This window comes from Pantoea sp. C1E2 (assembly GCF_056491465.1).
In genome coordinates this window covers 2,406,122-2,521,464 of sequence record NZ_JBSZHT010000002.1, presented here as the reverse complement: position 1 = coordinate 2,521,464, position 115,343 = coordinate 2,406,122, and the positions used below count along the sequence as shown (strand labels likewise).

Below are 115,343 nucleotides of genomic sequence, written 5' to 3'. Positions count from 1 at the left end.
GTGATTTGCCGCAGAGTTACGAGCAGAAGCGCGGCAGCTATCAGGTTAAAGCCTGGCCCGCGCTGGTCGATGAAAAAGACAGTGTCGCCATTCGCCTGTTTGATAACGAACAGGAGCAGCAGAAAATGATGTGGCGCGGTCAGCGTCGCTTGTTGCTGTTAAACATCCCGTCGCCGATCAAATATCTGCACGAGAAACTGCCAAACAAAGCCAAGCTCGGCTTGTACTTCAATCCGTACGGCAAAGTACTGGATCTGATTGATGACTGTATCGCTTGTGGTGTCGATAAATTGATGGCGGAAGCGGGCGGTCCGGCATGGCAACAGGAGAACTTCGAGCAGCTACGCGACAAAGTGCGTGCTGAATTGAATGAAACCGTGGTGACCATCGCCAAACAGGTCGAGCAGATTCTGACCAGTGTGTTCAATATCAACAAGTTCCTGAAAGGCCGCGTCGATATGACGCTGGCGTTGGCACTGTCTGATATTAAAGCGCAGATGAGTGGTCTGGTTTACCGCGGCTTTGTTACCGGCAATGGCTATCAACACCTGGGCGATACATTGCGCTATTTACAGGGTATCGAGCGTCGTCTGGAAAAATTGCCGACCGACCCTTACAGCGATCGTGCGCGCATGCTGAAAGTGCAGGCGACAGAGCAGGCGTGGCAAGCATGGCGCAATAAACTGCCGCCACAGCGCCAGGATGATGCTGAAGTTCAGGCGATTCGCTGGATGCTGGAGGAGTTACGCATTAGCTACTTTGCCCAGCAGTTGGGCACACCTTATCCCATCTCTGATAAGCGTATTGTGCAGGCGATGGAACAGATTGGCTGATTGCAAAAACAACAAAGGCGCAATTTTTTTGCGCCTTTGTGAGTGAAAACATCGCTGACTGTGCGTAATAAATAACACCGCGAAGAATCGATTGAGTGGCGGAATCTTATTTCGCCAACTCTTCAAGACTGTCTTTAAACGATGTGACCGCAATGGCACGGTTATCCGCGCGATAACGATCCGCCGGAGCGGGCGCAGAGCTTTGCACCGCAATCAGTTTCCAGCCATCCCCACTTTTTAACAGTAGCGGTGATCCACTATCGCCAGGCAAGGTATCGCACTGGTGTGACAACACCGCACGTTGCGCCCAGCCGGTAATCAAACAATCACTGTGCGAGTAGAGCGTATCAAGATGATCCGCCGGATATCCGGCCTGCGTCACTTTACGCTCAGTGGTTTTCAATGCGTCAGTAAGATCGCTGCGTGAGCCGTCAAACAGGGGAATCGGCACGATGCCCGACGGCGGGTTATGCAATATAACCAGCCCATAATCGTAAGGTGCCGCGCCCGGCGGCACGATCCAACCCTCACCATCGGCTTTAAGCCTGCGCGCCAGAGAAGGTTCTACCCGCGCATCAATATCATGTATTTCATAACGCCAGCCTTTGGCACCTGACATAAAGCGCAGCGCCACCGGTTTATCAAATTTTCCCGGAGGAGCGAGCAGGCAATGTCCAGCGGTTAACGCCAGGTGAGCAGATATCAGGGTTGCGGTACAGAGATTGCCGCTTTCGGTCTCCAGCTGGCCAATCGCGTCCCATGGAGCCGCGCTGACATCCGTGATCGCTTTACGGTTATCTTTGCCAAAGAACAGTGTCTTGATGTCTTCCGGGCTTGGCCCATCTTCGTCATCGGCATGTGCTGCGAGGTTAAAACTGAAAATACCAACAAGTAACAGGATAGCCAGGCGCATAGTTCTCTCAATGGCGAGAATAAGTAGGGGAGTTTGTCATCACGCTTGAGCGATAACTATAGTCGGAGAGCGGGAAAAAAGGGAGAAATATTGGAGTAATCAGCACGCTACAACGACTAGATAAAAAAACAGGCTGCAACAATGCCACAGAGGATCATCACAAGCAGGATAATTTCGAAGCGATAGCGACGCACCATTTTTCGCTACTCCAGTAAATAAACACCCGGCATAACCGGGTGTTTTAGATATTAATGCGGTGTTGGCGCTAAGGGGCCGACTTATTTAGCCGCTTTTTTCGCTTTGTGGTGCTTTTTAGCAGCCTGAGCTTTCTGAGCTGGCTTAGTTACTTTTTTGTGGTGCTTTTTAGCAGCCTGAGCTTTCTGTGCAGCTGGCTTGGTTGCTTTTTTGTGGTGCTTTTTAGCAGCCTGGGCTTTCTGTGCAGCTGGTTTGGTTGCTTTTTTGTGGTGCTTTTTAGCAGCCTGGGCTTTCTGTGCAGCTGGCTTGGTTGCTTTTTTGTGGTGCTTTTTAGCGGCCTGAGCTTTCTGTGCAGCTGGCGCTTTCTTCTCTACTTTTTTGTGTTTCTTAGCTGCCTGCGCTTTCTGGGCAACTTTCTTATGATGAACCGCTTTGTGCTTAACAGGTGCAGCGGTAGTGGTAGCGGCAGCAGCCGGAGCAGCTGTAGTGGTCTCAGCAGCGAAAGCAACAGAAGACATACCCATAGCAGCGGCGATCACCAGTGCAACTAATTTTTTCATCGCAAAATCCTCGAACTAATTTTTCATGTGTAGCCCACTGCGGGGCCGGTGAAACAACTATATGAAAAACAACTCGGTCTTTCCGTGAGGCATTGGTATCGGCGTGTAACGGAATGTACAAAGCGGAGTAAAGGAAGTGAAAAGGGCGGCCGGTTGGGCCGCCGCGCAGTTTACGCAGAGAGATAGCGTTGTTCAAGGTGCTGACGGAAATAGTGCGGATTCAGCGTTTCGCCCGTGGCATTGACCAATAACTGATTCGTCGGGAAGCGGCTGCCGTGCTGCCAGATGTTCTGTTGTAACCAGTCAAATACCGGCTGCAACTCTCCGTTACGGATCAGATCTTCCACTTGAGGAATCGCCCGCTTCACGGCCTGGAATAGCTGGGCCGCGTACATAGCACCTAAGGTGTACGTCGGGAAGTAACCAAAGGCGCCATCGGTCCAGTGGATATCCTGCATGCAGCCATCACGGTAATTGCCACGGGTATCTATTCCCAGCGATTGCTGCATCTTCTCATCCCACAGTGCGGGGATGTCATCGACTTCAATCTCACCTTCAATCAACGCACGTTCGATTTCGTAACGCAGAATCACGTGGGCCGGATAGCTCAGCTCATCGGCATCCACGCGAATAAAACCGGGCTTGACGCGTTGCGTCTGGCGAATAAAGTTGTTGAGTTCCAGCGCGGGCTGATCGCCCATCATCGCCGTCACCTGCGGGTGGATATGTTGCAGGAACGCCTCACTGCGGCCCAGCTGCATCTCCATAAACAGGCTTTGTGATTCATGCATGGCGGTAGAGCGTGCATGTGCCACCGGTTGTCCGCGCCATTGCTGCGGTAAGTTCTGCTCATAACGTGCGTGTCCGGTTTCGTGGATCACGCCCATCATGGCGCTGAGGAAGTCGCTCTCATTGTAACGGGTGGTGATGCGCACATCTTCCGGCACGCCGCCACAGAAGGGGTGTGCGCTAACATCCAGGCGGCCATGATTGAAATCGAAGCCCAGCGTTTTCATCACACTCAAGCCCAGCTGCTTTTGCGCTTCAATGGCGAAGGGACCAACCGGCGCCGCGATGGCGGTTTTCTGCTGCTTCTCAACGGCTTTTTGCAGCAGCGCGGGCAGCCAGCTTTTCAACTCGCCAAAAGTACTGTCGAGTTGTGCACTGGTCATGCCTGGCTCGAACACATCCAGTAGCGCGTCATAACGAGACACACCCAGCGCCTCGGCGCGTAACTGAGCTTCCTCACGGCTGAGTTTCACCACTTCTTTCAGGTTAGCCGAGAAGCCCTGCCAGTCATTAGCCGGACGCTGTTGGCGCCATGCGTGCTCACAACGCGAACCGGCCAGCGATTTAGCTTCTACCAACGAAGCGGGCAGAATCGTCGCCTGCTGCCATGCACGCTGCATTTCGCTCAGGTTAGCTTGCTCAACATCGTTCAATGATTCTTGCTGGGCGGCATCGAACAAGCCGCCGAGGCGTTTATCAGTCAGCAGTTCATGCATAAACACGCTGAGTTCCGCCATGGCTTCACCGCGCGCCTGACTACCGCCTGGCGGCATAGTGGTTTGCATATCCACGCCGGCAATAGCGCCCAGATGACCAAAGCGGGAAAGGCGCTGGAAAGTTTTGCTAAGTTCCTGATAAGCAGAAGTCAAAATAAAAGCTCCTTATGACGGTAAACGGGGCGAAACATCTCGCAAGGGTAGATCAACCGGCCAGCAGAAGCGAACGCTGGCACCACCCAGCGGGCTGCTCTCAATAGTGACCTGTCCCTGCAGTGCCTGTGCAATAGAGTGGACAATCGCCAGCCCAAGCCCACAGCCGCCGGTAGCGCGATCGCGACTAGGATCGAGACGCACAAAAGGTTCAAACACGCGTGCGCGCTCTTCGGGTGGGATACCCGGGCCATCATCTTCTACCTGTAAATGACCGATGGCGCCGTCAAACCACAGGCTAACCCGCAGCCGCTGTTGAGCGTAACGCAGCGCATTGTTCACCAGATTATCCAGAACGCGTTCCATCAAACGGGTATCGGCGGAGCCCACATTCTCAAGTTGCGGAATATCCAGTGCGATATGCGCCTGTGGATTCATGATTTGCACATCTTCAATATGCACACGCAACCACTGCGCCAAATCAAACGACTGAAGGTTAAGATCGACACGCGGGCGGTCGAGGCGGGCATAGGTCAGTAATTCTTCGATTAAGCTCTCAAGCTGGCCGACGTCTCGATTGAGCGCAGCGGATTCGGCCTCACTGAGGTTATCGCTCATCTCAAGGCGATAACGTAGACGAACTAACGGCGTTCTTAACTCGTGGGCGATGCCATCAATTAGCTGTTTCTTACTGGCCACCAGCGTATTGATGTTGTCGGCCATCTGGTTAAACGCCACGCCGAGACTGTGCAGACTCGACGTGCTTTCGAAATGGGTGCGCACATCCAGCTCACCGCGACCAAAACGTTGCGCGGCTTTTTCCAGCCGCTGCATCTCTTGCCAGTGTGGTCGCAACCAGATAAATACCGGCAGCGCCAAAGACATACCGATAAAGGCCAGCAGCGCGATATCCAGAATGCGCATCTGATGCAGATAAAACAGATAGGGAATCGGGCCGACCGAGAGCACATAATGGCTGCGTGGAATGTGCTGCAGGAAGGTGTATTGATCGTCGAGCGCGACGATTTCACCGGCACGCAAGCGGCGCATATCGGGCTCATCCAGCTGATATTTACTCATCGGTTCAATATGCAGCTCAAACGACAAATCAAGATCGAGATTGCGGATGGTTTTGTTCCAGTCACGCGGAGGGATCTCGCGCAACTCGCTGCGCATGAGAAACAGCGAACTCGCCATCAAATCATTCATTGACTGGCGGCCTGCACGCTCTGCGGTGAACTTGTACACCAGTCCCACCAGCAAGGTCATCACCAGAAAGCAGACGAACAGCAGCAGATAGAACTGGATAAAGAGCTTTCTCATGCTGAACGGGTATCCCAGGCCTGAGGCGCGAACAGGTAACCTTTATTGCGGATGGTTTTGATGCGGAACGGCTCGGTGGCGCTGTCATACAGTTTTTTGCGCAGGCGAGAAATCGCCACATCAATACTGCGGTCCATGCCGTCGTAGCTCACCCCACGCAGCGTTTTCAGCAATGCATCGCGGTTCAGGATCTGTCCTGCGTGGGTAGCTAACTCCCACAGCAGATCGAAATCGGCGGTGGAGAGGGTAATGTTCTCATCAAACAGCATCACCTGACGATTGAGGGAATCAATGGTCAGTGAACCAAAACGCAACACACGCTGGGAACTCTGAATTGCGGGCGTGACTTCGGGCTGAGAACCCTGCGCCTGGCGCAGGTGCAGACGCAAGCGGGCCAGCAAAACAGCGGGCGGTGTGGTTTTCAGAATGTAATCGTTGGCACCCATTTCCAGCGCCAGAATATGGTTCATGTCGCTGTCGAGCGATGTCAGCAGCACAATCGGCCCTGACCAGTGCGCGCGCAAGTCACGGCAAACGGTCATGCCATCTTTGCCCGGCAACATAATATCCAGTAATACCAGGTCGGGATCGGCTTCTAAAATAGTCGCTTCAGCACGGTCACCGCGCGTTTCAACAGTCACTTCAATATCGTGGCGGCCAAGGTAAGCGGCGATCAATTCACCGACTTCTGGCTCATCTTCCACATAGACAATTTTGTTCATATTTCACGGCAAGTGATGAGAATGACAGCAGCATAACTTTTCCTGGTCCTGAGCTCTACGCTATCGCACGAAATATCCCTGCCTGACTGGTATATTTACGGTGAAATGTGCCATTATTAGCGGCGCGTTGTAGCGCAAGGTTCGGAACCGTAACGAAAACCAGGAGGAGTGCGAGGGTGTCTGATAAAGAGCTGGCTTCAGCCGGATACAGTGACCGCATCTGCTTCAATTACAGCGATTTTCTCTCTGCTTCCTGCAAAAAACGCTGGAGTTTCGTTGACGCCATATACGGTGTCATGCCGATCTTTGGCATGGTGACGCGAAAATCTGCACATGGTTTAGCGGCAAGCGACGATCATCTGAAAGAATTAGCATTACAAATCATTTCTACGCAGGTTAGTGACGAGATTAACATTGCGCGATTGATCACCTTAGCTGAACAGCAACACATCAGCCGATTTGATATTCAACTGCCTTATCCTCTGTCAGAAGATCAGCTGGACGCAATCCATCAGGAATACCGTAAAGCGCTCAATCTGACACAGCAGGATGACCTGCTGTGTGTCTCCATCCCGGTTCAGCCTCACTAATTACTGCGTGAGCTGCCACATCGCTGGCAGTGCTGCAGCAATCAGTAACCCTATCGCGATGCGCTCCAGTTGTGACAACACCTTGTTGCCACGACCACCGCGTCGCGCATAGAGGAACAGCATTAATCCCGGTGCGTACAGCACCACAGACAGCAGCAGGTGCAGCGGACCCGAAGCGTAAAGCAGCCAGAATCCGTAAGCACTGGCGCCCAATCCTACCGCCATCGCCAGCGGATTTTGTTGCCCGCGAACCACTTTAATCAAATACAGCCCCACCAACAGATACGGCACCAGAATCATCTCTGACGCGATGGTGAGGAGCGTATTGTAATCTGCGCCAGTCACAGCAATGAGGATCAGACAGACCTGAACGCTGGCGTTGGTGAGCCACAGCGAAGCCGCCGGCGAATTATGACGATTCTGGCGTGCAATACTGCGGGGAAAAGCCCCTTGTTGTGCTGCAAGGAAAGGCACTTCGGCGGCCATAATTGTCCAGCTTAAATACGCGCCACACACGGAAATAATCAGACCCACTGCAATTACCGTATTGCCCCAATGCCCCAACAGATGCTGCATCAAGCCAGCCATCGAAGGATTCCGCATTTGCGCCAGCTCTGCACGTGGCACAACGCCCAGAGCCAGTAGGGTGACAAGCAAGTAAACCAGCAGGGCCGCGATAACCGCCAGCATGGTGGCGCGTCCGACATCTTTCTTATGACGTGCTCGCGCGGAGACCACCACCGCGCCTTCGACACCAATAAACACCCACAAGGTGATCAACATGGTCTGCTTGACCTGCTGCCAGAGCGGCTGGCCTAACGCAACGCCGCTGAAGTCGAAGTGGAAGCGATCGTAGTTAAATGCAACCAGGGCCAGCACGACAAACAGCAGCAGTGGCACCAGTTTTCCCAGGGTAGCGAGCAGGTTGATGCTGGCAGCGGTTTGTACGCCACGTAATACCAGCCAGTGCACCAGCCATAACAGTACTGACGCACCCAGCATGGCCTGCCAGGTATTGCCATCGCCAAACACCACATGGTCAGGCGAATCAGTGAAGAAACTCAGTGCCGAAAAGACAATCACCAGATACGACACGTTGGCGATGACCGCACAGAGCCAGTAGCCCCAGGCGGAACAAAATCCTACCAACTCACCAAATCCGGCGCGCGCATAGGTAAAAATCCCGCCGTCCAGTTCGGGTTTTAAGCGTGTCAGCAGCAGCATGGCCAGCGCAAGAAACAGGATGCCCACACCGGTGATCAGCCAGCCAATCAGCAGTGCAGCGGGACCGGCGACGGCAGCCATATTTTGCGGCAGGCTAAACACGCCCGCGCCGAGCATGGAGCTGAGTACCAGCGCGGTGAGCGCGCTCAGACCTAATTTTTTATCCAAAACACCTTTCCTGGACAGCAGAGTATGCTGGGTAGTGACTATTCCGCTGGAGTGTAACGTGGCCATTAGCCGGATTTAAAACGGAATACCCTGAAAACAGGCGAAGGATTTTACGGAGAGCGAAAAGGGAAGGCAATGCAGGATTATGCAGATCTGCGCACAGACTATGCAAACAGAAGCACAGGGCGACAAAAGCCGCCCTGAAGGGGAATTACTTGAACAGATCCGCGGTCACGGTCAGGTTGCCACCGCTCTGGCTCGACCATTGACGGGTGATGTGATAGTACTTCGCACCCTTATCAGCCGCGCGTTTAGCCACAGCTTCAGACACTTCAGTCGGCGTTCCGAAGTGATCGGAGAAGGTCACGGTATCAAACGGCTGCATCTGTGCGGCAGTAATCGCATTCACTTCCTGCACGCTACGGCCATCTGCCAGCTTAACGGTATAACGCTGGCCCGTAGAACTCTGCGTTTCAAAGAAACGGCCTACGCTACGGCTAGGGGTATCAGATGAGGCGACACCCGGAATGGCCACTTTGCTGGCTTCAGCGCCGCCAGCAGCCAATGCTGCTTTGCCGGCTTCAGAATCGGCAGGAATAGAATCGGAAACATTCTGTACCTTACGTTCTGGTGCATCTGCTTTATACACATAAGCGGTCACGTACTGGTTACCGCCGTTGTTGGCATCAACCTGACGCACAATAAAGAAGGATGCCGCACCTTTGTCTTTCGCCTGTTTGGCAATGGCATCATTCACATCTGGCTGGCTGGCGAAGAAACCGCTCACCGAAACAGTATCGAATGGCTCTAAACGATATGCTTCGGCTTTTGGCAACTCCTTGACACCGCTAAAGGTACGGTATTTGGTGGTGTCATCCGCTTTAGGTGCGTTGGCTTTATACAGATCAGCCGTGACGCGCCAGTTACCGCCATTGCCGTTGGTATCATTGATACCCTGCACATAGAAGGAGTCAGCGCCTTTTTCGTCGGCTGCTTTAGAGATGGCATCGGTAGCATCACCGATGGCATTGAAACGACCGCTGATATTAATACGTTCGAATGGTTTCAACGCGGCCGCTTGTTCTGGCGTCAACTCTTTGGCGGCAAATGCATTTGCTGCCAACAGTGATAACAAGGTGGTCGCCAGAATGGTGTTCTTCAGCTTCATAAAAATGATCCTTCGCCTTACGCAAAATGAGTACGAAAACGTGCTGGACTCTTGATGTATAACAGATTAGCCGCTGATTATTGCATGTAATAATCAACCTGTCTCAGCCAATTTATACGCATAACATTGACAATCTCCGCAAATTATTCATCGACATGTCATTTGCCTATGCTATGGCCTTTTTTTGAACGACTTACCACTTATTCTGGTAACACATAGTGCAAATATAGTTAATGCATTGTTAAATAAAGGTTTTTTAAAACACTTAATTCGACATGACACGATTCTGCGCAGCAGATTATTTTTTATTACGGCTTAAAACTAGTGGCAAAACGTGGCATTCAATCTTTGCATCTGAATATTTGAGTGAATGTCATAAGTGTGCGTTATCGCTGTGGATCACTTTTCACATTTTCAGTAGGTTATAAAGACTTTGTTACATTGCGCATTTTGCTCATAAAAAGCTGAAACGCTGTTTCAGCCTTATGGGCTTGTGCCACTTACAGAACCTCATCCTTTAATTGTTGAAAGGAAACAGTATGTTAATTGGGATACCCAAAGAAAGGTTAGCCAATGAGTCGCGCGTCGCAGCTACGCCTAAGACCGTTGAGCAACTGATCAAGCTGGGATTCAGCGTCACGGTCGAGCAGGGCGCCGGTATTCGCGCGAGTTTTGACGATGAGAGCTTTATCGCCGCTGGTGCCACTATCAGCACCACCGAAAGCGTCTGGCAGTCTGACATTGTGTTGAAAGTGAATGCGCCAGACGATCAGGAGATCGAACTGACGCGCGCGGGCAGCACTTTGGTGAGCTTTATCTGGCCAGCGCAAAATCCAGTACTACTGGAGAAACTGGCAGCACGTAACGTCACCGTCATGGCGATGGATTCCGTACCGCGTATTTCTCGTGCCCAGGCGCTGGATGCCTTGAGTTCTATGGCCAACATCGCGGGTTACCGTGCCATCGTTGAAGCGGCGCATGAATTTGGCCGCTTCTTTACCGGGCAAATCACCGCCGCGGGTAAAGTGCCACCGGCCAAAGTGATGATTATCGGCGCGGGTGTGGCGGGTCTGGCAGCGATTGGTGCCGCGGGCAGCCTCGGTGCGATCGTACGTGCGTTTGATACGCGTCCGGAAGTGAAAGAACAGGTGCAGAGTATGGGCGCCGAGTTCCTAGAGCTGGATTTCGAAGAAGAAGCGGGCAGTGGCGATGGCTATGCCAAAGTGATGTCAGAAGCCTTTATTAAGGCGGAGATGGAACTGTTTGCCGCGCAGGCGAGAGACGTCGACATTATTGTCACCACTGCGTTGATCCCAGGCAAACCGGCACCGAAGCTGATCACCGCTGAAATGGTGGCCAGCATGAAGCCAGGCAGTGTGATTGTCGATCTGGCTGCGGCCACTGGCGGCAACTGCGATCTGACTGTGGCCGATCAGGTGACGTTGACCAGCAACGGCGTGAAGATCATTGGTTATACCGATCTGCCTAGTCGTCTGGCAACACAGTCCTCTCAGCTGTACGGCACCAACCTGGTGAACCTGCTGAAACTGCTGTGCAAAGAGAAGAACGGCGAAATCACCGTGGACTTCGAGGATGTAGTCGTCCGCGGCGTCACCGTGATTCGTGAAGGCGAAGTGACCTGGCCAGCGCCGCCGATTCAGGTTTCTGCCGCACCGAAAGCGGCGCAAGCGGCTATCCAGCCAAAAGCCAAAGTGGAAGCCAAACCGGTTTCACCGTGGCGCAAGTATCTGCTGCTGGCGCTGGCGGTGGTGCTGTTTGCCTGCCTCGCCAATGTTGCTCCGCCAGAGTTCCTCTCCCACTTCACCGTCTTTGCGCTCTCGTGCGTGGTCGGCTACTACGTGGTGTGGAACGTCAGCCATGCGTTGCATACGCCGCTGATGTCAGTCACAAACGCCATCTCCGGCATTATCGTGGTGGGCGCGGTGCTGCAGATGGGGCACGGTGGTTGGGTGACTTTCCTTGCCTTCGTCGCCGTACTGATTGCCAGCATCAATATCTTCGGTGGTTTCACCGTCACCCAGCGCATGCTGAAAATGTTTCGTAAGAATTAAGGGGTAGCAATATGTCTGGCGGATTAGTGACTGCAGCATACATTGTTGCCGCAATTTTGTTTATTTTCAGCCTGGGTGGCCTCTCTAAACATGAGACGTCAAAGCAGGGTAATCTCTTTGGTATCAGCGGCATGGCGATTGCGCTGCTGGCGACCATCTTCGGACCCAACAGCGGCAACGTGGCGTGGATCCTGCTGGCGATGGTGATCGGCGGTGCGATTGGTATCCGTCTGGCGAAGAAAGTCGAAATGACTGAAATGCCGGAGCTGGTGGCAATCCTGCATAGTTTTGTGGGTCTGGCCGCGGTTCTGGTTGGCTTCAACAGCTATCTCGATCATGCACCAGGCCTGGTGCCGGTGATGGAAAATATCCATCTGACCGAAGTGTTCCTCGGCATCTTCATTGGTGCAGTGACCTTCACCGGTTCCATCGTGGCGTTTGGCAAACTGCGCGGCAAAATTTCTTCAAAAGCCCTGATGTTACCGCATCGCCATAAAATGAACCTGGCAGCGCTGGTGGTTTCCTTCCTGCTGATGCTGTGGTTTGTACAGACGGACAGCACCGGTTCACAGGTGGTTGCGCTGTTGTTGATGACCGTGATTGCGCTGGTGTTCGGCTGGCATCTGGTGGCTTCGATTGGCGGTGCGGATATGCCAGTCGTCGTTTCGATGCTCAACTCCTACTCCGGTTGGGCGGCCGCGGCGGCAGGCTTTATGTTAAGCAACGACCTGTTGATCGTCACCGGTGCGCTGGTGGGTTCTTCGGGTGCCATTCTGTCTTACATTATGTGTAAGGCGATGAACCGCTCGTTCATTAGCGTGATTGCCGGTGGTTTTGGTACCGATGTGAGTGTCGGTGGCGAAAGCGAAGAAGAGGGTGAACATCGTGAAATCACGGCGGAAGACACAGCCGAACTGCTGAAAGGTTCAACGTCAGTGATCATTACCCCTGGCTACGGCATGGCGGTGGCGCAGGCACAGTATCCGGTAGCGGAAATCACTGAGAAACTGCGTGCACGCGGTATCAAAGTGCGTTTCGGTATCCATCCGGTTGCCGGTCGTTTGCCTGGCCACATGAACGTATTGCTGGCGGAAGCCAAAGTGCCGTACGACGTGGTACTGGAAATGGACGAGATTAACGATGATTTCAGCGATACCGATACCGTACTGGTGATCGGTGCCAACGACACCGTTAACCCGGCGGCACAGGAAGATCCACGCAGCCCAATCGCAGGTATGCCAGTGCTGGAAGTGTGGAAAGCGCAGAACGTTATCGTGTTCAAGCGTTCAATGAATACCGGTTACGCTGGGGTGCAGAACCCGCTGTTCTTCAAAGACAACACACAAATGTTGTTTGGCGATGCCAAGGCGAGTGTAGAAGGTATCCTGCGCGCGCTGTAATCAGCATGGCTGTTAAAAAAGGCGACCATCTGGTCGCCTTTATTGTGTTAATCGTCTTCGTCTTCTTCGTCGTCATAATCAATCGGCGATTTGAAATCGTCCGGTTTGATCGCCAGTAAATCACATCGTAAATGATCGATAACCTGCTCAGCGGTATTCCCCAGAAACGCGGCTGAAAGGCCGGTACGGCCAATGGTACCCAGTACCACAATTCCCGATTCAAGATGTGAAGCGATATCCGGAATAACTTCCTCAGGTAAGCCTTTCGCCACATGAGTGAACTCTTCACCGATAGAGAATTTCTGACGCAATGCTTTCATCGCCACCAGATGTTGGCCACGAATCGCGTCGTTATACACGCTGGGATCAAAGTCGGGCAGTTCGATGGCGATATTAATTGGCGTGATGGGATAGGCACCCACCAGATGTACTTCAGTGTGATTGACCATATCGGCCAGTAGCACCGTTTCACGAATCAGCTTTTGGTTAAGTTCATCGTGGTGCGGCTCTTCACTGGCCAGATTGACAGCCACAATTGCTCTGCCACCTTCCGGCCACGGCTGATCTTTCACCATCCATACCGGGCAAGGGCATTTACGCAGCAAATGCCAGTCAGTAGGGGTAAAAATCACCGCTTCCAGGCGATCGTGCTGGTGGGCCATTTTCAACACTAAGTCGTGCTGATGCGCCAACACTTCCTGAATGATCGCTTCATAAGGGCGGTTATGCCACACCACTTTAATTTCAATGTCGACGCCAGCCTCAAGATAGGCGTGGGCCTGCTGACGAATCCATTCAGTTCGCTGACTAATGACACCTTTACGCATGTTGGATCGCTCATCCGGCGACAACAAGGTGGTCATTTCATAGGAGAAGTCGTAGATAGGCAGGAAAGCTTTGATTTTTCCGCCGATACGTTGATTCAGATACACCGCACGACGCAGCGCGGGTTGATCGTCCTGTTGGGCGTCAATCGCCACCAGAATATTTTGGTACCGGGACATAAGGCAATCTCCTCAAACCAAAGCAAGTTGGATTAAAGATAGCCTAAGTTAGCGTAGGGCAGAAGGGGAAAAGTTGTTGCCGGATCAATAAACTAACATTTATCGACCCGGCACAGAATCACGCTGCTTGTTCAGTCTGACCAGCCAGTTCTGCCAGCAATGCATGGTTCTCAATAGTGATATATTTGCCTTTCACCGCCAGCATGCCACTTTTCTGGAAGCGGCCGAGCAGACGGCTAATGGTTTCTACGGTTAGTCCCAAATAGTTACCAATGTCACCACGCGTCATGGTCAGGCGGAATTCACGTTGTGAGAAGCCACGTTGCCCGAAGCGGCGTGACAGATTCCAGACAAAGGCCGCCAGACGCTCTTCCGCATTTTTCTTGGAGAGCAGCAGGATCATGTCCTGATCGCCTTTAATCTCACCGCTCATCAGACGCATCATCTGCTGGCGCAGTGCCGGCATTTTACCGGAGAGATCGTCGAGGGTTTCGAAAGGAATTTCACACACCATGGCAGTTTCCAGCGCCTGAGCAAAGCTAGGGTGGTGTGCGCCGACAATCGCATCAAAGCCCACCAAATCGCCAGCCAGATGGAAGCCGGTAATCTGCTCGTCACCCTGTTCAGTGATGGTATAGCTTTTGATGGTGCCGGAGCGGATAGCGTAAAGCGACTTCAGTTCATCACCGGCTTTGAACAACGTCTGGCCTTTCTGAATCGGCTTTTTGCGCTCAATGATATTGTCCAGCTGATCCAGCTCGTGCTCGTTCAGCGTGAAGGGAATACACAACTGGCTGATACTGCAATCCTGACAGTGGATGGCACATCCGCCAGACTGAATACGTCGAATGCTGCGTTTTTCCGGGATCATATAGGTACGCTCGATGATTATTGACTGCCGTCAATTTTAACATTTTTACGCGTTAAGGGAACTCATCCGAGCAGTATTAATCCCTAAACCCCCACTAACGTAGGGTATACCTGAGTTTGCGCAAGGTTAGCCTGACACTATTTTTTGACCTGGAACGTTTTCTTGCCACATTTACATCTGGTCACAACCTGTCACAGCGCAAAAAGTGACAGATGTGATGCCAAAAAACCTTTGCTACTATTTTGTCTTTGAGCGGCAATTTGCGTTCATCAAACCACCAGGTGCGAGAAAAGACTATGAACCTTGACGATGAAGACCTTTTCCGGGATGCCATGGGCGATGTGACGCCACTGAAAGATTGCGCTAACACCCAATGGCTGCGCACGCCCTCAACCAAAGCTCCGCGCCCAACACAAGCCAACGACGAACAGGAGAACTTCCTGACTCGTGGCTTTCTCGACATTATTCCACTGACCACTCCGCTGGAATACAAATCAGAAGGGATCCAACAGGGTGTGCTGGATAAATTGCGGTTGGGGAAATATCCATCGGACGCCAGTCTGAATCTGTTACGACAACCAGTAGAAACCTGTCGTCAGGCGTTGTTCAGTTTTATGCTGCAGGCGCGCAAGCTGGGACTACGCAATCTGTTGATCATCCATGGCAAAGGCCGCGATGATGAATCCCATGCCAATATTGTACGCAGCTATCTGGCACGCTGGCTGACGCAGTTTGACGAGGTGCAAAGCTTTTGCGTGTCACAGCCCCAGCACGGTGGTGCTGGAGCGCTGTATGTCAGTTTGAGAAAAACAGATCAGGCGCGGCTGGAGAATCGTGAGCGCCACGCCAAACGCAGCCGCTAATCAGGTGTGAAATTTGCGGATGGTCGCCAGCAATACTTCTGCACTCAGGCTCAGATGATGGCCGCTGCGGGTGATGATCCCTACCGGCTCACCGGGTCCCGGAGAATTAATCGGGAGTGCCGTGACCGCGTTGTGGCTGAGGTCCTCTTTGATGGCACCCGAGGGCACAAACCACACATAGTCATAACGCAGGGCCAGTTGGCGCGCCAGCGAAGTGGAGGACGTTTCAACGCAATTGGCGGGGAGTGAACAACCTTGTTCATCCAGCATATGCTGAGCAAGGCGGCGCGGTGCGGTGCCCTCCGGCGATATCACCACCGGCCACTGCATCGCGCGCGACAGCGTGACGTTGTCACTCAGAAGTGGATGCTCCGGGCGCACTACCAGCTTAAGCGACTCTAAGAACAGCAGTTCATAACTCAGTCCTGCCATCATTTCACTGTCGGCCATGCGTCCGATGCCAATATCAAACTCGCCCGCGCGCAATCCAGCCAGCAACACATTATTGTGTAAGGTCGCCACCTGTACGGTGGTATTAGGTTGCTGCTCATGAAAACGGTCAAGAATTTGTGGCAGCATGCCCATCGCCGCCGTCGTCAACGCACCGAGTCGAATCACCACCGGGCGACCGGGTTGTGGGGCGTTAAAGCTTTGTCCCGCATGGTTGAGTGCATCCAGCACTTTCACTGCATGAACAAGGAATTGCTCACCGAGCGTGGTTAACTGCGCGCCGAGACGACCGCGCTCAAACAGGCGCGCGCCAGCCAGTTCTTCCAGCTCATTCAGGGTTTTCGAGAGCGCAGGTTGGCTGAGATTAAGTGTCTCCGCCGCGCGCCCCAGCGTGCCTTGCTGCGCGACCGCAACAAAGGTGTGTAAATGGCGCAAGCGAATGCGCTGATTGAAAAGGGAATTTTTATCCATAGCCTCAAACATAATGACTTTTACCGGTTGGCGGCAATGGGAAAACCGAAATTATGTTAACTTCACTGCAAAATTATATTAACAAAGTCACCTGAAAACATAACTTGCTCTTTTTAATGAAATTATCAAAAATGCGCGCCAGTGCAAAATTATCACCTATTGCAATATCAAACGCTTAATCTCGCAAAATTTGAATAATTCTCACTTACACTTAAAAATCCTGCCCGTTATTGTTAACGATGAGCTATCATTAGCGCCGTTTTTTTTACCAAAACTGATGATTAAACGATGAATGTGCAGGAGTTGATCCGTGACCACCGTTGAAGCCGTAGATGTTCGCCAGCTGATTAATCAGAGTGCGCTTAGCCGTTGGCAAAAACGCCTGATTGCGCTGTGCTTCATCGTCGTGGCGCTGGATGGCATGGACATCGCGCTGATGGGCTTTATCGCGCCCACGTTGAAAGCCAGTTGGGGTGTCACTAACCATCAGCTTGGCATGGTGATCAGCGCGGCGCTAATCGGTCTTGCGTTGGGCGCCATGGTGGCAGGGCCGCTGGCCGATCGCTACGGGCGGCGGGTGATGATCCTGCTTAGCGTAGGATTTTTTGGCCTGTGGACGCTGGCAACGGCGATGGCGCAAAACATCGATCAGATGATGCTCTTCCGTTTTCTCACCGGACTCGGTCTCGGAGCCGCGATGCCAAACGTCGGGACGCTGGTGGCAGAGTATGCGCCAGAACGTCGACGCTCCTTTATCATCACCGTGGTGTTCTGTGGCTTTACCTTTGGTGCCGCCTCAGGCGGATTCGCGGCTTCCTGGCTGCTGCCACGCTATGACTGGCACTCAGTGATGTTGATGGGCGGTGTGTTGCCGCTGATTGTCTTGCCATTCCTGCTGCGCGGCTTGCCGGAGTCCGTGCGTTTCCTGATTAGCCGTCGTGCGCCCGCGGCGCGTATTCATGCCATTCTGGATCGCATGCTGCCTGGCGTTGTCGAACCGAACAGCCATTACCAATCTACGGAGCAGGTTGCCGTACGGCGCGGCGCGGTGGCGACAGTGGTTTCCCGTCGTTATTTGTTTGGCAGCCTGATGTTGTGGGGCGGCTACTTTATGGGGCTGTTCCTCGTCTATCTTATTGGCAGCTGGATGCCCTCGCTGATCAACACGCTGGGGATGTCGGTGACGGAAGCTGCCATTGTCACGGCCATGTATCAGGCGGGCGGCACAGTCGGTTCGCTGTTCGCTGGCTGGCTGATGGATCGCATCAACGCCAATATCGCGCTGGCAATCATCTACTTCTGTGGTGGAATTGCCATCGTCGGGCTGGGTTTTTCTCCGGCGGAAGTCGGATTAATGAGTGCCATTGCCTTCTTTAGCGGCTTCTGCTTCAACGGCGCTAACACTGGCATGAATGCACTTTCGGCCAGCTATTATCCCACGCACGCGCGTGCCACCGGTTCCAGCTGGATGCACGGTGTCGGGCGCGTCGGCGCGATAATGAGTGCTTTTGTTGGGGCAGAGTTGCTTTCTCTGGGTTGGTCGTTCAGTCAAATCTTCCTGCTGCTGGCGATTCCGGCAGTGCTCACAACGGTCATGCTGGCCCTGAAATGCCGCTTTGGTGACCCATCAGACCAGGTTGAGTGACAGGGCGATCACAGTTCCACGAAATTCCTCCACGGCGATAAAGGGTTGATCTACATTAGCAACAACCCTTAACGCCGAGGTGATGACCATGGAAAACTTTCTCACCAGCGATGCCATTCGCACGCTGTTCTCGCAAGCGATGTCCAGTATGTATCAGCAGGAGGTGCCGCAATATGGCACGCTGACGCAACTGGTCACGGCCGTGAATGAGCGCACGCTGGAAGCACATCCCGCTTTAAAAAACCGCCTCGCCGCCGCCGATGAATTGGATCGACTCAGTGTGGAACGTCACGGTGCGATTCGTGTCGGGACTGCCGAAGAACTTAGCACGCTGCGCCAGATGTTTGCAGTGATGGGGATGGAACCGGTGGGATATTATGATCTCTCCCAGGCAGGTGTGCCGGTTCACTCCACCGCTTTCCGTCCGGTCACCGATAGCGCATTGCGCCGAAATCCGTTCCGCGTGTTTACTTCACTGTTACGTCTCGAACTGATTGATGACGCCGATCTGAGGGAAAAAGCCGCCGCGATTTTGGCCGCGCGCGATATCTTTACGCCGGGTTGTCGTGCGCTGATCGCACAACATCAGCAGCAGGGCGGTTTGAACGCCGCTGACGCTGCTCGCTTTGTCAAAGAGGCGCTGGAAACCTTCCGCTGGCATGCCCATACCCTCGTGGACAGTGAGACCTACCGCGCACTGAGCCAGCAACATCGTTTGATTGCTGATGTGGTGTGCTTCCAGGGATGTCACATCAACCATCTGACCCCGCGCACGTTGGATATAGATCGTGTGCAGACCTTAATGCCTACGCGAGGAATTGATCCCAAAACCCTCATTGAGGGGCCACCCCAGCGTCAGGTGCCGATTTTGTTGCGTCAAACCAGCTTTAAAGCGTTGGAAGAAGCGGTACATTTCAATGATGGTACACCCGGCACTCACACCGCACGCTTTGGTGAGATTGAGCAGCGCGGCGCGGCGCTGACACCCAAAGGGCGGATGCTGTACGACCGTTTGTTAGCCGAAGCGGGCACCGGCAGCGATAATCAGCATCACCAGCAACATCTGAGCGCGGTGTTTCGTGACTTTCCCGATGATGAAGATACCTTGCGCGAGCAGGAACTGGCGTGGTTCCGCTATCGTCTGACCGCTAAGGGCGTCCAGCATCCTCCGCAAACAGGGGAGACCCTGACCCAACTGCTTGCTGAAGGACGCGTGCAGGCAGAACCGATTGTGTATGAAGATTTTTTACCGGTGAGCGCAGCGGGGATATTCCAGTCTAATTTAGGCGACGAAACGCACGCACGGAGCGCGGGCAATGCCAGTCGAGCGGATTTTGAAGCCGCATTAGGCGCAGCGGTGCAGGATGAGATGGCGTTGTATCAGCAGATGCAGCAGCGCAGTTTGACACGCTGCGGTATACGCTAACGGCAAAAGAAAACCGGTCTGTGAAGTGGCATCACTACTTCAGCAGACCGGCTTCATTTCTTTTATTTTTATTGCAAGCGCGAATCACGCACCAATTGGTACTTCCCGGCACCCAGGAACATGATGGCGAGTGCGCCCAGCAGATAAAGCGCCTCTGTTTCCAGAGACCAGGCGCCAACATCTGTGCGATGCCAGATCGCGCCCATTTTTACCAGCAAGGTCGCAACAACCATGTTCACCGCAATAATGAAGGCCGCAGGGCGCGTCATTAATCCGATAATCACCATGACAGGTGCCACTATTTCCCCGATGTAAGCACCGTAAGCGATGAAACCTGGCATGCCTTTAACGGCCAGCATATGGGCAATCCAGTCGACGCCATGCATCACCTTAAATTCGCCATGAAACAACAGCAGGCCGCCAAACGTCAGACGTAACAGCAGTTTACCGAAGTCCGGGTGATCGCTCATCCGAGTGAACATCTGGTTGATTCCACCAAACATCGCGCTTCTCCGTCTCGCCAGGTTAACTTGTAACCTTAAAGCAATTCATCCTGTCAGGGTTAGCCAAAAAATTTGATGGAGTTGTTCAATGGATCGGAAGCTCATTCGGCATAATCTGCAAATGCTTTCAGAACATGGACATTCGCTCAAGGCCTGCAAATAATGGAAACAAGCTTGATCTGGGAACCCGAGATGAAAAACGAACGACGTCTGAGGATCATGACCGCAGAGGGTGAGCTCAGAGGCCTGATTGACGATGATCTTTTTGTCTTCAAGGGAATACCTTACGCTGCCCCCCCTGTGGGAGCACTGCGCTGGCGTCCGCCGCAACCGGTCACGCCGTGGAAGGACGTACGTGAAGCCACGCAATGGGGAGATGCCAGCTGGCAAAACCGCGACTATTGCGTGGCGGTGGGCGGCGGCGACCCGGGCCGCTTCAGTGAGGATTGCCTGTACCTGAACATCTGGACGCCAGATGTTGAGCCATCTCGACCCTTGCCGGTGATGGTCTGGCTACACGGCGGGGGCTTTACCATCGGTGCCGGCAGCCTTGATCCTTACCGTGGCAAAGCGTTAGCCGCGCAGGGCGTGGTGGTGGTGACGCTCAATTACCGTCTTGGACATTTCGGTTTCTTTGCCCATCCGGCGCTGGATGCCGAATACCCGCCAGACGCGGTGGTCAACAATTTCGCGTTGTTAGATCAAATTGCTGCGCTTCAGTGGATCCAGCGCAATATCCCTGTTTTTGGCGGCGATCGCCACAATATCACGCTGTTTGGTGAATCTTCTGGTGCGCGCAGCGTGTTGTCATTGTGCTGTTCTCCGCTGGCTGAAGGGCTGTTTCACAAAGGCATTGTCCAGAGTGCTTACAGCTTGACGGATGTGCCGCGCAGGAAAGCGCAACAGATTGGCAAACAGGTGGCGGCCCATTTTGGCCTGCTGGAAAATGCCACTGCTGAACAGCTTCGCCAGCTACCTGCCGATCAGTTCTGGCCGTTACAGCGTCCACTGGGATTAGGCCCGGTGGCAATCAGCGGTGATGCGGTGCTACCCAAACCGATGCTCGAAACTTTTATGGCGGGTAAACAACATCGTGTGCCGTTAATGGTGGGAAGTAACAGTGATGAAGCCAGCGTATTGGATTATTTTGGCGTAAATCCAGTAGCGGTCTTGCAGCAAATTCGCAGTAAGAATCGCCTGAGCTACGGCATGATGAAGTGGCTTTACGATATTCATGACGATACCTTACTGGGCCGGGCAGTGGCGCGCGACATGGCCTTTACCGTCGTCCCGCTGCTGGTGGCACAATCTCAGCACAGCATTGGTATGCCAGCATGGCGCTACTGGTTCAACTATGTATCAGAGAACGCCCGCGACCTCTATCCACATGGCACCTGGCACGGCAACGAAATCCCTTACGTGTTCAACACGCTGACCACGCTAAAACCACCGGCTGAGCGAGATTACACCGCTGCAGATCAGGCCTTCGCCGACATGGTGAGCAGCTATTGGGTAACGTTCGCGCGGGATGCCAGCGAGTTTAGCTATCAGCTGAAGGGCGAGATCGACTGGCCGGTGTGGCGACCACGTGAAGACCTGACGTTAGCCCTCGGCGATCAGGGGAAACCGCACGCCGTGTTGAAGGCGCGTTTTATGCGCGGGCGCCTGCGTTTGTTTCGCCTGATGATGCGCAGCCACGTTAAGCTTTGATGAGCAAGCTAATAGTGAAATTGCGCAAATGAATTTATAAGGCAAATTTCAGGCTAATCCACTGATTATATACAATAACATTTCCTATCCGGCTTAAGCAGACAGCAATTTATTAGCTTATTAAACCGTTACATTTTCCCTATCCACTGCCGATAAACGCAATATGCCCTATTTTATCGGGCCTCCTTCGCGTTTCACACCAAGGGATTATGTATGGGAATCTTAAAAAACTTCACTATTCGCGCCGTGATGCTGACCATTCTCGGGCTGTTTTGCCTGCTGTGGTGCGGTGTCGGGTTATTTAGCGTGCACTCGCTCAATGCCCTCGGCGAAGGGAATGAGATAGACCGTGAGCTGGTTAACCAGATGACGGTACTGAGTAAAGGCAACGATCAATATTTTCGTGTGGTCACGCGTTTATCCCGCGTGATGGAAGGGCGCGCATCGGGCGCGGCGGTGAGTGCGGATGCCTTCGCACCGGTGCAACAGGCGCTGGATAGCATGAAAGCGCAGCTGACCCAGTTCAAAGCCATGGCACCCGGCCCAATGGACAGTGAAACCGCCAACAGCGTCATCGCCAGCTGGCAGAAGCTGCTGGATGAGGGCATTGCGCCGCAGGTTTCGCTGGCACAGCAGGGCACGGTTGAAGCTTATCGTACACAGGCCAACAATGTGACGCCCGCCCTGAGCCGCGCGTTTGGCACCAGCGCGGAGGCTTTTAACAAAGCCGCAGGTATCAAGTTGGATGAAACACGCGTCACTGTCGACAAGCTCACCAACATTACCAAGGTGATTATTTTGGTTGCCGTGGTGTTCGGTCTGGTGATTTTGCTGTTCACCGACCGTTATCTGGTAGCGATGCTGGTGAAACCGCTGGAGCGCGTGCGCAACCATTTTGCGGTAATAGCGCAGGGCGATCTCAGCCAGCCAGTGGAAGATTTTGGCCGCAACTGTGTGGGTAAACTGGTGCCGCTGCTGCGCGCAATGCAGGACAGTCTGCGAGAAGCGGTCAGCGCCATTCGCAGCGGAACCGAGAATATCTATCGCGGCGCGGCAGAAATCTCATCCGGTAACAACGACCTCTCTTCACGCACCGAAGAGCAAGCGGCCGCGCTGGAGCAAACGGCGGCCAGCATGGAGCAGCTAACGGCAACGGTGAAATTCAACGCTGACAATGCCCGTCAGGCCAGCTCACTGGCAGAAACAGCGACGGGTACCGCGCAGCAGGGTGGCCGACTGGTGGGTGAAGTGGTCACCACCATGCAGGGCATCTCCGGCAGTTCGAAGAAAATTGCGGAGATCACCAACGTGATCAACAGCATTGCCTTCCAGACCAACATCCTGGCGCTGAATGCCGCCGTTGAAGCCGCTCGCGCGGGCGAGCAAGGCCGTGGCTTTGCGGTGGTGGCCAGCGAAGTGCGAAATCTGGCACAGCGCAGTGCCGGGGCGGCGAAAGAGATCGCCACGCTAATCGAAGATTCCGTTCAGCGCGTGGATAAGGGCTCTGCGTTAGTTAGCAGCGCGGGTAGCACCATGAACGACATTCTGAAGTCGGTGCAGGATGTGAATGAGATCATGAAGCACATTGCGGCTGCTTCTGAAGAGCAGAGTAAAGGCATTTCGCAGGTCGGAACCGCCGTAACAGAAATGGACAGCGTGACCCAGCAGAACGCCTCGCTGGTCGAGCAGGTCTCTGCGGCAGCCAGCGCGCTGGAGCGTCAAACAGAAGAGTTGCAGGCTTCGGTGGCGAAATTCCGTCTTTCGGACAGTGCGCCGGTGAGCAAAGCTCAGACCGCGCCAGCCAACACCGTTCTGCGCCGCCCGGTGCTATCCGGTACGCCAGCCGTTCAACCGAAGTCGGCCAGCGCTGATGAGTGGGTTTCATTCTGAGGTTGACACAACCACGCCACCAGTTCCGGCAGGAACGGTGGCGCATCCTGTTCTGCTCGCTGTAGCAGGCTGTATGCTGCCCCGGTTGCCACCGTGTTGGCGAACGGGGCAATTAACCGGCCATTCGCTAAATCATTCTGCACCAACGTCACATCCGCTACCGTCACACCAAAGCCCTGAATCGCCGCGCTGATAGCGAGATCCATGGTGGCGAAATGCTGATTGCGTGCCATCGGCACATTGGCCGATTGATCCGCCAGCCACATTTGCCAGTCTCTTGTATCATGGGTGGGATGCAAAAAAGTAAACTTCGCCAGATCGCTGATGCGCGCCGGTGGCGTAACGTTGCTGCCTAAAACCGGTGTCAGCCTTTCATCAAATAAACGAATGGAGCCGACAGGAGGCGTGCCAAACACAATCGCCGCGTCATAATTCTCTAACTGCGAAACATGATCCAGCGTGGTGGTCAGCGCTACGTGGATGTCCGGCCGCTGCTGCTCGAGCGCCACCAAACGCGGCACCAGCCAGCGCATGGCACAGGTGGGCGCTTTCAAACGAATCGAGGCATTACTGCGGCTGGCTTTCTCGGTGGCATTCACCAGCATGGCATAACCTTGTTGCAGTTCGGGCAACAGCGCCGCGCCTTGCTCAGTGAGATGCAGGCCACGCGCATGGCGTGCAAATAACGGAAAGCCCAGCCAGCTTTCCAGCGTGGCGATTTTACGGCTCACCGCACCCTGCGTGATGCATAATTCGCTGGCGGCGCGCGTCAGATTGAGATGGCGTGCGGTGACCAGAAAAGCATGGATGGCATTCAACGGAAGTGTGGAGCGGGACATAACGACCTCAAGCTATGATTTTTAGTCATGGCTATTATGACAACAATTCGCTTGTCGACTCAAGCGTCTCACCGTTGAATAGAAATCTACTTTCCTTACGTGGTTATGCAACCTTGTGGAGCAACGATGACCCTGAATAGCAGTGTTAACATCTCTTCCAAACAGCCCGATGTCGGCACGACGATTTTCAGCGTCATCGGCCATTTGTCGGCACAACATAAAGCCATCAACCTGTCGCAGGGCGCCCCGAACTTCCCGTGCGATCCGCATCTGGTGGAGCTGGTCAGCAAAGCTATGCGCGAAGGTCATAACCAGTATGCATCACTGACCGGCTTACCGGCGCTGCGTGAAGCGCTGGCCGAAAAAGTCGAGACGCTGTATGGCCAGCGCTATGATGCGGGCAGCGAAGTGCTGATCACCGGCAGCGCCAGCCAGGGTATTTACATGGCGATTTCTGCGCTGGTGCACCCAGGCGACGAGGTGATCTTCTTCGAACCGGCGTTTGACAGCTATGCGCCGGTGGTGCGTTTGCAAGGCGCAACCCCGATTGGCCTGAAATTGCAGGTGCCGGATTTTGCGATCAACTGGGATGAACTGCGCGCCACCATCACGCCGCGCACCCGTATGATCATTATCAACACCCCGCACAACCCGAGTGCGCAGGTGCTGACGCCAGCCGATCTGGAGCAGCTGGCAGCCTTAACCCGCAACACCGATATCGTGGTGCTGTCCGACGAAGTGTACGAACATATCCTGTTTGATGGCCGTGCCCACTGCGGCATGGCAACGCATCCAGAGCTGGCGCAGCGCAGCGTGATCGTTTCCTCCTTCGGCAAAACCTTCCACGTCACCGGCTGGCGCGTCGGTTATGCGCTGGCTCCGGCCGCGCTGATGGAAGAGATTGTGAAGGTGCATCAGTTCATGATGTACGCCGCTGATACGCCAATGCAGGTGGGTTTTGCGCACTATTTACAGAATCCGCAAAATTACCTGCAGCTGTCACCGTTCTATCAGGAAAAACGCGATCGTTTGCTGGCGTTGATGCAGGATTCACCGTTTAAGCTGCTGCCGAGTGCTGGCTCGTTCTTTATGTTGGCCAGTTACGGACATTTCAGTGACGAAAGCGACAGTGAAATGGTAAAACGTCTCATCGTCGATCACGGTGTGGCCACCATTCCGTTGTCGGCGTTTTATATGGACGGCACTGACAATAAATTAATTCGCCTGTCATTCGCGAAAGACGACGCAACACTGCAGGCTGGCGCGGAAGCGCTGTGCCGGGTTAAAGGGTAATTAGGGGAAGAATAATGAAAAAATTAAACGCACTGTTTGTGGCTCTGGGTATGCTGACTTCAGCACACGCACTGGCGCAGGAAACCTTACGGTACGGTCTGGAATCACAATATCCACCGTTTGAAAGCCGCAACGCACAGGGCGAGCTGGAAGGTTTTGATATCGAACTGGGTAAAGCGATTTGCCAGGTCGGTAATTTTGACTGTAAGTGGGTGGAAAGCAGCTTTGATGCACTGATCCCGGCACTGCAGGCGAAAAAATTTGATGCGATCAACTCGGCGATGAACATCACCGAAGCGCGCGCCAAAAACATCGACTTCACCAAGCCAATCTACCGTATTCCGACCATGCTGATCGTTAAAGCCGGTGAGAAGCTGCTGCCAACGGCCGAGTCGCTGAAAGGCAAAAACATCGGCGTGCTGCAGGGTTCAATCCAGGAAACTTACGCTAAGAAGCACTGGGAACCGCAGGGCGTAACCGTAACCTCTTATCAGGATCAGAACCAGGTGTATAACGACATGGTCGCGGGCCGCCTTGACGGTACGCTGGTGATGTCAGCCGCGGGTCAGTCTGGCTTCCTCGATAAGCCGCAGGGCAAAGGTTTTGCCTTCGTCGGCAAGCCGGTTGAAGATGATACCATCCTCGGTTCAGGTATCGGTTTTGGTCTGCGTAAGGGCGATGCCAAACTGAAAGGTGAACTGGATGCGGCCATCACTAAAGTGCAGGCGGATGGCACCATCACCAAGCTGGCGGCGAAATTCTTCCCTGGCATTGATGTGACTGCAGCGAAGTAACAACCAGCGTCACGCCTGGCGTAATGCTTGTTCGCTAAAACCAGATTTAACGAAGGCTGCCATTTTTCATTAATGGCAGCCTTTTTCATTTCCGCCGCCGGGGGCACGGGCAACTCAGCGGTTGCCGTGCCATCTCAAGGCCTGTGACTGTGTAATGATGCGTTAATGCCCGCTTGCTACTTAGCCGCCAGATAACACAGCGCTTCCGCCACTTGATAAGACTTCACAAACGACGGCACCGGTAAAAACTCAAAGCGTGAATGGAAATTGTGGGCGCCGGTAAAGAAATTGGGCGTTAGCAAGCCTTTCGCTGACAGGGCCGCACCATCTGTTCCCCCACGCATCGGGATCACTTTTGGCTCAACGCCGACCTGATCTAATGCAGTAAAAATCAAATCAATCGCACGACGATCTTCACCCACGGCATTGCTGATATTGCTGTAAGTATCGCTGATGTTTAATGCGACATGTCCGGTAGGGTAAAGCGCTGCAATCTCATCGGCCACCTCAACCAGCTGCTGTTTCCTGGCATCAAACCCCTTCAAATCGAAATCGCGAATAGAGGCTTTCAACACCGCACGGCTGGCATTGGCGTTAATATCGTTGAACCAAATGTAGCCTTCACGGCCTTCGGTATGTTCTGGTGTCGCCTGCCGGTCAAAGCGTGAGATGAAGTCGTGGGCCATCAGCAGCGGATTTACCAGCACGCCTTTGCCTGACATCGGATGCGCCGGAACGCCGGTAAATACCAGTTCCGCCGCCGCCGCGTTAAAGTTCTCATACACCACTTCACCCAGCTCACAGCAGTCGATAGTCCAGGCAAAATCAACGTTAAAACGTGTCTCCAAATCCAGCGCTTTGGCGCCGCGCAGGCCAATCTCTTCGTCTGGCACAAACGCCACCACGATGTCACCGTGATCGCCTTTTAGATTTTCCATCAGCGTCATGACCACCGTCACCGCCGCTTTATTGTCGGCGCCGAGCACGCTGGTGCCATCGCTAAAGATAATGTCCTGGCCGTGATAGGGAGCGATTTCCGGATGTTCCGCCACGCGCAGCCAGACATCCTGCTGAGGGTTCAGGCACAAATCGTCGCCGTTAAACGTCAGGGTCTGAGGATGAATATCCGGTGACAAGCCAACATCCACGGTATCAATGTGGGTGATAAAGCCAATGCGCGGCGCGTCTGGACGGTTGCCCGGTTTAACGGCCGTGACGGTGGCATGTTGGTCGATAACCACCTCCTGCAACCCTAATTCACGCAACTCCTGCGCCAGCAACTCCGCCATCGCATGTTGCGAAGGGGTGCTCGGCAGCGTGGTGGATTTGGCATCACTCTGGCTGGAAACCGCCAGATAGCGGTAAAAACGCTGTGTCAGTTGGCGTGTTAATTGGTCTGTCATCACAATTCCTTATTAGCTTTGAACGATGTGCATTACACACGTCAGATAAATCGTGTTATTTATCAATTCATACCGAGGCAGGCTCATGGAAGTCAATAAAAACGAGGATCATGATGAAAAAGATGATGATGAAGTTCACACTCAGCGCGCTGGGATTAGCGCTGGCGGGTGGCGTTTCAGCCAAAACATTAGTGTATTGCTCTGAAGGCTCGCCTGAGAACTTCAACCCGCAGCTGTATACCTCGGGGACCAGTGTTGATGCCAGTGCAGTGCCTATTTTCAATCGCCTGGTAGACTTCAAGCCCGGTACCACTGAACTGGTGCCAAGCCTGGCAGAAAGCTGGGATATCAGCCCGGACGGCACGGTGTACACTTTCCATCTGCGAAAAGGGGTGAAATTCCAGAGCAATAAGGCATTCAAACCTTCACGCGACCTTAATGCCGACGACGTCATTTTCTCGTTTATGCGTCAAATGGATCCAAAAAATCCGTATCACAACGTCTCGGGCGGTAACTACACCAATTTTGACAGCTTAGAGCTCTCGAAGCTGATCAAGGGTATCGAAAAGGTTGACGACAATACCGTGCGCATTACGCTTGCGCATGCTGAGGCACCGTTCCTCGCCGATCTCGGCTGGTATTTTGCCTCAATTCACTCTGCCGAATATGCCGACCAGATGTTAAAAGCTGGTACACCGGAAAAAGTCGATATGCAGCCGATCGGCACCGGACCTTTTGAGCTGGTGCAGTATCAAAAGGACTCGCGCATTCTCTATAAAGCCTTCCCGGAATACTGGCAGGGCAAAGCCAAACTGGATCGTATCGTCTTCTCGATCACGCCAGATGCGTCAGTGCGCTATGCCAAGCTGGAGAAAAACGAATGTCAGGTGATGCCGTTCCCTAATCCCGCTGACCTCGACAAAATGCGCAGCAACCCCGATTTAACGCTCGAACAGAAATCAGGTTTAAACACCGGTTTCCTGTCGTTCAATACCACCAAAGCGCCGCTGGATAACGTGAAAGTGCGTCAGGCACTGGCGATGGCGATTAACAAGCCGGCGATTATTGAAGCCATATTCAAAGGCACCGGCACGGTGGCGAAAAATATTCTGCCGCCGGATGTGTGGAGCGCCGACAAAGATCTGAAAGATTACGATTATGATCCGCAGAAAGCCAAAGCGCTGCTGCGGGAAGCGGGCATAAAACCTGGCACCGAAATCTCACTGTGGGCGATGCCAGTTCAGCGTCCTTACAACCCGAATGCGCGACGAATGGCGGAGATGATTCAGGCCGACTGGGCACAGGTGGGCATTAAAGCCAACATCGTCAGTTATGAGTGGGGTGAATACCTTAAACGCGTGAAAGGCGGCGAGCATCAGGCGGCGTTGATGGGCTGGACCACGGCGACCGGCGATCCGGACAACTTCTTCGGCCCGCTCTACAGTTGCACCTCGGCAAATGGCGGTTCCAACTCCTCGAAATGGTGCTATCAGCCGTTCGAGAAGATCATCACCGAAGCGCGTGCTGAGCAAAATCACGACAAGCGCGTCACGCTTTACCGTGAAGCGCAGCAGATCATGCACGATCAGGTGCCTGCCGTGATGATCGCCCATTCGACGATTTTCGAGCCGGTGCGCAAAACGGTGAGCGGATATACCGTCGATCCGTTTGGCAAACACATTTTCTATCCGGTCGATATTAAGGATTGATGATGGCAGTGGGCAGTCCAAAAGCGGCCCGCTAAACTGCCACCTGGCGATTAAGGCTTCCAGCGTTGACGCAACGGTTCTTCCAGTGCGTTCATCTGCTGCAGTAGAAATGTCATGAACACATTCAGGGCGGCACTGCGAGGTCGCCCTGACTGCGCTTGCAACTGCAGGTTGCGCTGACTCAACTGATCGATTCCCACCGAGCGCAATATCAAGCCATGGGTCTCCGCTTCCTGCAGCACGGTAAAGGCGCTGCAAATGGTCAGAGCCAGCGGTGTGCGCAGCAGAAAGTGGAACAACGTTGAGAAGGTATCGCAGGTGATCACCGGCTCAATCAGATTGCCGCTCATATGGCTCGCCAGCTCAAACAATTGGCGCACCGTGGTATTTTGCTGCGGCAAAGCCAGCGGATAGTGGCTGATATCATTGAGTGTCACTTGCGTTGCACTCGCCAGCGGGTGAGTCTGATGCATCACCAACAGCACCGGGGCGGGCCAGGAGCCGATCACCTCCACGCCGCGTTCAGCGTGCAGGCTGAATTGCAGTGCCAGATCGCATTCTCCGCTGCGCAAAAGTTCCGCGACACCTTGTGTACTCGCCACTTTAATATCAAACAACACACCGGGATTATCCTCACGGAAGGCGGCAATCATGCGCGGCAACAGCGTAAAGGCCAGCCCATCGGTACAGGCCACGCGAATCAGCGTGCGTCGTACGGCCTTCAATCCTTTAATCTCTGCCAGCGCGTATTCCATCTCCAGCATATTTTTACGCACGTGATGGGCGTAAATTTCACCGGCTTCATTCAGCACCATACCGCGCGCATGCCGATCAAATAGCGGCACGCCGACCTGATTTTCCAGTCGCTGGATCTGTCTGCTGATGGCTGACACCGCGACAAACAGTTGCTGACTGGCCGCACTGAGCGAACCGGTATTCGCGACGGCCAGGAAATAGCGGATTTCATTGCTTATCATGCGGATGCCTCATGCTGGTGCATGCCTCGAAATCGGGCAGCGAAGCTTTGCCATAAAAGCAAATCATACTCGATAAATTGATAATTGTGGCAAAGCATGGTTTCCGCAAAGATGACAAAACCACAATACCAATAAAAGACATGCAAACATGACAGCACAACAAGCGGTTCAACAAGCCACCGCCTGGTTCGACAGCGGGGAATTTCAGGAAACGCTGGCGCGCCGCGTGGCGCAACGCACCGAAAGCCAGCGCCAGGATCGTGACAGCGAACTACAGCGTTACCTGCAGGATGAGATTGGCCCACAGCTCATCGCGCTGGGGTTCACCTTACATTTTATCGATAACCCGGAAGCCGCCCACCGTCCTTTCCTGGTGGCGGTGCGCATCGAAGATCCGGCACTGCCGACCCTGCTGAGCTACGGCCATGGCGATGTGGTGTTCGGCGACGATGAAAACTGGCGCGAAGGCCTATCGCCGTGGCAGTTGGTGGAAGAGGGAGATCGCTGGTACGCACGCGGTAGCGCTGACAACAAAGGTCAGCACTGTGTGAATCTCGCGGCGCTGGAGCAAGTGTTCAAAGCGCGCGGTGGACGACTTGGATTCAACTGCAAAATGCTGTTTGAGATGGGTGAAGAGATCAGTTCGCCGGGTCTGGCTCAACTGTGCCAGCACCATGCTGAACTGCTGAAAGCCGATCTGTTTATCGCCTCCGACGGTCCACGTCTGAATGCGGTACGACCCACATTGTTCCTCGGCTCTCGGGGCGCGGTAAATTTCCGTCTCACCGTTACCGCGCGTGACAACGCCTATCACTCCGGTAACTGGGGCGGTTTATTGACCAATCCAGGCACGCAGTTGGCCAATGCCATTGCTTGCCTGGTGAACCAAAAGGGCGTGCTGCAGGTAGATGCGCTGAAACCCAATTCTCTCACTCAACAAGTGCGCGATATCCTCAGCGACATCGAAGTGGGCGGGATGCCGGGCGATCCCGAGATTGATACCACCTGGGGTGAGCCGACGCTCTCTCCGACAGAAAGACTTTACGGTTGGAATACGCTGGAAGTGCTGGCGTTCCTGACCGGCAATCCGGCGCGTCCGATGAATGCGATTCCTGGTGAAGCCACGGCGGTGTGCCAGCTGCGCTTTGTGGTTGGCACCGATTGGGAAAATCTTGCACAGCATGTCAGTGAGCATCTGGCGCAGCACGGTTTTGGCTTCGTGAAAGTGGAGTTTATGCGCGGTTCACCGGCGACGCGACTCGATCCTACCGATCCGCTGGTGGATTGGGTGCTGGCGAGCATGGCAGAGACCAGCGGCAAAAAACCGGCGTTGCTGCCGAATCTGGGCGGTTCACTGCCCAACGAAGTGTTCTCTGACATTCTCGGCCTGCCGACATTGTGGGTGCCGCACTCTTATCCGGCCTGCGGCCAGCATGGCGTCAACGAACATATGCTGAAGTCGATTGCGCGTGAAGGTCTGCAAATTATGACCCGCCTGCTGTGGGATCTCGGCGAGCAGGGCAGTGAGCTGGTGGCTAAACACCGCAAGCACGCCGGAGGTGGCGCATGAGTACGCTTAACACGGCTGCCCCATTGAGCAGCACCAAACCGAACCTGCACAAAACGTTGTTTGCCACCTGTATCGGTAATGCGCTGGAGTGGTTTGATATTGCGGTGTACGGCTTCTTTGCCAGTTACATTGCGCATGCGTTTTTCCCCACCAGCGATCCGTCGGTCTCCATGCTACTGACGTTTGGCAGTTTCGGCGTCTCCTTCCTGATCCGTCCGCTAGGCGCGATTGTGCTCGGCAACTATGCTGACCGCCACGGGCGTAAAAAGGCGCTGCTGCTGTCGATCAACCTGATGATGCTGGGCGGCGCGGTGATCACCTTTATGCCGAGCTATGGCAGTATTGGCCTGATGGCACCGCTGCTGATTTTACTGGCGCGTCTGGTGCAGGGTTTCTCTGCGGGTGGCGAATTCGGTAGCTCCACCGCGTTTCTGGTCGAGCATTTCCCGGAGCGCAGGGCGTTTATCGCCAGCTGGCAGTTTGCCACGCAGGGCGCGAGTACGCTGCTGGCCTCGGCGTTTGGTCTGGGGCTGACGCAGATCCTCACGGAAAGTCAGATTCAGGATTGGGGATGGCGTGTTCCGTTTGCCTTCGGTCTGCTGATTGGTCCACTGGGTATCTATATCCGCCGCCATGTGCATGAGCCTGCCAGCTTTGAAGCGCAAGCGCCTGAAGCCGCACCGCTGAAACGTCTGTTCGGGCGTCAGAAAGAACTGATGCTGCTGGCGATTGGCCTGATGGTGATCTCCACCGCAGTGAACTACATGCTCAACTACGTACCAACCTACGCCACCAAAAACCTGCATCTTCCGGGTTCAGTCGCTTTCACTGCGACATTGCTGGCAGGGGTGATCCTGACGGTGGTGACGCCGCTGATGGGCTTACTGGCGGAGCGTGTCGGCCGCGTGCCGTTGATGTGGGGCTCTCTGATCCTGTTGATCATCACTATCTATCCAGCGTTTAAGATGGTGGTGAATCACACCACGCCGACTACCTTGATTATTCTGGTGTGCTGGATGGCGCTGCTGAAATCGATCTACTTCTCGACGGTACCGTCGGTGATGGCCGATCTGTTCCCGATTGGCACTCGCGCCAGCGGCATGGCGATCAGCTATAACGTCGCGGTGACGGTGTTTGGTGGCTTTGCACCGTTGATTTGTACGCTGCTGATCACGGCCACCGGCACCAGCCTCGCGCCAGGTTATTACCTGATGGCGATGTCGGTACTGAGTGGTTTAGCCTTGCTGCGCAGCCAGAAGCGTATCGCGTAGAGACCGTTGAGCGGATTAGCCTGGCTCGTTACCAAAAGCGACTTCCGTGGCTGCGCGAACCATTGCGCAGCCTGCAGAAATGCACCCGTTCAGGTGCGGCTGCAACGAATGACGATAGCTGGCTGGCAGCTTGTCCAGCCAGATATTTCACTCAGGAGAACTGCAAATACGCCACATGGGTTTGCAGATACTCTTCCAGACCGTGACGTCCATCGGCGCCGCCAATACCCGATTTGCGCCAGCCCGCATGGAATCCCTGCATCGCCTCGAAGTTCTCGCGATTGATGTAGGTCTCACCAAATTTAAGCTGACGCAGCGCAATCATCGCGGTGTTCAGGTTTTGCGTATAAATCGAAGACGTCAGGCCATATTCACAATCGTTAGCCAGCGTTACGGCTTCATCAAGAGTTTTAAAGGTCATCACCGGCAATACCGGTCCAAAGATCTCTTCACGCATGATCTCCATCTCCTGACGTACACCGGTAATAATCGTCGGCTCGAAGTAGAAGCCTTTCTCGCCGACGCGTTTGCCGCCCAGCACCACTTTGCCGCCTTCAGCGACCGCATTGGCCACTTTTTGCTCGACGCGTCCCAGTGCGGCGGCGGTGATCAGCGGCCCCATATCGATGTCGGTTTGTTCGGCCGGATTGCCAAACTTCACCTGCTTCATCGCGGCAGTCAGAGCGGTGATAAAGCGATCATAAATGCCTTCCTGCACATACACGCGCTCTGCACAGTTGCACACCTGTCCGGTGTTGATTACGCGAGAGCTGACAATCGCTTTTACTGCGAGATCCAAGTCCGCATCATCCATCACGATAGCCGGCGCTTTGCCGCCGAGTTCCAGCGACACTTTAGTGACATTTTTCGCGGCGGCTTGCATGGTGGCAATGCCCGCGCCGACGCTGCCGGTCAGGCTCACCAAACCGACTTTCGGGTTCGCCGCCAGCTCCTGTCCGACTTCAGGACCATAGCCGAACACGAAGTTGATCACGCCTTTCGGTAAGCCGATCTCATGCACGATCTGCGCGAAAATTGCCGCGTTGTTGGGTGTGAGTTCACTGGGTTTAATGGCGATAGTGTTGCCGGTAATCAACGCCGGCGCTGCTTTACGCGCAATCAGGAAGAACGGGAAATTCCACGGCAGGATGCCGGTGGTGACACCGATAGCTTTCTTAAACACGAAGATATTTTCATTCGGGCGATCGCTATTCACGATTTCACCTTCATAACGACGCGCCCATTCGGCCATGTAATCCAGATAATCCGCGGTGAAAAGCACTTCAGTTTGTGCCAGCCCCTGCGTTTTACCGCCTTCCGCCACGATCGTGGCCGTCAGTTCGGGTTCACGCTGGCGAATACCGGCAGCAATTTTCCGCAACCAGTTGCCGCGTTCTACTGCGGGTAATGCTTCCCAACCGGGTTGTGCTGCTTCTGCCGCGGCAATCGCCTGTGCTGCATCTTGCTGTGTGCCTTGTGGCACGCGTGACAGCAGCGCTTCAGTCGCCGGATTGATGACCTCAATCCATTTATCGTTCTGATCGTTTACAAACGCGCCATTAATGTAATGTTGATGGTGTGTTGTCATCTGTAGGGTCTCCGCGATCGGTTTCGTTAGCATGGTGTGAATCGAGAGTGAAACAGATCAAGGTGTAGCACCTTTTTGTCAGTGCCAGAGGGAATGACGGGATGGCAGAGAAGGGAAGAACGAGACGACAGACGCAGCATTCCTGATGAAATGCCGCGTATTCAGCGTGTTAGCCAGAGAAAGTTTTATGCAGAGATATCAGGAACCCGGCACCGCTGCGCCGCTGGCGATGAACCAGGCGAGGAAACTGACGCCAGCAATGATGATGGCAATAGGGAAGAGCAGTCCGATTTTCATAATGATCCTGATCGTTAAGCGAGTTGAACAATGGCGCGATGGGTTTTCATCATACTGAACAGCTGGAATTGGGTGGCGTCATCCACATCGCGCAGGTGTTCGCCTTTCTGATATCGAATTTGGTGAATATGCCCGAGTTGACGCCACACCACGATGGCCGATGCCAGCAGGGCGCAGTTCTCTTCACTCTGGATGCAGTCGAGTGTGGCGTAACGCTCTTCATCCAATCCATTGATGAAAACGTTCAACGCCTGGGGCGGCACAATGGCGCGGATATCATCCAGCATCACGCGGCTCACCGGCTGCGACAGCAGCAGCGTCAACCTTTTGCTATTCATCTCATTCCTTCGTTGCGATGATTTTTCCAACGTTATACGGAATTCGCCACGTGGGGGAAAGCTCATCGGGCGACTTTACGTGACTGCCATGTTAAACAGCAGGTTGGCAGTCAGTCAAAAACTGTGTCGATCAACACAACAAAAATAAAAAATATCCCCAATAATAAGTCACTTATGAAAATCAGTCAGAATGATGCCTGCAAATGCGATTTTGTGATCCTCATGTTGAAGACCCCCCGAATATTGCCAGCAGCGCGCGCTTTTCGGCAGCCATCCAAAGGCTGACGAAAAGCTGCCCACCGTAGACTGCTGCTAATCGGGAAACTGTCGGTTTCCTGTGGGCCTCAACCTTACGAAGGAATAACAATGAACAGTGCCATTCTTGCCGGTATTTTATGGCATCTGGTGGGTGCCGCCAGTGCCGCATGTTTTTATGCTCCGTTTAAGCAGGTAAAAAAGTGGTCATGGGAAACAATGTGGTCCGTGGGCGGCGTGATGTCATGGCTGATTCTGCCATGGGCGGTCAGCGCCGTGCTGCTGCCCAACTTCTGGGCGTATTACGGCAGTTTTAGCTTCTCGCAGCTGCTGCCGGTGTTTCTGTTTGGTGCCATGTGGGGCGTCGGGAATATCAACTATGGTTTGACCATGCGTTATCTCGGCATGTCGATGGGCATTGGTATCGCTATCGGTATCACCCTCGTGGTGGGCACCCTGATGACGCCGCTGTTACAGGGACGCTTTGTTGAACTGTTCAGCTCGGCGGGTGGGCGCATGACGTTGTTGGGCGTGCTGGTGGCGCTAGTGGGTGTGGCGATCGTGACGCGTGCCGGTTTGTTGAAAGAGCGTGCACTCGGCATCAACGCAGAAGAATTTAATCTCAAGAAAGGCCTGGTGCTGGCGGTATTGTGCGGCATCTTCTCCGCCGGGATGTCGTTCGCGATGGATGCGGCGAAACCGATGCATGAAGCGGCAGCTAACCTGGGCATCAACCCGCTGTACGTGGCATTGCCGAGTTATGTGGTGATCATGGGCGGCGGTGCGCTGGTTAATCTGGCCTACTGCTTTATCCGTCTGGCGATCAAACCAGAACTGTCGGTGCGCCGTGATTTCTCAGTGGCGAAGCCGATGTTGATGGCCAACGTGGCCTTCGCCGTACTCGGCGGCACCATGTGGTATCTGCAGTTCTTCTTCTACGCCTGGGGCCACGCGAAAATCCCTGCGCAATACGACTTTGTCAGCTGGATGCTGCACATGAGCCTGTATGTACTGTGCGGTGGTCTGGTGGGTCTGGTGCTGAAAGAGTGGAAAGCGGTGGGGCAGCGTCCAGTGCGCGTGCTGTCGCTGGGTTGCGTGGTGATTATCATCGCCGCCAACATCGTCGGATTGGGCATGGCCAACGGCTAGTTAATTAGCCGCGATACGCAATTGAACAAGCCTGACGCGCGGCAAGGTGCGTCAGGCTTTAATTTTATCGCTCAGCGAGGCGTGCTGAGGAAGAAAACGCTGGCGCCAGGCACTTGGCGTTAACCCGGTATCGCGCGTAAACACCACCGAGAAGTAATTGCTATCATCAAAGCCGCAGCGTGCGGCCACTTCACTGATTAACCAATCCTGCGTGCGCAGCAAATATTTTGCCTGGCACAGCTGTAGCTGCCGTAAATAGTGGCCCACCGTCATGCCGGTTTGCTGGCGAAACAGCTGCTTCAGCGCACGTTCATTTAATTGGTTTTGCTGGCAAAAATGGGCCAGGTCGAATGGGCGGTGCAGCGCACCCTGTAAGGCTGACATCAGCAAATCAAGCTGCTCACCTTCCGGCAGCGCCCATGGACGATCGGCTGCATAACCATGGCGACGCAAGATCAGCGCCAGCTGCAGAAACAGGGCTTCAGAGAGCTGGATCGACAACGAATCGCTTTTACGACTTTCCCGTTCCAGCTGGCTGATCACCCCACGCGCCAGCGCCATGCCGCGCGTGTTTAAGCGCCAGCAGCCGGGTGCATCATCGTCCTGCGGGGGCAGCAGCTGGCTCCAGTCCAGGCTCAGGCGAAAACGATCGCGGCAATAGAGAATGTTATCCAGCGCTAAATCGTTGACGCTGTCATAGCTGTGGCAATCATTGTCGCGGATATAGAACACATCGCCGCAGGTGATTAACCAGGGACGATCGTTGAGTACGTGCAAACCGTTACCGCGCCAGACGATCACAATTTCACTGAATTCATGACGATGCGGGGGGAAGGAGGGTTGAGGCATGCGTTCGGCCACCGCAATCGGCAGATTGGTGGCCGGAAAATAATCTTCGCGCGTCAGTATCAGCGACATGGGAACCACTCCAGTTACATCATCTGCTGGCGCTCCGCTCGGGGCGCGCAGCCAAATTCTCGCCGAAACAGTGTGGAGAAGTGGTTGCTGTCACCGAATCCACACTGATAGGCGATGTCCGTAATGCGCATATCGCTATGACGCAATAAATGCCGGGCCTGCAATAAGCGCAGTCGATTGAGATAGCGCTGCGGCGTATTGCCGGTTTGCTGCTTCATCTGGCGATGCAGGGTGCGCAGCGACAGCGAGAAGCGATCGGCCAGCGCATCCCACTCAACATCTTCACTGTAATGCTCATTAAGCCAGTCAAGCAACCGGTGCAGGCGCGCTTCCTGATCCTGTGCCTGGTCGTTGTGACCCGCTTCGCGCAGCAGCACCAGCAGTTGCAAAAACAGCTGTTCCTGATGCGCCTGACGTTCCAGCGACCAGACTTCCTGCTGTTTCATCTGCGTCACGATCTGCAGCGCCTGCGCCATCACCTTGTGATTGATACGCCAGTGCGACACATAGTTGCCGTTCTCATCACCGGGCAGCAATGACTGTAAACCGGAGAGAAAACGAAACGCGGCCGGGCTGCGATACAGCACATTAGTCAGGCACAAATTCTCGGTCTGTTCATACAGATGGCGATCGTGATCGCGCACAAAGCACACGCAGCCGGCACACAGGGTCTGCGGCTGGCCGTTAAACACGTGAATGCCGGAACCTTGCTCAACCAACACGATTTCATGGAAATCATGATGATGTTCTGGAAAGGCTTGCTGCGGCACGCGCGGCTCAATGGCGATGGCGTAGTTTCCTTCAGGGAAGAAATCAGCACTGTGCAGAACGGTCATGATGCGCCTCTCGATTAACAATTTTGTAACCGAGTCTACTCAGGCGCTGTGCACCTTACCTTGAAATTTAAACCGCACAGCGCAGGAAAATGGCGAATTATTCAAGATCGGCCAGGTGATTGATGGAATTGCGGTAACGCTCACAACTCTGCTGTCTCTCGGTTCTGTGAGCTTTCTCACGATCATCTTTGCCAGCCTGCCAGCGACTTTCACGCGCTGGCAGTAAGGGGAAGGTGGCAAAGCGCCAGGATTCATACGCTAAAGCCATCTCATCACAGGAAGAAACGCCATGAGTATGCGTAACATTGTTGCCATTGATTTAGGCGCATCCAGCGGGCGCGTGATGCTCGCACAATGGACCTCTGCTAATCAGCGCATCACCCTGCGTGAAGTGTGTCGTTTTGCCAATCAGCGTGTTCGTCGCGCCGGTTATGACTGCTGGGATCTCGACAGTCTGGAGCAGGCGATTCGCGCAGGGTTGGCGCAATTAGATGATGAGGGCATCGTGCCGGACAGCATCGGCATTGATACCTGGGGCGTGGATCTGGTGCTGCTGGATGCCAACGGCGAACGCGTTGGTGAAATGGTCAGTTATCGTGACTCGCGCACCGATGGACTGATGGCGCAAGCGATCAATGAGCTGGGTAAAGCCGCGATTTACCAGCGCACGGGCATCCAGTTTTTACCCTTCAATACCCTTTATCAGATGCGTGCGCTGCACCAGCAACAGCCGGACTGGCAGGCACGGGTCGAACATGCGCTGATGATCCCGGATTACCTGCATTACCGTCTGACCGGCAACATGAACTGGGAGTATACCAACGCTACCACCACGCAGCTGCTCAACATTGAATCCGGTGAGTGGGATTGCGAGTTGCTGGCGTGGGCGGGGATTGATGCCGACTGGTTTGGTAAACCGACTGCGCCGGGCAACACCGTGGGCAACTGGATCAATGCCAGCGGTAAACAGATCCCGGTGGTGGCCGTTGCCACCCACGATACCGCCAGCGCGGTATTGGCCACGCCGCTGATGCAGGATGATGCCGCTTATCTCAGTTCTGGCACCTGGTCGTTAATGGGTATTGAAAGTCTGCAACCCTGCGTAAGCCGCGCCGCGCTCGACGCCAACATCACCAACGAAGGGGGCGCGGAAGGCTATCGGGTGTTGAAGAACATCATGGGTCTTTGGCTGCTGCAGCGCGTGTGCAGCGAATTGCACATCTCGGATCTCTGCACATTGATTGGCGAAGCGGAAAATGAACCCGCCTGTCGTGCCTTGATCAATCCCAATCATCCGCGCTTTATTAATCCCGCCAGCATGGTGCAGGAGATCCAGGACGCCTGCGCTGAGCAACACATGCCGATTCCGCAAAGCCCAGCAGCGCTGGCGCGCACCATTTTCGACAGCCTGGCGTTGCTGTATCGCCAGGTGATTGGCGAACTGAGTACCCTGCGCGATAGCCCCATTCGCCAACTGCATGTTGTCGGCGGCGGCAGTCAGAACCCATTACTGAACCAACTCTGTGCGGATGCCTGCGAAATGCCCGTACTGGCTGGCCCCATTGAAGCCTCAACGCTGGGTAATGTCGGCTGTCAGCTGATGGCGTTGGGTGAACTGCGCGATGTGGCCGATCTGCGCCGCTGCATCGACAAAAATTTCCCGTTAGAAACGTTTGCACCTCAGAACGCCAGCATCTTTGCTGCCCACCAGGCACGCTTTGCGGCACTGAGCCAACCTGCTAAGGAACTTGCATATGACAAAGCTGATTGAACAAGCCTTTGAACTGGCTAAACAACGCTATGCGGCGCTGGGTATTGATGTGGACCAGGTGATGACCCAACTGGATGGCATCCCGGTATCGATGCACTGCTGGCAGGGCGATGATGTTCGTGGCTTTGAAAACCCGAATGGCGAACTGACGGGCGGTATTCAGGCCACCGGTAATTATCCGGGACGCGCTCGCAACGCGGATGAATTACGTGCTGACATTGAGAAAGCGATGTCGCTGATCCCCGGCGCCAAACGCCTCAATCTGCACGCCATCTATCTGGAAAGCGACACGCCGGTTGAGCGCGATGCCATTGAGCCGAAGCACTTTAGCCGCTGGGTGGAGTGGGCAAAAGCCAACAAGTTAGGACTGGATTTTAACCCCAGCTGCTTCTCGCACCCGCTGAGCGCGGATGGCTTTACGCTGTCACATGCGGACAAAGATATTCGTCAGTTCTGGATCGACCACTGCAAAGCCAGCCGTCGTATTTCAGCGCACTTTGGTGAACAGCTGGGAACGCCGTCGGTGATGAACATCTGGGTGCCGGATGGCATGAAAGATCTCACCATCGATCGTCTGGCACCGCGTGAGCGTCTGGCCAGCGCGCTGGATGAAGTGATCAGTGAGAAGCTCGATCCACGTCATCATATCGACGCGGTGGAGAGCAAACTGTTTGGCATCGGTGCGGAGAGTTACACCGTCGGCTCCAACGAGTTTTGCCTTGGTTATGCCGCCAGCCGTCAAACGGCGCTGACGCTGGACGCCGGACATTTCCATCCAACCGAAGTGATCTCCGACAAAATCTCCACCGCCATGCTGTACGTGCCACGTCTGCTGTTGCACGTCAGCCGTCCCGTGCGTTGGGATAGCGATCACGTTGTGCTGCTGGATGATGAAACGCAGGCTATCGCCACTGAGATTGCACGCCACAATCTGTTCGAAAAAGTGCATATCGGCCTGGACTTCTTTGATGCCTCAATCAACCGCATCGCCGCCTGGGTGATCGGTACGCGCAATGCCAAAAAAGCGCTGCTGCGCGCATTACTGGAACCCAGCGATCAGCTGCGCAAATGCGAGCAGGAAGGGGACTACACCGCGCGCCTGGCGCTGCTGGAAGAGCAGAAATCGTTGCCATGGCAGGCGGTCTGGGAGGCCTGGTGCCTGCGCCATGATGTGCCCGCCGATGCCAGCTGGCTGAGCGAAGTGCGCCACTATGAACAACAAACATTGCGTCTACGTTAAGGGATCAACCATGCAAAATATTCTCTCTTCGTCCTTTGTTCAGGACATGGTGAAAGCCACCAGTGATATGTGGTTAAAGGGCTGGGATGAGCGTAATGGCGGCAACGTCAGCCTGCGTTTAGTGCCGGAGGAAGCTCAGGCCTGGTCAGCCGATTTTTATGCCGAACCGCGCTGTATTGAGCTGACCAAACCGGCGCCCGCGCTGGCCAACGACTGGTTCCTGGTGACGGGTTCAGGCAAGTTTTTCCGTAATGTTCAGCTTGATCCCGCCGACTGTCTGGCGCTGCTACAGGTGGACGATAAAGGGCTGTCGTACAAGATCCATTGGGGACTCAGCAACGGCGGGTTGCCAACCTCGGAACTGGCGGCGCATTTCCAGTCGCACAGCGTGCGTAAGCAGGTTTCCAATGGGGCTGACCGCGTGATCATGCATTGCCATGCCACCAACTTTATGGCGTTGAGCTACGTGGTGAATCTGGATTCCGCCCGCTTCACACGCTTGCTGTGGGAAGGGAGCACCGAATGTCTGGTGGTGTTCCCGGATGGCGTCGGCATTTTGCCGTGGATGGTGCCGGGCACCGACCAGATTGGTCAGGCTACCGCCGATGCCATGGCTTCGCACAGCCTGGTGATGTGGCCGTTCCACGGCATTTTCGGTGCCGGCCCGAATCTGGATGAGACTTTTGGATTGATCGACACGGCTGAAAAGTCATCAGAAGTGGTGGTCAAAGCATTGTCGATGGGCGGAATTCGCCAGAGCATCACCACTGAACAGTTGGTGGCACTGGGTGAACGTTTCGCCGTCAAACCCTGGCAAGCGGCGTTGAATGCGGAGCGCAGTGATGTTGCGTAAAGCCTTTGTGATGCAGGTGCATGCGCACTGCCACGATGAGTATCTGCGTCGCCATTCACCGATCTGGCCTGAGCTGGAACAGACGTTGAAAGCTCACGGTGCGCACAACTATGCGATCTGGCTGGATGCTGAACGTGACTTGTTGTTCGCCAGCGTGGAGATAGAGTCGGAAGCTCGTTGGGAGGCGGTGGCGAATACGGAAGTCTGCCAGCGCTGGTGGGCATCGATGAAAGATCTGATGCCCTCCAATGCGGATAACAGCCCCATTAGCCAAGCGTTAAAACCGATGTTTTTTATGCCGTAAGGCTATGTGGCGTTGCGCTTTGATGTGCGGCAGGGCGATCTTGAGATCGCCCCTGCTTTATGGAGAACAAGTGCCTGACAAAGCGGCAGACCTTTACGTGTTTAGCGCGCAGTAGCCTGCCAGTGCCGGCCAGATGGCCATCTGCGTATCAACAATCCCATCAAGGTCATCACGACTTGCACCTTCACGAGCACGCACCGACATCCCCTGCAACACACAAGCGAGATAGCTGGCCAGCGTGCTGCTGTTGGCGCACTGCGGTAATTCACCGCGCTGCTGTCGGGCATCCAAAAACTGTTTCAAGGCGTTTTCCTGCGCATGATGTTGCTTAGCCAGCATCTGCGCGATCTCGTCGGAGCCAGAAGAGAGCGCACTGGACGTGCAGATAAAGAAACAGCCAGCAGGTTTATCGCACTCGGTAAAACAGGCTGCGGTGGCACGAAAATAGGCTTCAATTGCGGCTTTCACATCGAGTGTTTCGTCGTTGAGTACCTGGTTACGCTGTGCGCTAAAGGTATCGATGTAGCGCTGCATTGCTGCACGGAACAGACCTTCCTTATTCTCAAATTCAGCATAAAGCGTCGGCGCTTTTGCACCGGTTGCGTCCACCAAATCCGACAGCGATGTGCCTTCATAACCGTGGGCCCAAAACAGCATCAATGCTTTATCCAGCGCATCGTTGCGGTCAAACACTTTAGGACGGCCACGCGTTTTGCGATTAAGCGTGTCGGTAGTTTGCGTCATACGCACCTCACTGCATGAAGAACATGTGATTAAATTACCGATCGCTAACTAAATATGCAAGCGCAGCCGGAGTTCAGCCTCATTTGCTTTGCCCGTTTGTGCTTTACCGCTGTCGCAACACTCAAATCGATAAGTGAAAAAGGGCGCTAAAGCCCATAATCACGCCACTTCTTAATAAAATAACGACCGTTAATAAAATGATTGACGAGATGCCCGGTTTGGCGCTAGCATTTAATTAACGGTTGTTAACTAAATTCAACCCACCCCTTTCATCTGCATAAGAGAGACGATCATGAAAAGCATCAAAATGGTATTAGCCACTGTCGCACTGTCATCCATCGCGTTTGGTAGCATGGCTGCCGAATTGGTCAATCAGGCACCATTGAACCAGCAGCAAATCGGTGTGGTAAGTGCATCAGGTAGCACTAACCTGACTTCACTGGAGAACCAGCTATCGGAGAAGGCGAGTGCTGCCGGAGCAAAGTCGTTCCGCATCACTTCGACCTCTGGCAACAACAAGCTAAATGGCACAGCGGTAATTTATAACTAATTACCAAAGCGCATCGAATGGCGCAGGGGCGCACTGAAGTGTGCCCCTGGTCGTGAAGCAGATTATCCGTTTGAACGGAGTTGCGGATACCGACGGAAAATAGTGATACACCAGAACAACGCAGCCAGACCAATCAATCCACCCACGTTACCCACATCCGACATTTTCATGTGTTCGCTGACCTGATTGCCCAACAGGGCACCCGCGCCAATCCCGATATTATAAATTCCTGAGAACAATGACATCGCCACATCGGTAGCATCGGGCGCCAGTGACAGCACGCGAACCTGCATCGCCAGCCCAATCATCATCATTGCCATGCCCCAGAAAATACACAGCAGCGAAATAGCAGCAGGACGCACGGCGGCAAACAGCAAAAGGCCCATACTCAACGTGATGATGCTAATCGCCGCCAGTAACATCGCAGAAGGGAATTTGTTGCCCAACGTACTGAACAGCACGCTGCCAATAATCCCGGCGGAACCGAACAGCAACAGTAGCAACGTCGTGAAATTCTCATCCGCGTTAGCCACCACCTGCATAAAAGGTTCGATGTAGCTGTAAGCGGTGTAGTGCGCGGTGACCACCAGCGTGACCAGAATGTACATCGCCACCAGCGCCGGACGGCGGAACAGCATCGGCACGCTGCTCAGTGAGCCGGTGTGTTCACTCGGCAGGCGCGGCAATATCCGCACTAACAAAATCAATAGCACCAACGCTGACAAACCGATCATGCCGAAAGTAGTACGCCAGCCGAGATATTGCCCAACGATACGACCAATCGGTACGCCCAGTACCATTGCCAGCGCCGTACCGGTTGCCAGCATGCTCAGCGCCTGGGTTTTCTTGCCCGCGGGCGCAACACGAATCGCCAGTGAAGCGGTGATCGACCAGAACACTGCGTGCGCCAGGGCGATACCGATGCGTGAAATCACCAGTGAGGTGAAATCCCATGCCACAGACGAGAGCACATGGCTGCCGATAAACAGAATGAACAGCACCGATAGCAGAAAACGTCGTTCGATATTACGCGTCAGCAGCATTAACGGCAGTGATAACAGCGCAACGACCCACGCATAAATGGTCAGCATAATGCCGACATCGGCGGTTTTCATGGCGTAACTCGCCGCAATATCCGACAGCAGGCCAACAGGCACAAATTCAGTGGTATTAAAAACAAAAGCGGCAATGGCCAACAGCACAACGCGTAGCCAGGCTGTTTTACGAGAGACGGTAGTAGATTGCATGGGGTTCAAATGATCTGACAGCGAGTGAGGGGGTGAAACGCACCCGGTTAAGTGACCTGCATCACAAATTGGGGCTATTGTGGAGCATTAATGAGCGGATTAAAACCTTCAGGACCGTTTTTATTACTGATTATTTTTTATCGCTAAACGCCGGGTTAATAGCCTGAGGTTATTATCAATTCTTGCTTTTTGTCTGAGGGGTGATAGCGAGAAAAAACAATCATGGCGTAGCGCTTTGAGATCCAGTGATGATTAAGTCGGCTGTTTCTATATTAGAACGATTTGACAGCCGTACTTAACAAAACCCCTTAAGCGCTAATCCATTGTCAGACCAGCATTATCAGAGTTGCACCATATGTTTTAGCGCCACGCTATGCTGAGTGGTCAGGCTTTTTTTTACCGCCACCGGGCAGCAATGTTCACACCCCATAGCACTGGAATAAAATTTACGCGCTTGTTGTATGGCGGCGGTGGGTGTGTAGAAAGTCCCGAGAAAGCGCCGTGCACTATCAGAAGGGATGAATGGGCAGCCTGTTGCATGTACCACATGGTTGTCGTTATAGCCTGCATGCTTATCGACGTAATAATAGAGTTGCATCTAACGTCCTCATTGCTGTGAAAAAAGAAAATCTAACTATTGTTGGAATAAAAAGGATTATAGCGACGAATTGTCGTTTTGTTTTAAGTGGGACTGATTGATCGCCCGATTCTGTGGGCTTTAGGGAGACGCGGGGCGCATCGGCCCCGTCGTTTAGATGAAAGGTATTACAGTTTTCGGCACTGTAAACGCCAGCCAACAACCAAGGCCAGCAACAGCAGCACACTGATGAACAGCGTTACGCCCGGCCAGCCATAGCTGTGCCAGAACACGCCGCCTAACGTACCCGCTACGCTGGAACCTACGTAATAGCTGAACAGATAGAGTGACGAGGCCTGGCCTTTGGCACGGCGTGCGCGTGGACCAATCCAGCCGCTGGCAACGGAGTGCGCGGCAAAAAAGCCCGCCGTAAACAGCATCATACCGGGCAGTATCAGCCAGAGAGAATTAAAGGCGGTGAGCAATAACCCAGCCAGCATAATGGCGGTAGCGCTAATCATCACCGGACCACGACCAAAGCGACTGGTCATCGCGCCCGCTTTGGGTGAGCTCCACGATCCGGTCAGATACACCACCGACAGCAGTCCCACTACCGCCTGGCTCAGCGACCAGGGTGCGCTTAACAAACGATAGCCGATGTAGTTAAACAGCGTCACAAACGCGCCCATCAGCAGAAAACCTTCAGCGAACAGGAAGGGTAATCCTTTATCACGCCAGTGCAGGCGGAAGTTGATGAATAAACTGCGCGGGCGCAACGAGGCGGGACGGAAATGACGTGACGCCGGTAAAATCTTCCAGAACATCAACGCGCCGGCCAGCGAGAAGCAACCTATCACCCCAACCGCCACACGCCAGGAGAAGAAATCGGTCAGCACGCCGGTGAGCAAGCGTCCGCTCATACCGCCAATGGAATTGCCGCTGATGTACAGACCCATCGAGAAGGCAATCACGCGGGGATGGATCTCCTCGCTTAAATAGGTCATACCGACCGCCGCCACGCCGCTGAGAGACAGACCAATCAACGCACGCATCATCAGAATGCCTTGCCAACTCGTCATGGTGGCGGAAATCAGCGTGCAAATGGCGGCAAGCATCAAAGCCGTCACCATCACGGATTTGCGCCCAATAGCATCGGATAGCGGACCGGTCACCAGCAAGCCCAGCGCCATCAATCCGGTTGAGAGTGATAATGAAATACTGCTTTCGGCGGGAGAGACGCCAAACTGCTGTGACAGCACGGGCAGAATCGGCTGCACACAATACAGCAGCGCGAAGGTGGCCAATCCAGCGGAAAATAATGCCAGCGTGACGCGCATAAACTGCGGCGATCCACGCTCAATCCACTCTGAGGGGGCTACGGTTGAAGCAGGCTTAGCGGACAACTCGTCTTCATGAATTGTCACTGCCTGGGAAGAGCGACTCACGGAATATCCTTAGATGAGAAACGGTCTGATAACTTTAGGAAAGTGAGATTAGGTTGTACAATATATTAATAATCTCAAATGAGACGTTTAAGATATGAATGTCGAGTTGCGCCATTTACGCTATTTCGTTGCCGTTGCCGAGGAACTGCATTTTGGTCGCGCAGCACAGCGATTGAATATTTCCCAACCGCCGCTCAGCCAGCAGATTCAGCAGCTGGAGCAAGAGATCGGCGCGCAGCTGTTTACCCGAACTAATCGCAGCGTGCAGATCACGGCTGCCGGTCAGCTGTTTTTACAGGATGCGCGCACCATTCTGCTGCAGGTTGAGCAAGCTGCCAGTCGGGCGGCTCGCGTACATAGCGGACAGGAAGGAGAGCTACGCATTGGCTTTACCTCTTCCGCTCCCTTCACCGGCCTGGTCTCCGATGCGCTGTATCAATTTCGTCAGCGTTGGCCGGAAGTGCACATCTCGATGCAGGAAAATAACACCCGCCAGCAGCTGGCACCGTTGCATGAAGGTCGGCTGGATTTGGGTGTGATGCGCAATACGCCATTGCCGAGCGATTTACAGCATCGGGTGCTGCTGCGCGAGCCGTTGTGTGCGCTGGTGCATTGGGCACATCCGCTGGCAGATGCTGAGTCGATCTCCATTCAGACACTGGCCAACGAGCCCTTCGTGTTTTTTGATCCGCAGGGTGGTACGGCGCTGTACGGTGAAACACTGGCGCTGCTGCACCGTTATCAAATCAAACCCTTTATTACGCAGGAAGTGGGTGAAGCGATGACGATACTCGGTCTGGTCGCAACCGGATTGGGTGTTTCCATTCTGCCAGCTTCATTTCGACGTGCGCGACTGGCCGATGTGGTGTGGATTCCCTTGCAGGAGCACGATGCCATTTCTGAAGTCTGGCTGGTCTGGTCAGCCACGCGTGAACCCAGTGCGCAAATGCACAATATGATGCAGTTGATGCTGCAGAATGCCGAAATTTGAATCACCCGGTGAATAATGGCCCGATCTTTATGTGCGATAAATCACATTTCTAATCAAATATTTGACGCTGCCTGCCAATCTGCATCACCATAGCTGCTGTTTATTTAGAAGCGCGAAAATATCCGGGAGCAGGGCGTGAATCTGGACAGTCAGCCTGGCCACATTGACCAAATAAAACAGACCAACGCAGGTGTGGTTTACCGACTGATTGACCTATACGGCCCGATTTCGCGTATTGAGCTTTCTAAACGTGCCCAGCTGGCACCCGCCAGTATCACCAAAATCGTGCGTGAAATGCTCGATGCGCATCTGGTGCAGGAAACCGAGTTTCAGGATCCAGGCAGCCGTGGTCGTCCGGCCATTGGCTTGATTCTCGACACCTTCGCCTGGCACTACCTGGCTATTCGCATTCAACCGGGCCAGATCACGCTGACGCTGCGCGATCTCAGTAGCCGGGCACTGCAGGAAGATCGTTTGCCCCTGCCTGCCAGCGCTGACCAACCATTGCTGCAAACGCTGCAGAATATGGTCAATGACTTCTTCGTCCGCCATCAGAATAAACTTGAACGTCTCACCGCGATTGCCATCACCTTGCCCGGTTTGATCAATGCGGCTTCCGGTGTGGTGCATCGCATGCCGGGGTACGACGTGCAGGAAATGCCTCTAGGTGAAACGCTCTCCACGCTCACGGGTTTACCGGTATTTGTTCAACATGACATCTCCGCCTGGACGCTGGCTGAAGCGCTGTTTGGTGCCTCGCGCGGTGCGCAGGATGTGATTCAAATTGTGATTGATGAAACGGTAGGCGCGGGCGTGATCAGCGGGGGACAGCTGTTGCATAAACGTGGCCGCGCGCTGGTTGAAATTGGCCATACGCAGATCGATCCTTATGGTCAGCAGTGTTACTGCGGCAATCATGGCTGTCTGGAAACCGTAGCCAGCACCGGAAGTTTATTGCAACTGGCGGCCCAGCGTTTATCTTCACAACCCGACAGTTTGCTGCATCGGGAACCCCTGACCATCGCCAGTTTATGCGCAGCCGCACAGCAGGGCGATCGGCTGGCGCGTGACGTGATTGCCGGTGTTGGCCATCACGTGGGTCGCATGTTGGCAATGATGGTGAATATCTTCAATCCACAACAAATCCTTATTGGTTCACCGCTTAATCAAGCCGCTGATGTGCTGTTTCCTGCCGTCAGCAGCACCATTCGTCAGCAGGCGTTACCCGCATACAGCAATGAGATTCAGCTCGCACCCACCAGCCTCAGCGATCCGGGTACTCACGGTGCCGCCGCGCTGATCAAAGACTCCCTTTACAGCGGCCATTTGCTGGTAAAACTGTTGCAAGGCTAATCACTGCTCGCCTTAAGTTTGCGCTAACGCAATCTGCCGTCAGAGACATTTCCTTAAACTGCCTTCTTCGCAGGTTACACATCGCTCTAACGAAGGAGGAATAAGGTGAAAACAATCTTTGTCACCGGTACCGACACCGCGGTGGGTAAAACCGTCGTGTCACGCGCGCTGCTGCAGTGTTTCGCCAAAGCGGGCCTCTGTGCAGCGGGCTTTAAACCTGTTGCCAAAAGTGCACAGCACACACCCGACGGGTTGCGTAATAAAGATGCTCTGCTGTTGCAGCAGGCATCGGGTCTTGAACTGCCGTACCAGGCGGTGAATCCCATCACGCTGGAAGAAGATGAAATCAGCACCAGCGCATCCGCGCGCATTGATTATTCATTGCTGAGCCGCAGCCTTGAGCAGTTACAAAGCCGCGCCGCGCGGGTGGTAGTGGAAGGAACCGGGGGTTGGCGCAGTCTGATGAATGATCTGCAACCGTTGTCCAGCTGGGTTCAACAGGAACAGCTGCCGGTTGTGCTGGTGGTGGGCATCAAAGAAGGTTGCATTAGTCATGCTTTACTGACCGCCGAGACTATCGCTCGTGATGGGTTGCCTTTAGTGGGATGGGTCGCCAACCGCATTAACCCAGGACTGGCTCATTACGCTGAAATCATTGATGTTCTGCGTGAAAAGCTGGGCGCACCGCTGTTGGGTGAGTTGCCTTATCTGCCGCGTGCCGAGCAGCGTGAGCTGAGTGGCTATCTGGATATTTCCCTGCTGGATGAGGCTTTGATGCACATTGACAGTGCACAGCCTGCGGCGTGATGAAACGAAGTGATGCAAACAGTCGGTGGCTGAATCTAAGGTTTCGGATTCAGCATCCGATTTTGCTCTGCTTAAATCAGCTTTTTATCATGAGGTTATAAATTTTTTCCTGAATGTGAGTGCCAATGGCGTGAATCATGCATCAGCCATGCTGATGAATATTCTGCCGGAGCATACACATGTCGCACTCCCCTAAAGGTTTATTGTATGGGCTTGAAGCCCGTATTGGCCCTGTTCCCGCCTTTTTCGCTGCGTTGCAGCACGTCCTTGCCAGCGTGGTGGGGATCATTACCCCGCCGCTGATTATTGGCTCAATCCTTGGATTGCAGGCTTACATTCCGTATCTGATTAGCATGTCTTTGCTGGTTTCGGGTTTAGGGACGTTTTTGCAGGCGCGCCGCTTTATGGGTGTTGGGGCGGGCATGATTTGCCTGCAAGGCACCAGCTTTGCTTTTCTCGGTGTCATCTTATCCGGTGGATTGATGGTGAAAGCGCAGGGCGGTTCACCGGAAGCGATCATGGCGATGATCATGGGATGCAACTTTGTGGCCGCGTTTATCCCGATGCTAATCAGCCGCTGTGTGGTGCCGCTGCGGAAAGTGCTGACGCCCGTGGTGACCGGCACGGTGATTACCTTGATCGGTATCAGCCTGATTAAAGTCAGCATCACCGATTGGGCAGGCGGTCATAACGCCGCTGACTTTGGCGCTCCGGGCAATCTGGCGCTGGGCGCGCTGACACTGCTGGTGATCATTGTGCTCAACCGTTCCCAAAATCGCTGGATGCGCCTGGTTGCGGTGGTGGCAGGCATCGCCGTGGGTTGTCTGGCGGCGGCACTGACCGGCCATCTGCCCATTAAACCGATGGCCACCAGTCACTGGTTGGTTTTGCCTTCATTTTTCCGCTTTGGCTTTGATTTTAGCTGGAGCATTTTCGTGCCGATTGCCCTGGTGTCGGTGATTTGTGTGATTGAGGCAGTAGGGGATTTGACGGCGAACTGCCTGATCTCGCAGCAACCGATTGAGGGCGAGGGTTTCCAGCGTCGTTTGCAGGGCGGCATTCTGGCAGATGGTATTAGCTGCTTGTTCGCTGCGATGTTTTCGGCATTCCCCAACACTACTTTTGCGCAAAACAACGGTGTGATTCAGATGACCGGCGTGGCCAGCCGTTATGTTGGCATGGTGATTGGCGTGATGCTGTTGCTGTTAGGTGTGTTTCCGGTGATCGGGAATGTGCTGCAGCAGATTCCCGCGCCGGTACTCGGCGGCGCCACTCTGGTGATGTTTGGCAGTGTGGTGGCGGCAGGCATTCGTGTAATGACGCAATCCCCGTTGGGCCGCCGTGAGATGTTGATCGTTGCGGTGTCATTTGGCATTGGCTTAGGTGTAGAAGCTGTGCCTGAGGTGTTGAAGCAGTTGCCACCGTTAGTGAGTAATCTGTTTGGTCATGCGGTGACCACGGGTGGCATTCTGGCGATGCTGTTGAATATCGTGCTGCCATCGGAACGGGGTGATGAGCGGGTGATCAATGCGGTGAAGGAAAATCACTGATTTGAGTTTGTGCGTGCGTTGGGGAGATGGGGATTTAAACCACTGGCTGTGAGTCGGTGCGTACGTCGGAAGAGATGGGGATTTAAACCGCTGGCTGTGAGTCGGTGCGTACGTCGGAAGAGGCGGCAGATCGTAAAGACGCCGTAAACCGTCCCTGGGGCTCGGCCCGCGCCATCCCTGGCGCAGGACGCTTTACTCCTCTGCCGCCTCTTCCAACGTTTCAGCGGTTGTGCAGTTTGATTGTGAGTCTGGGCATGAGTTGATTGTAAACCGCTGGCTGTGAGTCGGTGCATACGTCGGAAGAGGCGGCAGATCGTAAAGACGCCATAAACCATCCCTGGGGCTCGGCCCGCGCCATCCCTGGCGCAGGACGCTTTACTCCTCTGCCGCCTCTTCCAACGTTTCAGCTGTTGTGCGGTTTGTCTGGACTCGGGCTGCCGTGCGATTTGCCCCATGATTAAGCCTTCGCGCTGCATGTCTGCATTCAGGCTGTCGTGCACTGTTCCTCAAGGTTCAGCCATTGTGCGCTTGGTTAAGGATTCAATCGGCGGCGCGTGCGTCCTGAGCTGAGATAATCCGCGATATAGTCCTGCGAAATCTCACCGCTGTAGCGTCCTTCCTCATCCACGATCGGCATCCAGACGGTGTTGTGCTCATACAGCTTGGATAGCACCACGCGCAGATTCTCTTCGGCCTTGCCCGTCACCTTGAAGGTATGCAGCATCTCCTCGCAGCTTCCGGGGGCATTACGGGCTTCACGACGCTTCACAAACCCCAGCGGCTTGCCATCATTATCCACCACGGTGACAGATCGCATATCGTTGTCATCCATAGTGGCGAACGCCTCCTGCAACGGGGTACTGCGCTTAACCGTGATGGTCGGCTGTTGATCGGTGACGTCGCCTGCCTGCACCAGAAGCAGGCGTTTTAGCGTGCGGTCCTGGCCAACAAAGGATCCAACAAAATCATTGGCCGGTTTCGCTAACAGTTCGTCAGGACTGGCGCACTGCACGATTTTGCCCTGTCCAAATACCGCGATGCGGTCACCGAGTTTTAGTGCTTCATCGATATCATGGCTCACCAGCATCACCGTTTTCTTCAGCTGGCGCTGCATTTCCAGAAACTCGTTCTGAATCACTTCACGGTTGATCGGGTCGACGGCACCGAAGGGTTCATCCATCAGCAGCACCGGTGGATCAGCCGCCAGCGCGCGGATAACGCCGATTCGCTGCTGCTGACCGCCAGACATTTCACGCGGATAGCGATGCAGGAATTTGCTGGGATCGAGCGCCACCATGCTCATCAGCTCGGTAGCACGCTCGCGGCAGCGTTTTTTATCCCAGCCCAGCATGCGCGGCACCACGGTAATGTTCTCTTCGATGGTCATGTTGGGGAACAGACCAATCTGCTGAATCACGTAGCCGATATTACGACGCAGCGTGACGGTATCTTGTCCGCTGGTGTCTTCGCCGTTGATCAAGATCTTACCGCTGCTGGCTGGGATCAAACGGTTGATCATTTTCAGCGTGGTGGTTTTGCCACAGCCGGAAGGGCCTAGCAGCACACACATCTCTCCGGCAGGCACTTCCAGGCTGACGTTATCCACGGCGTTGAAGGAGGTGCCGTTCTTTTGCGTAAAGGTTTTCGTCAGGTTTTCCAGTTTTATCATTATCGAATCCCCTTAGGAGTCAGCGCCGACTGCAAACGGTGCAGTAGCCAATCAAGCACAATCGCTAATAAACAAATCATCAGTGCACCGGCAATCAGCATGCGCACATCACTGCCGCTGATACCATCCAGCAGTTGTAAGCCCAATCCGCCAGCACCAATGACTGCGGCAATCGCCATCACGCCAACGTTCATCACCACCGCAGTACGAATACCGCCGAAGATCACCGGCAGCGCCATAGGAATCTCGACCCAGCGCAGGCGCTGCCAGAAGGTCATACCTATACCGCGGCCCGCTTCACGCAGCCCAGGCGAAAGGTTCTCCAGCGCGGTATGGGTATTGCGCACAATCGGCAGCAGGGAGTAGAGGAACACCGCACAAATTGCGGGCAGCGCACCAATGCCCTGACCGATCATAGAAAACAGCGGAATCATTAAGCCAAACAGCGCAATGGTCGGAATGGTTAGTACGATGGTGGCGATACCGAGCACCGGCGTCGCCAGCCATTTGAAGCGCACAATCAAAATGCCCAGTGGCACGCCAACGATGATGGCGAATCCCACCGCCACCAGCACCAGCCAGGTATGCTGCCAGGTTAACGCCATCAGGGTGTGCCAGTTACTCATGATGTAATGCAAAGTCTCCATGACGCCTCCTTACAGCATGTTTTTAGATTGAAGGAAATCACGCGCCACCTGTTGCGGTGACTGATGATCGATATCAACGCGTTTGTTCATCTCGGTAATTGCTTCATCGGTGATCAACGGAGAGAGTTGATTGAGCGCCGTATCCAGCCCCGGATGGCTTTCCAGCACATCCTGGCGCACCACAGGCGTGACGTTGTAACTCGGGAAGAAGTGCTTATCATCTTCCAGCACCTTGAGTTCAAAGCCTTTTACTCGTCCATCGGTGGTGTAAATCAAGCCAGCATCAACAAAGCCATCGCGCACCGCGTTGTACACCAATCCCGGATCCATCTGACGAATCTGCGGACGATCCAGCGGCATGTTGTAAGCCTTCTGCAACGGTTTCAAACCATCGGAACGGCCGGAGAACTCCAAATCAAGTCCCAGTTTCCAGTTGTGGTCGGGGTCGGTTTTGCGTACCTGTTCCAGTTTGGCAACCAGCTGTGACATGGTGCTGATGCCTTCTTTATCGGCGCGTGCACGCTGCATGGCAAATGCATAGGTGTTGTTCATTGGCGCGGGATCGAGCCACACCAGACCCAATTTGGCATCGAGCTGTTTAACGGTTTTATATGCTTCTTCTGAAGACATCGGTTTGTTGATGTGATTGAAGATGATCAGCGAGGTGCCGGTATATTCCCAGGTCATATCAATTTGCTTATTGATCATCGCATTGCGACCAATGGTCGTGGCGATATTGGTCTTAGGCACCACCTGGAAACCTTTCTTTTGCAGCCAGAGCACGGTCATAGCTGACAAAATATGCTGTTCGGTAAAACTCTTGGTTGCCATCACAATCGGCGTTGCCGCGGCAGCGGTTTGGCTGATGGCCAATGTGGCGGCCAGTGCCAGCGCGGTGTGCTTCACCCAGCGCGTTAAAATATGCGTTTTACCCATCACTTAGCTCCTTGTTAAGCCGCAGAGTGCGGGCTGAGGAAACGTCCCAGGGCTGCCAGCAGCAGATCGAGGATCAGCGCAAACAGGGCGGTGGCGACTGCGCCGAGAATCAACGTTGGGAAATCATTAAGGTAAATGCCGGGGAAAATTAGTTCGCCAAAACTGCTGGCACCAATCAGGAAGGCCAGCGGTGCCGTTCCGACGTTAATGGCGGTCGCGATGCGCACACCTGCCAGAATCACCGGCAAGGCATTGGGAATCTCAACCTGACGCAGACGCTGAAATTTGGTCATGCCGATGCCGTTGGCGGCTTCAATCAGCGACGGTGGCACCGCGCTTAAGCCGGAAAAGGTATTACGCACGATGGGCAGCAGTGACGCGAGGAACAGGGCAATTAAGGCCGGTCGATCGCCTATTCCGACAATGACCATTGCCAGGGCCAGAACAGCCAGCGGTGGCAAAGTATTCCCGACGTTAAAGATCTGCATGACATATTCAGCCCAGCGACGGGCAAACGGACGGCTGAGTAAAACTCCACTCGGAATGCCGACCAACAGGGCAAACAACATTGACCAAAACACTAAAAACAGATGCTGCTGGCCGAGATAGATTAAGTCTTCTTGCCGGTCGCGCAACGTATTCAGCCCGATTCCCCAAACCAGCAGGGCAATCACCGCGACGATGGCCAGTAGTGCCAGCCCGGCTCTACTGACGAGCGATGCATTTTGCATGCGAGAGTCTCCCTGATTCGACAAATTGTTCGATCTGGTTATGTCATTTCACGGTTGAAGGCGCAGCGGAGAAATAACCGCATACGAAAATCCTTCACCCCATTAAATTGCAGATAAAATGACTGTTAGATACTGCTTTTCCAGTGAATAACTGGAAAGTGCTGTAAAAAGCTATAGCAATGCTTAGCGTAATGCGCCAGTTTCTACGGCAAAATCAGACAGATAGAAGGGTGGTTAAAACCTTCTTAACCCGCATGAAATAAGGCATCATCTGACAATAAAAAAAATTCATCGAATTGCGTGACATTGTCACATTGCGGGCGCACGCAGAGGAAACTCGTCTGATGGAAAATCAGCTAGCCTTGAAAGTAAAAAGGGAGACGTATGACTGAAACTGCAGAATTGAACACGGAACATCGCCACTGGATCCTTATCGCCTGCATGTTAGCCATGTTTATGGCCGCGATTGAAGTCACCATTGTGGCGACAGCGATGCCTACCATTATTGCTGAACTCGGCGGTTTCTCGCAGTTTGGCTGGGTTTTCTCTATCTATTTGCTGACTCAGGCCGTGAGCGTGCCACTCTATGGTCGTCTCGCAGATATGTGGGGCCGTAAACGACTCTTGTTCATTGGCGTCTCGCTGTTTCTGACTGGTTCGGTGTTGTGCGGTTTTGCGCACACCATGACGTGGTTAATTCTGTTTCGCGCGTTTCAGGGTTTGGGTGCAGGCGCGATTATGCCACTCACCAGCACCATCGTGGCCGACATCTATTCCCCGCGCGAACGTGCCAACGTGCAGGGCTGGCTCTCCAGCGTGTGGGGTGTTGCGGCTATCATCGGGCCTCTGAGCGGCGCCTGGCTGGTGCAGCACTTTAGCTGGTCGGTGATTTTCTGGGTTAACGTGCCAATCGGCCTGTTTTCCATGCTGCTGTTAGCGCGTTTCTTACCGGCGCGTGAGCATCACAAAGGGGCAACGCTGAATCTTACTGGCAGCTGCTGGCTGATGATTTGCGTCACGGCTCTGTTGGTTGCGTTGTTGCAGGCGGATGCTCTTGGCTACTGGTTACTGGCATTCCTGTTATTGGCACTGCTAGCGGGCTGGCAGTTGAAACAGCATGAACAGCGTGCTGAGGCTCCGCTGTTTCCTCTCGCTATCTGGCGCAGCCGGCTAATTCTGGCAGGCAACGCCGGTAATCTGATTATCGGTGCCACCATGATGGGCATCAGCGCGTTTCTGCCAACGTGGATTCAGGGTATCACTGGCGGAACACCGCTGCAGGCGGGCAGCGCGCTGGCGATGATGTCCATTGGCTGGCCGCTGGCCAGCACGCTGAGTGGCCGATTGATGCTGATAACTTCCTACCGTTTTACCGCGCAACTCGGTGCCTTGTTGCTGATTGCGGGCAGCGCGCTGTTGCTGCTGTTGCGAACCGACAGTTCAATCATGCAAGCCGGGCTCACTGCTTTTGTCATCGGCACCGGCATGGGCATGACCAGCACCACCTTCCTGGTGTCAGTGCAAAATCACGCGCATTACGACATTCGTGGCATTTGCACCGCGTCAATTATGTTTAGCCGTATGCTGGGCTCAGCGATCGGGACGGCGCTGATGGGGGCGGTTCTGAACTTCAACCTTGCGCAGCGTCTGCCACAGGCTAACGATCCGATGCAGCAGATCATGTCACATGAGAGCCGTCAGTCATTGTCCGAAGCGACGTTGCATCAGTGGACCGGACAGATCGCTGCCTCGCTGCATTGGGTGTTTGTGGTGGCGTTAGTGATTGCGATGTTGACGTTGTGGATTGCGTGGTTGATGCCGCGCCAGCGGCCAGAAGCGGAATAGAAAAGGGCGGCCATCAGCCGCCCCTTTAGTATTACTGCGCGGGAGCATCCTGTGAACTTCCTGCGCTTGCCGGGACATCACTCTCACTGTCGCGACCGTTTTTCTTATACACGATTTTCTGGCTGTCATTTTCGCAGTGACCCACCACCTGACCGCCCGCTTGATCGGCCTGATCGTTAGGCACGATATCCAGCGTGAAGTCTGATTCGGCCACGCCGTTACTGACGATTTTCTTGCTGATATCCGCTTTGACGCTTTCACAGGAAGCCTGCGCCAGCACCGGCAACGCCAACATTGCCATCAACATCACTGCATTACGTTTTTTCATCACACTCTCCTTGGTTCTGAATTCCCTTGAAAACTATAGCAGCAACAGCGAATTAAGGTGCGACCGTACGACCGGTACGACGATCCAGGCAGCGCAGGGTGTTCGGTTCCCAATACGCATTGACGTTATAGCTCTTTTCGCAGCTATCACGGGTGTCAAAAGCCTTATCGGTTTTATCGAACTCTTTCTCGACGCGCGTATTCACTTTATTGCGCAGGTTTTTCGTGTCGTTCCACTGTTCTTTGCTTTGGCGCGCGGCTTCGTTGCTGGAAGCACTATTGCCATTTTCGATAATCAGGCGGTCGGTTTGGGCCGATGCCAGCGGAGCAGTCAGCAGCGCACCGGCGGTTAACGCCACAGTCAGCAGGAGAGAAAACAGGTTTTTCATTGTGATTTCCTTTAGTTAACACCAGCACAGCCAGAAACCCGGCTGTCACAACCATGAGGGCTAGTATATCATCGCTGCAACTTTGCTCACCAGCGGTGAGCCTTTTGTTTAGGCGAGAGAGAGATTTTCTATGCTGGTGAAAACCACTTTACTGTTTTTTTTGACTGCGATTGCCGAAATTGTTGGCTGTTTCCTGCCGTGGCTGTGGCTGAAGAAGGGCATGACCGCGTGGCTACTATTGCCTGCAGCAGCGAGTCTGGCGCTGTTTGTCTGGTTGCTGACGCTGCACCCGGCAGCGAGTGGTCGCGTATATGCGGCTTACGGCGGTGTCTATGTGGTGACGGCGTTGATTTGGCTGCGCGTGGTGGATGGCGTCAAGCTCAGTGCGTGGGATTGGATCGGCGCGCTGGTGGCGTTTAGCGGGATGTTAATTATTGTCGCTGGTTGGGGCCGGGCATAAATGAAGGGCGCAGCCTGTGCGCCCATAACATCAATCAGCCTTTATGCACTTTCAGACCGGCCAGCGTCTGCGTAACTGGCATGATTTCCAGCGTATTGATATTGACGTGTTTAGGCAGCGTCGTGACCCAATACACCGCTTCAGTGACATCTTCCGCAGTGAGCGCGGTGGTGCCTTCGTAAACGGCATCTGCGCGGCCATCATCGCCTTTGAAGCGCACGTTAGAAAACTCGGTGCCGCCCACTAAGCCCGGTTCGATATCAGTCACACGCAGCGCGGTGCCGTGCAAATCGGTACGCAGATTCAGGCTGAACTGACGCACGAAAGCTTTAGTCGCGCCATAGACGTTGCCGCCCTGATAAGGCCAGCTGCCTGCAATGGAACCGATATTGACGATATGACCGATGTTGCGCTCCACCATGGCAGGCAGAACCGCACGCGTCATGTACACCAACCCTTTGTTGTTGGTGTCGATCATGTTTTCCCAGTCTTCAATATTGGCTTTATGCGCAGGCTCAACACCTAATGCCAGACCGGCGTTATTCACCAGCACATCGATATCACGCCACTCTGTCGGCAGCCCGGCAATAGCTTCATCGATAGCGGCACGATTACGCACATCCAGCTGAACGGTGTAAAGATTGTCACCCAGCTCATCTTTCAACTCTTTCAGACGCTCAGCACGACGTCCGCTGGCAATCACTTTATGACCATTAGCAATGAAGCGACGGGTGATGCTTTGACCAAAACCGGCGGTAGCGCCAGTGACAAAAATAATCATCTCACTGTTCCTTAAACAATTGTACGTCAATGTTAACCAATTGATTTTAAATTTAAAAACCAACAATGAAACTCTAAAAGGGGCATGAGAGGGGCAAGCGCTATCAGCCTGCGAGCGCCTGGTGCAGCCAATTTACCCGGCTGTCGCTCGGCTCTCCGATCCATGAACCCTGGACATCATAAACCATCTGAGCATTCTCATCGCCCATCTGCGTTGCGATAAATGTGGGATTAGCATCTGCGGAGGGCATCTAACATGCACTTACGATAACGTCATGGTGCCATTTGGCTGGCGCTGAGGGGGTGTTAAGTTCATGAGCGGATTCGGCCTTTTGTTTCCTCTAAATTAAGGAAAGCAAACCGGGCATCGCGGCATATCACCGCGATACCAGGCGCCTGTTTTGGCTTAGTAAATCAGAAAGAACTCCAGTTATCCTCCGGGGAGGTTCCCGCTGTAGCCAGCGCTGTACGGGATTTTAGCGGAGAGACGACCGGCTTTTTCTCATGACTCACAGAATTGGGTGTCATGGCATCAGCGCCCATCAATTTAAAGGTGCTGACCAGTTCGGCCATCACGGCGGCCTGCTCTGACATGGACTGGGCCGCACTGGCGGACTCTTCAACCAGCGCCGCATTCTGCTGCGTTGTGGTGTCAATTTGCCCCATCGCGATATTGATTTGACCAATACCATCGCTTTGCTCGCGGCTGGCATGGGCAATTTCTTCAATTAGCTGCGTCATATTGTGGATATCAGACACAATACTGGTCATCCCGTGATCGGCTTTCACGACCAATTCCCTGCCTGACGTCACGCGTGCAACCGTGTCATCAATCAGTGTTTTGATCTCTCGTGCGGCACCCGCACTGCGCTGTGCCAGACTCCGCACTTCGCTGGCGACCACCGCGAAGCCTCTGCCTGACTCGCCTGCACGTGCAGCCTCAACAGCGGCGTTCAGCGCCAGAATATTGGTCTGGAAGGCAATGCCGTCAATCACTTTAATAATTTCGGACATCTTCTTCGAATCGTTCGAAATTTCCTGAATTCGTGAGGAAACATCGTTCATTACGGCACCGTTGTCTCTGACCGCGGAGGCCACGTCACTGACAAACTGGCGCGCCTGCTCAGTATTACTGGCGGTATTGCTTAGCGTTGAAGTCAACTCTTCTAACGTGGCGGCCGTTTCCTCCAGGCTTGCTGCCTGTTCATCGGTACGAGAGGCCAGGTCATTGTTGCCTCCACTGATTTCACTGGAGGCGAGCGCGATGTTGTTAGCCCCTTCACGCACGCGCAGAAGCACGTCCGAAAGTTTTCCAACAAAACGGTTGAACGCCGCTGATATCTGGGCCAGCTCATCTCCGCCACGAACATCCAGGCGGCGGGTCAGATCACCTTCCCCGGAGGCAACGTCTTCCAGTGCATCTCGCAAAATGGCGAGGCGACGCAACTGCTGGTTAAACACCAGCCCGGCAATCAGCGCGGTAATAATCAGACTCACCAGGGTAATGAGGATACTTTCCCGTTGCAAAGTCGTCAGTGATGCAGTCACTTCATCACGGTCAACGGCAATCACCAGTGACCATGGCGTCCCTTTTACCGGAGAGGCATAAACGAACTGCTGTTCACCGCCGATGGTCAGTTCAGCATGCCCACCCTGACTGGCCAGATTTTGGATGACCTTGAGGTCGAGGGAAGGTGAGAGCTCAGTGACCGGCTTGAGAATAAGGTCTGACTTCGGCGCGGCGATCAATTTACCGCTGCTGTCCACCAGGAAGGCAAAACTCTTCTCAAGGGGATGAATCGCATTCACCGTATTTGAGACGGTATCCAGATGCAGATCGCTGCCGATCACACCCAATGTTTTCCCGTTTTCGACAATCGGCTGAGCAAAAGTAATGGTCAGTTTGCCCGTTGAGGCATCGACATAGGGGTCCAGTAACACTGGCTGGCCAGCTTTCACCGTTTCCAGATACCACGGACGCTGGCTGCCATCATAGGTGGCTGGCATAGGGTGAACGAATACATGGGAATGAGGCTCAGGATAGACGATGTAGGCATCATCAAACTCGCCAGCTTCGATTGCAGCACGCAGAAAAGGGACCGCATCGTCATGACGACCAAAAGCCGTTTTAATCGAACCGGTGATACGTTGTTTCTCGGCTGCCCAGCCAGCCAGTTCAGCCGCATGAACGCGGGAGAGCTGTCCAATGCGCTCATCAATGCTCTCAAGTGTCTTTCCACGCACGGTGGTGTAGGTAAAAGTGGCAAGTGCGATAAGGGATACTGCCGTAATGACCACGCTGATAGCGATTAAACGCGAGCGTATTGTTTTAAACATGATTGACCTTCCACCCAACTGGATCACATTAGAGGTTTGTTTTTTTCCAGAATGCGTCCTGCGTCACTGAAAATATCGAATACGTATTCCGTTATCGGTAACCCCATCTAAAACTGTAGGGAAACGATTGCGCGGTGGAAGAGTGTTAAGTCAATAAGGGTAAGGGAGATTGCGGGCCCGTCATCCTGATAAAGAGAGACGGGCACACTTTACTTAACGAAGCGAGCGCCAGAATGCACTCGCTGATACCGCTTAATTTAACGCGATGAGGGGCAGCTGATGTGAGTCGGTATAACGGCCCGTGGCCAATGGCATCGCGTCCTCATCAACCTGGAACTGCGTCACCGACTGCTGCAAATTCACCACTTGCTGTTGCAGAGAACCTGCTGCGGTAGCGACTTCTGCAACAAGAGAAGCATTCTGCTGCGTCACACCATCCATCTGCTGGATAGCGATATTGATCTGTGAGATGCCGCGCGTCTGCTCGCCAGAGGCCAGCATCACTTCATCCATAATATCGACCACTTTCTTCACATCGAGCATCACTTCATTCATGGTCACGCCAGCATCTTTCACCAACCCCGAACCCTGCTCAATATTACTGAGCGAGTCATTGATCATCAGGCCAATTTCCTTCGCGGCAGTGGCGCTGCGCTGTGCCAGCACCCGAACTTCGGAGGCAACCACCGCAAAACCACGTCCCGCTTCACCGGCGCGCGCGGCTTCAACCGCTGCGTTCAAGGCCAGCAGATTAGTCTGGAAGGCAATGCCGTCAATCACACCGACGATGTCGCCGATTTTTGCCGAGCTTTTCTCAATGGAACTCATGGTGGTGACCACTTCAGACACCACCGTTGCGCCACGCGAAGCAGAGTCAGAAGCCTTCTGCGACAGGGCGTTAGCCTTGCGCGTATTGTCCTCGTTATTTTTCACTGTCGCCATAATCTGCTCCATGCTGGATGCCGTCTCATCCAGCGAGGCAGCCTGTTGCTCGGTACGGCTGGAAAGATCGATATTACCGGTGGCGATCTCTTCTACGCCGGAACCGATCGCATCGGTGCCATTGCGGACCATCAGCACCATGTTCGCCAGACCATCGCGCATACGCTGGACAGCGGCAAACAATTGCGCAATCTCGTTTTTACCGGAGATATCGATACGCGCACGCAGATCTCCCTCGGCGATGCGATCAAACACGTTAATCACATGATTGAGCGGCTTAACGATAAGATTGGTCATCACCGACCAGGCCAGTCCGGCCAGCACCAGAGCACAAGCGATACAAAAGTACAGCGTGAACTCCATACGCTGAACCCGATCGCTGGATTCGCTATAGGCGACATCAATACTTTTGATTTTGAATGCCACCAGCGCTTTTGAGGCTTTATCAAAGGCACCGTATAACGCCGTAGATTTCCCTGCACGCTGGCGATACTCATCCAGTTTGCCTGCTTCGAGCGCGGCAAAGGCCGGGTCGATAAATTCCTTCATCAGCGCATCGCGCGTCGTTGCCATTTCAGCAGCAATTGGCTTCTCCGCCGGGGATTGCGGATATTTCAGGTATTCCTGCCATTTAGCACTGGCGTTATCTATTTTGCCTCTGGCGCGCTCCAGCGCGACTTTGGCTTTTTCGGCATCGCCACTGCCCACCAGTGATTCATATAAACGTAAATCCAGTCGTCCGCGTAATAAGAGTTCTGAACTTTCATTGAGCGCCACCAGGCCCGGCAAGACTTCTGTATCGACGGTGGCAAAGGATTTATTGCCGGACTGAACGGCAAATAGCCCTAAAATACCGACAAAAAGCAATAAGGCCGTTAATGAAAAAACCATCATGCTGAGAGCTGTACGGATCTTTATTCTACGAAACATAACTATTCCCTGAGAACGTTTAATTGAAAAAGATGAAGGTGTAGTAACAATGAATTTTTTATTAAAAGGGGAAGTCATGAGTGTGACTTCCCGTCAACAGGCGGATTTAACCCAAATACTAAGGCTTAGCGGTCTCGGCTAAGAATGTCTGCAGTTTTTTATTATAAAACTTTGCTTGCATCATGGTGCCGTGGCCGCTGGTTTCAGCACTGGCAGGAATAAGCAGTAATTCCGCTTTCTTTATCTGAGGTAATTCACTCTGCAAAATGCCGGTTTCAACCGGATTACGCTCGTCATCTGCTGAATTAATGATCAACATCGGTGCGGTAATACGGCTTAATCCAGGCATGGCATTATAATTTGCCGATGAACCCCAGATATAAATGAAATCGTTGGCATCCGCGGTGACAGGCGCAGCAAGACGTGCATCCACCAGTTTATCCGCCAGTGCTCGCGTCGGGGCTTTATGCTGATAAGCCAGCGTGCCGCCGGTAGTCGCAATACTGAACATGATATTGGCGGTTTTCAGAGTAGGGGGTTGCTGCTGATAATTGCCTTCAGTCCAGGCCGGATCGCCTTTGATCGATTCAATCAGCATGCGGCGGAGCATCCAGTTGCGGCCGGATAACTCATTCGGCTGCGATGCCATCGGGACCAGTGCATCCATCATGCCGGGATATTTTTCACCCCACAGCCACGTTTGCATGCCGCCCATGGAATATCCCATCACCAGGCGTAAATGCGAAATGCCCAAACCTTCTTTGATCAGCCGATATTGTGCCGTCACCATATCGTCATAATCGTAATGCGGGAATGCCATTTTCATGCCATCGGAAGGTTTGGATGATTTACCGGAACCAATCCCTTCTGGGATGATAATAAAATATTTGCTGGCATCCAATGCCTGTCCAGGACCAAATAATTCTCCGGCAAATCCTGGCGCCAGCAAGGCGCTGAGAGGCTGATTGGTTCCGTGCAGTAATAATACCGCTGGTTTATTCTTATCACCTAAAGTAATGTAATGGATGCGCACATCTTTCAGCTTTTCACCGCTATTAAAGCTAAATTCTTTAGCGGTCCAGTCGGCTTCTGTCGGCGTGGGTAATGAGCTGGCTGCGTGCGTTAAAGGTGATAAAGTTAACAGAATGGCACTGGCCACTCCTGATATCATGCGATTAAACATAAACGTCGCTCTTAAGTGATTGGGTACCCTGGAAGGCTGATATTAGTTTTAATAGAGATAAATCCCAATTAATATCAACGGCATTTAAGGAAAAGCAGACAATAATCTTCTTTTTTGGGTTTTAACAAGACGATTTTTATGCGGTTTTTCTTATGCTAATACATCCGTGTGCCAGAGCGATGTTTAACATTTCTGTATTAATTCCCTTATTTCATCTTTCTCATCGTATTCCGCTTTATTTGTTTTCACTATCAGCGCTTCTCAACACACTACAATCCTTGCTTTACAACACCAGCGCTTCTCTGCACATCACAATCCTTCCTCTACCACAGCGGAATCTTCCTGAAATAAAATCTGTGCACTGCAAGCGTGCGGCGCTGCACTTAAATGACGCACAGATCGTGTTGTCTTTAGGCCTGTTTCCTCAGACATCTCATTCCTGACACGCTTTTTATCCCCATGCAATCGGTTGCTAATTCTGGCAACCGATTGCGCATTCGATTGCGGTTCCAAATTGGCATGAAATTGAATGGAGTGTGGTTAAGCTATTGACATGTAAGAATATTATCACGATTCCTTATTGGCATAGCGTTTGCAACATACCTTGAAGGCAACTCATCGCAATTTTACTTCTCAAGGAACCGTTATGCCTCACGCCTCTGAAACGCTGCTACGCGCCAGCTTTTTTGATTTCACCGCACTGGCCTCTCAGCCCGATGATATCGCTGCGCATGCGCGCTACCTCGAAGACGGCTTGCTGACGCTTCGCGAGGGTAAGGTGGTGTCGCTTGAAAGCTGGGAGATTGCAGAAGGGCGCACTGATACCGCCAGGGTAATCGATCTGCGCGGCAAGCTCATCGTGCCGGGTTTTGTTGATACGCATATTCATTACCCGCAAACAGAGATGATTGGCGCATTTGGCGAACAGCTGCTGGAGTGGCTGAACCAATATACTTTCCCGGTCGAGAGCCAGTATCACTGCCCGGATCACGCCGCGCAGATGTCAGCCTTCTTCCTTCAACAGCTGTTATCCAACGGCACCACCACGGCGCTGGTGTTTGGCACGGTGCATAAACAATCGGTAGATGCGCTGTTCCAGGCCGCGCAACAGCTGGATATGCGCCTGATTGCCGGAAAGGTGATGATGGACCGCAATGCGCCGGAGTATCTGACAGAAACGCCGGAAGAGAGTTATCAGGACACACGTGAACTGATTGAACGCTGGCACCAGCGTGGGCGCCTGAGCTATGCATTGACGCCACGTTTCGCACCCACCTCCTCGCCAGAACTGCTGGAGAAAGTTCGTCAACTGCGCGAAGAGTTTCCGGATACCTGGTTGCATACCCACCTGAGCGAAAACCAGCAGGAGATCGCCTGGGTCAAATCACTGTTTCCAGAGCGGGACGGCTATCTCGATGTTTACCACCATCATCAATTTACCGGTAAGCGCAGCGTCTTTGCGCACTGCCTGCATCTGGAAGAGAACGAATGGCAATGCCTGCACGACACTGATTCCTCCATCGCCTTTTGTCCGACGTCGAATCTGTTCCTCGGCAGTGGCCTGTTCAACATTAAACGCTGCTGGCAGCAGGGCGTACGCATGGGCATCGGCACCGATGTGGGCGCAGGCACCACCTTTAATATGCTGCAAACGCTGGGTGAAGCGTACAAAGTCGGGCAGTTGCAGCAGTACAAACTCAGCGCCTGTGAAGCCTTTTACCACGCGACGCTGGGTGGCGCGCATGCACTGTATATCGACGATAAAATTGGCAATTTTAATCCCGGCAAAGAGGCGGATTTCGTGGTGATCGACCCGGCGGTTTCGCCGCTGCAAAAACTACGGAGTGCCAACAGCAAAGATATCTGGGAACGCTTGTTTGTGATGATGACGCTGGGAGACGACCGCAACATTGCGCAAACCTGGGTCAGTGGCAAACCGGTGTGGCAGCGCGATCGAGAAGAGGCAACGGTATGATCCAGTTTCTGCTGAATAATCGGCTGGTCACCGAAACGGCCTTAGACCCGAATATGACCGTGCTTAACTATCTTCGCAGCCATCAACAGCGGCGGGGAACCAAAGAGGGCTGCGCGTCAGGTGACTGCGGCGCCTGTACGGTGACGCTGGGAAAAGTGGTGGCGGGGCGTATGCAGTATCAGGCCATCAACAGTTGCCTGACGCTGGTCAGCAGCTTACAAGGCAAACAGCTGATCACCGTGGAGGATTTGAAACAGGGCCGCGAGCTGCACAGCGTTCAACAGGCGATGGTGGATTGTCACGGTTCACAGTGCGGCTACTGCACGCCTGGCTTTGTCATGTCGCTCTTTACCCTGCAAAAAAATACGCAGGGCTGGGATCAGCAGCAGGCTGAACACGCATTAGCGGGCAATTTGTGTCGCTGCACGGGCTACCGGCCAATTATGGCCGCCGCACAGCAAGCCTGTGCGCAACCCTTAGAAGATAACTTTATGGCGGATGAGTCAACACTGGTTCAGCGCTTACAAGCGTTGAATAACCGGGAAGTGCAAATGCTTGAAGCCAACGGCAGCCGCTGTTTCATCCCGAAAACGCTGGCTCAGCTGGCGGCACTGTATCAACAGTATCCGGAAGCGCGACTGCTGGCCGGCGGTACCGATCTCACTCTGCAAATTACCCAGCAGTACCAACGTTTACCGCTATTAATCGCGCTGGAGCAGGTTAAGGCGTTAAGCACCTGTACTGAAGATGAGCAGGAAATTCACCTTGGCGCTACTGCGCCGCTTCATCATTGCTATCACTTCCTGGCGGCGAGAATTCCTGCCTTCAGTGCCACACTGGAGCGCTTTGCGTCATTGCAGATCCGCAATCAGGGTACGCTCGGCGGCAATATCGGCAATGCTTCGCCGATCGGTGATTGTGCGCCGATGCTGCTGGCGCTCAATGCGCGGCTGGTGTTGCAGCAAGGGGAAAACACACGTGAAGTACCGCTGGATCAATTCTTCATCGGCTATCGGCAAACGGTATTGCGGGCAGGTGAATTTATCCGCACCATTGTGATACCGAAAGTGACGGTGTCACCTGATTTTGTGGCCTGGAAAGTGGCTAAACGTTTAGACGACGATATTTCGGCGGTATTTATCGCCATCAATATTCAGCTTAAAGATGGCGTGGTGGTGCAGGCACGACTGGCATTTGGCGGCATGGCCGCTACGCCAAAACGGGCAAGCGCAGCCGAGGACGTCCTCATCGGCCAGCCGCTGAATCAAACCACTATTGAGCAAGCCTGCGCGGTACTCATCCAGGATTTCCAGCCGTTAAGCGATTTCCGTGCTAGCGCCGATTACCGCTTGCAGGTCGCACGCAATCTGCTGCGTCGATATTACGCGCAAACTTGTGGCGAACTGACCATCACAGAGGTAGCGCGCTATGTCTCATAACCGACCCGAACTCAGCGAAACGCTGTTAAAGAGCCAGTTTGCCAGTGAAATGAAAACCGGCGTGGGCCGCAGTCAGAAACATGAAAGCGCCGATAAACACGTCACGGGTGAAGCGATCTACATTGATGACCGGCCGGATCTGCCCGGCCTGCTGCATCTTTGCCCGCGTCTCAGTGAACATGCGCATGCACGGATCACACATGTCGATGTGCAGCCTTGCTATGCCGTGCCCGGCGTGGTGACCGTTCTGACCTGGCGCGATGTGCCGGGCCTGAATGATGTTGGCCCGTTAGAACCGGGCGATCCGTTACTGGCAATGGATGCCGTGGAGTATCTGGGGCAGATGGTGATTGTGGTGGCAGCGGATTCACCTGAAGCCGCGCGTGCCGGTGCCGCCGCCGCCATCATTGAATATCAGCCGCTGCCGGCGATTCTGGATGTGCGTGCTGCACTGGAGCAGCGTCACTTTGTGCAGCAGCCGCACGTTCATCAACGGGGTGATGCCGAAGCGGCGCTGGCGCGTGCGCCGCATCGTATTCAGGGTGAATTCCATATTGGCGGGCAGGAACACTTCTATCTGGAAACCCAGACCGCCCTGGTGATTCCTGGCGAAGATGACAGCCTGCAGGTTTTCTCCTCGACGCAAAACCCAACGGAAGTGCAGAAGCTGGTGGCCGAAGTGATGGACATCACCATGAACAAAGTCACCATTGATATGCGGCGGATGGGCGGTGGATTTGGCGGTAAAGAGACGCAGGCTGCGGGCGTCGCCTGCCTGTGTGCGATTGCCGCGCGACAAACGCGGCGTCCGGCAAAAATGCGGCTGGCGCGACGCGATGATATGCGTAACACCGGCAAGCGCCATCCCTTCTTTGTTCGTTACGATGTGGGTTTTGATGATGAGGGCCGCTTCTGCGGCGTCAAAATCGATCTGGCGGGTAACTGCGGCTATTCACTCGATCTCAGTGGATCGATCGTCGATCGTGCGATGTTTCACGCCGATAATGCCTATTACCTCGGTGATGCGCTGATCACCGGTTATCGCTGCCGCACGCACACCGCGTCTAACACCGCCTATCGCGGATTTGGCGGTCCTCAGGGCATGGTGGCGATTGAGCAGATTATGGATCACATTGCCCGCGAGCGCGGACTGGATCCGCTCGAACTACGTAAGCGAAACTATTACGGCAAGCAGGATCGCAACATCACCCATTACCATCAGCAGGTGGAAGATAATTTGCTGATGGAGATGACGGAGCAGCTGGAAGCCAGCAGCGATTACGCCACGCGCCGAGCGGACATCACGGCGTTTAACGCCAGCAACCGTTTTATGAAACGTGGTCTGGCCTTAGCGCCGGTGAAGTTTGGCATCTCCTTTACCTCCAGCTTCCTCAACCAGGCCGGTGCCTTAATTTTGATCTACACCGATGGCACGGTGCAGCTCAATCACGGCGGCACCGAAATGGGCCAGGGATTGAATACCAAAGTGGCGCAGATTGTGGCGGAAGTGCTGCAAATCGATGTCAGCCAGATTCAGGTCACGGCAACCGACACCGGAAAAGTGCCGAACACCTCACCCACTGCGGCCTCCAGCGGGGCCGATCTCAACGGCAAAGCGGCGCAGAACGCCGCGCAGATATTGCGCGACCGCATGACGAAAATGCTGTGTCAGCAGCATCACTGCACGGCCGACGTCGTCTCCTTTAGCAATGGCATTGTGCGCGTCGGCGAACAGCACTTCACCTTTGCGCAGGTGGCGCAGCAGGCGTGGCTGAATCAGGTGCCATTATCCGCCACCGGATTTTACAAAGTGCCAGGCATCCATTACGACCGCAACGCCGGACGCGGTAAACCCTTCTATTACTTCGCTTATGGCGCAGCGTGCTGTGAAGTGCTGATGGATACCCTAACCGGCGAATATCGTTTGCTGCGCGCGGATATCCTGCATGACGTTGGCGCCTCGCTCAATCCGGCGCTGGATATTGGGCAAGTGGAGGGCGGTTTCGTGCAGGGCATGGGCTGGTTAACCTGCGAAGAGCTGGTGTGGAACGATCAGGGCAAGCTGCTGACGGACGGCCCGGCGAGTTACAAGATTCCCGCCATCAGCGATGTCCCCCATGATTTGCGCGTCACGCTGGTTGAAAATCGCAAAAATCTTCAGGACACGGTGTACCACTCGAAAGCCGTGGGTGAACCGCCATTTATGCTGGGCATTGCGGTGTGGTGTGCATTACAGGATGCGGTTGCCAGCGTAGATAATTATCGCCGCCATCCGCAGTTGGATGCCCCCGCCACGCCCGAGCGCGTTTTCTGGGGCGTGCAGCGCCTCTCAGGAGCGGATGATGATTTATCATGACTGGATCGCTGTATTGCACAGTTTGCGTGAGAAACGTGAGAGCTGCGTTTTAGTCACCGTGCTAAGCCAGCGCGGCTCGGTTCCGCGCGATCGCGGCAGTAAAATGGTGGTCAGCGCCAGCGAAACTTATCTCACCATTGGCGGCGGCCATCTGGAATATCAGTGCATTGCGCTGGCGCGCGACATGCTGGCACAGCGTTGTCTGGAGCCGCGCAGCGAAGAGTTTGCGCTGGCCGCGCGCCTTGGCCAGTGCTGCGGCGGGCATGCCACGCTGCTGTTTGAACCTCTGATGCAGCAGCAGCCTGAAATCCAGCTGTACGGCGCGGGCCACGTTGGGCAGGCGCTGGTCAACCTGCTGGCTACGTTACCCTGTCACATTACCTGGATTGACAGCCGCGCCGCCCAGTTTCGCCATGTACCACCGGGCGTCACCGTGCGCCAGGTGGAGGACCCGATCGATTGCGTTAAAGAGGCCGCGCCAGACAGCTATTTCATTGTGATGACCCACGACCATCCGCTGGATTTGGCGCTGAGCGAAGCCATTTTACGGCGCGGTGATTTTCGCTATGCCGGCGTGATCGGTTCGGCTACCAAAGCCCAGCGCTTTCGCTATCGTCTGGAGGGCAAAGGCATTGCCGCGGATGCACTGGCGCGACTGCGCTGCCCGCTCGGTCTACCGGATGTGAAAGGCAAACTGCCGGCGGAGATTGCCGTGGCGGTGGCGGGCGAAATCATCAGCGTGTATCAGCACCAGCAGAGCGGTTGTTGAGTGGCGTTGAAACTGCCAGGATAGAAACATCCCGCCGCACCGGTTGCGGCGTTGCTGATTATCAGGAGCGATAATGACTTCACGAGCCAATCCGTTTTTCACCGTCAGTTCATTGCCATATCAAACTCCGCAGTTTGATCTGATTCAGGAAGCCGATTTTCTTCCAGCGCTTGAAGCGGGTATTGAAGAGAAGCGTCAGGAAATTGCCGCCATCGCCAACAATCCTGAACCTGCCACGTTCGCCAACACTTATGAAGCTCTGGAGCGCAGTGGGCAGCTGCTCAGCCGCGTCAACCTGGTATTCGGTGCCATGACATCGGCGAATACCAGTGATGAGTTGCAGGAGGTTGATGAGCTGATCACCCCTAAACTCACGGCGCTGAGTGATGAAATCCATCTCAACAGCCAGCTGTTTGCCCGCCTCGACAGCGTTTACCAGCATCGCGGTTCTGCCTGTCCGGATGCCGAAGCAATGCGCCTGGTGGAAGTGACCTGGCAGCACTTCCAGCTAGCCGGCGCCAGTCTGAGCGATGCCGATAAAGACCAACTTCGTGCCTGTAATCTGGAACTCGCCTCGCTGAGTACACGTTTTGGCAACAAGCTGCTGGCGGCGACCAAAGCGGGTGCGTATACGGTGAGCAGTGTGGCGGCGCTGGCGGGATTGAGTGAAGAAGAGTTAGCGCATGCCAAAGCCGCGGCGGAAGCGCGTGGATTGCACGGCGAATGGCTGCTGCCGTTACAGAACACCACGCAACAGCCCGCATTGCAGTCGCTGGAAGTACGCGCCACGCGTGAAGCGCTGTTCAATCAGGCACTCACGCGCAGCGAACAGGGCGATGACAACGACACGCGCGCGATTGTATTACGAATGGCACAGCTGCGCGCAGAGCAGGCAAAGCTGCTCGGTTTCAATACCTACGCCGAGTGGAGCATGCAGGACCAGATGGCGAAAACGCCGGATGCTGCCTTTGCGTTTATGCGAAATATCGTTCCGGCCGCGCGAGCTCGCGCGGAGCGAGAAGCCTCAGATATTCAGCAGATCATTGAACAGCAGCACCACCATTTCCCGCTGCGCGCATGGGACTGGAACTTCTACGCTGAACAAGTGAGAAAAGAGAAATACGCCTTAGATGAGAGCCAAATTCGCCCGTACTTTGAGCTGAATAATGTGCTGGAAAAGGGCGTGTTCTGGTCTGCCAGCCAGCTGTTTGGTATCCGCTTCCAGCAGCGCCACGATCTGCCGGTGTATCATCCGGACGTCAATGTTTATGAAATCTTTGATGCTGACGATACGCCGCTGGCGCTGTTTTATACCGATCTCTACAAGCGGGATAACAAAAGCGGCGGCGCCTGGATGAGCAACTTCGTTGATCAGACCACGCTGCTTGGCACCAAGCCGGTGATTTACAACGTCTGCAACTACACCAAACCGCAGGCCGGGCAACCCGCGTTACTGAGCTGGGATGAGGTCATTACGCTGTTCCACGAATTCGGCCATGCACTGCACGGTCTGTTTGCCACCCAGCGTTATCCGAGCCTGTCCGGTACCGCTACGCCGCGTGACTTCGTTGAGTTTCCTTCGCAGATTAACGAGCACTGGGCCAGCGATGAAGCAGTGTTTGCCAACTATGCCCGCCATTATCAGAGCGGTGAGGCGATGCCCGTTGAACTGCGCGAGAAGATGGTCAGCGCGTCTAAGTTCAACAAGGGTTACGACATGACCGAACTGCTGGCAGCAGCCTTGCTGGATCTGCAATGGCATTCACTGACCACGCATGACAACCCGCAGGATGTCAGCCACTTTGAACTACAAGCGCTGGCGGCAGAGAACATTGCTTTAACCACCGTACCGCCGCGTTATCGCTCCACCTATTTCCGCCATATCTGGGGCGGTGGGTATGCAGCCGGTTATTACGCCTATATTTGGACGCAGATGTTGGCCGATGATGGTTATCAGGCCTTTGTTGAACGTGGTGGGTTGAGCCGTGAGAATGGCCAGCAGTTCCGCGATCATATTCTTTCACGCGGTAACAGCAGCGATCTGCAACATCTGTGGCTGGCATGGCGCGGCAAAGCACCGGAGATTGGTCCGATGTTGAAAAATCGCGGTTTAGAAGAGGCATGATAAACAGGGCGCACGGCGTGAAGTGAACCCTGACAGTTGGACACCGTTTCAACGAGTATGGAGTCATTCCAGCGGTGCGCCCTGGCGTTAACCCAGCGGACCACCTTCAATGGTGTCGCACATGCCGGCTAGCACTCGCTCGCCGGTTTCGTTTTTCAAATCGGCGTACCACGCAGCGGTGATTTCAGCATCTTTGGCATGCGTCACGTCGCAGCGTTTGCGTGCTTTCAGCACAAGGTCTTTAGTGCGTTCCACGCGGCGCGCCTCGTAGCGCAGCAACCCATCTTCGATACCCAGCGAATGTGATGCCAGCGTTTGCGCCAGCACCACCGCATCTTCCATCGCCGCACAACCGCCCTGGCCGATATCCGGAGTGGCGCTGTGTGCTGCATCGCCTAGCAAGGCCACGCGACCTTTGACGAAACGGTTAAACGGTTCGATGTCGTGAATTTCAACCCGGTTAGTAGTGTCTGGGTTGATGGTGTCAATCAGGCGCTGCACCGGATCGGCCCAGCCGGTGAAGTAATTTTTCAGATCCTGGCGAAGGGTGGAACGATCTTCCGCTAACCCTTTGGGCAAAGGCACGTCAAAGAAGAAGTAAAAGCGGTTGCCGCTAACCGGCATTAAAGACACGCGCTTGCCTTCACCGACAAAGGTTGTCCACTGATCGGCTGGGGCAATGCTTTCGTCGATGGTCACTAAGCCGTTCCAGTTAACGTAACCGGCGTAGCGTCGTTCAACATTCTCACCCAGTACATAGTGGCGGATCACGGAATGCGTGCCGTCGGCGGCAATCAGAAAATCTGCTTCGGCCTGGCTGCCATCATCAAACCAGGCGGTAACGCCCGTGGCACTTTGCTCGACGTTGGTCACGCGTTTACCAAACTGAATACGCGAGCGACCGTAGGTTTCGATCAGCATCGCCTGTAACTCGGCGCGAGCGACCGGATAAGGGTATTCGCCCACCTGCTGCACCAGCGGTGACAGGCTGAAGCGGGTGAGGGTGCTGCCACTGTGCGCATCGTTATAGGCCATAAACGCCATATCGCCGCCCAGTGCCTGCAGTTGCTGTTTCATGCCGAGCGCATTCAGGCATTTTACGCCGTTGGGCCAGATAGAGATTGCCGCACCGACCGGCTTCATCTCTTTGACCGCTTCAAAAACGGCAGTCTCGAAACCCGCTTTCTCCAGCGCAATCGCCGCGCTCATGCCGCCAATACCTGCTCCAATCACAATCGCTTTCATTACTGTCTCCTTTGTCTACCTGCTTACACCTGCAACTTTCGTACCATTAGCTTGTCCTTAAGGTGATTTCGATTAATCCATTGATTCATAATGATTAACGGTGGTTGCGTGTTGCGTGCACTGCACCGTTATCGCGCAACAATTTGCACGGCAATAGGGCGGCGAAACCAAAGGGTGAATCAAAGGTTCCAACATGGCATTTGGCTGCGTAGACGCCATACTATGTAGAACCTTTTCGCGAGGAATTTCCTATGAAGTGGATAATGGTGTTTGTGGTGCTGTTCAGCGCCAGCGCACTGGCGCAAACCAAATGGCAGCCTGAAATGAAAGCGCCGGTGGCACAGCTGACGCCGATTGCCGCCAAATGTGACCTCTCTTCCTGTCAGCAAAATTGCTATGTACAGCAATCACAGTGCAAAAACGATAACGGCGGTGGTTGTGGATCGCTCGCACAAATTTGCGTACAAAACTGTTCGAACGAGTGTCGATAAATGAAATAAATCTGTCATAACAGGGTGCTAGCGTGTTTCCCCGGCAAGGTAATATTCTGATAACAGGGGAAAATAATGAAAACCCGCTACACACTGATTGCAACGGTTTTACTGCTCGCTCAACAGGCTCATGCGACTACACTGCCGCAGGCGGCCGCACTGGCAGCACAAACTTCTACCGGTTCAACGCCAGGTTATACGCAACTGGAACAACAGTCACTGCAGGCGCAACGCGCCTGGCTGCAAGGTGACAGCGCGACACTGAAACGTGAGCAGCTGGAAAAAGCCAAACAGACCAGCACGCAGGCAGATAAAGCCTGGCTGAAAAGCAGCGGTTACGATTTCAACGTTAAACAGAATCAGCAAGCCGGTATCGCGCTATTGTCTGGATTCAGCACCTTGCCAGACAGCGTGTTGAATGCCAATCGCGCCACTGTCACCGATATCAACCTGAATGCCACGCAGAACGTGCGCCATCAGGCGTTACAGGATGCGGAAGCGATCAGCTCCCTCTATTTCCTGTCTGATGCCATGGGACCACGTCTTGGTAAAGCCTTCATCGCGGCTTATGACAAAGGCGAACTCAGCAAAGCTGCTGCGCTAATCAAAGCCAGTGAAGTCAGCACCAGCGCTGCCAAAAAACATTTTAACTATCCGCGTCCGTTCCTGCATGAAGGCAATACAATTCATCTGGTGCCGGATGATGTGGTGGTGAAAGACAATGTGCGCTATACCGCGGACGGCGGTTCGTTCCCGAGCGGCCACACCAATACCGGTTACACCGATGCACTGCTGATGGCTGAAATGGTGCCAGAACGCTTTGAAGCGCTGGTGACACGTGGCGCGCGTTATGGATATTCACGTCTGGTGTTGGGCGTGCACTATCCGCTGGACGTGATGGGTTCACGTATGGTGGCAGAGCGCAACGTGGCGACTTACCTGAACGATGCACGCTATCAGGTGCTGTTCAAAGAGGCGCGCGATCAATTGCGCACCGCGCTGGAAAAAGAGTGTGGTACCTCACTGGCGGAATGTGCACGCACAACCGGGAAGGACGATCCTTACCGTGCGCCGGATCTGAAGCAGTTCTATCGTTTCACCCTGAGCTACAATCTGCCGAAAGCCAACGTGAAAAACATGCCGGTTCAGGTGCCGCAGGGCGCAGAAATCCTGCTGAAAACCGCGCTGCCTAAACTGTCTGATGCGCAGATTCGTCAACTGATGGTGAAAACGGCCTTGCCAAACGGTTATCCGTTGTCGGGCAATGCCGAGCAATCCTTCTGGCAACGCGTCGATCTGACCGCCGCGTACGCTATGGCGAAGTAATGCTGAGGCGGGCACTGGCGTTGGTAATACGTCGGTGCCCGCAGTGCTAATCAACAATAAACAACTTCGCGCCGTGCGTAGTCGAAGAACGATGTGCTTCGGCGTTATCGGCGACCTGATAGCTCACGCCCGGCGTCAGGGTGAAGGTGCGGCCATCTTCCAGTTCGGTGATCATCTCTCCTTCCAGACACAGCAATATATGACCTTTACTGCACCAGTGATCCGCGAGATAGCCCGGTGAATATTCCACCATGCGCACGCGAATATCGCCAAAGCGCTGAGTACGCCACAGCGCAAAACCGCTGTCACCGGGATGTTTTTCGGTTTCGAGGGTGCTCCAGTCGGTAATGCCAAACGGTAGTTGATTGATCTGCACGACGCTATCCTTAATGAAATCGACAAGAGCACAACATTACCGTCTGGCAAAATAATAACCAGATAATTCAACCCACTTCGTGCCACATTTCGCCCATCGCCAGTTCCAGTCTTTTGAATACCCGATAGCGCGCATCATGAAAAGCAAAGCGCTCCGGGCGTGGCTGCAACTCGCCGGGATTAATTTGTACCGCTTGCTGCACCGCCGCCGCCAGATTTGGCCAGACGCCCACGCCGACGCCCGCGCAAAGCGCTGCTCCCAGGGCACCGGTTTCTTTGCACTCTGCCACGCGAATGGGAATGCCCAACACATCAGCAAACATTTGCGGCCAGATACAGCTACGCGCCGCGCCACCAGAAAGAATCGCGCGGGTTACGGGAATGCCCGCTGCACGTAAGCGATCGATGTGGGCGCGGTGGGCAAAGGTGACACCTTCAAACAGCGCAAACAGCATGTCCGCGCGCGTATGCCAGCCACCCAGCCCGTAAAATCCCGCTTTTGCCGGTTCAGATTTACGTCCCGAATAAAGGTATGGATGATAAAGCGGCAGCTGCGCGTTGGGCTCGACATGCGCCACGGTATCGCTGCTGCGCGCCGCGCCATTGCCAGCGCGGCCATCGTCGAACTCCCGCAGGAACCAGTCGAGATTGGCGGCCGAGGTGGCGCTGGCTTCAATTGCCATAAAGCGGTCATTTTCAATAATCGAATTCATGAACACCGGGCGCTGGTAATCCGGTTTGTCCACCACCACCTGATTGATACTCCAGGTCCCTGCGACGATGGATGCCTCTCCGGTTTTGACCACGCCGGAGCCAATGGCGCTGGCCACCACATCAAAAATGCCGGCCACCACCGGAATGCCAGCAGGCAATCCGGTTAATTGCGCCGCGCGTGACGTCACCTGGCCGATCACCGCGCAAGATTCGCGCAGTGGCGGCAACAGGTCTAACGCCTCTTCAATCCCATACAGCGCCATCAACTCGCGGCTGTAATCACGCTGGCGATAGTCAATTAATCCGGCCCCAGCGGCATCCGAAACGTCAGCGCTGACCGCGCCACTGAGGAAATGGGCGATAACATCTTTGGCACAGAGTAAATGGCCAATCTTTGCCCAGCGCTCCGGCTGATGCTGTTTGATCCAGCTGATCAGCACCGGCGTGGCGGCAGGCCAGGGTTTTTGCAGCGAAATTTGATAAATGGCTTTATCAGCGCCGCTGGCCTCCAGCTGATGAACAGTGTCTATGGCGCGATGATCGATGGATTGAATACCGAACAACGGCTGTAGCTGTTTATCCAGCGCATACAAGCCGTTGCCGTGACCCGCCGCGCCCACGGCGATGATCGCATCTGCCGCGCTGCCCGCCTGTTGCAGGCAGCGACTGACGGCCACGCTGACACCATGCCAGATATCTTCCACCGGACGCTCTGCATAACCTTCCTGCGGCTGGTGGGTTTCCCCCGCGCATTCGGCAACCGACAGCACGCGCCCACTGAGATCAAACAGCACCGCTTTGATCATGGTGTTACCGGCATCAATGCCGAGAAGTTGACTCATATCCGACTCCGATTCACTGACGAAGACGGCGCACCGCTTAAGCGCCGGTGCAGGTAATACTCAACCCTGCTGGTAAATGTCTAATGCATCCGCGCCGCTGACGCCCTGATGGATAATCGCCATCAGCGCTTTCACCACGCGTGATGGGTTATCGTGTTGGTAAACGTTACGGCCATACACCATGCCGCTGGCGCCTTGCGCCATCAATGCGGCGCTTTTGGCCAGTACCGGTGCCAGTTCGCCTTTGCCCCCACCGCGTACCAGCGTCGGACAGCGCGCCGCTTCCACCACACGGTGAAAATCTTCTACGTTTTCCGTCGGATCGGCTTTGATGATGTCGGCGCCGAGTTCACGCGCCAGACGCACCAATGGTACGATTTTCTCCACATCACCGAGCGAACCGTAAGCCGCGCCTTGTCCGGCCGGCGCCATCACCAGCGGTTCGATCATCAGCGGCATGGCGTAGCGATCGCAGGCCTGACGCAGACGACCGATATTCTCCACGCACATGCGGAAAATGCCGGGTTCATCGGGGATCAGGTAGAGATTCACCACCACCGCAGCCGCATCCATCTGCAACGCGGCGAGGATTGGCTCATCCGGGTTGTGCAACACCGCCCACATTTCGCGATGGCGCGCCGCGTTATAGGCGTTACCGACATCCGTGCGCATCACCAGCGCCGGTTTTTGCCCCGCGACGTGCTGCAACAGATCGGCCTGTCCGTAATTCACCTGTATGGCATCAGGTTGCGCGGCGATCAGGTTTTTCATCACGCCCTCGATGTTTTCCAGCCCAATCAGAAAATCAGGCTCGTTGGCAATGCCGTGGTCGATGGCCACATCAAGGCATTTACCGTGTTGAAACAGACGATTCATGCGGACTTTATTGCTGATTAACATGGCGTGTTTCCTCCTGGAAAAAAGTGGGGTTAAGACCGGTTAAACCGTGCAGTTGCGCCAGACTGGCGCAACTGCTTTGCAGATGATGTTGTCGTTGAGTGGCGTTCCAGCCGCGCAGGTCGGCCATCAATTCAGCAATTTCTGTCACCAGCGAGGGTGTTAATTCTCCGCAAATCGCCAGTGAGGTGCGTCGCACCAGCAGGTCCTCAAGTTGTTGTACCTGCTCATGCTCAATGAGGTATCGGAGTTCCAGTGCGCTATATCCTGCATGATGCTGCAGCGGCTGCTCCCCCTGCTGCTGGATAAGCTGCAGGATTGGCAGGGCGCGGCTGCCATAACGGCGGACTAACTGTGATACGCGGGATAAGGGCAGTGAATATTGCTGTGCGAGTTGGGCAAGCCACGCGGTTTGCCCGGAAGGTGCAGGGAAGTCGCGTCCGCCGCCGATGGGTAGATCGCCGCTCGACACCCGGCGTTTTTCTCCGATCAGACGCAACACCCGATCCGCGGCTTCTTCACCAAACTGACGGAAGGTGGTCCATTTTCCACCGACCAGGCACAGCAGACTGTAAGCATGTGCGGCGTCGGGTGGCAGCAGCACCAGAGAGTGGTTACGTGAGATCTGCCCATTCACTTTGGCATCGCTGGCAGGAAGCGGGCGTACACCGCAGAAGGTGTAGAGAATTGACGATTCGGGTACCACAACATCTGGGAAAACAAAGCGTAACGATTCAAGAATGTAAGCTTTCTCCTCTTCCTCGCACACCACGCTATCCGGATCGTCCACGCGGATATCCGTGGAACCCAGTAACACCTTGCCGAACCAGGGAAACATGATGCAGACGCGGCCTTCCTGGTTTTCGAAATAGACCATCTCGCCGTCGAGCAGGTGTAACAGTTCGGGGTGATCGATGATCAGATGCGAACCCTTAGTACCGCCAATCAGTTTGGTGAAATGTTCAGTGGGCGCCAGGCGCTGATTGAGCTGATCTATCCACGCACCGCCGGCATTCACCAGCACATGCGGCTGCAAGGTAAAATGCTCACCACTGAGTGCATCCTGCAAAGTGACAGATTCTCCGTCGGCGCTGACCAGTTGCAGATAATTCAGCGCCAGCGCGTCCGGGCAGGCGCGCTCGGCATCTTCAATCAATTCATAACCCAGTCTTTCCGGCGCACTTATCCAGGCATCGTAGTAGCTGGAGCTGTATTTCACCCAGGGAGCAAATGCGGGCCAGCGGTCGCGCGTGGCTGCCTCGCCGCGCACCTGATGTTTAGGCATTGAGCCGTACTGTCTGGTGTAGACATCGTAAAGACTCAGACCGGTTTTGATCAGCAGTGCGCCGCGTCGCGTGGGTTTGTCGCTCAAACGCAGAAAGCGCCGCGTGGCATTAATTAAACCGCCGCCGAGGTTGTCGATGGGGACGGTGGTGCGCAGCGGAAAAACATAGTGTGCCGCGTTTTTCAGTAGCCGGTCACGCTCAATCACCGACTCTTTGACCAGCGTAAATTCGCCGGTTTCCAGATAGCGCAGTCCGCCGTGGATCATGCGCGATAAAGCACCGCTGGCCGCCTGGCACCAGTCACCTTTTTCCACCAGAATCGCGGGAATACCCTGCAACGCCAGTTCGCGAAATGTGCTGATGCCATTGATGCCACCACCGACAATCAACACCGGTGTGGACGTGCGTTGTCGCAGTGCGCTAAATCGCTGCTCGCGTGTTGCATTATTCTCCATGGGTTGCTCCCCGGCTCTTGGCCATTTCGAGTACGCCTGCTGCGGTGGATTCGTCTGTTAACTTTTTAATGAGAGGGTGTGTCAACGTTCTGGTAGCAGTGAATGCAAATCGCATCATGAGATTTAAATCGTTGACGTAAAAAGGAGTTATGGTTAATGAGATTTTCAAGAGTTGTGATTAATCTCACAAAGACGGGGTCGTGTGAGGAAGTCAAACTTTCTGCAATTGGGTTGAAATTAGTTCCATGTCAAAATAGTGACTTAACTAAAACATAAAGGATTAATATGAACTTCTCGAAGATCGCCATTGCGATCGGCATGCTGGCGAGCACCAGCGTCCTCGCACAAACCACTTTACCCGACGCCATTATCAAACCCTTGATGCAGCAATATCAGATTCCGGGCATGGCGGTGGCCATCTTGCACGATGGAAAAACCGAGTTTTACAACTACGGTGTAGCATCCAAAGAGACTCAGCAGCCGATCACCTCACAAACCATGTTTGAAATCGGGTCGCTGAGTAAAACCTTTACCGCTACCTTAGCGAGCTATGCGGCTCAGCAGAAAAAACTGCAGTTTAGTGATAAAGCCAGCACATGGTTGCCGGAACTGAAGGGCAGCGCTTTTGATCAGGTTTCCCTGCTTAATCTCGCCACGCACACTTCGGGCACGCCGCTGTTTGTGCCAGACGATGTGACCAATCAGCAACAACTGATGAACTGGTACAAACACTGGCAGCCACAGGCTCAGCCGGGCACACAGCGTGTTTATTCCAACTTAGGAATTGGCATGCTGGGCATGATCGCTGCCAAAAGTTTGCATCAGCCGTTTATTAGCGCAATGGAACAGCAATTGCTGCCTGCGATGGGCATGCGTCACACCTATGTTCAGGTGCCTGCATCAGCCATGGGTCAATATGCGCAAGGCTATAACAAGCAAGACAAGCCGGTGCGTGTGACGCCAGGCCCATTGGACGCGGAATCCTATGGACTGAAATCGACATCCGCTGACTTGATTCGCTGGTTGGCAATTCAACTGGATGAACAGAAGGTCGCGGCGGAGTGGCAGCAGGCGATTGCCACCACGCATCAGGGCTACTACAAAACCGAAGCTTTTACGCAGGCGATGATGTGGGAATACTATCCGCTGCCTGTTTCATCGCAGCAGTTGGTGGAAGGCAACAGCGGTCAGCGCATCATGAAAGGGATGTCGGCCACATTGATCACGCCACCGCAGGCCGCACCGCAGCAGGCTTGGTATAACAAAACCGGATCGACCAATGGCTTCTCGACCTACGCAGTGTTTATTCCGTCGCAGAAAATTGCGGTGATTATGCTGGCGAATAAATGGTTCCCGAATGACGATCGCGTCATCGCAGCGGACAAAATTATTCAGGCGCTGGGTCAATAACTGACGGCGGGGCGCACCTCGTCGCCCCCGATTAAATGGCCGGTTACTTTCGTGCATCCAGTGCGAGTTTGACGACCATTCCTGCCAACACCGTGCCCATCAGCCAGCGCTGCATACGTTGCCAGCTGGGTCGCGCCAGTAAAAATGTGGAGACCTGACCAGCGGTGGTAATGAAAATCGCATTCACCGTCAGGCTAATCACAATTTGGGTGACGCCCAATACCAGCGACTGCAGCAGCACGCTGCCGTGATTCGGACTGATAAACTGCGGCAACAGCGACAGAAACATCATGGCGATTTTCGGGTTTGCGAGGTTAGTGAGGAAACCCATGGTGAACAGTTTACGCGGATTGTCGGCGGGGAGATCGCGAACCGCGAAAGGCGAGCGTCCACCGGGCTTAAGTGCCTGCCACGCAAGATACAGCAAATAGAGTGCGCCGCCGAAACGCAACGCGTCATAGGCCCATGGAACGGCGAGCAGCCACGCGGTGATACCCAGCGCCGCGCACAGCATATAAAACACAAATCCTAACGCGACGCCGCCAAGGGAGATATATCCCGCCTTTTTTCCCTGGCATAGCGAACGCGAAACCAGATAGATCATATTGGGCCCGGGAGTGAGCACCAATCCCAATGCCACCAATGCAAAGGCAAACCAACTCGACAGTTCCGGCATGCAACGCTCCTTGCGTTATTGTGGTTTATTCTGGTATCAGGTTATTCCGTCCAGAATATTAAGGAGATAAGCGTGAGAACACAAAAGCGTTGTATGGGATATATCGCTATCGTGGTGGATGATTATGACCGCGCGATTGAATATTACACGCAAAAGCTAGGTTTCCATCTCATCGAAGATACACCGCAGCCGGGTAAGCGTTGGGTAGTAGTGACTCCCAACCCGCAGAGCGATTGCAATTTGCTCCTGGCACAGGCATCGAACGAGCGCCAGCAAGGATTTATCGGTAATCAATGCGGAGGCCGCGTCTTTCTGTTCTTACAAACGGATGACTTCTGGCGCGATTACCACCAGATGAAGGCAAATGGCGTCACTTTCTGTGAAGAACCCCGTGAAGAGGAGTATGGCACGGTGGTGGTCTTCGAGGATCTCTACGGCAACCGCTGGGACCTGTATCAGAACAAATGACTTGGCGGTCATTCACCGCCTCAAAACCCAGGTTTCATACAGCGGTTGAGCGGCCGGTAATGGAAGCCTGAGATAATCTGATTGCCCACTTTAAACAGGTAGATGCGGGCAGTGAAATTCTCGTCAGCCAGCGGATCAATATATTTCCCGACGGCGGGATCCTGTGTATCGGGACCCGCAATGCGAAAAGATTTGCGAGTGGATACCGTGAACGAATCGGGGTGGTAGTCATAATCAAGGTTCACGGTGCGATCAACGTTAATCCTGCGTTCCATCCCCTGCGGCGACATAAATGCCAGATAAGCATTTAAATGACCTTCACGACTGCCGCTCAAAATATCCCAATAGCCATGGCTTATCACGGTCCGGTCAGGTTCATCGTAAATGATATAGGTCTCGGCCCGGCAATCGCCAGATAATGGCCGAACAAAGTAGGGCAGTGAAAACCAGCCAAGGAACAACGCCAACAAACAGCATGCCGCAGAAACAGCGATTTTCATGGATGGTTCCTCCCGATAACCGCAAATGTCTGGCAAGTGGTCGTCTTCAGTTCAAGTTCGCCATCGCACACAAAGAAATTAATAGAGTTGCCACGATCGGCATTAATATAGATTTTGCTTTGCGGGGTAAGCGAGACCTGCATTTTGCTGAGCCAGTAATTAACGCGTGTTGCCGACTCTGTTTTGTCATTTTCCACATACTGTGAAAACAGCAAAGTGTGTCCATTCAGCTGGAGTGGTTCACCATAACTCAATGGATGGATCAATTTTTGGCCGCGAAGCAGGGCGCCCGCTATAAAAAACAGGCAGGAAATACCTAGCGTAATAAGAATTAATCTTATTTTAAACGATTTCTTCTTTAGGTCTGATGTCGGTGCGGTTGTAGCAGATAACTCTGAGGCTCCGCTGTATTCATTATCGGTGCTGTGAGGTTCTGGTAAAAAATAACTCTGCGAGTCGGAAATCAGCGTGATGCAATTGGGTTTTAAGCGATAGCCCATGTATCCCAGTGTTTCGAGGATCTCTTCTTCAATATCCAGCGATGCCAGTGATTTTCGGATGCGAAAGAGAGTTTGCCGCACGGTATTATCGGAGACTACAGCACCATGATTTTTCCAGCAGGCATCATGCAATGCTTCTTTGGAGACAATATTGCCTTCATGCTCACACAGGTACATCAGGCAACTTTTACTTTGCCTGCTAAGGATAATCTCTTTATCTCCCAGCCTGATCAGACCGGTATCGGTAAAAAAAATAATTGTCACTTCTGCTCTATCCCCGCAGCGCATCGCCAAGGCGCACTTTACATTGAGCTGATTATAACACGGTCTGAAAAAAGGACATGTAGAGGATGTTAATCAGGCAGATAACAGCCTTGTCACAGGTTTATCATGATGATTTATAACATAATAATATGAATTGCGGTGACTTTTAAGTGACATTTTCGCCAGCATATTGAAAGCCTTTAATCAGGCGAATAATATGCGCATCAGATTAATCGCATGGCATGATTTAATATCGTTCAGATGAATCTGTAATAATGAGATATGGGTGTGATTACAATTGAGGAATATTAACTATGCATAGCGCCATTAGAATAACGACAAGTAGAATTAAACATAAAAACATCGCTATCATGACGCCGAGCGCGATTACTTACTACGGCATTCGCGCCATGTTGACAACTTTGAATGGTGTTACTGTGACACATCACCCCATCCAAACCCATGATGAACAGATCAGTATCATTGATAAGGATTTAGATCTTATTATTATCGACACCGAGGTAGGAAATGCAGATGTCATCTCGGTGCTGATAAAATCTTACTCACCCACTGCATCCGTCATGATATTGACCCGTGCTTCTGATATCAGACTGTTACAAAAATATAAAAAATCAGGTGTGCAAGCGATATTAAATAGAAAAAGCAGTCAGCGCGAGGTTGAAGATGCGGTAACAGCGGTGCTTGAGCATCGGGTATGGGGATTTGAAGTAAAAATTGCTACGCCGCAAAAGGATACATCCCCTCGACAGTTATTTTCATCGAGAATGTATGAAGAAGCGATGCTCTCTCTTACCACTACTGAAAGAACGATCATCCGCTCAATTTATCGCGGCCGCACCGTCACGGATATTGCCGTTGCCAAAGACAAAAGCATTAAAACTATTAGCAGCCAAAAACAGGCTGCGATGCGTAAACTTAATGTGAGAAACCTGGCTGAACTCCATCAACGCTATCACGCCTGGCTGGAATAGCGCGCCCGCTCATTGCCTTACAGCACACCGCGAGTCAATCGCACATCTTTTCTAACCGGGAATTCATCCCGGTCTACTTACGCTTGAAAGCCTCAGTCGCGATTTAATGTGATGCATTTCATAGAATCGCGCCCTGACGTTAGGTGAAATGTCGAACGATTGTTATGAATGAAGCTCAATTTAGTTTCATTCGAAGTAATTGGAGCGACAAAATGAATACATCCTTTACCTCAGTACAACAACCCGAAGATGCAAAGCAGCAAATCCGCCTGATGAAACAGGTGCTCAGAGAGCAAATCGGCGATGTTGAGGGGCTGTTTGAGCAGGTCAGGAGCAAAATCCTCAGCGAAATTGCTGCAGCACGCGAGGAAGAAGCGCGAAATGGCACAGCCTGGCCGCAGGTACATTGGGAGGACATCGCCGCAGGGCGTATTTCCGAAGAGGTGAAGGATCATATTCGTCGTCGCGGTTGCGTGGTGGTGAAACAGACCTTTGCGCGCGAGCAGGCGCTGGGCTGGGATGCATCGATGCTGGAATACCTTGATGAAAATGATTTTGATGAAGTTTATAAGGGACCGGGTGACAACTTCTTTGGCAGCCTCGATGCCTCACGCCCTGAAATCTATCCGATCTACTGGAGTGAAGCGCAGATGTCGGCGCGTCAGAGCGACGCCATGGCACAAACTCAATCCTTCCTGAATCGCCTGTGGACATTCGAGTCCAACGGCACACGCTGGTTCGATCCTGATGTCAGCATTATCTATCCCGATCGTATTCGCCGTCGCTTGCCTGGCACGACATCTAAGGGGCTGGGTGCGCATACCGATTCTGGCGCGCTGGAGCGCTGGTTACTGCCGGCTTATCAGCAGGTGTTCACTAAAATCTTCAATAACCAATTCGATCAATACGATCCCTGGGATGCGGCACATCGCACGGAAGTGAATGAATATCAGGCCGGCACCACCACCAAATGTTCAGTCTTCCGCACTTTCCAGGGATGGACTGCGCTATCAGACATGCAATTGGGTCAGGGTTTGCTACATGTGGTGCCAGTACCGGAAGCGATGGCGTATCTGTTGCTGCGTCCGCTGCTGAAAGATGTGCCAGAGGATGAACTCTGCGGTGTTGCGCCGGGCAAAGTACTGCCCATCTCAGAGCAGTGGCATCCGGAACTGATCGAGGGGTTGTGTTCCATTCCAGCAATGGAAGCGGGTGATTCTGTCTGGTGGCACTGCGATGTCATCCATTCGGTTGCACCCGTTGAGGATCAGCAAGGTTGGGGTAATGTGATGTACATTCCGGCAGCACCCTTGTGCGAGAAAAATGCCGCTTACGCCACTCAGGTTGCCCAGGCGCTGGCAACCGGTGCCTCACCGGGTGATTTCCCTAAAGAGGACTACGAAGCCAGCTGGCGCGATCGTTTCACTCTGGACGCGTTAAACAGCAACGGGCGTCGCAGTCTCGGATTGGGTTAAGTTTCTGGTAAGCTGAATAAAATTTAAATTGAAGCAGGCACTATGAACGCACGTCATCAGCACATTATCCAACTGGTCAGCGAACGCGGCAGCGTCAGCGTCAGTGAACTGGCGCAGACCACCGGTGTTTCCGAGGTGACGGTGCGTCAGGATCTGAATGTTCTGGAAAAGGGCGGTTTTCTGCGCCGCGTGCACGGTTCTGCCGTGGCGCCAGAAAGCGATGATGTCGGCGCACGCATGCAAACGCGTTTTGCCGTCAAAAAACGTCTGGCGGAGTACGCCGCTTCGCTGGTTAACGCGGGTGAGACGGTGTTTATCGAAGGCGGCAGTACTAACGCCTTGCTGGCACGCGAGCTGAGCGAACGCGGTGATATCACGATCATTACCGTCAGCCATTACATCGCGGGATTGCTGCGAGAAAAGGGTGGTGATGTGATCATTCTTGGCGGGCTGTTCCAGAAGAGCAGTGAGTCGGTAGTGGGGCCGCTGACGCGATTGTGCATCCAGCACCTCAACTTCCATAAAGCCTTTATCGGTATCGACGGCTGGGATGCCATAACCGGTTTTACCGGTCGTGATATGCTGCGCTGCGACGTGGTCAACGCCATCATGGAAAAGCAGACGCACACTGTGGCGCTCACCGATTCATCCAAATTTGGTCAGATACATCCTTTCGCTCTGGCACCCACGCTGCCGTTTAAGCAGGTGATCACCGATAGCCAACTCTCTCCGGTGTATCAGGATATATTGCGCCAGCAGCCAATGGAGTTAACGCTGATTTAGCGGGAGCAAGGCTAACAGGCGTGACAGGAAGCCCGTACGATCAGTTCCCCTTGTGCGATAAGGTGGAGTGGGCTGGCCTCAGGATTGTCCAGACGGTGCATCATCGCCACCACCGCGTTATGTCCAATAGCATTGAAGGGCTGTTTCCAGGTGGTTAACGGAATACCCAGTAACGCGGAATATTCATTGTCATCAAAACCCACGACGTTGATTTTGACTCCCTGCTGACTGCAGAGGGATAGCAACTTCATCGCGGTAAAGTCATTGGCACACACTACATCACGCGCGCCACTTGCCAGCAGATGGTGGATAAAATCAACGTGATTTAGTTCGCCTTCATGCTGCCATGTTGGCTGGGGAGAAATGCCGGCTTCCTGCAACGCCAGTTGATAGCCAAGCATTCGCATATAAACCGTGTTTGCGGAGAAACGTTCACAAAGGAAATCAATGCGGCGAGGGTGATCGGCCAGTAAATGGCGCGTCATCACGGCACCTGCTGCGATGTTATCGATGCCAATTAAATCCCATCGGCTGCGCGCGGGCCAGCGCACCACGTCACTGTCAAGCAGCACCACACTCATGCCGTCGCGTTCCAGTTTACTGAGAATCAGTTGATTGATCTCAGCAGCGAAGGGATGAAATTCAATGGGTATAAAGAACACGCCTTTCACACCGCTACGTTGATAGCGCTCAATCACACCCTCAATCTTGCTGATGATGGCCTGCCGCGAAGCTCCCGTGCCCAGCGTCATGACACCGTTCCACACCAGATCAAAGTTGAAGGGCTGAGACAAGGCGGCAATGGATTTGAAGATCTGTTCAAACAGAAATCCACTTTCATTGGCTTCCATGCGCGGCGAAAGAATACCCAGCGCCATCGCGGGAGGCAGGTGAGCAATCTGACTGGGTTCAGAATAGGCAATGTAATGCCCCGAACCCTGGGTACTGCTGATGAGTCCCTGTTCTCGCAAGCGTGACAATGCGCGAGACAGCGTTGGGCGTGAAACATTCAACTCAGCACACAGCTTCATTTCCGTCGGCAAACGTTCACCGCTGGCGTAATCACCACGTTGAATACGTTGGGTTAATTCAAGATAAACGCGATCCAGCTTGCCTGATTTCGCCATAGTGCGGTTTGCCCGTTGATCAACAGTTCCAGCGATGGAACACATTAAGGGAGTTAATAAGTAAAATCAACAATCTGAAAAACGTGCAAATTTGTAAACTATCTGTGGATGAAGATGAATATGGAATGATTACATCTGAACGGCTTGAAAGGAAAATAGCGCACAATCCGAGCGAAAACTTGTGATCAACTTCTCTAAACCGCTTTTTCTGCTCGATATGTAATCCATTTGTGTTTGATTTGTGATCAATTCCAAAAGAAAAAGTAAAAATGTTGCGTAAGGTTGTCATCAGTTGTCAGGCATTTAATTTTACAAATTTGTAAACATAAACCCTACATCTGTGCCTTTTAGGGCCAACTGAGGAATGACACATGTCTCAATACGCAGCATTGGTAGAGAAGGTCATTAATGAAAACCGCGACACGCTGTTGGCGGTTGATCCGCAGCAAATCGACCAGCTCATCACAGAAATCCGCCAGGCGAAAACCATCCAGCTCTATGCCATGGGCCGCATGCAACTTTCAGTGCGTGGCTTTGCCATGCGCCTTAAGCATATGGGATTTGACAGTTACGTCGTGTATGACACCACGTCGCCTTATCTTGGCAAGGGTGATTTGCTCATCGTGCATTGTGCCGTCACCAATGTAGAACTGAATATCATCAAGCTGGCGAAAGAAGCAGGTGCACGCATCGTGTTGCTCACTGCCCACCCTGAAAATGAACATGGTCAATATGCGGATTTAGCCGTGCGTGTACCCGGCCAGATATTTGGCGGCGATCAGGAAATTCCCTCCATTCAGCCAATGTCCACCTTACTGGAACAGTCGCTATTCCTCTTCACCGATATCGTCACCATGATGCTGATCGAGCAGTGCGGTATCCAGATGGATGCGATGAAAGCCAGCCACACCAACCTCGAAGGGTTGCCTCATAAGTTTGCCTGAGCGGAGCACATGTGATGAAAGACGGTGACATCATTCAGATTGCTCATCTGGTAGAAGATCTTGATGCGGCAATGCAGCACTACTGGGAAGCCTTCAACATGGGCCCGTGGGATGTCTATACCTACGGGCCACATAACGTGAATCAGTCGATTTACCGTGGCCAGCCAGCAGAGCACATCTACAAAATTGCTGTGTGCTGGATTAATGGCGTACAGATGGAATTGATGCAGCCGGTCTCTGGCTACAGCATCTATGACGAATACATCGAAAAGCACGGGTACGGCTTACATCACCTCAAACTCTATTTTGCCGATTGTGAAAAGGCGCTCGAAACCTACAAGGCACGCGGATATGACGTCGTGCAGAGCGGCAACATTGGTGATGACGTTTTCTATTACCTCGATACCGAGGAGCGTTTTCAGGGTGCCGTGATCGAAATCGGTAACGCTGGCTCCATTCCTGAACCTGAACGGCGCTATCCCGCCTGATAAAGGACACATATCATGATGAAAACGCGTAATGCTCTGACGTTAGCACTGCTGCTGGGCATAACCTCACTCTGCGCATCGCTACCAGCACAGGCGGCAGATGAATACACCATGGTCGGTATTCCCAAGCTGCGTTCTGCGTGGTTTAACGACTATGAAACCGGTCTGAAAAAAGCCGCCAAAGATTTCAAAATCGATGCCTATCAGCAGGCGCCAGCCTCCGCTGATGAAGCGCAGCAGGTGCGCATTATCGAAGACAGTATTACTCAGGGTGCCAATGCCCTGCTGGTGGTGCCGAATAATGCCAGCTCGGTCGAGCCTGTGTTTAACCGTGCGCGCAGTCAGAAGATTGTGGTCATCACCCATGAATCAGTGAACCAACCGGGCGCCGACTATGACGTTGAGATGATCGAAAACGAAAAATTTGGTCGCTACATGATGGATGAATTCGCCAAACATGCCGGTGGCAAAGGAGAGTTTGCCATTTATGTAGGTTCACTGACCGTACCTGCGCACAACACCTGGGCAGATGCCGCGATCAAAGAAATGAAAGAGAAATATCCCGATATGAAGCTGGTCTCCGATCGCTTCCCGGTGAGTGAAGATCGCAACGCCTCGCGTCAGAAAACACTGGAGTTGCTCTCTACCTATCCAGATTTGAAAGGCGTGCTGGCATTTGGCAGTCAGGGTGGTCCAGGTGCGGCACAAGCGCTGCGCGAAAAAGGTCTGGTGGGCAAACTCACTGTCATCGGAACGACGTCCCCGAAAGAGAGTGCCACCTTCCTGAAGGATGGTTCCTTAACCGAATCGATTCTCTGGAGCCCGGGTGAAGCCTCTTACGCCATGGCCTACATTGCCAAAATGGTGCTCGATGGCAAGCGGGATCAGATTAAACAAGGTTTGGAAATCCCCACGCTTGGCGTCCCGACCATCAATGGTCAAAACATCATCTTTGATAAACCACTGACGGTCACCAAAGACAATTACAGCAAGTACGATTTTTAATCATAAGGGCGGCATTCGTGTCGCCCCAAACCCTGAACGTTTTATTGTTGAGGCGTCATCGATGATGCCCGTCTCTATCACCGCAGAGTGTGCGGAGGTCGTATGCAGTTTTTGTCTGTGGCGAACGTCACGAAAAAATTTGGCGGCGTGACCGCACTCAACGATGTCAGTTTTGATATCAATGAAGGTGAGGTGCACGGCCTGGTGGGTGAAAACGGCTGTGGTAAATCCACCTTAATGAAGATCATTGCTGGTGTTGAATCACGCGATCGCGGCAGCCTGACCATCAAAAATCAGTCCATCCAGCGTTTCACCGCCATGGATGCGGTGAAGCAGGGCATTGGCATCATCTATCAGGATCTCTCGCTGTTTCCCAATCTCAGCGTGTTAGAAAACATCTATATCAGCCAGATGCTGAATGACCGTAAAGCACTGGTGCGCAGCAGCGCTTACAAAGATAACGTCGTCAAAATCATCGCTCAATTGGGGATTCATCTCGATTTAGACGCGACGGTAGACGAACTGCCGATTGCCAAACAACAGTTGGTGGCGATTGCACGTGCGCTGGTTAATCAATCAAAACTGATCATTCTCGATGAACCTACGACCGCACTGACACGCAGTGAAATCAACAACCTCTTTGCCATTTTGCGTCAGTTAAAACAGCAAGGCATTGCTTTCATTTTTATCAGCCACAAGCTGAATGAATTACTGGAGATCTGCGATCGCGTTACCGTAATGCGCGATGGCAAAGTGATTGACTGCCAGCCCACGGAAAAACTCACCAGCGGTGATATTGAAAATCTGATGCTGGGCTATGCCCTGACGTTTGAAACGCGGGCATCGAGTGCGACTGATGACGTGCTGCTCAGTGTGCGCCATCTCAGCAAACGCAACAGCTTTCAGGACGTCAATTTTGAATTACGCAAAGGTGAAGTCTTAGGCATTGCCGGTCTATTGGGTGCTGGACGCACCGAACTGGCCATGGCGCTGTTTGGCGTGGAACCGGCACAAAGCGGCGAGATTTATTTGCATGGCCAACCCGTCACCATCAACAGCATCCATGCTGCGGTAAAACACGGTATTGCCTATGTTCCCGAAGATCGCCTAGCACAAGGGCTCATTATGGAGCAGAGCATCGCGGCAAATGCGGCCATTTGCACCCTGAATCACTATCTGACCCCGATGCGACTCCTCAACAGTCAAAAAATGCGCGATACGGTTGAGGATTTGCTCAAGGGAATGCAGGTGAAATACGGCAGTCAGGACCAACCGATTCGCATGCTTTCCGGTGGCAATCAGCAAAAAGTGGTGCTGGCAAAATGGCTGGCGATGCGTCCTCAGGTGTTCATTCTGGACAGCCCAACCGTGGGCATTGATGTGGGTGCCAAAAACTACATCTATCAAACCGTGAAAGCGAAAGCGCAGGAAGGCATGGGCATCATTTTTATTTCAGATGAGCTGCCAGAGCTGTTGGCCAACTGTGACCGCATCATCATGATGCAGCGGGGTCGTCTGGGCAAAAGTTGGCGCAGTGACGAAATTGATAATGAAACGCTGCAACATGAGATGGAGCGGCAATAACGCCCGCCGGAGGAGAGTATCGTGGATATGATGAAACTGCTCAAAGCGCGTGAGACCTTGCTGTTGGTGCTGATCGTCGTGCTGTCGATTGTGATCACCAGCATCAATCCCAACTTCATCAGCTTTGATAATCTGACCGACCTGCTGAAATCCTGGACGGTACTGGGCATCTTTGCATTGGGTGTGTTACTGGTGCTGATTTCCGGTGGGTTTGACGTTTCGTTTACCGCCATTGCTCAGGTGGCGCAATACGTGGTGGTATTCTGGTTCCTGCAACTCGGACTCGATAATATCTGGCTGGCGATATTATGTGCATTGATCCTCGGCGCATTAATGGGACTGCTTAACGGCATCATCATCTATTACTTCAAGATCACCGCCATCATCGTGACGATAGCCACTAACAGTCTGTTTTACGGCACTCTGTACGTGGTGACTCAGGGTGATTTGATTTACGACTTGCCGCCTTCACTACTCAGCCTGGCTGAGATCAAAATCTTCCCGCTACAGGCGGCAAACGGCGCCTGGTATGGCTTAAGCCTGGTGACCTGTTTGTGGTTTGCTCTGGCGATTTTCCTGCATCTGTTTCTAAAACATACCGTGCTGGGGCGCAGCATATACGCGGTAGGTGGCAATGCGCTCTCTGCGGAGCGCGTAGGTTTCAACCTGCGTCGCACAACGTTGTTCATTTATACCTTTGTCGGGGCCATTTCGGGATTTGCCAGCATTATTCAGGTGTCGATTGTGCAGACGGTGATCCCCAATTCCATTGTGGGCTCTGAGTTGCAGGTAATTGCAGCCGTGGTACTGGGAGGTGCATCGGTCACCGGTGGGCGTGGCAGCGTAGCGGGAACCCTGCTAGGCGTATTGCTGTTCGCAATCCTCAGCAATAGCCTGACACTGCTGAAAGTCTCGCCTTACTACTACAACGTCTTCACCGGTTTGGTGATTCTATTTAGCGTGTCACTCAATGCGCTGCAAATTCTGCGGCAGAAAAGGGCGCAGGTGCGTGTGGTGGTGGAACAATGAGGAGCAAAGCCATGAAAACTTACGCGCCCGCGCGCCTGCGTCTCAGTGCCGTTATTGCGGAGAATCTGTCGCTGTATGTGGTGTTGATTGCAGTATTTATCCTGATGTTCGCACTCAACGGCGAGAAGTTTATCCGTACGCAAAACCTGATTTCGATGGCCTATCAATTACCGATTGTCGGTTTGCTGGCGATTGGCATGATGATTTCAATGCTGTCCGGCGGAATCAATCTCTCCATCATCTCAACGGCAAACCTCAATGGCATTATTATCGCCCTCGTCCTGCAAGCCCTCTCCTCACAGGGCATGAAACTGGCGGGAGTGGAACTGGTGATGCTCGCCGTACTGCTCGGGTTTGTAGCCTGCCTGCTGGTGGGGGTGATCAACGGCTTGCTGATTTCGATCCTTAAGATCCCCGACATTCTGGTGACACTTGGCACCATGACGCTGATTGCCGGACTGAATGTGGTGCTGACGCGCGGTTACACACTGTCGGGTTTTCCTGATTCACTGCTAAATATTGGCAATGGCATCAGTTTCGGCATCCCGAACGCGCTGATTCTGTTTGTGGTGGCGGCTATTGTGGCGTCAATCATCCTGAACAAAACCCGATTTGGTTTTAGCCTGTATATGATGGGTTCAAACGCGACGGCGGCACAGTACGCCAACGTTAATCTGGTGAAAATCACTGTGATGCAATATGTGTTCTCCTCGACGTTTGCGGCGTTGACCTCGCTAGTGATGATGGGGCAACTTAACTCGGTCAAAGCCAGCTATGCGGATTCTTATCTGCTGGTGGCGGTACTGGCCGCCTTTCTCGGCAAAGTGAGTCCGTTTGGGGGATTCGGCCGGGTTTCGGGTGTGGTTCTGGCGGTGATTATCCTGCAGATGATATCCAGCGGATTGAACCTGTTGCGCCTCGATCCATTCATGATCACCGCGACATGGGGTGCGATAATTATTGCGATTGTGGTGTTCCGGGGATTGTTCTCTCAGATTAAACTGCGTATGGCTAAATAAACCATCAAAAAGGCGAATAAGGATTTAATGTTCCCCAATATCACCTCCAAAAAACTGCACTATCGCCAGTTAGTTGCCGATGACTGGCGATTCTTTCTCTCGCTGCAACAGGATGAGCGCGTGATGCGTTATGTGGGCGATCCGCAGCCTGAAGAAGAGATTCGACGTGACAGGTTCGAGATTAGATTGCCGCGCTGGCAGATAGGCAGCACCCATTGGCTGTGTCTGGTGATGATGGAAAAGGGGCATTCCGCGCCGTTAGGTCTTACCGGGTTTATCGATCGCGGTGACGGCATCGCGGAAGTCGGTTTTTTGCTGGCAGCAGAGGCTCAGGGCAAGGGATTTGGCACGGAATCACTTCACGATATTGCGCGTTATGCGCTGAAGGATCTGGGCTTCCGCAAGCTGGTTGCCACCGTAACCGCCGGAAATGAGCCCTCACGTAGAACGTTACTTAGAGTAGGATTTCAGCAGGAAGGCACTTTGCGGAAAAGTTATAACCTTGCCGGTGAGTGGCGCGATGACTGGGTGTTTGGATTATTCGCCGACGAACTGGCGCCACTCTAATCCGCGATCAAGGCCTGTGCCGTTAACTCATCGGTAATTAATCCGGTCACTAAACCGCTGGCCAGCACCGCGCGAATCGCGTCGACTTTGCTTAATCCGCCCACCAGCGCGACAATTTCCGCGCGGTGAGCAAGATCCAGTTCCACCGACAGCGTACGCGCCGTCAGGCTGTTGTGGATCATCTGTCCGTTGGCATCGAAGAAATGGCCGAGCAGTTCACCGACGGCGCCTGCAGCAGAAATATCGTTAATTTCAGCTTCATCGATCATGCCCGCTTCAACCAACTGCGCGGCCGGTTCCACGGTGCCGATCCCCACCAGTTTCACCTCACTCTGCGCCGCCATGGCAAACACTTCGCTGACGCCGCGCTGTTTAAGCAGCACGTCGCGATCTTCCTGCGTGTTGGCGAAAAACGGCACCGGCATCATGTACGCTTGCGCGCCGGTTTTTTCCGCTATGCGATGCATAACATCATGTGGATTGAGCGCGTAGTTGCGCGTCAGACAGCCCAGCAGCGAAACGAATCGCATATGCGGGGCGTCAATGCGTGGGAGTTGATGTATGGCGGCGGAAAGGGTGCGGCCATGTCCCAGTCCGAGCGTGATCGCAGGCTGAGCCGTGAGGAGATTGCGCAGGTAATCCGCACCAGCCATGCCAAGCGTTCGCACCGGCAAGCCTTCTTCGCCGAGGTCAGGCGCAACGTGGCAAAACCGCAGTCCGTGTTTTTCGCGCAGCTGATCTTCCAGCGCCACGCACGCCATGATATCGCCATCAATCGACACCTTCACCGCGCCCTCCGCGACCATTTTGGCAATCATGCGATGGGTTTTAACGGAGGGTAATCCCAGACGTTTGGCAACTTCAGCCTGGGTCAGGCCCCCAACGTAGTGCAGCCATGCGGCACGCAGGGCCAGAGAGTCATCGCGTTCAGCGGGTGTTGGAGCCGGTTTCATGTTTCTTTTCCTGATGATTAGGCTTAGGAAGCCAGATGCAAATCCTGCACGCCTGTATCAATATGCGGTGCCCAAAACGCAACGCTTTCCGCGATATCTGCCACCACCTGGCGGTCTGTGGGTTCACGTTCCTTAAAGCTCAGCTCAAGGCAAATCTCGTTATCCGTTGCGCCGCCGCGCGACAGTGCATCCAGCAATGGCTGCGGCTGAATGCGGCCGCCCGCATTGTACTGTAATGTGAAAGGTCTGTGACCGCCTTTGTCCATCATGCTTTGTTTTATATGAATAATCGGCGAGTAGCGCGGGACGGCCTCAGCCCACGCGTAAGGGTCGTAATCACGTGGGTCCGCAGAAGTCACATCGCCATGATCGATATCCGCCATCATCCACATCGGCAGGGCAAAGGACTCACTGCTCAAACGCTGCTGCAGTGCGAGGCAAGCCGGAATGGTTTCACCAAACTCGCGTCCGATGCTCATCGGTTCCCAAAACAGGTACTTCAATCCGGCAGATTGGGCATGCTCAGCCACCTCGGCCCAGCAATCTATCGCGATATCGATCAACGCGTCCCGCCGCGCCGCATCGTTGAAATCCTGCTGCGTAAAAATGGCGAACTGCGATCCAACAGCATCGCCACCCAGTTCTGCGGTGATATCGGCGAAGGTTTTAAACCAGTCCACGTAGTAGCGCCGCACTTCAACGTCCGGATGACCAAAATGGTTGAGCCGACCATAAGGACCGGTCATACCCGACGTCACCCGCACGCCAGTTTCTCGCAGCGCCTGCTGCATCAGGCGTGTCATGCGCTTAATGGTGGCGGCAGGCCAGCCGGGATTAATAAATTCGTGCGTTAATTGCAGATCGCGGATGCGGATCTGCTGTGCCACGGTGTGAATCAGATCCTGCGGATCGGCAAAGCGATTCACCAGCGGATTGGTATTCAGTGAGAGCGTCAAGGGCATGATTACGCCTCCTTACGCAGGGGTACAGCGGCAGCAAAGGTCGCGTCAAACCATTGGGCAAAATCCTGCTGCTGAACTTCAGTGAGATGCAATTTATGCTTAGTGCGACGCCACAGCACATCTTCCGCCTGCTGCGCCCACTCATTTTCTACCAGATAACGCACTTCGGCTTCATACAGCTGTGCGCCGAAATGGCGGCCAAGATCGCTCAACTCACCGGCATGGCCCAGCACTTTCTCAATGCGCGTGCCATACAGGCGTGCATAGTGTTTACGCAGTGGCGCGGGTAGCCATGGCCAGCGCGTTTTCACTTGCTCGAGGAAGCTCTCGAAATCGCCATTTGCCATGTCACCTCCCGGCAAAGTCGCCTCACGCGTCCAGTCTGATCCCATATTAGGGAAGAAGGGCGCGAGTTTCTGGATGGCGTGCTCGGCCAGTTTGCGGAAGGTGGTAATTTTTCCGCCAAACACATGCAGCAGCGGGGCGTTTTGCTGATCGTCGAGATCGAACACGTAGTCACGCGTAACGGCAGAAGGGTTGCCTTTGCCATCGTCAAACAGCGGACGCACACCCGAGAAGCGCGTAATCACGTCGCTGGCGCGCAGTTTCACTTTGAAGTAGCGATTGACCACATCGATCAGATACTGCTGCTCGCTGTCATCGGCGGTGACCGCTTCCGCTTTGCCCTGCCAGGGAATATCGGTGGTGCCGATTAACGCCTTATCACCTTCATAAGGATTGATGAAAATCACCCGCTTGTCGGTGTTTTGCACCAGATACGCCTGCTGACCTTCCCAGAATTTCGGCACGATGATGTGTGAACCTTTCACCAGCCGCACGCTGCGGTTGCTTTTGGTCTGGGTGACCTGGTTAACGATATCCAGCACCCACGGCCCCGCCGCATTCACCAGCACTTTGGCAAACACTGTGCGCTGTGCACCACTGGCCTCATCCTGAATCGTCACTTCCCACTTGCCGCTGACGCGTTTAGCCGAGACACAGCGGGTACGCGGCAGAATTGTCGCGCCGCGCTCTGCGGCATCCACGGCATTGAGCGCGACCAGGCGTGCATCATCGACCCAGCAATCGGAGTACTCGAAGCCTTTGCTGTAGCTATCGAGGATTGGGGCGCCTTCGGGATCGCGCATCAGGTCGAGGGATCGCGTGCCCGGCAGCTTTTTACGCCCGCCTAAGTTGTCATAGAGGAACAGCCCCAAACGCACCAGCCACGCCGGGCGATCGGTCGGGCTATGCGGTAACACAAAGCGCATTGGCCAGATAATGTGCGGCGCGGCATTCAGCAACACTTCACGCTCGATCAGCGCCTCACGCACCAGTCGGAATTCATAATATTCGAGATAACGCAGCCCGCCGTGCACCAGTTTGCCCGAGCGCGAGGAAGTGCCCTGTGCGAGGTCATCTTTTTCACACATCATCACGGACAAGCCGCGACCGGCCGCATCACGTGCGATGCCCGCGCCATTAATGCCACCGCCAATGACAAACAGATCCAGCGTTTTTTCACTCATGGTGTACTCCTTAAAACTTATTCAGTGCATGCCAGGCGGCAGGGAGATCGCTGCGGATCTGCTGATAATGGGGGAACAGCTGGTTATAGCGCTGCGACAGCTCAGCGGAAGGCGGTTCAGGCGCATCCAGCAGCGGGCGTACCCAGGTTTCCACGCACTGTGCCATGGAGGGATACGCGCCAATTGCCACCGCGGCCATCATCGCAGCGCCCGCTGCACCGGCTTCATCACGCTGGCTGATACGTACCGGCGCGCCAATGCAGGAAGAAAGAATCTGTCGCAGCGGTTGAGAACGTACCGCGCCGCCAGTGAGACGAATTTCACCCGGCAAAGTACTGCCCATCGCCTGATAACAATCACGCGCGGCCATACCAATGCCTTCAATCACGCCGCGCACCAGGTCGGCAAAGTTGTGCTGATAGTTGAGTCCGGTGAAGCTGGCGCGCGCATCGGCGTTGACGAACGGCCCGCGTTCACCGGCAATCGAGATGTAGGGATGGAACAGCAGGGTGCCGGGTTCGGCCTTATTGAGCCACTGGTCGATGTGCGCCACCAGCCGCGCATGATCGATCTCACAGCCGAAACCGCTCAGCAGTTCACTCGCCACGTTCAGCAGCCAGTCGAGATTGAGGGTGGATGCCATATTGGTCTGCACCTGCGTCACATAGCCTGGCCACGGCAGCGGAATGACATAACCGGTTTGCGCCGGATTGAGCCACACCTCATCAATGGTCACGCTGCGCAGGTGCACACCAGTGGAGCCGACAATCGAGCAGGCGGTATTGGCTTCGCCGGTGTGCACGCCCGCGCCCAGTGCGGTCATCGCCATGTCCACGTAACCCAGCGAGATCGGTGTACCGGCGCGCAGACCGGTGAGGGCAGCGGCCTCAGCGGTTAACGGATGGGTGATTTGCGTGCCATCAATAATTTCCGGCAGCAGATAGCGGCGATGTTCCAGCCCCAGCGCCGCGATAACGGTATCGTCATAACGCTGGGTGCGGAAGTTACCAAAGGTGAAGCTGGCCTCGGAAGGATCGGTGGCACGTACGCCCGTTAGATTGAGGTAAAGCCAGTCTTTGCAATGCAGCGCCACTTCGCTCTTCGCCAGCAACTCGGGAAAGTGCTGGTCCATATGCGCCATCTGCGAACCCTGCTGGCAGGTGTTCAGCCCGGTACCGGTGGCTTTAAAACGCTCGGCCGCCAGGGCGTGTTGGTTTAAAGCATCCACGGTATGTGCTGCACGCGCATCCAGCCAGATCCAGGCATCTCCCACTGGATGATTATTGGCGCCGACCAGCCAGGTACCATCCCCTTGTGCGGTAACGGCAACAGCCACCACGCGGGAAGCGAGGTTCTCCACGCGCTCGCCCAGTTTCTTTATCGCGTCCACGGCATCTTGCCAGGTCTGCGACATGGATTGCTGCGCGGCACCGCCTTCGCTGCGGTAATAGCGGTTACGCACGGAGGCGCACGCCAGCTGTGTGCCTTCCAGATCAAACGCCACCGCTTTCACCACTGAGGTGCCGGAATCCAGACCCAGAATGATATCGCTGTTACCCACGTACACCTCCGAAGGGAAGAAAAGTTGACTCATCACGCTGTGTTAATTCCCTGTGATGAATTTGCTAAATAATGTCTTACACCACTTCCCATGGAGATAACATATCTAATGTATTATTTTTCGATAAAACGAATAAATTTCACTTCAGTTAGCGAGTTCGATCACGAAAATGGCGATGATCACCTGCAAAGTGAAATGAGATATCACATGAGGAAGGCTTGTATGGCGGGCATCTTTAGCGCAAATGCGTGTGAGAGAGGGAATTTAGCGATCCAGATCGCGCTCCTGAAAAATTCGTGCGTCTGCTGTTGACAATTTAGTCACATCAGCACAATTCTCATCACAAGAGTTATCACATTTATAACATTTAATGCGGCGATTATCGCAGCAGATAACAGTGAGAGGTCACGTAATGTCCGATGTCTCAATGCTGGCACAGCAGCTCTCCCGGAAGCGTATCCGCCGCTACAGCATTATCGGTGTTGTGGTGGTCGCGGTGATTGCCGCCATGGCCATCGACACCAAAGTCGTGAAGATCGGTTCCGAACAAGATGTGCAAGAGCAGGGGTTCTCACCCGATAGCTTCGGTGAGAAAACTTTTCCCGGTATTCAGCAGGATGTGGAAGCGCGTGCAGTGGATGCCAAAACCCTCGCCGATGCGCTGAAAGCCAATCAACAGGAAGCGGTGCAGAAATACGGTGTGGGTTCGCCATTACCGGTGATCCCCGTCAAGCTGGAAGGTGTGGTTCAGCCAGGGCAGATGGGCATTTTCCCGGTGAAAGTGGACGGTTTACCGGATGGAAATGTGATTCGCCTGCAAACCGGTCCTGCCATCACCGGCACCGATTTGCGTGACGCCAGCGGCAAAATCCAGTTCGGCGATTTTACCAACCAGATTGAGTATCAAAATGCCGGATCGGCGATCAATCGCGCCATGAAAGCCAAAGTGCTCGATAAACTGGAGCGCGACACGTTGCCCGGCAAAACCGTGCAGGTGGTGGGCGTGTTCCGCCTGCTGACACCGAACAACTGGATGGTGACGCCGGTCAGTCTGGAGGTGAAATGAAACCTTTCAACGTGAATCCAGCGCTGCTGAAAGGCGAAGTGATCCTTGAAGCGCGCAACATCAGCAAGATCTATGGATCGACCCATGCATTGAAGGGCGTGAATTTTGAAATTCGTCGCGGTGAAGTCACCACGCTATTTGGTGAGAACGGCGCAGGCAAATCCACGCTAATGAAAATTTTGTCTGGCGTGATTACGCCAACATCCGGGGAAATTCTCTACAACGGCGAAGAGAAAGTGTTTCGCTCCGCCACCGAAGCGCGCGACTGCGGCATCTCGATTATCCATCAGGAGTTGAATCTGGCTCCTAACATGAACGTGCGCGACAACATCTTTATGGGCCGCGAAATTATGAAGCCGGGTGGGGTGGATTATGCGGAAGAAGCGCGCATTACCGCCCATCTGATGGCGGCGCTGGAGGAGGAGATTGATCCGCTGACGCCAGTGGAAAACCTGCGTTTAGGGCAACAGCAGATTGTGGAAATTGCCCGTGCACTGTCGGTGAATTCACAGATTTTGATTATGGATGAACCGACATCGGCGCTCAGTGCCACGGAAGTCGCGGTGCTATTCCAGGTGATCCGCGATCTCACCAGTCAGGGCGTGGCGATTGTGTATATCTCCCACCATCTGGAAGAGGCGCTGGAGATCACCGATCGCGCCGTGGTGCTGCGCGATGGCGTGATGACCGCCTACGCCAAACGCGATGAGATCGATCTTGAATGGATCGTGCGCAATATGGTGGGCGATCACTTTGACCTCGGCTCGCCACCAGAAGGGTATGACTTTGGCGAACAGGCGCTGACCGTGCAAGACCTGACGGTGAAAAGCAAAACCGGGATTCGGCTGGTGGATAACCTCTCGCTGGCAGTGAAAGCCGGGGAAATTGTCTGCATCTACGGCCTGATGGGCGCAGGTCGCACCGAACTGCTGGAGTGCATCGCCGGCCGTATTCATCAAAGCCAGGGCCGCGTTCTGCTGCAGGATACCGATGTCAGCGGGTTAACCATTCAACAACGCATTCAAATCGGCCTTGCGCTGGTGCCGGAAGATCGGCAGCGCGATGGTCTGGTGCAGACCATGTCGGTAGGTGAAAACCTGTCGCTCGCCAGCATCAGTGAATTTGTGCGCGGACTGGTGCTGTCACCGCGGCGTGAAAAGCAGCTGGTGACGGAGAGCATCCGCAACGTCACGGTGAAAACCGCAGGCGGCGAGGCGGCCATCGGTTCGCTCTCCGGCGGCAATCAGCAAAAAGTGGTGATCGGCAAAATGCTGGCCACCCGTCCAAAAGTGATCCTGCTGGATGAACCCAGCCGCGGCATCGATATCGGCGCCAAAGCGGAAGTGTTTCGTCTGCTGGCGGAGAACGCCAAAAAGGGGCTGGCGGTGGTGTACACCACCTCGGAAGTGGGCGAATGCCTGAGTATTGCTCATCGCATTGTGGTGATGAGCAAAGGGCGCATTAACGCCATCTTCGATTCCAGCGTGAGTAAAGAACGCATTATGGCCGCTTCAGGCGAGTCTCTGGTGGCATGACATGAAAAACGGAGCAAACGGTATGACAGACAGAACACACACGCTGGATTCACCGCCTGTCGCGAGTAAAAAGAAGGCTGACAAAAGCCTTAATCTGGCGCGACTGCTGCTGGAAGGGCGCGCCTTTATTGCGCTGCTGGTGATTATTGCCACTTTTTCCCTGCTCTCGCCTAACTACTTTACCGGCGCCAACTTCCTGACCATGGCATCGCACGTGGCGATTTTTGGCTTACCGGCGATTGGCATGCTGCTGGTGATCCTCAATGGCGGGATTGATTTGTCCGTCGGTTCGACGCTGGGTCTGGCCGGGGTGATGGCCGGATTTATGATGCAGGGCATCAACCTTGAAGCGCTGGGCGTGGTGCTGTATCTGCCGGTGTGGGCAGTGGCGATATTAACGCTGGTGATTGGTGCGCTGGTGGGATTGGTGAATGGTGTGCTGATCGCCTGGTTCCGCGTTCCGGCATTTGTTGCCACGCTCGGCACCATGTATGTGGCGCGTGGTATTGCCCTGCTGATCACTAACGGACTGACCTACAACAAACTCTCTGGCACTGAAGCGCTGGGCAACACTGGCTTTGACTGGCTCGGCTTCAATCGCATCTTCAATATCCCGGTTGGCGTGCTGGTGCTGGGCGTGGTGGCGCTGGCCTGTGGTTTCCTGCTGAGCCGTTCAGCGTTTGGTCGCTGGCTGTATGCCTCTGGCGGTAACGAGCGCGCCGCCGATCTCTCCGGCGTACCGGTTAAACGCATCAAAATCAGCGTTTACGTGTTGTCGGGTATCTGTGCCGCGATGGCGGGACTGGTGCTCTCTTCTCAGCTCACCTCAGCCGGTCCAACGGCGGGCACCACTTATGAACTGACCGCGATTGCCGCGGTGGTGATTGGCGGTGCGGCCTTAACCGGTGGTCGCGGTAACGTGCGCGGCACGCTGTTGGGCGCATTTGTAATCGGTTTTCTCTCTGATGGCTTAGTGATTATCGGCGTCTCTGCCTACTGGCAGACGGTGTTCACTGGCGCCGTGATTGTGCTGGCGGTATTGCTCAACACCCTGCAATACGGCAAGCGCGGTCGCTAACTCACGCGCGCTGTCTGGCAGCGCGCGGTTATCCGTAAAACCTGTACCCTAAATAATAACGGAGCACCTATGTTCACAAAACGTCTGTTTATTGCTGCCGCCGCTATGGCGATCACTACTTTCGCCGCACCCACCTGGGCGGACAATGGGTTGATGACCATCATTGTTAACGATCCCTCCAACCCATACTGGCTGACGGAAGGCCAGGTGGCGCAGAAAGCGGCTGAGAAACTCGGCTACAGCGCGAAAGTCAGCGCGCACAAAGGCGATACCAATACCGAAAGCCAGCTGATTGATACGGCGATCACCAACAAATCCAAGGCAATCATCCTCGATCCCGCCAATGCCGACGGTTCCGTGGGATCGGTGAAAAAAGCCATCGCGGCGAATATCCCGGTGTTTATTATCAATGCCGAGCTGAACCAGAGCGGATTGGCCAAAGCACAGCTGGTTTCTAACAATGCGCAGGGCGCGGCGGTCGGCGCGATGGAGTGGGTGAAGCAGGTGGGCGACACCGCCAACTACGTTGAGCTGGTCGGCCCGCCGTCAGATAACAACGCCGCCACCCGCGCCAACGGCTTTGATACTGTGCTGTCACAGTACCCCACGCTGAAGAAAGTGGGTCAGGAAGTGGCCAACTGGGATCGTACCCAGGGCTTTAACAAGATGCAGTCACTGCTGCAGGCTAATCCGAACATTAAAGGCGTGATCAGTGGTAACGATGAGATGGCACTGGGAGCGATTGCCGCACTGAAAGAAGCGGGCAAGCTGAACCAGATCAAAGTCGGTGGTTTTGATGGTTCGCCGGATGCGGTTGATGCCGTGAAAGCCGGTACGCTGGCATATACCGTGATGCAGCCAGTGGCGCAGTTCGCGCAGAAAGCGGTAGAGCAGGCCGATAGCTTCCTGAAAACCGGTAAAACCGGTGCAGCATCGGAAAAGCAGCTGTTTGACTGTATTTTGATCACCAAAGAAAACGCAGGTAATTTCGCGTCACCGTTTGTGTTGAAACAGTAATGCGTGAAGTGCGGCTCTCGGGCCGCACTCTGTCCAGCGGACGCGCTTCGGTGCGCCGCTGCAACCGTCCGAACTTCACATCATTTGCAAAAGGCGCGTTTCCGCGTTGTAATCACCCCGAACCCGCATTTCTGCATCACTTTCCTGGACGAAATATGGCGCACAACCCGCAGGACTCTTCTCTAAACGTCTTCATGGCCGAACCTTTACCCAGCGACAGCCGTCAGGCGCGCCAGCTGGCGCGACGTCAATTGATCGCGGAAGCCGTGATGGCAGAAGGCGCTATTCGCATTGAAGATATCACCGATCGTTTCGGCATCAGCCTGATGACCGCGCACCGTGATATTGATGAGATGGTTGAACGCGGGTTGCTGCACAAATCGCGTGGAGTGGTCTCCGCCACGCCAACCAGCTTAGTGGAATCCAGTGATATCTATCGCGCGACGCGTCAGCTGGAAGAGAAGCAAGCCATTGCTGAAGTGGCGGCTACTTACCTGGAACCGGGCCAGGCGATCTTCCTCGATGATTCCACCACGGTATTGCAGATGGCGCGTTTGCTACCGGCGCGCGCACCGTTAACGGTGATCACCAACTCCCTGACGCTGATGAATGAGCTGCGCAACGGCCGCGATATCACGCTGATGGGGCTGGGCGGTCAGTTTTATCACTGGTGTAATGCCTTTATGGGCCGCATGACGCGTGAAGAGATCGCCAGCCTGCGCGCCGACGTGTTCTTTGTCAGCATGTCCGCCATCATCGATGACGCGGTGTTTCATCAGTCCGCGGAAACCGTCGAAACCAAACGAGCGATGTTTGATGCTGCGCAGAAACGCATTCTGATGATGGATAACACCAAATTCGAACGCCGGGCGCTGCACCGTTTTGCCCATCTCAGCGAGTTTGATGTGGTGATTGTCAATCAGGGCACGCCGGTACCGGTGCTGCGTCGTCTGCAGGATCTGGGTGTGAACGTTGTGGTTGCGCCAATGAAAACCCACGCTATCGCGCGCGAAGAAGTCTGATTCCCTCTGTAGATTTACCCATTCAAATGTCATAAGGCGCGGTCGGTCGGCCGCGGCAGTCGTTATCCTGCCTGCAAATGGGTTTGACAATTCAATCTACCTACTAGTAGATTGGCATCTCTGCAACCGTGAATGATGACGGTGCAATTGAATGCCGCGCGCTAATCATTCAGCTCGGGTAACTGCCTTGTCTTAATTTATGCCATGTTGAGCGAACCTATGAACAAGCCTTCTCTTACGACCGGCCAGACACTCACCCGTCTGGCCGCTATTGCAGTGGTTCCATTGATAGTCATCGCGCTGTTTCTTTGGGCGGGCGGCTGGTTAACACCGGATAAGTTAACCTCCGATAAGCTCATTACCGTGCTACAAAAATCGGGCGGGGAGCATCCCGGTTATCGGCGCAATCATGCCAAAGGCGTGTGCATCAACGGCAGCTTTGCCGCTAACGGCAATGCCAGCGTGTTGTCGCGTGCCGGGCTGTTTTCGCCGGGCGAAACCCCGGTGATCGGGCGCTTTGCCATTGCCGGTGGTAATCCGAACGCCCCGGATTATGCCGTGCCGGTGCGCAGCATGGCGTTAGCGTTTTATCAAAAAGATGGTCAGCAATGGCGCACCGGGATGAATGCCATGCCGATATTTCCGGTGAATAGCGTGGAAGGGTTTTACGACCTGCAAACCGCCACGCTGCCGGATGCGAAAACAGGCAAGCCCGACCCCGCAAAAATTCAGGCCTTTGTCCAAAAACATCCCGAAATAAAGCCATTCTTTGGCTGGGCGCAGCAGTATGTTCCTTCCTCAAGCTGGGCAAGCGATCGCTTTAATAGCCTTAACGCCTTCAACTTTGTTGATTTGGCCGGCAAGAGCCATGTGGTTCGCTGGAGTATGGTGCCGCACACCGAATATAAGCCGATTAACGCCGCCGATAAAAATGACAGCAACTTCCTGCAGAGCGATTTGCAACAGCGTCTTACTAAAGGGCCGCTGCAGTGGGATCTGATCATCACTGTCGCAGACGCACAGGATAAAAGCAGCGATGCCTCGATTGCGTGGCCAGCGGACCGTCAGACCGTCAATGCGGGCACCCTGACCATCAACCAAACCACGCCGCAGCAGCAGGGCGCGTGTAACGATATCAATTACGATCCTCTGATCCTGCCCGAGGGCATCACGGCTTCAGACGACCCGATCCTCAATGCTCGTTCATCGGCGTATGCCAAATCCTACAACGCCCGCACCCGTGAACAGGCAGGAGCACACTGATGAAACACACTGAGACTTTCCATCCGGCGCTGCGCGCCATTCACTGGCTGATGGCCGCCGCCATTATGGCCATGTTGTTTATCGGCGTAGCCATGGTCGCCACCGTCTCGTCACTGCACAGCCTGCTGGTGGCGATTCATAAACCGCTGGGCGTAATGATTTTGCTGTTGGTGGTGGTGCGATTGTGGCTGCGCTTTACCACCGCCAAACCCGCGCTGCCGTCCACGTTATCAAACGGGCAAAAAGCGCTGGCCCATCTTTCACATTGGGCGCTGTACGCCATGATGCTAGCGCAACCATTGATAGGTTGGGCGATGCTGTCGGCGGCAGGCTATCCGGTGAGTCTGGGAGGCAGTCTGGTGCTGCCGCCGATCACGCCAATCAGTAATGACCTGTATGCCTGGTTGCGTCCGTTGCATACCTGGGTTGCCTTAGCGCTGTTCGTCACGGTGATGCTGCATCTTGCCACTGCGTTGTTCCATGCGCTGATTCTGCGGGATGGTGTGTTCAGAAGTATGACCGGCCGCCGTAAGCGCCCTGAAGCGCCTTGACATCCCGGCTGCAGGTCAGTAGGTTCAGTGCCAATTTACTGATTTGCAGCCATTTCATCTTTGCTGCCGGAGCCCCGCATGACCGTCGAACGTTCGCCCAAAGCCACCGAAATCATTAATCACACCCGAACGCTGCTCACCTCCGGCGGTTACAAAAGTTTCAGCTATGCCGATTTGGCAGAGCGCGTGCAGATTCGTAAAGCCAGTATCCATCATCACTTTCCGGGTAAGGCCGATCTGGTGCTGGCGGTGGTGAGTGATTATCGTGAGGAAGCGCGAGCCGGTATGGCCGCGACTAGTGAGCATTTCAGCGATGATCCGCTGGCTGAGCTAAACGGTTATGTGAACTTCTGGGCAACCTGCATTAAGGAAAACAGCTCGCCGTTCTGTATTTGCGTGATGCTGGCGGTGGAATTGCCGACCTTACCGCAAGAGGTGGCGGCTGAAGTGACCGGCCATTTCACCGATCTTTCCGCGTGGCTGACAGACGTGTTAACTAAGGGCGAAAAGCGCGGGGTGTTTATTCTGCGGGAAGGGGCGGAAAGGGAAGCTAAATCTCTGATGGCGACAGTGCACGGCGCGATGATAGCCGCGCGAGCGTTTAATAACCCCGAACTGTTCTTATTAATGATTAAACCGGTGCTGAACAATCTGGTTGTTGCCGCATAATAGCCTTGCGGCCATTTAGCCTCGCGACTCTTTCATCAGTAACAGAATCACTTTATCGACCAGATAAGGTGATTGCTTATTTAATTCAGGATCGTTGCGTAATTGTGCGGCAATATTCAACGCAAAGTCGCGTATTTTCTGCTTATCCGATTCCGTTGATTCAGAATCGGGTATCCGGTGGGCGGGATGTTGGTTGGGAAAATGAATGACACTCACGTTGCCCCCTGAAATATGTCGCTAGCGTTAGCTGAATAAACATTAATCTACTAGTTGGTAGGCTGGCAGTCAAGGGATGGATTATCAGTAAAGCACAGCAGGTTTAAACGCCCGTCAGGCGCCGAAAAAGGGACGTTTTGCACGGATTCTCGCCGCTTCGCCAGTACCGCCTGAAAATAGGAATTTTTACCTTCCGCCGTTTCACAAATCCTCTTAAATTAGCGCCGACGAGCAGTGCAAGTCGCCAACGATTTGGTGTCTTAACAACAATCAAATTAAAAACTATTGCATTCCATTTTTAATGGTAATGAGGATTTCGATGCTTTTAAAACGCAGCTGCAGTATCGCCATTGTCGCATTAGTCTGTTTATCGGTTACCGCTTGTGGCATGTCGCACCGTGGACGTAATACGGCGATTGGTGCGGGCGTTGGCGCAGTAGGTGGCGCGGTATTAACCGGCGGAAGTACCTTTGGTACGCTGGGTGGTGCGGCCATCGGTGGTTTAATTGGTCATGAAGTCAGCCGTTAATACTTTCCGCTAAATTATTTCGTCGCACACTGAATGTGCGACGAAATAATGCCGAAAACAATTTGCCTCTATTTATCCATTAAATTTTCTTTAGCTGGCCAAATACCTGTTTACCGTTATGGAATGTCGCCATCACCGGGGCAACATGCGCCACCGCTTCAGCAGAACAACTCGCCGCCACTAACATCATCGTCGCGCTATCCTGTAACTTCGGCCACTGCTGTTCTCCCTGGCTGTTCAGCGGCAGCACCTCATTGGTGGCGATACCCAATGCGCGACTCAGTGAAAACTCATCCGGGCCACGATACAGCTGTGCATAGACATTGGCTTTTTCCAGCATGCTGCCGCTGCCAAAGGGTTGCCAGTGGTCGGCAATGGTATCGGTACCGGACCATACCGGGACGCCCGCCGCACGCAGTTGTGGCAACGGCATGATGACGCGCCCAATCGGCACGGTGGTGGCGATGCTGAACTGCTGCTCTTTGAGTTCCCCGATCATCGCATCCAGCTCTTTTCCTGATAACGTGCCCAGCGCAAACGCATGGCTGAGGGTGACTTTGCCTTTTAGCTGCGGATTCTCGCGCACCGTTTTCAGCATATATCGTATCGCGGCCACGCCGTGCGGTTCGGTTTCATGCAGGTGAATATCCACCGGTGCAGCAAAATCGAGCGCGATGCTGAACATAGTATCCAGCGACTTTTCCATCGCGCCATCAACGTTGGTCGGATCCAGGCCGCCGACAAAATTGGCGCCCATTTTCATCGCTTCACGCATCATACCTTCGACCCTGGACCGTAACAGCCCATGCTGCGGAAAGGCGACAATCTTCGCTGAAAAGTCCTGACGGTGGTTAGCAATCGCCTGTTGCAAGTGCGCCAACCCGTCCAGCTTGCTGATCGGGTCGATATTGCAGTGGCTGCGCGCTTCGGTGCTGCCTTTCGATTGCAGCAGGCCAATCAGCTTCTCGGCACGCATTTCTGAGGTCGGCACAATCTCAGGAAGAATCTGCTCCTCCTGATGAATCATATCAATCACGCTCTTACGCGGCAGCGGAGCGCGCCAGCCATCGCCATAAAAGGTTTTATCGAGGTGGATATGCATATCGCGCGTTGCGGGAAGCAGGATGTGACCCGCTGCATCCCAGGCGGGAAGGGTGCTGCTGAAACCCGCCGCGTGGATACCCGCGATAGTTGCGCCGTTGATTTCGATATCGTACAAACCAGTGCGCGTCGCGGTAATAACGCCATGATGACGTACAAAGGCTTCTTCCAGACGCACATTGGGCAACAGATAGTGGCTGACATCGATGTGCGTCAGGTTTTCAGGGCTACAGGCAGCCGCCGCAGCGGTACGGCTACTTAATCCGGCACTGAGCAGCGTACCTGCCGCCGTGAGTTTGATGCCAGCGGAAAGAAAGTCCCGGCGGTTGCCGGAAGTGATGAGGCTCATAGGTTATTTTCTCCTTGTAGGGGAGAATTACCCTACAAGGAGCGATAAGCGCTGTGCTGTGATTTTTTCCACTGATAACTATGGAGAAAAGTAATGACGCATCGGACAGCATCACTATCCGATGTTCGGTTGAAGGGGTTAATGATTTTGCGGTTTGGGCATTGGCGGTGTGCCATGAGTATGGAACGTCTCAATGGTTTTCAGGCCCCACGCCTGGCCTTTCTTGCGTTCGCTTTCCGTCCAGACCACCGTCTGCCAGTCTGGCGCCAGAATCAGACGTGCGCCGGAATTGGCCAGCTCGACACGATTTCCCGCCGGTTCCCAGACATAGAGGAAAAACGTGCCCTGAATGGCATGTTTGTGTGGGCCGGTTTCAATGTGCACGCCGTTTTCCAGGAAGATGTCGGCCGCGCGCAGAATGTCTTCTCGCGTGTCGGTGGCGTAGGTCACATGATGCAGTCGTCCGTTGCCGCCACCGTGCTCTTCGGTACAGGCCAAATCATAGGTTTTATTATTGATGGTGAACCAGCAGCCACCAATGCGGCCATTATCCAGCTGAATCATCTCTGTTACGCGGGAGCCTAAGCAGGTTTCCATAAAGCGCTTGAACTCACTGACATCGGCTGCCAACAGATTGAGATGATCGAGACGGCGCGGACAGGCACCACGCGCATGGTAACGCTGAGACAGATTTTTCAGCGACGGCCGTTGATCGTCGGGAGCCTGATATCGGACCGTGTCGTAATAGATCTCAAAAATGTGGCCAAAGGGATCGGTAAAGCGAAATGCCTGGCCGTGGCCCTGATCGTCATTGACCCAACCGAGCACTTCATAGGGGCTGGCTTCAATCGCCGCTACACGTCGTTCCAGCGCGGCCTGCGAGGCGGCGCGATAGGCAATATGGCCCACGCCGGTAGTGTGATGCCGCGTGAGTTTCAGGCTGTGAAATTCATAATCATCCCAGGCGCGCAGCCAGGCGTGATCGTCGTCCTGCGCGGTGATCGTTAAGCCATAGACATTGACGAAGAAGTTAAGGCTCTCTTCAAACTTGTCGGTGTAAAGCTCAACGTGAGCAAGGTGTGCAATATCGAAGCAGGGTTCAGAAAGTTGAGATGTCATGAGGCCATTCCTATTTATTGAGGGTTTGTGACAGCGCCGGAAGGTCATCCAGCGCTGCGCCCTTTATTTTCAAAGACAGAGAAACATTACGATGAAGCACAATACTGATCGCGGCCAGTAAAGCGGGTAGAGCAAGAATATAGAAAATCGCCGACTGCGCCGGGAACGCGCCCATCAGCAATCCGCCAATCGAAGAGCTGAGGATGGCACCGGTGCGGCCAATGCCGTGCATCCAGCTCACGCCGGTGGCGCGCATTTCAGTAGGGTAATAAGCAGGAGAATAAACCTGCAGACCATTCTGTGCGCCATTAATACACATGCCGATAATGAAAATGAATATGCCCAACGCCACCCCGGTAAACGCGAAGATGCCCTGTGCTAACAAGCAGAGACAACCCAGCAGATAGACCACGCCAATCACCACTCTCGCGTTGCACTTATCCATCAATGCACCGACCAGAATACCGCCAAGTGGTCCGCCTAACTGGAATAATCCCGCCAGAATCGCCGCTTGTTCAAGGGAAATGCCGCCCGAACGCATTATGGTCGGCAGCCAGCCGTTGAGCAGATAAATCACAAACAGCCCCATGAAATATGTCATCCACAGAATGATCGTGCCGCGGGCAAAACCGTGGTGGAAGAGCTGGGAAATGGTGCTGTTGCGATTGATCCGGGGAGAGTTGAGCACGAACGCCGTATCCTGCTGAAACTGGCCGCCCATGCGATTAAGCAGCGCGGCAATCTGCACGCGTGGTGCCCGGCGCACCACCAAATTCAACGCAGATTCAGGCAGCAGATAACTTAACAAGGGCAGCAGGAGCAGCGGCAGCGCACCGCCGAAAATGAGCACGGCATTCCAGTGATAGTGCGCCAGCAATCCCGCGGCGATAAAGCCACCGAGCCCGGAACCGATATTAAAACCGCTGAACATCAGGGTAATCATCACGCCTTTACGACGCTCAGGCATATATTCTGCCAGCAGCGTGACACAGTTGGGCATGACTGCGCCCAGCCCGAGTCCGGCAATGAATCGCATCATCGCCATTTGCAGCGGCGTGGTGGCGAAGGCGCAGATGAGACTGAAAGCGGAGAACATCAGTACCGCGAGCAGGATGATTTTTTTACGGCCAAAGCGATCGGACAAAGGACCGGCGATCAATGCGCCAATCGCCACGCCAAACATCGCTGCCCCCAGAATCGGCCCCATCGCGGCGCGTGAGATATGCCACTGCTCAATCAGCGCAGGCGCAATAAATCCCATCACGGCGGCATCGTAACCGTCGAACATAATGATGATCAGGCAGAGGAATAACACGCGCCATTGAAAGGCGGAAATGGGTCGTGAATCAATCCAGGCTTTGATGTCGACCAGCTTATTTGTATTCATACGTTCGCTCTCTCTACGGGCACGCAAAGTCTATTGAATGACAAGTCATGATTAACTCATCCAGCTCCACGGTAAGCACCGTGCCGCAGGCTGTCTGTCAAAAAAGGCTTTTAGTGGTATGAGTTACGTTTATATTGTGAGCGAGTTGTCATAATCCACGGTGTAAATGCGGGTTTGTGCTGCCCGCGGGAAAGGGGATATGGGTAAACGGCGTGCCAACATTGTATGAATTTCGTTTAGGTCGCTGTGGTATGAGCTTCGGCATTGATGCACTTAATCAGTGCCAGTGTGGCCGGGGAATGCAGCGCACCCGCGCGCAATGTGATGCCAATATCACGACGCGTATCGGGCAGAGTGAAGGATAAAGGTTTGAGCGTGCCCGACTTCAATTCGTACTCCAGTTGGTGCCATGACACGGCTGCTACCATGTCGGAGTCCATTAATAAGCCGCGCACGATCGCCAGGTCACCGCTCTCCACCACCGGTTTGGGTGCTGGAATGTGCAATGTGGCAAAGGCGTGTTCTAACAGATGGCGGGCCGGGCTGTTTTCACGTGGCAGAATCCATTGGGTGTCGGCGAGATCGTCAGCGGTTAACGTTCGACCGGCTAAGGGGTGTTGTGGCCTGGCGAGCAGCACCAGTTCTTCGCTAAACAGCCGGCGATTATCGATATCGGTGACGTTGCTGTCATGACGCAAGGCACCGACAATCAGGTCAACGTCGCCTGCGCGGAGTTCGGTAATCAGCGTGCTAAAGGCACTTTCATTGGTCACGACCTTGATCGCCGGATGTGCCGTCACCAGGCG

At 54.0% G+C, this 115,343-nt stretch carries 107 protein-coding genes (2 of these 107 running past the window's edge); 54 read left to right on the top strand and 53 right to left on the bottom strand.

What is annotated here, in order from left to right; genetic code table 11:
- On the top strand, positions 1-833 hold the 3' end of the coding sequence (hrpA, locus tag ACXI0A_RS12155) for an ATP-dependent RNA helicase HrpA (RefSeq protein ID WP_476148594.1). Its footprint begins 3,064 nt before the window's first position; 833 of the gene's 3,897 nt are visible here — the last part of the coding sequence; its start codon lies off the left edge, out of view; its stop codon occupies positions 831-833.
- A 106-nt stretch (positions 834-939) separates the two neighbouring features.
- Here the strand turns inward: hrpA and ACXI0A_RS12150 are convergent, their stop codons facing one another.
- The 6 genes from ACXI0A_RS12150 to rstA all read right to left on the bottom strand — a co-directional run bounded on the left by ACXI0A_RS12150 (position 940) and on the right by rstA (position 6,204).
- Positions 940-1,746 (bottom strand): trypsin-like serine protease, encoded by an 807-nt coding sequence (locus ACXI0A_RS12150; RefSeq protein ID WP_476148596.1) that lies wholly within the window; start codon positions 1,744-1,746, stop codon positions 940-942.
- 116 nt (positions 1,747-1,862) lie between these two features.
- A complete protein-coding gene (gene ydgU, locus ACXI0A_RS12145; RefSeq protein ID WP_476151055.1) occupies positions 1,863-1,943 on the bottom strand; it encodes a small membrane protein YdgU in 81 nt (26 codons plus the stop codon).
- Positions 1,944-2,024: 81 nt separating this feature from the next.
- The gene (gene asr / locus ACXI0A_RS12140) at positions 2,025-2,501 is read right to left on the bottom strand and encodes an acid resistance repetitive basic protein Asr (RefSeq protein WP_476148598.1); all 477 of its coding nucleotides are present in this window, start codon (positions 2,499-2,501) and stop codon (positions 2,025-2,027) included.
- A 170-nt stretch (positions 2,502-2,671) separates the two neighbouring features.
- Entirely contained in the window at positions 2,672-4,159 is a 1,488-nt protein-coding gene (locus ACXI0A_RS12135; RefSeq protein WP_476148600.1) for a carboxypeptidase M32, read from the bottom strand.
- Between the two features lie 12 nt (positions 4,160-4,171).
- Positions 4,172-5,482, bottom strand: coding sequence for a two-component system sensor histidine kinase RstB (gene rstB, locus ACXI0A_RS12130; RefSeq protein ID WP_476148602.1), 1,311 nt, complete (start codon positions 5,480-5,482; stop codon positions 4,172-4,174).
- Positions 5,479-6,204, bottom strand: a complete 726-nt coding sequence (gene rstA, locus ACXI0A_RS12125; protein WP_224928061.1) for a two-component system response regulator RstA — start codon at positions 6,202-6,204, stop codon at positions 5,479-5,481. The genes rstB and rstA overlap by 4 nt, the downstream gene beginning before the upstream one ends.
- Before the next feature lie 176 nt (positions 6,205-6,380).
- Here rstA and ACXI0A_RS12120 point away from each other — a divergent pair, with 176 nt between their 5' ends.
- Entirely contained in the window at positions 6,381-6,794 is a 414-nt protein-coding gene (locus ACXI0A_RS12120; protein WP_038646835.1) for a hypothetical protein, read from the top strand.
- On the opposite strand, the gene ACXI0A_RS12115 is transcribed toward ACXI0A_RS12120, so the two are convergent.
- Positions 6,795-8,186 (bottom strand): basic amino acid/polyamine antiporter, encoded by a 1,392-nt coding sequence (locus ACXI0A_RS12115; RefSeq protein ID WP_476148604.1) that lies wholly within the window; start codon positions 8,184-8,186, stop codon positions 6,795-6,797. It lies immediately after the preceding gene.
- A 211-nt stretch (positions 8,187-8,397) separates the two neighbouring features.
- The gene (gene ydgH, locus ACXI0A_RS12110) at positions 8,398-9,354 is read right to left on the bottom strand and encodes a DUF1471 family protein YdgH (RefSeq protein ID WP_476148605.1); all 957 of its coding nucleotides are present in this window, start codon (positions 9,352-9,354) and stop codon (positions 8,398-8,400) included.
- A 539-nt stretch (positions 9,355-9,893) separates the two neighbouring features.
- Here ydgH and pntA point away from each other — a divergent pair.
- On the top strand, positions 9,894-11,426 hold the full coding sequence (gene pntA, locus ACXI0A_RS12105; protein WP_476148607.1) for a Re/Si-specific NAD(P)(+) transhydrogenase subunit alpha: 1,533 nt from the start codon (positions 9,894-9,896) through the stop codon (positions 11,424-11,426).
- Between the two features lie 11 nt (positions 11,427-11,437).
- Positions 11,438-12,826, top strand: coding sequence for a Re/Si-specific NAD(P)(+) transhydrogenase subunit beta (pntB, locus tag ACXI0A_RS12100; RefSeq protein WP_224928074.1), 1,389 nt, complete (start codon positions 11,438-11,440; stop codon positions 12,824-12,826).
- A 47-nt stretch (positions 12,827-12,873) separates the two neighbouring features.
- Here pntB and uspE read toward each other — a convergent pair whose 3' ends face one another.
- Entirely contained in the window at positions 12,874-13,830 is a 957-nt protein-coding gene (gene uspE, locus ACXI0A_RS12095) for a universal stress protein UspE (RefSeq protein WP_224928076.1), read from the bottom strand.
- 118 nt (positions 13,831-13,948) lie between these two features.
- Positions 13,949-14,701 (bottom strand): FNR family transcription factor, encoded by a 753-nt coding sequence (locus tag ACXI0A_RS12090; protein ID WP_034830913.1) that lies wholly within the window; start codon positions 14,699-14,701, stop codon positions 13,949-13,951.
- A 296-nt stretch (positions 14,702-14,997) separates the two neighbouring features.
- Here ACXI0A_RS12090 and smrA point away from each other — a divergent pair, with 296 nt between their 5' ends.
- Complete coding sequence (gene smrA, locus ACXI0A_RS12085; protein ID WP_476148609.1) at positions 14,998-15,564, top strand: DNA endonuclease SmrA; 567 nt, start codon at positions 14,998-15,000, stop codon at positions 15,562-15,564.
- Here smrA and ACXI0A_RS12080 read toward each other — a convergent pair whose 3' ends face one another.
- Entirely contained in the window at positions 15,565-16,485 is a 921-nt protein-coding gene (locus ACXI0A_RS12080) for a LysR substrate-binding domain-containing protein (protein WP_224928082.1), read from the bottom strand.
- 310 nt (positions 16,486-16,795) lie between these two features.
- Between ACXI0A_RS12080 and ACXI0A_RS12075 the strand changes: the two genes are divergently transcribed.
- Together ACXI0A_RS12075 and hglS are read left to right on the top strand one after the other, a co-directional pair.
- Positions 16,796-18,130, top strand: a complete 1,335-nt coding sequence (locus ACXI0A_RS12075) for an MFS transporter (RefSeq protein ID WP_476148611.1) — start codon at positions 16,796-16,798, stop codon at positions 18,128-18,130.
- Between the two features lie 88 nt (positions 18,131-18,218).
- Entirely contained in the window at positions 18,219-19,556 is a 1,338-nt protein-coding gene (gene hglS, locus ACXI0A_RS12070; RefSeq protein ID WP_476148612.1) for a 2-oxoadipate dioxygenase/decarboxylase HglS, read from the top strand.
- Between the two features lie 68 nt (positions 19,557-19,624).
- On the opposite strand, the gene ACXI0A_RS12065 is transcribed toward hglS, so the two are convergent.
- A complete protein-coding gene (locus ACXI0A_RS12065) occupies positions 19,625-20,059 on the bottom strand; it encodes a DoxX family protein (protein WP_224928090.1) in 435 nt (144 codons plus the stop codon).
- A 192-nt stretch (positions 20,060-20,251) separates the two neighbouring features.
- On the opposite strand from ACXI0A_RS12065, the gene ACXI0A_RS12060 reads away from it, so the two are divergent.
- Positions 20,252-21,769, top strand: a complete 1,518-nt coding sequence (locus ACXI0A_RS12060) for a carboxylesterase family protein (protein ID WP_476148615.1) — start codon at positions 20,252-20,254, stop codon at positions 21,767-21,769.
- Positions 21,770-21,982: 213 nt separating this feature from the next.
- Positions 21,983-23,659 carry a methyl-accepting chemotaxis protein gene (locus ACXI0A_RS12055; RefSeq protein ID WP_476148617.1) on the top strand — a complete coding sequence of 559 codons (1,677 nt, stop codon included), beginning with the start codon at positions 21,983-21,985 and terminating at the stop codon, positions 23,657-23,659.
- Here the strand turns inward: ACXI0A_RS12055 and ACXI0A_RS12050 are convergent.
- Complete coding sequence (locus ACXI0A_RS12050) at positions 23,617-24,498, bottom strand: LysR substrate-binding domain-containing protein (protein ID WP_476148619.1); 882 nt, start codon at positions 24,496-24,498, stop codon at positions 23,617-23,619. The genes ACXI0A_RS12055 and ACXI0A_RS12050 overlap by 43 nt on opposite strands.
- Before the next feature lie 126 nt (positions 24,499-24,624).
- Here ACXI0A_RS12050 and ACXI0A_RS12045 point away from each other — a divergent pair, with 126 nt between their 5' ends.
- On the top strand, positions 24,625-25,791 hold the full coding sequence (locus ACXI0A_RS12045; protein WP_476148621.1) for a methionine aminotransferase: 1,167 nt from the start codon (positions 24,625-24,627) through the stop codon (positions 25,789-25,791).
- 14 nt (positions 25,792-25,805) lie between these two features.
- Positions 25,806-26,585 carry a transporter substrate-binding domain-containing protein gene (locus ACXI0A_RS12040; protein WP_038646858.1) on the top strand — a complete coding sequence of 260 codons (780 nt, stop codon included), beginning with the start codon at positions 25,806-25,808 and terminating at the stop codon, positions 26,583-26,585.
- A gap of 176 nt (positions 26,586-26,761) precedes the next feature.
- On the opposite strand, the gene pepT is transcribed toward ACXI0A_RS12040, so the two are convergent.
- Positions 26,762-27,988, bottom strand: a complete 1,227-nt coding sequence (gene pepT / locus ACXI0A_RS12035) for a peptidase T (protein ID WP_476148624.1) — start codon at positions 27,986-27,988, stop codon at positions 26,762-26,764.
- A gap of 113 nt (positions 27,989-28,101) precedes the next feature.
- On the opposite strand from pepT, the gene ACXI0A_RS12030 reads away from it, so the two are divergent.
- Positions 28,102-29,697: an ABC transporter substrate-binding protein gene (locus tag ACXI0A_RS12030; RefSeq protein ID WP_476151056.1), complete on the top strand. Its 1,596-nt coding sequence runs from the start codon at positions 28,102-28,104 to the stop codon at positions 29,695-29,697.
- Between the two features lie 50 nt (positions 29,698-29,747).
- Here the strand turns inward: ACXI0A_RS12030 and ACXI0A_RS12025 are convergent, their stop codons facing one another.
- On the bottom strand, positions 29,748-30,674 hold the full coding sequence (locus tag ACXI0A_RS12025) for a LysR substrate-binding domain-containing protein (RefSeq protein WP_476148626.1): 927 nt from the start codon (positions 30,672-30,674) through the stop codon (positions 29,748-29,750).
- A gap of 148 nt (positions 30,675-30,822) precedes the next feature.
- Between ACXI0A_RS12025 and ACXI0A_RS12020 the strand changes: the two genes are divergently transcribed.
- Complete coding sequence (locus tag ACXI0A_RS12020; RefSeq protein WP_476148628.1) at positions 30,823-32,244, top strand: M20/M25/M40 family metallo-hydrolase; 1,422 nt, start codon at positions 30,823-30,825, stop codon at positions 32,242-32,244.
- Positions 32,241-33,515: an MFS transporter gene (locus ACXI0A_RS12015; RefSeq protein ID WP_476148630.1), complete on the top strand. Its 1,275-nt coding sequence runs from the start codon at positions 32,241-32,243 to the stop codon at positions 33,513-33,515. Before ACXI0A_RS12020 ends, ACXI0A_RS12015 begins: the two co-directional genes overlap by 4 nt.
- A gap of 151 nt (positions 33,516-33,666) precedes the next feature.
- Here the strand turns inward: ACXI0A_RS12015 and aldA are convergent, their stop codons facing one another.
- From aldA to ACXI0A_RS12000, 3 genes are all read right to left on the bottom strand, one after another.
- Positions 33,667-35,103, bottom strand: a complete 1,437-nt coding sequence (gene aldA / locus ACXI0A_RS12010) for an aldehyde dehydrogenase (protein ID WP_476148632.1) — start codon at positions 35,101-35,103, stop codon at positions 33,667-33,669.
- Positions 35,104-35,301: 198 nt separating this feature from the next.
- Positions 35,302-35,400, bottom strand: coding sequence for a YoaK family small membrane protein (locus ACXI0A_RS12005; RefSeq protein ID WP_141399000.1), 99 nt, complete (start codon positions 35,398-35,400; stop codon positions 35,302-35,304).
- Between the two features lie 14 nt (positions 35,401-35,414).
- A complete protein-coding gene (locus tag ACXI0A_RS12000; protein WP_224928125.1) occupies positions 35,415-35,738 on the bottom strand; it encodes a hypothetical protein in 324 nt (107 codons plus the stop codon).
- Positions 35,739-36,104: 366 nt separating this feature from the next.
- Here ACXI0A_RS12000 and rhaT point away from each other — a divergent pair, with 366 nt between their 5' ends.
- On the top strand, positions 36,105-37,142 hold the full coding sequence (gene rhaT, locus ACXI0A_RS11995; RefSeq protein WP_476148634.1) for an L-rhamnose/proton symporter RhaT: 1,038 nt from the start codon (positions 36,105-36,107) through the stop codon (positions 37,140-37,142).
- 51 nt (positions 37,143-37,193) lie between these two features.
- Here the strand turns inward: rhaT and rhaR are convergent, their stop codons facing one another.
- The 3 genes from rhaR to ACXI0A_RS11980 all read right to left on the bottom strand — a co-directional run bounded on the left by rhaR (position 37,194) and on the right by ACXI0A_RS11980 (position 39,164).
- Entirely contained in the window at positions 37,194-38,060 is an 867-nt protein-coding gene (gene rhaR, locus ACXI0A_RS11990; protein ID WP_476148636.1) for an HTH-type transcriptional activator RhaR, read from the bottom strand.
- A gap of 14 nt (positions 38,061-38,074) precedes the next feature.
- Entirely contained in the window at positions 38,075-38,896 is an 822-nt protein-coding gene (gene rhaS / locus ACXI0A_RS11985; RefSeq protein WP_476148638.1) for an HTH-type transcriptional activator RhaS, read from the bottom strand.
- A 97-nt stretch (positions 38,897-38,993) separates the two neighbouring features.
- Entirely contained in the window at positions 38,994-39,164 is a 171-nt protein-coding gene (locus tag ACXI0A_RS11980) for a hypothetical protein (protein WP_224928137.1), read from the bottom strand.
- A 21-nt stretch (positions 39,165-39,185) separates the two neighbouring features.
- Between ACXI0A_RS11980 and rhaB the strand changes: the two genes are divergently transcribed.
- The 4 genes from rhaB to rhaM are packed head-to-tail and all read left to right on the top strand — an operon-like array spanning position 39,186 to position 43,064.
- Entirely contained in the window at positions 39,186-40,667 is a 1,482-nt protein-coding gene (gene rhaB / locus ACXI0A_RS11975) for a rhamnulokinase (RefSeq protein WP_476148640.1), read from the top strand.
- Positions 40,651-41,907: an L-rhamnose isomerase gene (locus tag ACXI0A_RS11970; RefSeq protein WP_476148642.1), complete on the top strand. Its 1,257-nt coding sequence runs from the start codon at positions 40,651-40,653 to the stop codon at positions 41,905-41,907. Before rhaB ends, ACXI0A_RS11970 begins: the two co-directional genes overlap by 17 nt.
- 10 nt (positions 41,908-41,917) lie before the next feature.
- The gene (gene rhaD, locus ACXI0A_RS11965; protein ID WP_476148644.1) at positions 41,918-42,760 is read left to right on the top strand and encodes a rhamnulose-1-phosphate aldolase; all 843 of its coding nucleotides are present in this window, start codon (positions 41,918-41,920) and stop codon (positions 42,758-42,760) included.
- Entirely contained in the window at positions 42,750-43,064 is a 315-nt protein-coding gene (rhaM, locus tag ACXI0A_RS11960) for an L-rhamnose mutarotase (protein WP_224928151.1), read from the top strand. Before rhaD ends, rhaM begins: the two co-directional genes overlap by 11 nt.
- Positions 43,065-43,157: 93 nt before the next feature.
- Here the strand turns inward: rhaM and ACXI0A_RS11955 are convergent, their stop codons facing one another.
- On the bottom strand, positions 43,158-43,808 hold the full coding sequence (locus tag ACXI0A_RS11955) for a TetR family transcriptional regulator (RefSeq protein ID WP_476148646.1): 651 nt from the start codon (positions 43,806-43,808) through the stop codon (positions 43,158-43,160).
- A 292-nt stretch (positions 43,809-44,100) separates the two neighbouring features.
- Here ACXI0A_RS11955 and bhsA point away from each other — a divergent pair, with 292 nt between their 5' ends.
- Entirely contained in the window at positions 44,101-44,358 is a 258-nt protein-coding gene (gene bhsA / locus ACXI0A_RS11950; RefSeq protein ID WP_476148648.1) for a multiple stress resistance protein BhsA, read from the top strand.
- A gap of 62 nt (positions 44,359-44,420) precedes the next feature.
- On the opposite strand, the gene ACXI0A_RS11945 is transcribed toward bhsA, so the two are convergent.
- From ACXI0A_RS11945 to ACXI0A_RS11935, 3 genes are all read right to left on the bottom strand, one after another.
- On the bottom strand, positions 44,421-45,605 hold the full coding sequence (locus ACXI0A_RS11945) for a sugar transporter (protein ID WP_224928156.1): 1,185 nt from the start codon (positions 45,603-45,605) through the stop codon (positions 44,421-44,423).
- A 340-nt stretch (positions 45,606-45,945) separates the two neighbouring features.
- Positions 45,946-46,203 carry a hypothetical protein gene (locus ACXI0A_RS11940; protein ID WP_476148650.1) on the bottom strand — a complete coding sequence of 86 codons (258 nt, stop codon included), beginning with the start codon at positions 46,201-46,203 and terminating at the stop codon, positions 45,946-45,948.
- A 167-nt stretch (positions 46,204-46,370) separates the two neighbouring features.
- On the bottom strand, positions 46,371-47,627 hold the full coding sequence (locus tag ACXI0A_RS11935; RefSeq protein WP_476148652.1) for an MFS transporter: 1,257 nt from the start codon (positions 47,625-47,627) through the stop codon (positions 46,371-46,373).
- Positions 47,628-47,721: 94 nt separating this feature from the next.
- Here ACXI0A_RS11935 and ACXI0A_RS11930 point away from each other — a divergent pair, with 94 nt between their 5' ends.
- The 4 genes from ACXI0A_RS11930 (at position 47,722) to ACXI0A_RS11915 (ending at position 52,328) form a co-directional block, all read left to right on the top strand.
- Positions 47,722-48,618 carry a LysR substrate-binding domain-containing protein gene (locus tag ACXI0A_RS11930; RefSeq protein WP_476148654.1) on the top strand — a complete coding sequence of 299 codons (897 nt, stop codon included), beginning with the start codon at positions 47,722-47,724 and terminating at the stop codon, positions 48,616-48,618.
- A 135-nt stretch (positions 48,619-48,753) separates the two neighbouring features.
- On the top strand, positions 48,754-49,971 hold the full coding sequence (gene mlc / locus ACXI0A_RS11925) for a sugar metabolism global transcriptional regulator Mlc (RefSeq protein ID WP_224928169.1): 1,218 nt from the start codon (positions 48,754-48,756) through the stop codon (positions 49,969-49,971).
- A gap of 105 nt (positions 49,972-50,076) precedes the next feature.
- Positions 50,077-50,778 (top strand): dethiobiotin synthase, encoded by a 702-nt coding sequence (gene bioD, locus ACXI0A_RS11920; RefSeq protein WP_476148657.1) that lies wholly within the window; start codon positions 50,077-50,079, stop codon positions 50,776-50,778.
- Between the two features lie 179 nt (positions 50,779-50,957).
- Positions 50,958-52,328: a solute carrier family 23 protein gene (locus ACXI0A_RS11915; RefSeq protein WP_476148659.1), complete on the top strand. Its 1,371-nt coding sequence runs from the start codon at positions 50,958-50,960 to the stop codon at positions 52,326-52,328.
- A 532-nt stretch (positions 52,329-52,860) separates the two neighbouring features.
- Here ACXI0A_RS11915 and osmV read toward each other — a convergent pair.
- Genes osmV through osmY form a run of 4 tightly spaced genes read right to left on the bottom strand, consistent with a single transcriptional unit; the run spans position 52,861 to position 56,311 of the window.
- Positions 52,861-53,997 (bottom strand): osmoprotectant ABC transporter ATP-binding protein OsmV, encoded by a 1,137-nt coding sequence (gene osmV, locus ACXI0A_RS11910; RefSeq protein ID WP_476148661.1) that lies wholly within the window; start codon positions 53,995-53,997, stop codon positions 52,861-52,863.
- Entirely contained in the window at positions 53,997-54,644 is a 648-nt protein-coding gene (gene osmW, locus ACXI0A_RS11905; protein WP_034823432.1) for an osmoprotectant ABC transporter permease OsmW, read from the bottom strand. Before osmW ends, osmV begins: the two co-directional genes overlap by 1 nt.
- Positions 54,645-54,653: 9 nt before the next feature.
- On the bottom strand, positions 54,654-55,580 hold the full coding sequence (locus ACXI0A_RS11900; RefSeq protein WP_476148663.1) for a glycine betaine ABC transporter substrate-binding protein: 927 nt from the start codon (positions 55,578-55,580) through the stop codon (positions 54,654-54,656).
- 14 nt (positions 55,581-55,594) lie between these two features.
- Positions 55,595-56,311 (bottom strand): osmoprotectant ABC transporter permease OsmY, encoded by a 717-nt coding sequence (osmY, locus tag ACXI0A_RS11895; protein ID WP_224928183.1) that lies wholly within the window; start codon positions 56,309-56,311, stop codon positions 55,595-55,597.
- 384 nt (positions 56,312-56,695) lie between these two features.
- Here osmY and ACXI0A_RS11890 point away from each other — a divergent pair, with 384 nt between their 5' ends.
- Positions 56,696-58,156: an MFS transporter gene (locus tag ACXI0A_RS11890; protein ID WP_476148666.1), complete on the top strand. Its 1,461-nt coding sequence runs from the start codon at positions 56,696-56,698 to the stop codon at positions 58,154-58,156.
- Between the two features lie 31 nt (positions 58,157-58,187).
- Here the strand turns inward: ACXI0A_RS11890 and ACXI0A_RS11885 are convergent, their stop codons facing one another.
- Both ACXI0A_RS11885 and ACXI0A_RS11880 read right to left on the bottom strand, forming a co-directional pair.
- Entirely contained in the window at positions 58,188-58,484 is a 297-nt protein-coding gene (locus tag ACXI0A_RS11885) for a DUF1161 domain-containing protein (protein ID WP_224928189.1), read from the bottom strand.
- 52 nt (positions 58,485-58,536) lie between these two features.
- Positions 58,537-58,872: a DUF1283 family protein gene (locus tag ACXI0A_RS11880; protein WP_200577300.1), complete on the bottom strand. Its 336-nt coding sequence runs from the start codon at positions 58,870-58,872 to the stop codon at positions 58,537-58,539.
- Positions 58,873-59,002: 130 nt separating this feature from the next.
- Here ACXI0A_RS11880 and ACXI0A_RS11875 point away from each other — a divergent pair, with 130 nt between their 5' ends.
- Positions 59,003-59,332: a YnfA family protein gene (locus ACXI0A_RS11875; protein WP_224928192.1), complete on the top strand. Its 330-nt coding sequence runs from the start codon at positions 59,003-59,005 to the stop codon at positions 59,330-59,332.
- 34 nt (positions 59,333-59,366) lie between these two features.
- Here the strand turns inward: ACXI0A_RS11875 and ydfG are convergent, their stop codons facing one another.
- The 4 genes from ydfG to ACXI0A_RS11855 form a co-directional block, all read right to left on the bottom strand.
- Positions 59,367-60,113, bottom strand: coding sequence for a bifunctional NADP-dependent 3-hydroxy acid dehydrogenase/3-hydroxypropionate dehydrogenase YdfG (gene ydfG, locus ACXI0A_RS11870; RefSeq protein WP_476148669.1), 747 nt, complete (start codon positions 60,111-60,113; stop codon positions 59,367-59,369).
- A 413-nt stretch (positions 60,114-60,526) separates the two neighbouring features.
- Positions 60,527-62,449, bottom strand: coding sequence for a methyl-accepting chemotaxis protein (locus ACXI0A_RS11865; protein WP_476148671.1), 1,923 nt, complete (start codon positions 62,447-62,449; stop codon positions 60,527-60,529).
- A gap of 252 nt (positions 62,450-62,701) precedes the next feature.
- Positions 62,702-64,321, bottom strand: a complete 1,620-nt coding sequence (locus tag ACXI0A_RS11860; RefSeq protein WP_476148673.1) for a methyl-accepting chemotaxis protein — start codon at positions 64,319-64,321, stop codon at positions 62,702-62,704.
- Positions 64,322-64,439: 118 nt separating this feature from the next.
- Positions 64,440-65,504, bottom strand: coding sequence for an alpha/beta fold hydrolase (locus ACXI0A_RS11855; protein WP_476148675.1), 1,065 nt, complete (start codon positions 65,502-65,504; stop codon positions 64,440-64,442).
- A gap of 646 nt (positions 65,505-66,150) precedes the next feature.
- Between ACXI0A_RS11855 and guaD the strand changes: the two genes are divergently transcribed.
- The 5 genes from guaD to dcp all read left to right on the top strand — a co-directional run bounded on the left by guaD (position 66,151) and on the right by dcp (position 74,168).
- Complete coding sequence (guaD, locus tag ACXI0A_RS11850; protein ID WP_476148677.1) at positions 66,151-67,479, top strand: guanine deaminase; 1,329 nt, start codon at positions 66,151-66,153, stop codon at positions 67,477-67,479.
- Positions 67,476-68,918 (top strand): xanthine dehydrogenase small subunit, encoded by a 1,443-nt coding sequence (xdhA, locus tag ACXI0A_RS11845; protein WP_476148678.1) that lies wholly within the window; start codon positions 67,476-67,478, stop codon positions 68,916-68,918. Before guaD ends, xdhA begins: the two co-directional genes overlap by 4 nt.
- Entirely contained in the window at positions 68,908-71,274 is a 2,367-nt protein-coding gene (gene xdhB / locus ACXI0A_RS11840; RefSeq protein ID WP_476148680.1) for a xanthine dehydrogenase molybdopterin binding subunit, read from the top strand. The genes xdhA and xdhB overlap by 11 nt, the downstream gene beginning before the upstream one ends.
- Positions 71,261-72,043 carry a xanthine dehydrogenase accessory protein XdhC gene (xdhC, locus tag ACXI0A_RS11835; RefSeq protein WP_476151058.1) on the top strand — a complete coding sequence of 261 codons (783 nt, stop codon included), beginning with the start codon at positions 71,261-71,263 and terminating at the stop codon, positions 72,041-72,043. Before xdhB ends, xdhC begins: the two co-directional genes overlap by 14 nt.
- Before the next feature lie 73 nt (positions 72,044-72,116).
- Entirely contained in the window at positions 72,117-74,168 is a 2,052-nt protein-coding gene (dcp, locus tag ACXI0A_RS11830) for a peptidyl-dipeptidase Dcp (RefSeq protein WP_476148682.1), read from the top strand.
- An 87-nt stretch (positions 74,169-74,255) separates the two neighbouring features.
- Here dcp and hpxO read toward each other — a convergent pair whose 3' ends face one another.
- Complete coding sequence (gene hpxO / locus ACXI0A_RS11825) at positions 74,256-75,413, bottom strand: FAD-dependent urate hydroxylase HpxO (RefSeq protein ID WP_476148683.1); 1,158 nt, start codon at positions 75,411-75,413, stop codon at positions 74,256-74,258.
- Between the two features lie 251 nt (positions 75,414-75,664).
- Here hpxO and ACXI0A_RS11820 point away from each other — a divergent pair, with 251 nt between their 5' ends.
- Positions 75,665-75,904: a hypothetical protein gene (locus ACXI0A_RS11820; protein WP_476148685.1), complete on the top strand. Its 240-nt coding sequence runs from the start codon at positions 75,665-75,667 to the stop codon at positions 75,902-75,904.
- A gap of 75 nt (positions 75,905-75,979) precedes the next feature.
- Entirely contained in the window at positions 75,980-77,230 is a 1,251-nt protein-coding gene (locus ACXI0A_RS11815) for a phosphatase PAP2 family protein (protein ID WP_476148687.1), read from the top strand.
- 46 nt (positions 77,231-77,276) lie between these two features.
- On the opposite strand, the gene ACXI0A_RS11810 is transcribed toward ACXI0A_RS11815, so the two are convergent.
- The 4 genes from ACXI0A_RS11810 to ACXI0A_RS11795 all read right to left on the bottom strand — a co-directional run bounded on the left by ACXI0A_RS11810 (position 77,277) and on the right by ACXI0A_RS11795 (position 81,799).
- Positions 77,277-77,606 carry a DHCW motif cupin fold protein gene (locus ACXI0A_RS11810; protein WP_045833384.1) on the bottom strand — a complete coding sequence of 110 codons (330 nt, stop codon included), beginning with the start codon at positions 77,604-77,606 and terminating at the stop codon, positions 77,277-77,279.
- 67 nt (positions 77,607-77,673) lie between these two features.
- Complete coding sequence (locus ACXI0A_RS11805) at positions 77,674-79,161, bottom strand: FGGY family carbohydrate kinase (protein ID WP_476148689.1); 1,488 nt, start codon at positions 79,159-79,161, stop codon at positions 77,674-77,676.
- A 60-nt stretch (positions 79,162-79,221) separates the two neighbouring features.
- Complete coding sequence (locus ACXI0A_RS11800) at positions 79,222-80,061, bottom strand: class I fructose-bisphosphate aldolase (RefSeq protein WP_476148690.1); 840 nt, start codon at positions 80,059-80,061, stop codon at positions 79,222-79,224.
- Positions 80,045-81,799, bottom strand: a complete 1,755-nt coding sequence (locus tag ACXI0A_RS11795; protein WP_476148692.1) for an FAD-dependent oxidoreductase — start codon at positions 81,797-81,799, stop codon at positions 80,045-80,047. The genes ACXI0A_RS11800 and ACXI0A_RS11795 overlap by 17 nt, the downstream gene beginning before the upstream one ends.
- Before the next feature lie 285 nt (positions 81,800-82,084).
- On the opposite strand from ACXI0A_RS11795, the gene ampC reads away from it, so the two are divergent.
- The gene (ampC, locus tag ACXI0A_RS11790) at positions 82,085-83,209 is read left to right on the top strand and encodes a class C beta-lactamase (protein WP_476148694.1); all 1,125 of its coding nucleotides are present in this window, start codon (positions 82,085-82,087) and stop codon (positions 83,207-83,209) included.
- Positions 83,210-83,252: 43 nt separating this feature from the next.
- Here ampC and ACXI0A_RS11785 read toward each other — a convergent pair whose 3' ends face one another.
- The gene (locus ACXI0A_RS11785; RefSeq protein ID WP_479485257.1) at positions 83,253-83,885 is read right to left on the bottom strand and encodes a LysE family translocator; all 633 of its coding nucleotides are present in this window, start codon (positions 83,883-83,885) and stop codon (positions 83,253-83,255) included.
- A gap of 72 nt (positions 83,886-83,957) precedes the next feature.
- Between ACXI0A_RS11785 and ACXI0A_RS11780 the strand changes: the two genes are divergently transcribed.
- Complete coding sequence (locus tag ACXI0A_RS11780) at positions 83,958-84,353, top strand: VOC family protein (RefSeq protein WP_476148697.1); 396 nt, start codon at positions 83,958-83,960, stop codon at positions 84,351-84,353.
- Between the two features lie 20 nt (positions 84,354-84,373).
- Here ACXI0A_RS11780 and ACXI0A_RS11775 read toward each other — a convergent pair whose 3' ends face one another.
- Positions 84,374-84,853 (bottom strand): hypothetical protein, encoded by a 480-nt coding sequence (locus ACXI0A_RS11775; RefSeq protein ID WP_476148699.1) that lies wholly within the window; start codon positions 84,851-84,853, stop codon positions 84,374-84,376.
- On the bottom strand, positions 84,850-85,617 hold the full coding sequence (locus ACXI0A_RS11770) for a winged helix-turn-helix domain-containing protein (protein WP_476148701.1): 768 nt from the start codon (positions 85,615-85,617) through the stop codon (positions 84,850-84,852). Before ACXI0A_RS11770 ends, ACXI0A_RS11775 begins: the two co-directional genes overlap by 4 nt.
- Before the next feature lie 314 nt (positions 85,618-85,931).
- Here ACXI0A_RS11770 and ACXI0A_RS11765 point away from each other — a divergent pair, with 314 nt between their 5' ends.
- From ACXI0A_RS11765 to ACXI0A_RS11755, 3 genes are all read left to right on the top strand, one after another.
- Positions 85,932-86,609 (top strand): LuxR C-terminal-related transcriptional regulator, encoded by a 678-nt coding sequence (locus ACXI0A_RS11765; protein ID WP_476148703.1) that lies wholly within the window; start codon positions 85,932-85,934, stop codon positions 86,607-86,609.
- Between the two features lie 212 nt (positions 86,610-86,821).
- A complete protein-coding gene (locus ACXI0A_RS11760; protein WP_476148705.1) occupies positions 86,822-88,084 on the top strand; it encodes a YbiU family protein in 1,263 nt (420 codons plus the stop codon).
- 42 nt (positions 88,085-88,126) lie between these two features.
- Positions 88,127-88,867, top strand: a complete 741-nt coding sequence (locus ACXI0A_RS11755) for a DeoR/GlpR family DNA-binding transcription regulator (RefSeq protein ID WP_224928268.1) — start codon at positions 88,127-88,129, stop codon at positions 88,865-88,867.
- Between the two features lie 11 nt (positions 88,868-88,878).
- On the opposite strand, the gene ACXI0A_RS11750 is transcribed toward ACXI0A_RS11755, so the two are convergent.
- Entirely contained in the window at positions 88,879-89,994 is a 1,116-nt protein-coding gene (locus tag ACXI0A_RS11750; RefSeq protein WP_476148708.1) for a GntR family transcriptional regulator, read from the bottom strand.
- A gap of 371 nt (positions 89,995-90,365) precedes the next feature.
- Between ACXI0A_RS11750 and ACXI0A_RS11745 the strand changes: the two genes are divergently transcribed.
- From ACXI0A_RS11745 to ACXI0A_RS11715, 7 genes are all read left to right on the top strand, one after another.
- Positions 90,366-90,938, top strand: a complete 573-nt coding sequence (locus tag ACXI0A_RS11745; protein ID WP_058960523.1) for an SIS domain-containing protein — start codon at positions 90,366-90,368, stop codon at positions 90,936-90,938.
- Positions 90,939-90,952: 14 nt separating this feature from the next.
- Positions 90,953-91,426, top strand: coding sequence for a VOC family protein (locus ACXI0A_RS11740; protein WP_224928272.1), 474 nt, complete (start codon positions 90,953-90,955; stop codon positions 91,424-91,426).
- 15 nt (positions 91,427-91,441) lie between these two features.
- A complete protein-coding gene (locus tag ACXI0A_RS11735; protein WP_224928277.1) occupies positions 91,442-92,431 on the top strand; it encodes an autoinducer 2 ABC transporter substrate-binding protein in 990 nt (329 codons plus the stop codon).
- Positions 92,432-92,533: 102 nt separating this feature from the next.
- Positions 92,534-94,015: an ATP-binding cassette domain-containing protein gene (locus ACXI0A_RS11730; RefSeq protein ID WP_476148711.1), complete on the top strand. Its 1,482-nt coding sequence runs from the start codon at positions 92,534-92,536 to the stop codon at positions 94,013-94,015.
- Between the two features lie 27 nt (positions 94,016-94,042).
- Positions 94,043-95,044, top strand: coding sequence for an ABC transporter permease (locus tag ACXI0A_RS11725; protein WP_224930238.1), 1,002 nt, complete (start codon positions 94,043-94,045; stop codon positions 95,042-95,044).
- Between the two features lie 11 nt (positions 95,045-95,055).
- On the top strand, positions 95,056-96,063 hold the full coding sequence (locus ACXI0A_RS11720) for an ABC transporter permease subunit (protein ID WP_476148713.1): 1,008 nt from the start codon (positions 95,056-95,058) through the stop codon (positions 96,061-96,063).
- 27 nt (positions 96,064-96,090) lie between these two features.
- Complete coding sequence (locus ACXI0A_RS11715; RefSeq protein WP_476148715.1) at positions 96,091-96,630, top strand: GNAT family N-acetyltransferase; 540 nt, start codon at positions 96,091-96,093, stop codon at positions 96,628-96,630.
- Here ACXI0A_RS11715 and ACXI0A_RS11710 read toward each other — a convergent pair.
- Genes ACXI0A_RS11710 through ACXI0A_RS11695 form a run of 4 tightly spaced genes read right to left on the bottom strand, consistent with a single transcriptional unit; the run spans position 96,627 to position 101,668 of the window.
- Positions 96,627-97,583, bottom strand: coding sequence for a sugar-binding transcriptional regulator (locus ACXI0A_RS11710; RefSeq protein ID WP_224928289.1), 957 nt, complete (start codon positions 97,581-97,583; stop codon positions 96,627-96,629). The two genes, ACXI0A_RS11715 and ACXI0A_RS11710, sit on opposite strands and share 4 nt — an antisense overlap.
- Positions 97,584-97,606: 23 nt before the next feature.
- Entirely contained in the window at positions 97,607-98,545 is a 939-nt protein-coding gene (locus ACXI0A_RS11705; protein WP_224928292.1) for a sugar phosphate isomerase/epimerase family protein, read from the bottom strand.
- Positions 98,546-98,547: 2 nt separating this feature from the next.
- Positions 98,548-100,074 carry a glycerol-3-phosphate dehydrogenase gene (locus tag ACXI0A_RS11700; RefSeq protein WP_476148718.1) on the bottom strand — a complete coding sequence of 509 codons (1,527 nt, stop codon included), beginning with the start codon at positions 100,072-100,074 and terminating at the stop codon, positions 98,548-98,550.
- Between the two features lie 10 nt (positions 100,075-100,084).
- Positions 100,085-101,668 carry an FGGY family carbohydrate kinase gene (locus tag ACXI0A_RS11695; protein WP_476151060.1) on the bottom strand — a complete coding sequence of 528 codons (1,584 nt, stop codon included), beginning with the start codon at positions 101,666-101,668 and terminating at the stop codon, positions 100,085-100,087.
- 379 nt (positions 101,669-102,047) lie between these two features.
- Between ACXI0A_RS11695 and ACXI0A_RS11690 the strand changes: the two genes are divergently transcribed.
- The 8 genes from ACXI0A_RS11690 (at position 102,048) to ACXI0A_RS11655 (ending at position 109,836) form a co-directional block, all read left to right on the top strand.
- A complete protein-coding gene (locus ACXI0A_RS11690; protein ID WP_476148720.1) occupies positions 102,048-102,701 on the top strand; it encodes a DUF2291 family protein in 654 nt (217 codons plus the stop codon).
- Positions 102,698-104,236 (top strand): sugar ABC transporter ATP-binding protein, encoded by a 1,539-nt coding sequence (locus tag ACXI0A_RS11685; RefSeq protein ID WP_224928301.1) that lies wholly within the window; start codon positions 102,698-102,700, stop codon positions 104,234-104,236. Before ACXI0A_RS11690 ends, ACXI0A_RS11685 begins: the two co-directional genes overlap by 4 nt.
- Positions 104,237-104,258: 22 nt before the next feature.
- Entirely contained in the window at positions 104,259-105,314 is a 1,056-nt protein-coding gene (locus ACXI0A_RS11680; protein ID WP_224928304.1) for an ABC transporter permease, read from the top strand.
- A gap of 69 nt (positions 105,315-105,383) precedes the next feature.
- Positions 105,384-106,331 carry a D-ribose ABC transporter substrate-binding protein gene (locus tag ACXI0A_RS11675; RefSeq protein ID WP_100700488.1) on the top strand — a complete coding sequence of 316 codons (948 nt, stop codon included), beginning with the start codon at positions 105,384-105,386 and terminating at the stop codon, positions 106,329-106,331.
- 155 nt (positions 106,332-106,486) lie between these two features.
- Complete coding sequence (locus ACXI0A_RS11670) at positions 106,487-107,353, top strand: DeoR family transcriptional regulator (protein ID WP_476148723.1); 867 nt, start codon at positions 106,487-106,489, stop codon at positions 107,351-107,353.
- Positions 107,354-107,572: 219 nt separating this feature from the next.
- Complete coding sequence (locus ACXI0A_RS11665; RefSeq protein WP_476148725.1) at positions 107,573-108,616, top strand: catalase; 1,044 nt, start codon at positions 107,573-107,575, stop codon at positions 108,614-108,616.
- Complete coding sequence (locus ACXI0A_RS11660) at positions 108,616-109,167, top strand: cytochrome b/b6 domain-containing protein (RefSeq protein ID WP_476148727.1); 552 nt, start codon at positions 108,616-108,618, stop codon at positions 109,165-109,167. The genes ACXI0A_RS11665 and ACXI0A_RS11660 overlap by 1 nt, the downstream gene beginning before the upstream one ends.
- A gap of 78 nt (positions 109,168-109,245) precedes the next feature.
- The gene (locus tag ACXI0A_RS11655) at positions 109,246-109,836 is read left to right on the top strand and encodes a TetR/AcrR family transcriptional regulator (protein ID WP_224928315.1); all 591 of its coding nucleotides are present in this window, start codon (positions 109,246-109,248) and stop codon (positions 109,834-109,836) included.
- A gap of 15 nt (positions 109,837-109,851) precedes the next feature.
- Here ACXI0A_RS11655 and ACXI0A_RS11650 read toward each other — a convergent pair whose 3' ends face one another.
- Complete coding sequence (locus tag ACXI0A_RS11650; RefSeq protein WP_476148729.1) at positions 109,852-110,052, bottom strand: hypothetical protein; 201 nt, start codon at positions 110,050-110,052, stop codon at positions 109,852-109,854.
- Positions 110,053-110,371: 319 nt separating this feature from the next.
- Here ACXI0A_RS11650 and ACXI0A_RS11645 point away from each other — a divergent pair, with 319 nt between their 5' ends.
- Positions 110,372-110,581, top strand: coding sequence for a glycine zipper 2TM domain-containing protein (locus ACXI0A_RS11645; protein WP_034823502.1), 210 nt, complete (start codon positions 110,372-110,374; stop codon positions 110,579-110,581).
- 79 nt (positions 110,582-110,660) lie between these two features.
- Here the strand turns inward: ACXI0A_RS11645 and ACXI0A_RS11640 are convergent, their stop codons facing one another.
- The 4 genes from ACXI0A_RS11640 to ACXI0A_RS11625 all read right to left on the bottom strand — a co-directional run.
- A complete protein-coding gene (locus tag ACXI0A_RS11640; protein ID WP_476148731.1) occupies positions 110,661-112,031 on the bottom strand; it encodes an amidohydrolase in 1,371 nt (456 codons plus the stop codon).
- Between the two features lie 138 nt (positions 112,032-112,169).
- Positions 112,170-113,150, bottom strand: a complete 981-nt coding sequence (locus ACXI0A_RS11635) for a VOC family protein (RefSeq protein WP_058960539.1) — start codon at positions 113,148-113,150, stop codon at positions 112,170-112,172.
- A 10-nt stretch (positions 113,151-113,160) separates the two neighbouring features.
- A complete protein-coding gene (locus tag ACXI0A_RS11630; protein ID WP_476148733.1) occupies positions 113,161-114,537 on the bottom strand; it encodes an MFS transporter in 1,377 nt (458 codons plus the stop codon).
- A 236-nt stretch (positions 114,538-114,773) separates the two neighbouring features.
- Positions 114,774-115,343 carry the 3' portion of a LysR substrate-binding domain-containing protein gene (locus ACXI0A_RS11625; protein ID WP_476148734.1) on the bottom strand. The gene runs 660 nt beyond the window's last position, so 570 of the gene's 1,230 nt are visible here — the last part of the coding sequence; the start codon falls outside the window, past its right edge; the stop codon is at positions 114,774-114,776.

Excerpts from the sequence above, each read along its gene's own strand:
- smrA (WP_476148609.1), top strand. The coding sequence starts at position 14,998 with ATGAACCTTGACGATGAAGACCTTTTCCGGGATGCCATGGGCGATGTG.
- ACXI0A_RS11755 (WP_224928268.1), top strand. The coding sequence starts at position 88,127 with ATGAACGCACGTCATCAGCACATTATCCAACTGGTCAGCGAACGCGGC.
- xdhB (WP_476148680.1), top strand. The coding sequence starts at position 68,908 with ATGTCTCATAACCGACCCGAACTCAGCGAAACGCTGTTAAAGAGCCAG.
- ACXI0A_RS11640 (WP_476148731.1), bottom strand. The coding sequence starts at position 112,031 with ATGAGCCTCATCACTTCCGGCAACCGCCGGGACTTTCTTTCCGCTGGC.
- rhaT (WP_476148634.1), top strand. The coding sequence starts at position 36,105 with ATGAACAGTGCCATTCTTGCCGGTATTTTATGGCATCTGGTGGGTGCC.
- ACXI0A_RS11885 (WP_224928189.1), bottom strand. The coding sequence starts at position 58,484 with ATGAAAAAACGTAATGCAGTGATGTTGATGGCAATGTTGGCGTTGCCG.
- xdhC (WP_476151058.1), top strand. The coding sequence starts at position 71,261 with ATGATTTATCATGACTGGATCGCTGTATTGCACAGTTTGCGTGAGAAA.
- ACXI0A_RS11815 (WP_476148687.1), top strand. The coding sequence starts at position 75,980 with ATGAAAACCCGCTACACACTGATTGCAACGGTTTTACTGCTCGCTCAA.
- ACXI0A_RS11795 (WP_476148692.1), bottom strand. The coding sequence starts at position 81,799 with ATGGAGAATAATGCAACACGCGAGCAGCGATTTAGCGCACTGCGACAA.
- ACXI0A_RS11855 (WP_476148675.1), bottom strand. The coding sequence starts at position 65,504 with ATGTTTAATCGCATGATATCAGGAGTGGCCAGTGCCATTCTGTTAACT.
- ACXI0A_RS12080 (WP_224928082.1), bottom strand. The coding sequence starts at position 16,485 with ATGGATAAAAATTCCCTTTTCAATCAGCGCATTCGCTTGCGCCATTTA.
- dcp (WP_476148682.1), top strand. The coding sequence starts at position 72,117 with ATGACTTCACGAGCCAATCCGTTTTTCACCGTCAGTTCATTGCCATAT.
- ACXI0A_RS11865 (WP_476148671.1), bottom strand. The coding sequence starts at position 62,449 with ATGTTTAAAACAATACGCTCGCGTTTAATCGCTATCAGCGTGGTCATT.
- ACXI0A_RS11725 (WP_224930238.1), top strand. The coding sequence starts at position 94,043 with ATGATGAAACTGCTCAAAGCGCGTGAGACCTTGCTGTTGGTGCTGATC.
- ACXI0A_RS11715 (WP_476148715.1), top strand. The coding sequence starts at position 96,091 with ATGTTCCCCAATATCACCTCCAAAAAACTGCACTATCGCCAGTTAGTT.
- rhaM (WP_224928151.1), top strand. The coding sequence starts at position 42,750 with ATGTTGCGTAAAGCCTTTGTGATGCAGGTGCATGCGCACTGCCACGAT.
- osmV (WP_476148661.1), bottom strand. The coding sequence starts at position 53,997 with ATGATAAAACTGGAAAACCTGACGAAAACCTTTACGCAAAAGAACGGC.
- ydgH (WP_476148605.1), bottom strand. The coding sequence starts at position 9,354 with ATGAAGCTGAAGAACACCATTCTGGCGACCACCTTGTTATCACTGTTG.
- ACXI0A_RS11880 (WP_200577300.1), bottom strand. The coding sequence starts at position 58,872 with ATGAAAAACCTGTTTTCTCTCCTGCTGACTGTGGCGTTAACCGCCGGT.
- ACXI0A_RS12005 (WP_141399000.1), bottom strand. The coding sequence starts at position 35,400 with ATGAAAATCGGACTGCTCTTCCCTATTGCCATCATCATTGCTGGCGTC.
- ACXI0A_RS11735 (WP_224928277.1), top strand. The coding sequence starts at position 91,442 with ATGATGAAAACGCGTAATGCTCTGACGTTAGCACTGCTGCTGGGCATA.
- ACXI0A_RS12025 (WP_476148626.1), bottom strand. The coding sequence starts at position 30,674 with ATGATAAGCAATGAAATCCGCTATTTCCTGGCCGTCGCGAATACCGGT.
- ACXI0A_RS11800 (WP_476148690.1), bottom strand. The coding sequence starts at position 80,061 with ATGTTAATCAGCAATAAAGTCCGCATGAATCGTCTGTTTCAACACGGT.
- ACXI0A_RS11805 (WP_476148689.1), bottom strand. The coding sequence starts at position 79,161 with ATGAGTCAACTTCTCGGCATTGATGCCGGTAACACCATGATCAAAGCG.
- ACXI0A_RS11660 (WP_476148727.1), top strand. The coding sequence starts at position 108,616 with ATGAAACACACTGAGACTTTCCATCCGGCGCTGCGCGCCATTCACTGG.
- ACXI0A_RS11930 (WP_476148654.1), top strand. The coding sequence starts at position 47,722 with ATGAATGTCGAGTTGCGCCATTTACGCTATTTCGTTGCCGTTGCCGAG.
- ACXI0A_RS11940 (WP_476148650.1), bottom strand. The coding sequence starts at position 46,203 with ATGCAACTCTATTATTACGTCGATAAGCATGCAGGCTATAACGACAAC.
- pntB (WP_224928074.1), top strand. The coding sequence starts at position 11,438 with ATGTCTGGCGGATTAGTGACTGCAGCATACATTGTTGCCGCAATTTTG.
- ACXI0A_RS11705 (WP_224928292.1), bottom strand. The coding sequence starts at position 98,545 with ATGCCCTTGACGCTCTCACTGAATACCAATCCGCTGGTGAATCGCTTT.
- rhaD (WP_476148644.1), top strand. The coding sequence starts at position 41,918 with ATGCAAAATATTCTCTCTTCGTCCTTTGTTCAGGACATGGTGAAAGCC.
- ACXI0A_RS11945 (WP_224928156.1), bottom strand. The coding sequence starts at position 45,605 with ATGCAATCTACTACCGTCTCTCGTAAAACAGCCTGGCTACGCGTTGTG.
- ACXI0A_RS12045 (WP_476148621.1), top strand. The coding sequence starts at position 24,625 with ATGACCCTGAATAGCAGTGTTAACATCTCTTCCAAACAGCCCGATGTC.
- ACXI0A_RS11820 (WP_476148685.1), top strand. The coding sequence starts at position 75,665 with ATGAAGTGGATAATGGTGTTTGTGGTGCTGTTCAGCGCCAGCGCACTG.
- ACXI0A_RS11630 (WP_476148733.1), bottom strand. The coding sequence starts at position 114,537 with ATGAATACAAATAAGCTGGTCGACATCAAAGCCTGGATTGATTCACGA.
- ACXI0A_RS11685 (WP_224928301.1), top strand. The coding sequence starts at position 102,698 with ATGAAACCTTTCAACGTGAATCCAGCGCTGCTGAAAGGCGAAGTGATC.
- guaD (WP_476148677.1), top strand. The coding sequence starts at position 66,151 with ATGCCTCACGCCTCTGAAACGCTGCTACGCGCCAGCTTTTTTGATTTC.
- ACXI0A_RS12050 (WP_476148619.1), bottom strand. The coding sequence starts at position 24,498 with ATGTCCCGCTCCACACTTCCGTTGAATGCCATCCATGCTTTTCTGGTC.
- pepT (WP_476148624.1), bottom strand. The coding sequence starts at position 27,988 with ATGACAGACCAATTAACACGCCAACTGACACAGCGTTTTTACCGCTAT.
- ACXI0A_RS11740 (WP_224928272.1), top strand. The coding sequence starts at position 90,953 with ATGAAAGACGGTGACATCATTCAGATTGCTCATCTGGTAGAAGATCTT.
- aldA (WP_476148632.1), bottom strand. The coding sequence starts at position 35,103 with ATGACAACACACCATCAACATTACATTAATGGCGCGTTTGTAAACGAT.
- ACXI0A_RS11730 (WP_476148711.1), top strand. The coding sequence starts at position 92,534 with ATGCAGTTTTTGTCTGTGGCGAACGTCACGAAAAAATTTGGCGGCGTG.
- ACXI0A_RS12015 (WP_476148630.1), top strand. The coding sequence starts at position 32,241 with ATGAGTACGCTTAACACGGCTGCCCCATTGAGCAGCACCAAACCGAAC.
- rstA (WP_224928061.1), bottom strand. The coding sequence starts at position 6,204 with ATGAACAAAATTGTCTATGTGGAAGATGAGCCAGAAGTCGGTGAATTG.
- ACXI0A_RS11670 (WP_476148723.1), top strand. The coding sequence starts at position 106,487 with ATGGCGCACAACCCGCAGGACTCTTCTCTAAACGTCTTCATGGCCGAA.
- ydfG (WP_476148669.1), bottom strand. The coding sequence starts at position 60,113 with ATGATTATTTTTGTCACTGGCGCTACCGCCGGTTTTGGTCAAAGCATC.
- ACXI0A_RS11775 (WP_476148699.1), bottom strand. The coding sequence starts at position 84,853 with ATGAAAATCGCTGTTTCTGCGGCATGCTGTTTGTTGGCGTTGTTCCTT.
- uspE (WP_224928076.1), bottom strand. The coding sequence starts at position 13,830 with ATGTCCCGGTACCAAAATATTCTGGTGGCGATTGACGCCCAACAGGAC.
- ACXI0A_RS11645 (WP_034823502.1), top strand. The coding sequence starts at position 110,372 with ATGCTTTTAAAACGCAGCTGCAGTATCGCCATTGTCGCATTAGTCTGT.
- osmW (WP_034823432.1), bottom strand. The coding sequence starts at position 54,644 with ATGGAGACTTTGCATTACATCATGAGTAACTGGCACACCCTGATGGCG.
- ACXI0A_RS11680 (WP_224928304.1), top strand. The coding sequence starts at position 104,259 with ATGACAGACAGAACACACACGCTGGATTCACCGCCTGTCGCGAGTAAA.
- ACXI0A_RS12000 (WP_224928125.1), bottom strand. The coding sequence starts at position 35,738 with ATGAATAGCAAAAGGTTGACGCTGCTGCTGTCGCAGCCGGTGAGCCGC.
- hglS (WP_476148612.1), top strand. The coding sequence starts at position 18,219 with ATGGAAAACTTTCTCACCAGCGATGCCATTCGCACGCTGTTCTCGCAA.
- ACXI0A_RS12150 (WP_476148596.1), bottom strand. The coding sequence starts at position 1,746 with ATGCGCCTGGCTATCCTGTTACTTGTTGGTATTTTCAGTTTTAACCTC.
- ACXI0A_RS11710 (WP_224928289.1), bottom strand. The coding sequence starts at position 97,583 with ATGAAACCGGCTCCAACACCCGCTGAACGCGATGACTCTCTGGCCCTG.
- ACXI0A_RS11690 (WP_476148720.1), top strand. The coding sequence starts at position 102,048 with ATGTCCGATGTCTCAATGCTGGCACAGCAGCTCTCCCGGAAGCGTATC.
- rhaB (WP_476148640.1), top strand. The coding sequence starts at position 39,186 with ATGAGTATGCGTAACATTGTTGCCATTGATTTAGGCGCATCCAGCGGG.
- rhaR (WP_476148636.1), bottom strand. The coding sequence starts at position 38,060 with ATGTCGCTGATACTGACGCGCGAAGATTATTTTCCGGCCACCAATCTG.
- ACXI0A_RS11915 (WP_476148659.1), top strand. The coding sequence starts at position 50,958 with ATGTCGCACTCCCCTAAAGGTTTATTGTATGGGCTTGAAGCCCGTATT.
- ACXI0A_RS11980 (WP_224928137.1), bottom strand. The coding sequence starts at position 39,164 with ATGGCTTTAGCGTATGAATCCTGGCGCTTTGCCACCTTCCCCTTACTG.
- ACXI0A_RS11875 (WP_224928192.1), top strand. The coding sequence starts at position 59,003 with ATGCTGGTGAAAACCACTTTACTGTTTTTTTTGACTGCGATTGCCGAA.
- ACXI0A_RS11700 (WP_476148718.1), bottom strand. The coding sequence starts at position 100,074 with ATGAGTGAAAAAACGCTGGATCTGTTTGTCATTGGCGGTGGCATTAAT.
- xdhA (WP_476148678.1), top strand. The coding sequence starts at position 67,476 with ATGATCCAGTTTCTGCTGAATAATCGGCTGGTCACCGAAACGGCCTTA.
- ACXI0A_RS11675 (WP_100700488.1), top strand. The coding sequence starts at position 105,384 with ATGTTCACAAAACGTCTGTTTATTGCTGCCGCCGCTATGGCGATCACT.
- bhsA (WP_476148648.1), top strand. The coding sequence starts at position 44,101 with ATGAAAAGCATCAAAATGGTATTAGCCACTGTCGCACTGTCATCCATC.
- ACXI0A_RS12040 (WP_038646858.1), top strand. The coding sequence starts at position 25,806 with ATGAAAAAATTAAACGCACTGTTTGTGGCTCTGGGTATGCTGACTTCA.
- ACXI0A_RS11970 (WP_476148642.1), top strand. The coding sequence starts at position 40,651 with ATGACAAAGCTGATTGAACAAGCCTTTGAACTGGCTAAACAACGCTAT.
- ACXI0A_RS12090 (WP_034830913.1), bottom strand. The coding sequence starts at position 14,701 with ATGATCCCGGAAAAACGCAGCATTCGACGTATTCAGTCTGGCGGATGT.
- ACXI0A_RS11860 (WP_476148673.1), bottom strand. The coding sequence starts at position 64,321 with ATGTTTCGTAGAATAAAGATCCGTACAGCTCTCAGCATGATGGTTTTT.
- osmY (WP_224928183.1), bottom strand. The coding sequence starts at position 56,311 with ATGCAAAATGCATCGCTCGTCAGTAGAGCCGGGCTGGCACTACTGGCC.
- ACXI0A_RS11720 (WP_476148713.1), top strand. The coding sequence starts at position 95,056 with ATGAAAACTTACGCGCCCGCGCGCCTGCGTCTCAGTGCCGTTATTGCG.
- ACXI0A_RS11760 (WP_476148705.1), top strand. The coding sequence starts at position 86,822 with ATGAATACATCCTTTACCTCAGTACAACAACCCGAAGATGCAAAGCAG.
- ACXI0A_RS12030 (WP_476151056.1), top strand. The coding sequence starts at position 28,102 with ATGAAAAAGATGATGATGAAGTTCACACTCAGCGCGCTGGGATTAGCG.
- rhaS (WP_476148638.1), bottom strand. The coding sequence starts at position 38,896 with ATGACCGTTCTGCACAGTGCTGATTTCTTCCCTGAAGGAAACTACGCC.
- ACXI0A_RS11745 (WP_058960523.1), top strand. The coding sequence starts at position 90,366 with ATGTCTCAATACGCAGCATTGGTAGAGAAGGTCATTAATGAAAACCGC.
- pntA (WP_476148607.1), top strand. The coding sequence starts at position 9,894 with ATGTTAATTGGGATACCCAAAGAAAGGTTAGCCAATGAGTCGCGCGTC.
- ACXI0A_RS11655 (WP_224928315.1), top strand. The coding sequence starts at position 109,246 with ATGACCGTCGAACGTTCGCCCAAAGCCACCGAAATCATTAATCACACC.
- ACXI0A_RS12065 (WP_224928090.1), bottom strand. The coding sequence starts at position 20,059 with ATGTTTGGTGGAATCAACCAGATGTTCACTCGGATGAGCGATCACCCG.
- ACXI0A_RS11785 (WP_479485257.1), bottom strand. The coding sequence starts at position 83,885 with ATGCCGGAACTGTCGAGTTGGTTTGCCTTTGCATTGGTGGCATTGGGA.
- ACXI0A_RS11890 (WP_476148666.1), top strand. The coding sequence starts at position 56,696 with ATGACTGAAACTGCAGAATTGAACACGGAACATCGCCACTGGATCCTT.
- ACXI0A_RS11665 (WP_476148725.1), top strand. The coding sequence starts at position 107,573 with ATGAACAAGCCTTCTCTTACGACCGGCCAGACACTCACCCGTCTGGCC.
- ACXI0A_RS11750 (WP_476148708.1), bottom strand. The coding sequence starts at position 89,994 with ATGGCGAAATCAGGCAAGCTGGATCGCGTTTATCTTGAATTAACCCAA.
- asr (WP_476148598.1), bottom strand. The coding sequence starts at position 2,501 with ATGAAAAAATTAGTTGCACTGGTGATCGCCGCTGCTATGGGTATGTCT.
- ACXI0A_RS11635 (WP_058960539.1), bottom strand. The coding sequence starts at position 113,150 with ATGACATCTCAACTTTCTGAACCCTGCTTCGATATTGCACACCTTGCT.
- ACXI0A_RS11695 (WP_476151060.1), bottom strand. The coding sequence starts at position 101,668 with ATGAGTCAACTTTTCTTCCCTTCGGAGGTGTACGTGGGTAACAGCGAT.
- ACXI0A_RS12060 (WP_476148615.1), top strand. The coding sequence starts at position 20,252 with ATGAAAAACGAACGACGTCTGAGGATCATGACCGCAGAGGGTGAGCTC.
- ACXI0A_RS11900 (WP_476148663.1), bottom strand. The coding sequence starts at position 55,580 with ATGGGTAAAACGCATATTTTAACGCGCTGGGTGAAGCACACCGCGCTG.
- ACXI0A_RS11955 (WP_476148646.1), bottom strand. The coding sequence starts at position 43,808 with ATGACGCAAACTACCGACACGCTTAATCGCAAAACGCGTGGCCGTCCT.
- ACXI0A_RS11765 (WP_476148703.1), top strand. The coding sequence starts at position 85,932 with ATGCATAGCGCCATTAGAATAACGACAAGTAGAATTAAACATAAAAAC.
- ACXI0A_RS12020 (WP_476148628.1), top strand. The coding sequence starts at position 30,823 with ATGACAGCACAACAAGCGGTTCAACAAGCCACCGCCTGGTTCGACAGC.
- rstB (WP_476148602.1), bottom strand. The coding sequence starts at position 5,482 with ATGAGAAAGCTCTTTATCCAGTTCTATCTGCTGCTGTTCGTCTGCTTT.
- ydgU (WP_476151055.1), bottom strand. The coding sequence starts at position 1,943 with ATGGTGCGTCGCTATCGCTTCGAAATTATCCTGCTTGTGATGATCCTC.
- hpxO (WP_476148683.1), bottom strand. The coding sequence starts at position 75,413 with ATGAAAGCGATTGTGATTGGAGCAGGTATTGGCGGCATGAGCGCGGCG.
- ACXI0A_RS12055 (WP_476148617.1), top strand. The coding sequence starts at position 21,983 with ATGGGAATCTTAAAAAACTTCACTATTCGCGCCGTGATGCTGACCATT.
- ampC (WP_476148694.1), top strand. The coding sequence starts at position 82,085 with ATGAACTTCTCGAAGATCGCCATTGCGATCGGCATGCTGGCGAGCACC.